Origin of the sequence: Nonomuraea turcica (assembly GCF_030718205.1) — a bacterium.
GTDB lineage: Bacteria > Actinomycetota > Actinomycetes > Streptosporangiales > Streptosporangiaceae > Nonomuraea.
Genome location: NZ_JAUZQF010000002.1, coordinates 631050 through 746392, shown reverse-complemented (window position 1 = coordinate 746392; position 115343 = coordinate 631050). Strand labels below are relative to the sequence as shown.

Here is a 115343-nt window from a genome sequence, read left to right as displayed (position 1 = left end):
GCCTGTGACCGCGGCCGTCCTGGCTGCCGTGACGGCGCTGAGCCCGATGCACTCGGGGGAGGCGAAGGACCTGGGGTGGCAGGTCCTGGCGCCCGACGACGGATGGGCCGCAGCCGAGGGCGGCACCAGCGGCGGCGCCGCGGCCCGCCACGCGGTGACCGTCCGCACCCGCGACGAGCTGGCGGCGGCCGTCGCAGGCGACGCCCCGAAGGTCGTCTACGTCGAGGGCGCCATCGACGCGGGCCCGCTGAGCTGTGCGGACTACGCGGTTCCCGAGTACGACCTGCAGTCCTACCTCGCCGCCTACCATCCTGCGCACTGGACGGGCCCCGCCTCGGGCCCCCTGGAGGAGGCCCGCAAGGCGTCGGCGGCCAACCAGCGGCGGCACGTGGTCATTCCCATCGGCTCCAACACCACGCTCGTCGGCCGTCCCGGTGCCTCGCTCGCCGGCCTGGCGCTGACCATCGAGCGGGCCGACAACGTGATCGTCAGGAACCTCGCGGTCCACGACGCCTTCGACTGCTTCCCCGGATGGAGCGGCGGCGACTGGAAGACCGAGTACGACAACATCTCGATCTCCGAGTCCCGGCACGTCTGGGTGGACCATGTGACACTCACCGACGGCGACCACCCGGACCAGGCGGAGCCGTACTACTTCGGCGCCCGCTTCCTGCACCACGACGGGCTGCTCGACGTCGTCAGGGGTAGCGACCTGGTCACGATCTCCTGGAGCCGGTTCTCCGGGCACGACAAGTCGCTCCTGTGGGGCAACACCGACAACCCGCGGTACGACGCGGGCAAGTTGCGGATCACGCTGCACCACAACGAGCTGAGCGCGCTCAACCAGCGGGCGCCGCGTGTGCGCCACGGGCAGGTGCACGTATATAACAACGCCTACGTGGTCCCGCCCGGCTCCGAGTACACCTACTCGTGGGGAGTCGGCGTTAACTCCGCCATCTACGCCCAGAACAACACCTTCCGCCTGCCCAGCGGAACGACCCCCGACAAGATCATCTACCGCTGGGGCGGAACCGCCATCCACGAGGAGGGCACGCTGGTGAACGGCAGACCGGTGAACGTATTGGCGGCGTACAACGCGGCGCACGACCCCGATCTCGGCGGTGACGTGGGCTGGAGCCCGCACCTGCACGGGCGCGTCGATCCCGGGCATGCCGTGCCCGGTCTGGTCCAGGCCCGCGCCGGAGCGGGGAAGCTCTCATGAGGCTCGTGATCGCCGCCCTCGCCGCGTTGGCGCTCCTGGTGCCCGCGTCCGCCCATGCCGAGACTGCGCCCCTTCATGCCGCGCGCGCCGAGCGGGCCGACGGGTTCGCCGGGCTGAACGCGCTCGGCGTGGACGGCACGACCGGCGGTGCGGCCGGCCCGACCGTGACCGTGGACAACCAGGCCGACCTGGAGCGGTACGCCACGGCGGCGGAGCCGTACGTCATCAAGGTCAGGGGCTCGATCACGATAGAGCCCTACGGCAAGGAGATCTCGGTCGCCTCCGACAAGAGCATCCTCGGCGAGGGCGCCGGGGCCGAGATCGTGCACGGCGGGTTCATCCTCGACCACGTGCATAACGTCATCATCCGCAACCTCACCATCCGCGACTCCTATGTGGCCGGCGACTGGGACGGCAAGAGCAAGGACTTCGACGGCATCCAGGTGGAGGGCGCCCACCACGTGTGGATCGATCACAACCACTTCACCAGGACCGGCGACGGTCTGCTCGACATCCGCAAGGACAGCGACTACGTCACCGTCTCCTGGAATGTCTTCAGTGACCACAACAAGGCCGTCGGCATCGGCTGGACCCCTAACGTGGTGACCAAGGTGACCCTGCACCACAACTGGTTCCGCGGCATCTACCAGCGCAACCCCAGCATCGACAACACCGAGGCCGCGCACCTGTACAACAACTACCTCCAGGACGCCGGCCTCTACGGGACGATGATCCGCGGCCGCGGCCGGATAGTTGTGGAGAACAGCTACTTCCAGTCGGTGCCCGACCCCATCGTCTCCAAGGACGCGACCTCGCAAGTGATGCAGCGGGGCAACGTGTTCAGCGGGACGCGGGGCCGTATCGACAACGCCGGCCCGGCGTTCGAGCCGTCCGCGTACTACACCTACACCCCCGACCCCGCCGAGCAGGTGCCCGCGCTCGTCACGCGCGGCGCCGGGCCGCTCGGCGGGCAGCGGCCGTACCCACGCGAGATCACCGTGGCGCTCGACGGCAGCGGCGACTTCGGCAGCGTCCAGACGGCGATCGGCGCGGCCCCGCGCGGCGCCGTGATCACCGTCAAGCCGGGCGTCTACCGGGAGATCGTCCGCGTCTGGCCGGGCCGCCGCGACCTCACCATCAAGGGCGCGACGGGCCGGGCCGAGGACGTGGTCATCACCTACAACCTGCCCGCCGGCGGCCAGAAGTTCTACGGCGGCACGTACGGCTCCGCCGACAGCCCCACCTTCAGCGTGCTCGGCAGCGACATCACGGTCGAGGACGTCACCCTGGAGAACGCCTACGACGAGTCGGTGGCTCCGAGCCAGGCGCTCGCCGTGCGGACTGTCGGCGACCGGATCGCCTTCGAGGGCACCAGGTTCCTCGGCAACCAGGACACCTACAAGGCCGACACCCCGCACAGGGATGTCGTCAGCCGCGCCTACCTGCGTGACTGCTACATCGAGGGGGACGTTGACTTCATCTACGGCAGGGGCACGGCCGTCTTCGACAACTGCGTGATCAAGTCGGTCGGTGCCGGCTACGTGACTGCGGCCAGCACCAGCGACTCCAACCAGCACGGCTTCCTCATCGTCGGCAGCCGGCTGGAGGGTCAGGTGGCGGACAAGTCGGTCTACCTGGGGCGGCCGTGGCACCCGGGCAACGACCCGAAGGCCATCGCCCAGGTCGTGGTCCGCGACTCCTGGTTGGGCGCCCACATCCACGACGCTCCCTGGACCGACATGGGCGGCTTCTCCTGGAAGGACGCCCGCTTCGCCGAATACCGCAACACCGGCCCGGGCGCGGCCGGCACGGCGGATCGGCCGCAGCTCACCGACGCGCAGGCGGCCGAGTACACCGTGGAGGGTTACCTGGGCAAGTGGCGGCCCTACGCGGAGCGGCAGCCGTAAGGTGACGCTGAGGCAAAGGGTGCCGGCTCGCGGGCCGAGCCGGCCCACTTTCGCTCACCAGCCCGCCAACTGCGCCACGAACCACTCCACCGGGGTCTTGGACACCGCGCCGTGCGGTGGAGCCCACTTGTCGCCCCGTGACCGCGCCATCGCTCTGATCCCCTCACGCCGGCGCCCGCATCAATGGGCGAGTTCCATCCTGAAGTCGCAGTTCACGGGGCTGGTGTGATCGTGTCTGGGCATGCTCGGCCTGGTGGAAGCTGCTGATCGTCGCGGGAGATCATCTGTCGCGGGCCGGGCCGGGGGTTCTTGCCGGTTTGGGCGCCGCTGACAGCATGACACCTCTACGATGCGTATCTGAACGATTATTTTCGGTAATCGGCGGAAGGGGTGAGATGTCACTGCTGGAACGGATCACCACACGCCGTGCGGAACTGGCCGACCAGGCACAACATCTGGCCAAGCAACTGGCCGAGATCGAGGGCGAACTGGAGCGGATGAGCGTGGCCGAGCAGGTCGTCACCCAGATGCTCGCCGCGGACGACCTGGCCGATCCCGAGCACGCCGCGGCCACTCAGGGCTTCATGATGATCCCGTACCGGCATCAGGCCGGCGGTCCCGACGACTACCAGCTGCTGCTGAAGGCGGTGGCCGACGCGGACCGGGCACGGATCTGCAAGGACATCTGCCGCGCAGCGGGCCTGAGCACCGAGCCGGGCCCGGTGGAGGGCATCCGGGCCAAGCTGAACCGGCTGGCCGAGCGGGGCTGGCTGCGCAAGACGGCGACCGGAAGCTTCACCCACATGTCCTGACCGCCAGATCCCCGCCGCGAGCACGGCGACAGGGCGACGACACGAATACCGCAGCTTTCGGCCCCTGACCGGCGGCGACATGTGGATCCCGAGCAAAGGCCCCCGGCAGGGATATCGCGGTGTGTGAACAAGACCAATGAGCCCGCCGAGGGCGACACTCATGCTGTCTACACCTACTGTCTGCCGCTGTCCACCAAAACTCTCACCTTCGTCACCGGCGTGCTGCGCGAGCATCTGAAGGCGATCGGCTCGCGCTGGCGCAAGCTCCCCGCAGGGAAGATCGCCATCATCGTGCTCGCCGTACTCCGCCATGACCAGCGCATCGCCGACATGGCCCGCAGCAACCACGTCTCACCCGGCACCGTCATGCGCTGGGTCCGCGAGGTCATCGCCCTGCTCGCGGCCCGCGCGCCGCGACTGGACCGCGCCCTGAAGAAGATCACGAAGGCGGGCGGAGAGGTCGTCCTGATCGACGGCACCCTGATCCGCACCGAACGCCGCACCAGAGCCGATGACCGCAAGAACTACCCAGGCAAACACAAGACCCACGGACTGCTGTTCCTCGCCCTGACCGATGTCGCGGGGAACCTGCTGCGGATCTCCGCCGCGTGCCCTGATCGCCAGTGAACGCACCCCGTCGAGCACGGCTTCGCCGACCTACAGTTATCCGCGGTTGTGCGGGGTCTGCTGGAGCGCGGCCCTCTCGTCGGGCCGCACGGTGTTGGAGTACTTTTAACGGTCGTCCGACATGTGCAGGACGGTCCCGGCTTTGTCCAGCGCCGCGACGACATCCTCCGGCGGAGCCATGTCGGTCACGAGGGCGTTCACACTGTCGAAGGAGCACAGCAGGACAGGGGCGGAAGTCGAGAACTTGGTCCCGTCGACCAGGAGCACCACCTCGTCGGCGATGTCCATGAGCGCCCGTTTCGTGGGGCGTTCGATGTCCGTGGCTACATACACGCCACGGGCGTCGACGGCGGCAGCGCCCATGAAGAACGTCCGCACCCGCAGGTTCCTGACGCCCTCGACGGTCATCGGGCCGACGAACGCCTGGCTGGCGGGGTAGAGGTCACCGCCGAGACCGACCGTGCGAACGCCGGGCCGGTGCAGCATGAGCTGGGTGACCGGGATGCTGTGCGTGACAATGCAGCCGCCGAAGCCGCGCGGTAACGCGGCCGCCAGTTCGTAGGCGGTCGTGCCCGCATCGACGGCGATGGCGTCGCCCGGCTTCACCAGGTCGGCGGCGCGCTGTCCGATGTTGCGCTTCGCGGCCGGGTTGGTGGCCACACGGCGGGTGAAGCCGGTCGTCCGTTCGACGGCCGCGAGCCGCACACCTCCGTGGACGATCTCCACCTCTCCGTCCGCCGCCAGCTTGCGCAGGTCCCTGCGGACGGTCATGTCGGAAACGCGAAGCTCCCTGGCGAGATCGCTGACCGAGACGAATCCCGCGGTGCGGACCTGCGCCTGCCGAAAATTCCATCCATGCAGGTCAAGCGGCATGTGAGTACTCGTGAAGGACGCCGCCGAGCCGGTCTCGTCGGCGTATGTTCAGGTCGGTGATTCGCTCTGGATCCTTGATCGGGTTCGGGACGGTACGCAGCGGGGCGGCTTGGGCCAGGGCTTGATGGGCTCGGTGCCAGTTGTAGAACAGTTCGTACTCGCGTAGGGCGTGCCGCAGGTGGTGTTCGTTCCAGATCAGGCAGCGGGTCCAGGAGTTCGTGGCGGCAGGACTGCACCCATCGCTCCATGATGGAATTCATGCGAGGCATCCGGATACCGGTGAGTACGGTCTGGATGCCTGCGTCGGCGAGGATGTTGTCCATGGGGGCGGGGAACTTCCCATCCCTGTCACGGATCGGAAAGCGTGCCCGGCAGCCCGCATCTTCCAGGTCCATAACGAGGTTCCTGATCGCCTGGATCACCCAGTCGGTGGTCGGGTGAGCGGTGGTGCCCAGTACGCGGATGCGCCTGGTGGCGTGCTCGATGACGGCCAGGATGTACTGGCGGTGCCCGTTCAAGGTGACGGTCTCGATGAAATCGCAGGCCAGCAGAGCGTGGGCTTGCGAGCGCAGGAAGTCGGCCCACGGGTGGATGCCCGCTGGGGTGCCGGATCAAGGCCTTCTGCTTGATGATCTCCCAGACGGTGGACGGCACGATCTTGATGCCGAGTGTGGCGAGCTCACCCTGCACCCGCCGATATCCCCAGCCAGGGTTCTCCCGAACCAGGCGCACATGTGGTCACCTACAGGCCATCCCCGCGCGGGGATGGCCCGGGAGCGCGTGATCGTCCCCGACGTTTACCTGCGGTCGGCCCCGCACGTGCGGTGATGGCCCGAAGGCTACAAGGTGACGACTATGTTCAAACCCATAAGCCATCTCCGTGGACGCTAGATGCTTATGCACCAGGCCGCTGCCCGGGCTCGGTCCGGCGACCACGAGCAGGCCATCGGCGACTACACCGCGGTCGTCACCGTCGACCCGAACGAGTCACGCGCCTATTTCGAGCGCGCTGCCCTCCACCGGCACCTCGGGCGCTTGACCGAGGCGCTGAACGACTACGACCAGGCCGCCCGGCTGGCCGCCGCCCTCCTCCGAGGTGGTCTGCAACCGCGGCAACGTCCGCGTGGACGTCAAAGAACTGGACGGGGGCGTCCAGGTCTCCGTCCTGGTCGGCCGGCGCATCGCGGGACGCTCCCGCCTCGGCCGGCCTGGAATCGGCTGCGACCGCGGCTGACAGGGCCGCCTTGGCGGCCGGAATGTCGTTGTCCTCGGCCAGGAGTCGGCCGCGCAGGCACAGCAGGTGGGGATCAGACGGCGCGAGCGTCAGGCCGGCCTCGACGTCGCGCCGGACGTAGACCCTGTCGCCCATGCCGCACAGGAGCCCGGCCCGGTTCACGTAGGCGTCGACGGCTCCATCCCCCGTGTGGATCTCCAAGGATCCCAGTACGTGAAATCTCATTATTTGCCCCCTCTTGTCGTGCTGGAGATCTAAGGTCTAAGGCGGCCCAGGGATGTCCGAAATAGCCCTCCGTGGGTCCAGGACAACGCGGCGAAGACTCCGGACAACAAGAGGTGAGTGCACATTGGGGCGGCCCGAGCAGCCGGTGGATCCGTTGGCCGGTCCCGTCGAAAGGCTCGCCTGGGAATTGCGCCGGCTCAGGGACGAGGCCGGGCGACCGAGCTACCGCGTACTCGCGGAGCGCGCGCATTTCTCGCGGAGCACCCTCGCCGAGGCGGCCACCGGGACGCGGCTGCCCACTCTTGAGGCGACACTGGCGTACGCCGTCGCCTGCGGTGGCGATCCCGCCGAATGGGAGCGGAAGTGGCAGCTGGTCGCGGCCGAACTCGAACGGTCGCAGCGCCGTTGCCCTTACCCCGGCCTGCTTCCGCTGGACGTCGACGCCGCCGACCTGTTCTTCGGCCGGGACGACCTTCTCGAGGTCCTGCTGAAGGCCGTGAAGCAGGGACCGCTGACGGTGGTCCGCGGGGCCACCGGCAGCGGCAAGTCCTCGTTGCTGCGGGCCGGGCTGGCCGCGCGGCTGACCGCCGACGGAACTACCGTCACGCTGCTCACTCCGGGTGCGCACCCGCTGTCCCGGTTGCACGCCTCCGACACTGACGGCGCCGACGTGATGATCATCGACCAGTTCGAGGAGACGTTCACGCTCTGCGCCGACGAGCCGGAACGCGCCGGCTTCCTCGACGCGCTGAGCGAGCTCGTCAGCGGTCAGGACGGCCCGGTGCTGGTGATCGGGATCCGCACCGACTTCTACGAGCGCTGCATGTCGCATCCCGGTCTGACCGCAGTTCTCCTCGACAGCGTTCACCTGCCGGTCGGGCCCATGTCCGAGCAGGAGATGCGCGCCATCATCACCGAACCTGCCGCCCGGGCGGGGCTGAGCGTGGACCCGGATCTGGTGGTCACCGTGGTGGCCGAGGCCGCCGAGCAGAAGGGGGCGCTCCCGATGGTCGCGCACGCGCTGCGCGAAACGTGGAGCAGGCAGCAGGGAGACACGCTGGCGCTGGCGGACTACCGGGCCGTGGGTGGCGTGTCCGGCGCGATCGCGCGGACCGCTGAGCACCTGTACGCCGATCTGGAAGCCGACCAGCGGCAGTTGCTCCGCGCCGTGCTGCTGCGGCTCGTCGCCCTGGGCTCGGGCAGCTCCGACACCCGCCGCGGTCTCGACCGGGACGAGCTCGCCGGCATCGGACCCGCTGGCGAGCTGGACGCGGTCCTCGACCGGCTCGCTGCCGCCAGGCTCATCGTCGTGGACCAGGACCTGGTCGACATCGCGCATGAAGCGCTCCTCACCGGCTGGCCCCGGCTGCGGGAATGGCTCACCGCAGACCGTGAGGCCCTTCTGCGGCACCAGCGGCTCACGTCTGACGCGGCCGAGTGGGACCGCAACGGGCGCGGCGAGGACTACCTGTACCGCGGCACTCGCCTCGCCCTCTGGGACGGCGAGGCGAGCTTCGTACCGCTGAACGAGCTGGAGCGAACCTTCCTGGCGGCCTGCCGCTCGAGCGCGGCCGAGCGCGACCGAGCCCGCCGCCGGACCCGTCTCGCCTTCGGCGGGCTGCCGGTCGCTGCCGTCGCGGTCATCGTGCTGGCCGCGCTCGTCCTGGTCCAGGTAGGCAACAGGGACGTCGAGCGCGACCGCGCCGCCTCGGTACGGCTGGCCGCCGAAGCACGCCGCCAGCTCCAGCAAGACCCGGAACTGGCGTTGCTGCTGGCGATCGAGGCGTACCAGGCGGAGCCCACTCCGGAGGCCGACCTCGTGCTCCGCCAGGCCAGTGCGGACTCCCGGCTGCGAGGCTCCACCCCGGTTGGCCTGCGCAGGGTCACAGGAACGACGGCCACTCTGGATGGCCGGAAGATCGCGATCTGGGGCGCCGGGTCGGGCCCGGCGGGCCTGGAGATCTGGAGCCTGGACGGTACCACGCCGCGCCGGGCCGGCCATGTGCTCCAGGCCGATCGGACGGACGGTATCCAGAGCGCCGCGTTCAGCGTAGACGGCCGGCAGCTGGTCACCGGAGGCTCCGGAGGAGAACTGGTGCTGTGGGACCTGGCGTCAAGCGATCCGCCCGTGGTTCTGGGGACCGTTGACGGTGGCGTCCACGGCGTCAGCGTCAGCCGGGACGGTAGGGTGGCGAGCGCGCACAGCGACGGCGTGCGCATCTGGAAGCTGGGGCGCTCCGAGCCCGTCAAGCTCAGTGTCCCCGGCCGCGCGGTCAGGAGCGTCTCGTTCAGCCCCAGCGGCCGGCTGCTCGCCACCGGGGGCAACGGATCGCCGCTGCGACTGTGGGACATGACCCGGGACCGGCCCGTTCTGCAGCGCGCGGCCGCGAGCGGCGAGCCGGAGCAGGTGGCCGTCAGCCCGCGCGGACCATGGGTCGCGACCGTCGAAGGCGACGTTCCCCGTGTCTGGGACGCGACGGAGGCGCCGGCTGGCGACTGGATCCCGCAGATCGAGCTGGCCGGCCACGCCCCGAAGCTGAACGGCCTGGTGTTCACAGCGGCCGGGGATCGCATGGCGACCTACGGCGCCGACGGCGTGATCCGCGTCTGGACGACGGGCAGCGACGCCGACCCGCTGGTGTTGCGCAGCCCGAAGGGGAACCCCCGCGGGGCGGCGTTCACCCCGGACGGGAAGTCATTGGTCAGCGTCGAGGCGGACGGCTCCCTGCGGACGTGGGACGTCACGGCGGGCGACCCGTCATCGAGCGAGGGCAGGCCAGTGGCGCTCAGCGCTGACACGAGCACGGTGGCGGTCAGCGCGGGGCCGGATTCACTCATCAGCCCGCAGGACGTCCGCATCAAGATATGGCGCGACACGACCCCGGCCGAGGTGCGCGGCCCGCGTGATGCCGGCTACCTCGTCGCGCTGAGCCCGGACGGCCGGCGGATGGCGGGCATCGGCCGGGCCGGGACCCTGAGCCTGTGGGACCTCACCACCGCCGGCGCGCCAGTCACCACACCCGCGCCCTTCCGCGGCATCCCGGCCGGCCTAGCGTTCAGCGCCGACGGAAAGCGGATCGTGGCGGGCGCCTTCGACACCGAACCGCAGGTGTGGCAGATCTCCCCGTCCGGCGGGCTGACAGCGGTCACCGGCTGGCAGGCCCGGCCCACGGGCCGCGCCGACGGCGACGTGGCACTCAGCCCGGACGGCATGAAGCTGGCCGACGCCCGTGACGACCACACCGTCGTCGTGTGGGACCTGACCGACAAGAGCGAGCCGAAGATTCTTCGGGGCCATGTGGAGGACATCACGGGCCTCGCGTTCAGCCCAGACGGGCTGCGGCTGGCCGCCGCGGCCGCGGACGGCGCCATCCGGCTCTGGGACATCGGCGGCCAGGGCGAGCCCGCGGCCGTGTTGCACGGCGCCGAGAACACCGTCCGTAAGGTGAGGTTCAGCCCTGACGGCACCTGGCTGGTCACCAACGAACCCGCGGGCCACCTGCGGCTCTGGCGGGCGACAGGCGGCGGCGAACCGCTGGAGTTGACCGGCTGGGGCGCGACCGGCGGTCTCGCGGTGTTCAGCCCCGACGGTACGCGGATCGTCAGGGGGCTGAGCCCGCAGATCTTCCTCGGTCGCTCGCTGGCGACCGGTCTGGGCGGCAGCCTCGTCCGGACCCGCGCCTGCGAGGTGTGCGGCCCGGCCGGAACGGTGCTCGAACTGGCCAGATCGCGCCGTACCCGCGAGCTGACCGCGGAAGAACGCCGCAGCCATCTCGGCCCGAACTCCTGACCTGCACCGTTGCCCCGGGGCGTGGGAGTCCAGCGTGGCGGTCGTGGGCGAGCGCGCCGTCCGCTTCATCGACGGCCACCTGCCAGGTATACCGGGGGACGCATCCTGCGCCGAAGCTCGCAGTGGACAGCGTCCAGCATCACGGCCCGGGCGCCGTCGAGATCTTCAACGAGGTCGCTCCGAGCAGCTCCATGATCCGGCGGCCACGCGAAACCGCAGATAGAGGTGCTTGCGATCGGTGGGCGCCATGCGTCGACGGCGGCCAAGCGTGGTTCTGGCACCCATTCCGGTCGTCTACCGGGCGATCATCGATCTGATCAACGCGCTCCCGCGCTCAAGTGCTTGACGGGGTCGGGAGCTTGAGGGAGGTCCTGGGCGAGCAGGACCTCCAGCTCCTCCTCGGTGAGGAGATGGACATCACACAGAATCCGAGCCGACTGGTGCCAGCGCTGTCGCGCCTCGTCCTGCCGTCCAAGATCGTGCAGGGTGTCGCCGAGCCCCCACAGAGTACCGGCCTCCAGCGCGCGGGCACCGGCCTTGTGGTGGAGGTAGGCCGCCCTCCTGTATCCAGCCTCGGCCTCAACGAGCCTGCCGGCGCGTCGGTAGGCATCGGCCAGCGTGTCGGTCGCCGTTCCCTCGCCGTAGGGATTGTCGAACTCCGCCCAGATCTCCAGGCTTCGTCGGCTGGCGTCGATCGCGTCGTCCAGCCGGCCCATTCTGATCAGCACCGCGGCCCGGCCGTTGAGGATCATCGCTTGGTAGTCGCGCAGGCCACTGGCTGTCGCTGCCGCTGTCGCCTCGTCCTGGGTGGCAAGCGCGTCGTCGAACCGCCCCAGCTTGCCGTAGGTCGTGCCGAGATTGTGGAGGGTGCCCGCCTTACGCAGAGGCAGACCTGCTCGATCCCAGCACGCGAGGGCACGCTCGAACTGCTCGACCGCAGGCTCGAAGCGACCTTGGTTCTTGTGGATGAGGCCCAGATGGTTGTGCCCGCGGGCTTGGGCCGCCCAGTCGCCAGTCCGGGCGGCCACGTGCAAGGCGTGGTGATGGATCTCGGCCAGATCGGCGAGCCAGCCTCTGTGGCTGAAGGGTCTGTTGAGACTGGCGGCGAGGCCTTCCACTGTGCCGGGATCGTCGGTGCGGCTGGTGGCCTGCCGGGCGACGGCGATGAGGTTGTCGCGCTCCAGCTCGATCCAGTCGACTGCCTCCTGCGGTGTGTCCAGGCGAAGGCCCGGCTGGTCGGCGCGAAGGTTTCTGACGATGGGGGAGGTGGGATCGAGCAGAAGGCTGGCCGTTCTGGCTGTGGCGAGGTAGTGGTGCAACGCGCGGCGGGTGGCGGCCGCCCGATCGTTCTCCTGGATGATGTGGTCCGCTTGTTCGCGGGCGTAGAGGCGGACGAGGTCGTGCATCCGGTAGCGGCCCGGCCCCACCGATTCGAGCAGCCGGGCATCCAGGAGGCGGTCCAGCGCATCCGCCACCGTGCGCTCGGGCCGGTCAGCGAGAGCGGCGGTGGCTGCCGGGGTGTGGGTGGGCGTGTCGAGGAGGCCGAGCAGGGCGAACAGGTGGGCGGCGTCCTGGCCGGCGGGCTCCTCCTGGAGGTGATGGAGGCTGACGGCGATGCCGGCGCGGACGGCCAAGTCGGCATGCTCCAGCGTGTCCAGGCGGCGGGTGGCGTCGGCGAGCCTGTCCGCGAGGTAGGACAGCGTCCAGTCGGGGCGGGCGGCCAGACGTGCCGCCGCGATGCGAAGGGCGAGGGGCAGGCCCCCGCAGAGCCGGACGATCCGCTCGGCGGCCTCCGGCTCGGCGTGGACCCGGCCGGGGCCGGCGATCCGGGCCAGCAGCGTGGTGGAGGCGGACGGGTCGAGCCCGGGCAGGTTGAGATGGCTCGCCCCGTCGACCGAGGTGAGAACCTGTCGGCTCGTGATGACGACCGCGCACCCCGACCCGGCGGGAATGAGCGGGCGGATCTGGCGGGTGTCGAGGGCGTTGTCGAGGATGATCAGCACGTTCCGCGCCGAGGTGAGGGATCGGTAGAGGGCCGCGGCCTCGTCGACCGTGGTCGGTACGGCGGAGCCGTCCAGGCCGAGCGAGCGCAAAAGCCGGCCGAGCGCCTCGAGCCGCGACAGAGGCCGGAGGCCGTCGGTGGCGCCGTGCAGGTCGATGTAGAGAACGCCGTCGGCATAGCGGTCGGCGACGGCGTGCGCCAGGTGTACGGCCAGCGCGGATTTGCCGATCCCGCCGGGACCGCCGACGGCGACGATCGCCGGCGTGCCGGCCTCCGAGTCGCTGAGCGCCTTGTCGAGCCAGGCGAGCTCGACATCGCGGGCGGTGAAGGCGCGGGTGCCGGCGGGCAGCTCGGCCGGGGCGACGGCGCCGCCGAGCGTTACATCCTGCGCCGGAGCGGTCAGATCGAGGACGGGATCGCGAGCGAGCACCGCCCGCTGGAGCCGGCGCAGCGCGGCACCCGGCTCGATGCCGAGCTCCTGGATCATGACGCGGCGAGTGTCCTGGTAGACCGCGAGCGCTTCCGACGACCGTCCAGCGCGATACAGCGCCAGCACCAGCTGCGCATGCGGCCTCTCCCGCAGCGGGTGCGCCTCGATGTGGACGGTCAGATCCGGTATCACCGCGTGGTGATCACCCGCCGCCATCCGCAGATCGACGTGATCCTCCACAGCGGTGAGACGTTCCTCCGCCAGGCGGGTGGCCTCGATCTGGGCCCACTCCGCCGACATGCCCGCCAGGGCCTCTCCCCGCCACAAGGCCAGAGCCTGCTGGAACAACCTGTCCGCCGTAACGATCTCCCCCCTGGCCCGGCCGGCACGCGCTTCGCGCACCAGCCGCATGAACAGGTGAGCATCGACGTGATCAGGTGGCACGTCCAGGCAGTATCCACCCGGCGCGGTCACGATGACCTCGTCGAGCGCCCGGGGCGCAAGGAACTCGCGAAGCTTCGACACCACGATGTGGAGCTGCTTCGGCGCCGTCGACGCCCGGCTCTCCCCCCACACATCGGTGAGGAGCTGGTCAGTGGTGACCACCCGGCCGGCGCTCAACGCCAGCCGGGCCAGCAGACCGATCCGCCGGCTGCCGGTCAGCGGCAGCACGTCGCCGCCTGCCGTCAGCTCCCACGGGCCCAAGATCTTGATCCCCAGTCCCATCGCACAACCCTCCGTAGGCAGGACCAGCGTTTCATCGGTCATGACCGTTACCTGTTGGAGGGCCTCCTCCGCGATCTCCTGAGCGGCAGGTGACGAACCTACCGGAACACACCGCGTGTTGGCACGCTGTCGCCGTGTCGTTGCGTGCGCGGCGCCGGAACGCTCTGCGAGCGCCTCCGCGAGGAAGACCTCGCCATCGCCCAGCGCACCCCGGGGCTGCGCGCCGAGGACCGGCCGGCCGGTGATCAGGAACTCAGCGACGATGTTCAGGAAGAACAGCGACTCACCCAGCGGCGGATCTTCCGCGAGCAGCAGGAGGAAGCCCGCCCCCGGCTGCGCCCCTGCTCCGCGACGCCTACGAGCGGGGAGCGACAAGCGACTGGAGTGATCTACTGCGCCGTCCCCAGGAGCCAGAACTCGACTTGAAGGCGACGAGGGGCTCCTCGAAGCGGCGACGCCGGAGACGTACCTGGCCGTCGGCCGCTACGCCCTGCCCCCAGTTCGCGCCTAGCTGTTAGGGCTCGCATTCGATCAGGGGTGACCTCGGGTCAAGTGTCCGGAGTACGGGGCGCTCCGGGGTGAGGCGGTCGGCGCTGCCGGGATGAGTCCCGACCGGGCACACCAGGGGCCGTTGTTGTGCGGGGCGAGTGCTACGGCGGGGAGGCCCGCGGGCTGCGCGTCTGGGATGCGCATCTGATCACCCAGCCGAGGCCAGCGCTCGGCGAGCGGCTTCAACGGCGAACCGGGCCGGGTCGAACTCCTGCGCGCTCTCCAGACCGGCCCAGCGGACATATTCGTCGTGCTCGTCGTGCTCGGGATCGGTCAGCACCAGACGGAAGTATGCGTAGCCTCCGATGCCGCCGACGTCCTCTGGCGGGCAAGCGCCCACCCCGTCCACCAGCACCGGGTAACGGACCCCTTCCTCCGCGGTGAGGATCTCCTCCAGCACGATGTCATGCCGCCAGCTGTCACCCAGGTCATACTCGTACTCCATGGCTGCCCCGACCTGTGCGAGCACCTCCGCCAGCGAGGTCTTCTTCTCGTCCACAACGTCCAGATCCCACTCGGGTGACGGTTCGCCGTACAGGACACCGCCCACTGTGAACAGGTGGAGATGACGACCCTCCCAGCCCATCGCCGCGACCAGGATGTCGTGCAGCCTGTCGATCGTGATCCCGGGTGAGACGAGCAGGCGCCGCCAGATCACCGGATGCGCACTCTCCTGGAGCGTCACCCGGATCTGGTAGATCGGCTCTCCCGGTGCGGCCTCACCCAGCCTGCGCCGTACGGCGTTCGCCGCCCGCGGGGTCAGTGTCGCCGTCTCCTCCGTGAGCTCCACCGCGCCCAGCCGGACCAGGACGGCCAGCAGTCGATCGAGGTCCTGGTCGGCCATCCGCCGCTGCGCTTGCGGGTCGCGCATCTCGTAGTACGGCGACGCGATCTTCCAGGCCAGCTCCCGCAGATCCGCAATGGGCACCGGCCGGCCGTACAACGTACGCAGCAGTGCCGGCCAGATGAGCGTGAACTCCTCGCCGACCAGCGACGTGTACCAGTAGTTGTTGGGGAAGAGCGCCTCGCTCATCTTCCCCACCGCCGTGAACGCCGCCTCCCACAACCGCTCCGAGTCCTTCAGCAGTGGCGCCGCCTTCTTCACCGGGAGCAGCCGCCCCTTGACCACTCGGACCAGCCCGGCCGCCTTGGCCCATTCCACGATCAGGTTCAATCCGGGCAGTTCGGTGCTGCTCTTCGTCCGGAACACCCGGTCGCCGATCTTCGGGTCGATCTCGTCGCCGGTTTCCAGCAGCGCCACCAGCGCTCGCGCGTCCGACAGCGTCAGTTTCCCCGTCTGGGTCAGCCTCCGGCCTGCGCCCACCCATTCGGTGAACGCCCGCAACTCCTCCTGCATAGCGTTCAGAGTATGGCGCAGCGTTCGGCCTCAGCCGTCCGCATCGCGCGAACGAGTCCTTCAGGCCGGCCAGCCCTTCAGGAGTTCAGCCTTCAGGGGCCATGAGGCACCGTAGGATCGGGTGCCGTGGCGAAGAAGCGTAGAGCGAAGGCAAACCCCACGCGGGGAGTCAGCGGTCATCCTGCCCGGCGCGCGCTGCAGCTCGCTGCCCGTCAGCCCTCGTCCGACCCTCGTGCTGTGCTGTTTGAGTCGCTGATGGGGACCGCTGGGGATCAGTGGTGGCCGGACTCCCAGGATGCGATCATCGAGCGTCTCGCTGACCTGCCCGCCTACTCGCCCCTACGGCTGGAGAACGCCGTCGTCGACCTGGTCGGCGAGGAGATGTGGACGCGCACACAGACCGAGACCATGGGTTTCCACTGGGACCAGTACCTGGCCTCTCTGGCTGACCTCGTCCGCGACGAGATCCAGATCGCCGCGCGCACCGGCGGGCAGATAGATGACCTGTGGCGGATGCTGTACGGGCTCGCGGCGATGACCCCGCCGTCCAGTGGGGAGATGCTGCGCCGCGACCTCGACCTCGCCATCCGCGAAGCCATCAAGGACACCACGACGGCCTTGGCCAAAGCCGGCATCGCTCCGGGGTGGCCGAGTGAGATTCTCCGGGCCACTCCGGCCGGAGAGCCACTGCTGCTGTCCGACGCGTACGGCTCGCGGTACGCGTTCCTCGCCCCCTTCGCTTGGGGCGAGGAGGACCCGCACTGGTACTGCTGGGACATCGACCGCTGCACCGGAGACCGGGTCGTACACGCTGCCGTCTTCGCCTCACCGGAGGAAGCGCTCGCCGAGTGGCGAGCCGCCGTGGGGACGCACGCGGCATCTGCCTCCACCCAACCGGCCCCGTGCGACCAAGCCACCGCCCGCGACCTGCTGGATCCGCTGTGCCGTTCTGACCTCCTGGGCGCCCTGCTGCTCGGCAGCGAGTCGCAACAACTCATCGCCGAGCGATACCGCCTGCGCCAGCGCGCCCGCGCCCTCTGCGAGTCGTTCACCGTCGCTCCCGAGCCCAAGCCCAAGCAGGACCTCAACCCGATCATCGACGACTTCGCCGCCTGGCTACGCGATCGAGATGACCACAGACCCGAACGAGAAGACATCGCCACGCTCGCCGACACCTGGTCCCGCGTCTGCGGAGCGGGCTACTATGCCTGCTCCCCGCATCGGATCGAGCACACCGTGATCCTCGTCTCAGACGGGTACATCAAAAAGTACGCCGAGGCCATACTCGATCTGCTACCCCAGTGGGTCGAATGGTGCATCGAACGCACCGGCCTGACCGGCGAACTGGCAGAGCGATCCCGCCAAACAGCCGCGAACAACCGGTGGGACGGATCCGACAGCATGGACCTGCGCCGCACCGAATAAACCCCGGATGTCCGGGCTGCGCACCACGCTGGAAGCGTCGGTCTCAGCTTCCTCGACACGGGCAGCATCAAGCAGTGGTACACCGAACCCGCCGCCGAACGCCGCAAGCTTGTAGTGAGAAGCAGGGACTGCTCCCTTATCTGTCAGCACGCGCTCTACGGGCGTCGGGTCTTCAGCATCCACGACGACCACCTGTTCGGGGAGAAGTTTGATCTCTTCTCCGACCAGCGGACGCCGCCGACCGAGGATTGATCTTGCGTCAAGCGATCATGCCCACCGTTTCGCCTTTGGCGACTGCGGTGGGCATGATGCTCTCCGGGAGCGCTGCTCGGTAGCGGCATGTGGTTACGTGGAGACGCGGCGGCGTTAGGGCCAATCCAATTTACGTGCGGAGGGCATCCATCGCGGCGACGATGAGGCTCCGTGCTTGGAGGAAAGGCGGCCATGACCGGAACCTGTACCTTTTGCGGCATCGTTGCTGGAGAGATCCCCGCGGAGATCGTCTACCGCGACGAGCACGTGGTCGCCTTCCTCGATATCTCGCAGGCGACTCGCGGTCACACCCTAGTTGTCCCCCGCGAGCACTGTCGCGACCTGACCGACATCGGCCCGGACCGTGCGGGTCTGCTGATGCGGGGTGCTGTGCACACCGCCGACCTGCTGCGGCGCGCGCTGGAACCGGGCGGGATGAACATCTGGCACGCCACCGGCCCTACGGCCTGGCAGACCGTGTTCCACTTCCACCTGCACCTGCTGCCCCGCTACACCCCGGAGGATCTCAGGCAGGCATGGACGCATCGGGAGCTGCCGCTGTCGTCGCTGTCGCCACTCGCCGATCACATCAGGAGCGCCGCGGCGCCCTGAGAGCAGCGTCACTCCGGCGTGGGGAGCGCGGGATCCATTTCGGGGAGCCGTGATGCAATGATCGACTTCTAATCCGGCGGTCGCAGGTTCGAATCCCCTATGCGCGGGCCCTCTATGCGCGGGCCGCTCGAATATTGAGTTACGTGCCCTGAGCTGCGGTTAAGCGGCGTGGCGGTATTCGCTGATCATGCCTGCAAGGACGGGTTTTCGGCGGAAGCTCGCGGGTCGTTGAGGTCGGTCCCGTCGCGGGTGGGCTGCATCGTGGTGTCCGGGCGCCGCTGCTGCCGGGACTGGTGCGGCCAGTGCCCGTTGTAGTGGATCACGTATTCGTGGAGCACGCGGGCCAGGTGGCGTTCGCCGAGGATCTGGATTCCGTCCATGAGTTCGCGGCGCAGGGTGCCGATGATCCGCTCGCAGATGGCGTTCATCCTCGGCGTCCGTGGCAGCGTTGTGATGATCCGCAGCCCTTGGGCGAGCACCTCGGCCTCACCAACCGGTAGATCAGCGACAACAACACCTCGTAGTGGTCGCAGCCGCCGCGCTGGTCATGCGGCAAAGGCCCAGTTCACAGCACGAAATCGAGTTTTCGAGCAGGACAGGCGCATTTCGGCACCCACAAGCCGGCGTCCCCAGGGACGAGGTCAAGGCTGCCGCTCAAGCTTGATTGACTCTCGCCCCTTATGATACGAATTGCGCAAATATCGGCCTGGTCCGAAATGGAAGGCACCCCATGCCGTTCAACGCAGTCGTCGCGGCCGTCGTGGCCGCCGTCCTGACGACCGGCGCACCGGCGCCGGTCGTCGAGGACCTGGGGCCCGCGTCGTCGGTCACCTCGATCAATGGGTCGGAGTTCGTCGGCGACAAGCTCTACGTCGCCACCGGCGGTATCAAACCGACCAGGATCGGCGCCTACGACCCCGCGCAGCGCAAGGTCACCTCTATCACCGAGCTGCCCTCGGGCGATGGTGCCTGGGCCACCGCCGTCGTCGGCACCGACCTCTACGTCGGCACGTACACGCCCGGCGACATCCACAAGGTGGACACCACCACCGGGACGGCCACGAAGGTCGCCGACGTCAAGCCGGACAACTTCGTCTGGTCCATGGCCGCTTCCGGCGACGGCAAGCTCTACGCGGGCACCTACCCGGGCGGCAGGGTCGTCGAATACGACACCGCCACCGGCCAGACCCGCGATTTCGGCCAGGCGGCCTCCGGCGAGCAGTACGTTCGCAGCATCGCGGTCGACGACACCACGATCTACGCCGGGGTCGGCGCGCACGCGCATCTGATCGCCATCGACCGGGCCACCGGAGCCAAGCGCGAGATCCTCCCGCCCGAGCTGGCCGACCGCACTTTCGTCGCCACGCTCACCTCGAAGCAGGGGCTGCTCGCGGCCGGCCTGTCGGCGACCGGTGACATGCTGCTCATGGACACGGAAGACCCGTCGAAGTACACGCTGGTCGACGCGCCAGGGGACTCCTACGTGACCGCCATCGAGATCGACCCGGCCAACAATGACGTCTACTTCGGTACGCGTCCCTCGGGCACGCTCTACCGCTACGACCGCGACACCGCCGAGCTGGAGAAGCTGGTCGTGCCGTACGACGGGGCGTATTTCAACCGGATCTTCCTGCGCGGCGGCAAGGTCGTCGCGGTGCTCACCAGCCAGGTCGTCGAATACGACCCGGCCACTAAGGAGCTGACCGGCGTCGACCTCACCCAGGCCGGCATGCCGCCCGCGCCGGAACTCGCCATGGCCATCACGGCGACCGAGGATCAGGTACTCGTCAGCGGCAAGGCCGGGGTCCAGGTGCACGATCTGGCCACCGGCACGAGCACGCGCACCTTCCTGCCAGGCGAGGCCAAGGTGATGACCCCGATCGGCGACCAGGTCTACCTGTCCGTCTATACCCTCGCGTACCTGTTCAGCATGCGGCCTGACGGCTCCGGCCTGCAGCGCCTCACCCGCGTCGGCGCCGACCAGAACCGCCCGCTGGCCGCGCACTACGACGAGCGCACCCGCCGCCTGCTGGTCGGCACCCAGCCGGAGTACGGCCTGCACGGTGGCGCCCTGGCCCTCTACGACCCGCGCAAGAACGCCGTCGAGGCCTTCCGCGACGTCGTCGAGAACCAGTCGATCAGCGCGATCACCAGCTTGCTCGGCACCGCTTACGTGGGCAGTGAGATCTACGGCGGCCTCGGCACTACTCCGATCGAGCCCGAGGCCAAGCTCGCCGCCTTCGACCTGGGCACCAAGCAGGTCCGGTGGAGCCTGGTCCCCGTGCCAGGAGCCAAGCGGATCAGCGCGCTGACCGAGCAGCGCGGCAAGCTGTACGGGATCGCCTCCACCGGAGTCATCTTCGAGTTCGACCCCTGGCGCCAGAAGGTCACCAGGACCGTCCCGGTGCCGGTGACAGGTGGGGGTAGCGGCTCGCTGGTCGAGGCCGGCGGCAAGATCTACGGCACCGACGGCAACCAGGTCTACCGCCTGGACACCAGGACCATGACCGTTTCCACGGTCGTGTCCGGACTAGCCGCCCAGGCGTACGGCACGCAGCCGCTGCTGGCGGCCTCGCCTGACGGCAGCAGCCTTTACGCGCTCAAGGCACGCAACCTCGTTCGGATCAAGCTCTAGGACGCTGGTTTTAAGTAGGCCGTCCTGGCCGAGGGCTTTCGGGTGAGCTTGCGCCCGCAAGGAGCGTCGGGGCGTTGGAGCACGCGCCGAGCACGGCGGCAGCGCCGTGTGGAGCGCCAGCATGGTCTGGGGTGCGAGGCTCAGGCCGTGGAGCCATAATGTAATGATCGAATAGGGCGTCGATCGTGCTCGGTGCGTGCTCGCGTGCCCCGACACGCTCCGTCAGGGCTCGGCACTGCCGGGCATTCGATGTGCGCGAAGGCGGCTCGTATCACCATCGAACGGCACGGTACTACAGTAAAGGATCTTGCTTCTAATCCGAGGTCGCAGGTTCGAATCCTGCAGGGCGCGCTTGGATTATGGTCTGACCTGCGATTATGCGGGATCGGACGCGTTCTAGAATTTTCGTCTAGCGCTTGCGTGCTTCCTACGTGCTCTTGTGCACCGGCCCACACACATCATGATCCATTCACCGACTCCGACTGCTGCGGGAAGAGCAGCGGCCCCGCCTTGCCGGGAAAAGGCGGCGAGTGCGGGGCCGGATGCTTAATCCGACTGTCAGTTTCAGGTGACAAGCTCCTACGTACTGTCGAGATTGAGGACAAAGCTCATTCCGAAGCAAGGGTGCGGGTCAGCATGCCAGTCCTGAGGGCTGAACCCATAGATGGGAGATGATGACCGAGCGAAGACCTCAGCGGAGGCTGTCTGGATTGTCCCGGTCCCCCGGGGCGGAAAGCGGCTTGACCCAGCGGGACCACTGAGGTTGAGGGACATAGCCAGCGGCGTTCCAGGCTGGGTGGGCGAGTGTGTTGTCGTGAAGGACCATGGCGTCGGCTCGGAAGGCGCCGAACTTGGTGAAGCGCTCCTCTGCCCTCGCCAGTAGCGCGCCGGCGATGCCCTTGCGGCGATGGGAAGGGTGGACGGCGAGGCGGTACAGGTGGGCTCGCCAGCCGTCCCAGCCTGCGATGACGGTCCCTGCTATGTCGCCGGTGCACTCCGCTATCAGCAGGGCCTCGGGGTCGCGGGCCAATAGTGCGGCTACCTTGTCAGGCGAGTCGTGCCGGTCGGTGCCTTCGGCGGCCAGGACCCAGAAGTCCAGCACAGCATCCACATCATCCAGGCTGCCGGTTCGGATAGTGACCTTGGATTCGTGCATGGTCTACAAATTTAGTGCACAGCGATGGCGGGTCTGCGTAGCGTGCCGCCACCAAGCATGCGCCCGCTGGTTCCCCGTCGCGCCGTGCCTGGCTACCACATACACCCAGCTCACATCGTGAATGGGGTGGGTCGGGGACTGGCGCGGTTCCGTAAGCATGGCCTGGTCGCGATCCACAACTGAACGTTCCTGCTCGGGCCCAGCTTCGTGCTGAGGCTGGTGGGCGGGCCGCTGGTGTTCGCGTCGGCGACCGCCACGATCTCCGGCCTGGTCGAGCAGGTGTCGACGCTGGGGGCGGTCGTGGCGATCCCGGTGTTCGGCTGGGAGCTGAGCCTGGCGGGCTGGCTCATCATTAAGGGATTCAGGACTCTGTGAAGGACGGCAGCCAGCTCGGGCGGGTGAGCCGGTCGGTCCAGCCGGTCAGGGCTGTGAACTCCGGCTTTCCCGTCACGTCGACCAGCACCAGGCGGTAGCGGGATTTGTCGCCGCCGCTGTCCGCCATCCAGGCGATCAGATGCGTGTCGTCGGCCCAGGCGAGCAATCGCACGATGGCCTGACCGCCGCCCGGTTCCAGGAGCGTGGTCTGACCGGAGGCGATTTCGGCGACGAAGGGGGCCGAGCCGCTCCTGCCGCCCATGGCCAGGCGCCGGCCGTCGGGGGACAGCCCGGCGGGCTGGTCGCTCGAGGACTCCTGATCCGGGCCGGGGCGGGGCTGCCCGGTGAGGTCGTAGTACGCGCGGGGTTGCTGGCGGGCGCCGATGTCCTCCCAGATCAGCGAGCCGTCGCGGCTCCAGGACAAGTCGCTGCGCATGCCGGAGTCGTCAGGCAGGCTGTGGAAGGTGGTCTCGCTGCTCGCCACGTCCACGATGGCGAAGCCGGTTCTGGACGGTCCTGCTTCGCCGGGGTCGTCGAGCAGTCCGGGGTCGGCGTCGTACGTGGTGACCAGGAGCCGCTTCCCGTCCGGGGACCAGGCGACGCTGCCTGCGACGGCGCGGCCGAGGTCGATCCAGCGCCGCACCGAGGCGGCGGTGGTGTCGACCAGGCCGATCCGGCGCGCGGGCAGCTTCTTCTCCAGCACCGCGGCCGTCCGGCCTCCGGGCGCCACGTCGATCCATCCCCATGGAGCCGCCGTGTAGCCGCTCGCGCCGGCGTGCGTGAACAGGTACCAGTCGCAACTCGACGCGCAGTCGGCGTACGCGGTGAGCGTGACGCGTCCGGCGGCGACGCGGGTCACAGGCGGGGCGTGGCTGAGATCGGCTGCTATCCCTCCAGCGATAACGCTGGTCGCGACCGGAGGGTCCTCCCGCGCGACAAGGGAAGGTGCCGTGATCGCGCCGACGGTGACGGCGGCGGCCACGGCGGCCGCGGTGGTGGCCGCTCTCCTGATCCGCATGCGGGTCCGCTGCCGCCATGCGGCGTGCGCCACGCCGGTCGGCGTCCTGGCCTGGTCGGCCACCGCGGTGAGCGTGTCTTTCAGCAGCTCGTCAGTGGTCATGTCAGGTCCTTCCCGAGCGGGTATACAGGTCGTGGAGTTCGGGGCACAACTGCAGGAGCCGAGCCAGGGCCCGGTGGGCGGTGCTGCGTACCGTGCCGATGCTGCAGCCGAGGGTCGCGGCCACGGTGGATTCCGACTGGTCTTCGAAGTAGCGGAGCACCAGCACGGCCCGCTGCTTGGCGGTCAGCCTGCCGAGCGCCTGCTGGACCATGATCTTGAGCTCGACGCCGTGCGTGGCGTCCGCCGCGTTCGCCTGCTCGGGAATCTCCGGGACGGCGTACTCCCGCCTGCGCCGCCACCACGAGATCTGCTGGCGGTACATCACCTGCCGGAGATAGCCGTCCGGATCGTCGATCTTGCTCCATTTGAGCGCGGTCTTGGCCAGGCTGGTCTGCAGCAGGTCCTCGGCCGCGTGCTGGTCACCGGCCGTCAGCAGGTAAGCCAGGCGCATGAACGCGGCCGAGCGCGCCGCCACGAACTCGTCGAACTCCCGCCGGTTCGCGCTCACCTCGCGGCCTCGTCGCGCAGCTGGGTAACCGTGACGAAGTGGTAGCCGCGGCCGGACAACGTATGGAGGATCCGCGGGATGGCCGCCACCGTGGTCGGGTGGATGTCATGAAAAAGGATGATCGCGCCGGGCTTGGCCCCCGACACGGCCGCGCGGGTCACCCGGGCGGAGTCGCGGTACTTCCAGTCCAGGGTGTCCACGCCCCACAGGATGAGGGGATGCGGCGTCTGCTCACGCACAACGTCGTTGACGGCTCCGTATGGGGGCCGGACGATACGCGGCGACACTTCCGACGCCTTCTTGATGGCCTCATCCGTGCGGCGCAGATCATCCCGCACCTGGGCCGCCGTCAGCCTGGTCAGGTCGCGGTGCGACCAGCTGTGGTTGCCGAGCTCGTGCCCGGCCTCGGCGGTCTGGCGCACGACGTCTGGACTTATCGCGACGTTCTGTCCCACGACGAAGAACGTGGCACGCGCGTGGAACTTGGCCAGATGGGCCAGCAACGTCTGGGTGTACGGCCCGGGGCCGTCGTCGAACGTCAGCGCCACGCACTTGACCTGCCGGCAGTCGGCGGTCCCCTCCGTTGCCGGGGCAAGCGTGGGCGTCGGGGAGACGGAGCCGTTCAGGCCGAGGCGCCGCTCGGGCTCCACGACCTGCCGCTGCACCCTACGGCCGAAGTCCGACAACAGCGGGCGCGCGATCGAGGCAGGCAGCACGGCCCGCAGTTGCCCCGCGGGCGCCACCCCCACCACGCTCTCGTCGAAGGTCACCACCAGGTCGCCGCGGGCGGTGAACGCCAGATCGTCCAGGTAACGGGTCCGGGAGGCGTCGTCGGCCATGACGCTGCGCAACGCCCCGGAGTCGAAGCCCTGCTTCCTCGACAGCGCCGTGCCGAGCCCGGCGGCGAGTTTGCCGAACGCGTCGGGGTCGATGAGGGAAACCGCAGGCAGGGCTTGGCCTGTCTTCCCGTCGTACCAGCGCGTGGTCGTGGATTTGCCGTCGCCGGCGCCGCCCAGCCACCATTCGGTGTAGCGCACCCCGATGACGTCTCCCGAGGCGACCAGGAACGCGAAGTCCAGGTTCAGCTCGGCGGAATGGTCGCACGCCTGGCGGAGGAATTCGGCGCGCCGGTCCTCCGCCATGCGCCGCAGCGCCGCGGTGAACGAGTCAGCACCCGGCACCCGCGGGTACGCGATTGACCAGGCGCACGATCGGTCGTTGCTGCTGTCGCGGACCACCCGCAGGCCGTCGATCCACGTCGGCGAGACGGTCGAGATCTCGTCGGGCTGGTGCACGATGCCGGTCACGGGCGTACGCCGGCCGTTCTGGGCAGGCACCGCGCCGGACACCGCGCAGCCCGCCGTCAGCAGGCATGCGACGGCGAGCAGCGTGGTGATCTTATGTGGAGGTTGCATCGGCCGCTGGAACTCCGCTCTTCATGACAAACGTGTCAAACCACCTATTGAGTGATGAATAGGTAGATGCACGTTTCGCATCCTTTGTTGCCATAAGGACGCGGCAGAGCGGGGGCATCTTTGCGACCTGTCGCAGAAGTTTTCGGCTGACCCGCGTGCGTCAGCCGAAGGCGCGGACCTCCAGCAACCCGACCGGGGCCTGGCCACTCTGCAACACGATCCGGAGCCGGGCGGTGGTGACGGCGGTGAATGTCACTTGGTTTGTCGGCGTTCACCGCGATGGGATAGCGGCCTCCGCCAGACTCATCGGCGTGGGGCCAAGCGCAGGCCGGTCCGAGCCGCGCTAAGGGCAAGGCAGATGGTACGGGCCTGCCCTTGGACGTCCGAGTGGAGTTGGTCTCGTGACATGTTTCTCTTCTTCCTGGTACGTGGGGCAAGCGGACTGACCGGTGAGAGTTGGCTACGCGGCCAGCAGCTCGGAGGGGCCGGTCTCGAAGAAGGTGGCGTTGGCCTTGGAGCCGGACTGCCGCAGCGCCTTGAGCTCCTGGTATTCGGGCGAGTCATATCAGCCGTGCGCGGCCGCCAGGTCGGGGAACTTGATGAGGACGGGGTAGGTCAACATCGGCTCGCCCTCGGCCACGTTGACCTGGCCGCCGACGCCAAGGTATCGGCCACCGTGACTCTCCACCACGGCGCGTACTCGGGCGGGCGGATCATTCCGACTCCGCACGCAATGAGGCTCCTGAATCAGGGGCCTCCCTCTGCCCGCGAGGTCGGCGGACGGCGATGATCCGGTCAGCAACTCCTGGAGCACGCGGCCTCGGCCGCGTTGAAACGGGCGTCGAGCGCGGCCCGGCTGGCGCTACGGGACGATAAGATGAATCTCTCGGAAAGAACGAGGAGAAACGTGCATGCTGGCCGCCCAACGCCGTGACTTGCTCCTGGAACGTCTCAGCCGGGATGGCCGGATCATCGCCAAAGATCTCGCCGCGGAACTCGGTATCTCTGAGGACAGTATTCGCCGCGATCTGCGCGATCTGGCCGCGGCGGGTTTGTGTCAGCGGGTGTACGGCGGCGCGTTGCCCGTTTCTCCCGCGATCGCCGACTACGCAACCCGCCAGCACGTCGAGGTCTCCGGCAAGCAGCGCGTGGCCGCCGCCGCAGCGGCGCTGATCGAACCTGGCAGCACCGCGATCCTCGACGGTGGCACTACCACCCTCGCAGTCGTCCGCGCGCTCCCCCTCGACCTGCGCGCCACCGTGGTCACTCACAGCCCTACCGTGGCCAGCGCGCTGGCCGGCCATCAGGACGTGGAGGTGTACCTGATCGGCGGACGACTGTTCAAGCATTCGATGGTCGCCTGTGGCGCCGCCGCAGTTGAAGCCGCCCGCGGCCTGCACGCCGACCTCTTCCTGCTCGGCGTGACCGGCGTGCATCCCGAGGCGGGGCTGACTACGGACGACGCCGATGAGGCTGCGATGAAGCGCGCCTTGGCCCGCCAGGCCGCCGACACCTACGTGCTGGCCAGCTCGGAGAAGATCGGCGCGGCCTCCCGTTTCACCGTTCTGCCATTGGCGGACGTCGCTGGGGTCGTCACCGACGCCGGCAGCGAGAACGCCACCGTACGGGCGCTCAGCGCGCCCATCATCCACGCCACCTAGCGTGCGCGGTCTCCGTCGTTCGATTCGCTCCGCCTGCCGTGTCGTGTCCACGGTGAGCGTTTGGACTCAGGAGGCCCGGTAGCCCGGGATGTCCTCGACGCGAGGGTAGACGGGCAGACCGCGTTCGGTCGCGATCCGTACGTCCTCATCGGCGCCGGTGGACTCGCCCGGCAGCCGAAGAACCGCGTCACAGTGCCGGAGCAGCCGCTCCGCGGTGGGATACATGATCTGCTCGGCCACAGGATCGGCCGGCCCGGTGCCACCCGCGCCACGCAGCACGGGCAGAGCCACCCACTCCCCGATCATCGGGACGTGGCCGCTGCGGAAGATCGGCCATGCCGCCTCCTCCAGTCGGGCCAGGTTGTTTGCCATCAGTTCCGGATCATCGTTTGTGCCGGAACGGTAGGGCCCGGCGATCAGAATCATCACGGTGCCGAACTATACTAGGAATCAATCGGAAGAAACAAGAAAAAACGTGCACACTACTGCCGTCTGAGACCGCAGCCGCCTCTGAGGCGTCCCGTGCCTACCAAGCCTGTCGCCTACGTCCTGGCCGGCTCCGAGAAGATCGGCGCAGCCTCCCGATTCACCGCCTGCTATCGACGGGCATCGCCGGGATCGCGACCTGATGCTGCCGCCGTGCGCGCTAAGCATGCCCATCAACCACATCGCCCGAGGTTGCGACGTTCCTTCGCCATCCGATCCTGTGCTGAGGGTTGTGAGCGACGTGGCTACTCGCGCAACGTGTAGATTCGTGCGAAAGGAACCCGCAATATGGTCCTCGGCTCATGTCGATGACTGCTCAAGATCCCGGGGGTCGCTACGTTGCTGCTGGTCGGCATGCTGGCCCAGATCCCCGGCTACAGCCACGACGGTGTCGCCGGTCTCGGGAAGGCTTGTGGACAGGTACGGCCTGCGTCCTGTTGTCATCGTTACGGCCACCGCTGCCCATGATGCGAACCTGTACCTTTTGCGGCATCGTTGCCGGAGAGATCCCCGCGGAGATCGTCTACTCCGACGAGCACGTGGTCGCCTTCCTTGACATCTCGCAGGCGACTCGCGGTCACACCCTGGTTGTCCCCGCGAGCACTGTCGCGACCTGACCGACATCGGCCCGGACCGCGCGGGTCTGCTGATGCGGGGTGCTGTGCACACCGCCGCCCTGCTGCGGCGAGCGTTGGAACCGGGCGGGATGAACATCTGGCACGCTACCGGCCCTACGGCCTGGCAGACCGTGTTCCACTTCCACCTTCACCTGCTGCCCCGCTACACCCCGGAGGATCTCAGGCAGGCATGGACGCATCGGGAACTGCCGCTGTCGTCGCTGTCGTCGCTGGCCGATCACATCAGGACCGCCGCGGCGTCCTGAAAGCGGCGTCACTCCGGCGCCGTCGGCATGGTTTCCCCCACATGGACGGCGCAGGGAGTGACAGTTGGAACCAGGGACGCCTTCGATCCGAGTGGGCAGCTTGCGCTGCGTAGATCACTGAGTTGCGTGCGGGTTGGAGCACGTGGTGGCTCACGGTGTGCTCCTCCCTGTGTTGATCACGAACTGTACGCTCCATGTGGGAGATATCGGATCGGCTGTGCGTTCCAGCTCGTGTCCGGCACTTACCTCGCATCTGATGCCCTCGATGGGACAGCTCGAGTGGATCAAGCTCCTGGAGGCGCAACCCGACAGCGTCGGGTTAAGTGCGATCTGTGCCATACCTTGTGTTCCTAGGCTGAAAGTGCTTCTCCGATGTCTCAGGGGCAACAGCCACAATCAGAGAGCGAGACGCAACATGAGTGGTGCTCGCAAAACCGAAGATCATGCCATAGGTGGCCCCTCCCAGCCGAACGGGGCCGACGAGCGGATCAATCACGCGGCCAACGCGCAGTGGCTCAAGGACAACCCGGCCGCCATGCCGCAAGTGGGCGCCGGCCGGTGGGCCGTGTACGACCGTGCCGGCCATTTGCGCGGCCACCTCGTCGGCGACGGGCCGACCCGCGACACCCGCTTCAAGGCGATCAGCGCGACAAACGAGTGGTCGCCTTCTGGCCAGGCGCCAGGCTATGGCATCACTCTGCACGACGCCGGGGCCTACCTCCTCGACACCAGTGTGGATGGTAGGCAGCCCGATGAGGGAGCGGGTGACTGAGCGCCACAAGGGCAGCGGTTTCCCGGCGATGGGATGGACGCGGCTTCGGTGGCGGGTCCTGGCTGTGGCTCATTGGTAGCAGTGAGGTCCGACGTGCCCCTCGAACAACAGGCACTGCGCCGGCTCGTCGCCGTAGGGGGAGTGCGGGTCGAGGCCGGGGTCGGCGCGTTCGGCCGGACACGGCCCCGGTCGAGCCGATGACCTGTCCTGGGTGGCTGGAGAGTCCACTGGCCGTGAGCTCGACTTGATCAGCTTGTTGCGGGCCTTGCTCGCCGTCCCCTTACAGGATTACAGGAGACGCAGAGCTATCTCCCCGCCGAACATGCCAGGCCGGCGAAGTGCCTCGTTGAGCTGGGCTTTGAGGTAGGCGCGGATCTCGGCGGAAGATCGTGGCCCAAAGGAGATCGTCATGAGGCTCATTCTCATGTCACTGCGGTGAGGCGCGGTCGGGCTCCTCGACAGGGGCGTAGCGGCTCGAAGGACTCCCGGCCTCGGAAACGACGCGGCTGGTCTGCTCGTCGCTGTTGCTGACCACTCAGGCCACGCCTCCGTCGCCGGCCTGGCCCGCTGCACCCACGTGTCGCCCGATGCCCTCACCCGCTGGCGAGAACGCCGCTATCCTCACCGCCGAAGCTGATCGATCTCGACTCGGGGTACGGCGGTCCGTTTCTGCCAGTGTGTGTGGCACCCGTGGAACGGACGACCGGCAGCGCGCGGCGCAGCTCGCGAGCATCGCCGGGTCGGGCTCGACCGCCCAGCGCACTGCAGCGTGCGCGTAGTCCGGACGGTGCTCGGCGTACACAGCGGTCCGCGAGTGAGACCTCCGGCGGGGGTAGGAGTTGCTGGTGTTTGAGTGTGCATGAGGGTGAATGAAGTGCCTTTAGTTGCGTTGCGGCCGAAGTGCGGACGTGACGGCATGGACGCGGGTATGGGTATGGGTTGGGTTGTCCTCATCGGTAAGGCGCTGGTGTATCAGAGCGGCTCTGACGGTTCCGGCCCCACCCATTTGGTCTGTGGATGAGTCTGCCGACGATATCGCGCGTACGTTCTACCCGACAGTGTCAGCTCTTGGTATCCTTGCGGTCACACAATGTGAAAGCTCCTGAGAGAGGCGCGTGCAGGTCATGCGAGCATGCCGGTTCGGTGGTGATCCGCAGGCGCTGACCGTGTGGTGCGCCCGTTGGTCGGCCTCGGGCCGTGCCGGCCTCGAGTGGGAGCGTGCGGCGCATGAGTGAATTGCGCGCGATCGAGGCGCCGTTCGTCGCTGGCGGTCCGTCCGGGGTGGCCGTCCGGGACCGGCTCAAGAACCTCGCGGCCGCTGATGAGCAGGTGCTGCGCCTGGTGGGCGCGCATCTTGGCGCGCTGGCCTGCGGTGATTTGAAGACGCGATGCGCTGATGGGCTGGAGCACGACAACCAGACGTGGGCGGTGCGCAAGCGCGAGCTGACGGTGTTGTCGTCGTCGCGGTGGGCCGGGGCGATCACGAAGGCCAGCCACGATCAGTGGGCGCTGGCCCGGCGTTGCCAGGCCGCGCACATCGCCGATCTGGAAGCCGCGATCGCCACCATCGAGCATCGGCTGTCGCTTCCGGTGGGTGAGAAGGGAAGCCGGAAGGGCCCGGGTGGTTACCGCTCGGCGCAGGAGTGGCACGCCAAGAGTCGCCGCCTGCGCGTGCTGACCGACCGGCTGCAGCGGGAGAAGGCCGACCAGCAGGCCGGGATCGTACACATCGTGCGGGGCGGCAAACGCCTGGCCCGCACCCGGCACCACCTGGACGCCGCCGGCCTGACCGAGACCGAATGGCTGCAGAAATGGCAGGCCGCACGCTGGTTCCTGGCCGCGGACGGCGAGTCCGGCAAGCGGTACGGCAACGAGACCATCCGCATCACCTTCGATGGGGAGGTGTCGATCCGGCTGCCCGCCCCGCTGGTGCATCTGGCCAACGCGCCACACGGCCGCTACATCCTCGCCGCCAGGGTGGCCTTCGCGCACCGGGGCACCGAATGGGCCGATCGGATCGAAGCCAACCGGGCCGTGGCCTACCGCATCCACCTGGATGTGCAGCGCGGGCGCTGGTACGTCACCGCCTCCTGGCAGATCCCACCGGCCCCGGCCCTCCCATGGCGGCTGCGCTCGCCCACGGGGTGATCGCCGTGGATACCAATGCCGACCACCTGGCCGCCTGGCGCCTGGACAGCCACGGTAACCCGATCGGCAATCCCCGGCACTTTCCCTACGACCTGAGTGGCTCGGCCGAGCACCGTGACGCCCAGGTCCGCCACGCGCTGACCCGGCTGCTGCACTGGGCGCGGACCTGCGGCGTGAAAGCGATCGCCATCGAAGACCTGGACTTCTCCGCCGAGAAAACCCGGGAGAAGCACGGCCACCGCAAACGCTTCCGCCAGCTCATCTCGGGCATGCCCACCGGCAAGCTTCGCGCCCGGCTGACCGCGATGGCCGAGGCCACCGGTATCGCCATCATCGCCGCCGACCCGGCCTACACCTCCAAGTGGGGTGCCCAGCACTGGCAGGCCCCACTGACCAGCAAAAAACGTGCGACCACCCGCCACGACGCGGCCGCCGTGGCGATCGGCAGACGCGCCCTCGGGCACCCGATCCGGCGACGGACGGCACCGCCCCCTGCTCACCAGAGTAATGGGCAGGGGCATCGGACCGTCCAGGCCCGAACGGGCGCCTGCGGGCGTGAGGGACCCCGCCCCCGCATCCCCGGACCACGGACACGATCCGCGCCGCCCGGATACGGCGAGAACGCGGGCGACCAGAACGCTCAACACCGTTCGGAGCGTTCGGCTGAGCACCTGCAACTCATGCTCAGTCCTTAGGAACGGTCTGTCATTCCTGTCCACCGTGGGAGAATAGGAGCGAGTCATGGCCCGAGTGCTTGTTCTGACCGGCGATGCGGCGGAAGAGCTGGACTCCATGTACCCCGTCTTCCGGCTCCGGGAAGGCGGCCATGAGGCGATCGTGGCCGCCCCCACTACGCGTGCGGTAAAGCTGGTGGTCCACGACTTCGAGCCCGGCTGGGACGCCTACACCGAGAAGCCCGGCCATCAGCTGCCGGTGGATCTTGCGTTCGCCGACGTGCACCCCGAGGAGTACCAGGCGCTGGTGATCCCGGGCGGCCGCGCGCCGGAGTACATCCGCACCGATCCCGACGTCGCCCGGATCGTGTACTACTTCTTCGAGCGCGGCCTGCCGGTGGGCACGATTTGCCACGGCCCGCAGGTGCCGGCCGCGCTTGGCCTGCTGCGCGGCCGTACCACGGCGGCGTTCCCGCCGTTGAGGACCGACATGGAGATGGCCGGTGCGACCTTCGTGGACGCCCCCGACGTGGTGGACGGCGCGATGGTCTCTTGTCGTGGCTGGCCGGACCTGCCTGAATGGTCGCGTGCCTTCATGCGCGTGCTGGAGGGCGCGAACGTGTCGTTGTGAGGTGCGTGCCTTTGCCGTTGTGGCTCGTCATATTCGTCAGGTGCCTGGTCGCCGTGGCCGGGTGGCCACCCGCCTGATCGCTCCTTCCTCGGCCCCTCACAGCTGGCAGGGTAAAGGGGCACGCATGGATGGAAGGCGGCCCGATGGCCGACCACAGTCCTCCCGCCGGAGGTGCCCGCCTCCACCGTCCCTGGGCGCTTCCCGGCCCCTGCCGGCACCGTCGTACGGGCGTCGTTGAGGTCCTTCAGCGCCGGACGCCCACGCGGTTGTGCCGCCAGGCGAGGCCGATCCAGGCCACGAGGGCGGCCAGCGCCGCGAGTACGATGATGCCGATCTTGAGGGGAGTCCCCATCGCGCCTTCGTCGTCCACCACGGTCGTCGCCGCGGCGGCCTTGTTCTGCGCGGGCGCCGTCGCCTGGTCCGGTGTGGGAGGGGTCGCGGTCACGGGCGCGGCGGCGACCACGCCAGCCTTCACCTTCACCGTCGCTTTCGCCTTGGAGGGTTCGGTCGCGGTCACGGTGACCCGCCACTCCCCGCTCGGCAGCGGCTCGGCGGAGCGGTAGACGTTCTGGCCCTCGCTCGCCGACCTGAGCGGCACCGGGCCGAAGGACCGGCCGTCGGCCGAGGTCGCGGTCAGCGTCGCCTCGACGATCTCCGTGACGGGATGGCCGTCCTTCTTGTACGTCACCAGCACGTTGACGTTGTCGGCGCCGTCTCCCGTCACCTCCAGCTTGATGGGTCCGCCGTGGGCGGAGGCCGCCGGTGCACCGAGCACCAGCGCGAGCCCGGCCAGCAGGACGGTGAGGACGTATGCCGGTGCCTTTTTCACGAGTGGTGACTCCCCTCGGGTTCGGTGTCGGGGGTGAGCGCCCCTTCGCCGGGTGATGTCGGTAGGAACACGTGCTGGTGGCCGTAGCCCGCGTCGATGTTCACGGCGTCGAGAGCGGTGGCTCCGATCGACCAGGTGAAGAGCGCGTCGGCGCGTTGCCGTACGGCCAGGTCGATGGCGGCGGTGCGGGCCGGTCCGGTGAGGTCCCGCGCGGCCGCGTAGGTGTCCACGGTCGTGGCGATCTGCCGTACGGCGGAGGCGAGACTCGACCGCGCCACGTTGGTGGCGGTCTCACCGGACGGCGGGTCGGCGAAGCCTTGGACGGCCGCGGCGGCCGCCTGCTGCCAGGTCCGGACGTCGGCGGCGGTCACCGCGACGGGCCCCGCGGTGCCGTCGGGGGGCATGGCCCGGCCCAGCCCGTCGAGCACGGGGACGAGCCGGGCCCGCGTGCTGCGGGCCAGCTCCGTCAGGGTCTTGATCTGCGTCTTGTCGCGGAGGGCGGCCTCGGCACGGAGGCGATCGGCCGTCTGCTCGATCGAGCTCGGCCGGGTCATGCCGAACACCACACCGCCGGCGACGATCGCGCCGAGCGTGAACGCGACCATGAGGGCGAGCACGCGGCCCCGCATCGCACGCTGTACCGGGGGCGGTTGCCTGAGTCGGTTAATGGTGGCCACCTCCTAAGGGCGGATGTCGATGGTGCTCACGCCTCCTGAGGCGCACCTCGGCTGGCAAGCATGATCAGCTTTTCGATACGCCTGCGGCGCCGGGCGGCGATCAGCCGGATGGCGAGGAAGGCGAGGACAAGGAGGGCGAGGAGGCCGAGCTGCGGCCACGGCGGGGCCCAGACCGTGGTGTCGATCGCCACCCGCTCGGCGGTGACGCCCGGAAGCGGCTTGCCCGTGGGTGAGGGGATCGCCGTGACCGTCGTGCCGATGGGCCCCAGCGGCCAGGCGCCGGGCACTCGTGCGACGAACGTGCGGCTGCCGCCCGGCATGAGTTCCCTGGCCTTGGCCGCGGACGGGTCACTCCAGCTGCTCTCACCCACGAACGTGGACGTCAGAACCCGGTTGTCCGTGACCAGCCGGACGTTGCCGACGTTGGCCACGGTGTAGGTCACCTCGACGGATCCCGCGGCGAAGGGGTTCCACGACCCTGTGTACTCGGCCCGCACGTCGGTCACGGCGACCTTGGCCACATAGTCGCCAGTGACGCGGATGTTCAGGCGGACGCCCACCCGGTTCTGGACCCGTACCTGACCGGAGACGGTCTCCAGGGACGCGGTCACACCCGCGGGGTGATCCCCGGGCGTCGCGTTCTGGGGGATCGACACCGTCACCGGCACGACGGAGGTGGCCCCGGCGGCGATGGTCACCTTCTCGGGAACCGCTATCCAGGCGCCGCCGTCGGTCGGTGTGGCGTCCGAGGGACGCATGTCGAAGTAACCCTTGGAGGTCAGGTAGCCGTCGTTGGCGTCGATCGCGAAGTCGACCGGCTGGGTGGAGCGGTTGATGACCGCCACATGCTCGACCACCTGCTGTCCGCCGGCGAGTTCGAGGTCGATGACGCTGCGGCCGTCGGGACCGTCGGCGTTGGCCGGCACCACCGACCAGGTGGTATCGGCGTGGGACGGCGTCGCGAACGCCACCATGGCGACCAGCAGGGTCACGCCGACAGCGTGCAGGACGGCGAGGCGGGCGAGGGTGCCTCGCGAACGGCTTGTGGTCAACAGAGGTGTCTCCAGTCTCATCGTGGGTGTCCGGGACGTGCGCCGGCCAGGCACACGTCCCGGGACGCCCACAGCGGGCGATGGCGTCCTGCCTCCGGATCAGGACTGGTTGAACAGCGAAAGCGTCACGGTCGAGTGGTACTCGCCTGCGGCGACGTCGACGGGCGTCCGCAGGGCGAGGTCGGCGTTGACCTGCCAGGTGCCGATCTCGTCGGCGGAGTTCGCCGTCGACACCAGCAGTTCCTGGCCCTGCAGACCGACGGTGGGCGCTCCGGAGCCGTCGGAGATGACACTGGAGACGGGCTCACCGGCCGCCACCGCCCCGGTGGAGGAGTCGCTCAGCAGGCGCGGCCGCCAGCCCAGGTACTGCGGGCCGATGGGCGGCGCGGAACCGCTCGTCGCGGTGAACTGACTGGCCTGGCCGACGACCGCCCAGAAGTCACCGGCGGGGATCTCCTCGGGACGGCGGCTGTCGGTCACCGTGACCGTCGGCAGGGTGCCGACGAACTGGCGGGCGGCGGCGTTGGATCCGTCCTCCTGTAGGGACACTCCGCCGTTGTCGGCGACGGTCATGGACACCTGACCGGGAGTGGTGTTGGGCTCGATCGTCACCGACACGTCGATGCCGTTGTCGGGGTCGTCGTCCGCCACCGCGGGACCGACCACGCCGACGCCGGCGAGTGCGACACCGAGCACCGCTGCGGCGATTAGCTGCGTAGTCCTGTTGAATTTCATGTCTTTGCTCCATGTATGGGGGGCAGGGCCGGTCGGCTGATCGGCCGGCCGGCCCCGGTTCTGCTAGGGCGGTGTCCCGATCGCCTGGACCGTGGTCACCGCCGGTGCGGTCAGCGGCAGCTGACCGCCGGATAGGTGGCGTCGTACGACGAGGTGACCTGCTCGCCGCCGATCGTCGCGGTCCCCTTCACGGTCACCGTGCCCGCGTCGATCTGCCCGGCCCGGCTGTTGAAGGACTGGTACGCCTGCTTGCCCGGGGCCACGTCGGCCACGGTCTTCGAACCGAACGGGGTGGTCAGCGTCACCGTCGCCGGCACGTCGGAGCCGTTGACGGCCGTGACCGCCACGTACGCCGAGGTGCCGATGCAGCGGGACGAGGCGGAGACCGTCAGCTTGACCTGCGACGAGGACGCCGAGATGGTCAGCGTCAGCGTCTTGGCCACCTCGACGTTGCCCGCCTTGTCGGCCGAGCGGTACCGCAGCTGGTGCTGCCCGTCGCCGGTCACGGTGACCGGTCCGGTGTAGGCGGTCCAGTCGCCGCCGTCGAGCTGGTACTCGGTCTTGTCGACCCCGCTGCCGCCGTCCTCGTCGGCGGCCTTCAGCGTGACCGAGACCGGACCGGTGAACGCGCCGCCCGCCGGCGGCTGCTCCGGATCGGTCGTCGCCGTCGTCACCGGCGCGGTCTTGTCCTCGCCCGACGCTCCCTTGGTCAGGTGGAAGTAGTCGAACGTGACCGTCTTCGACGCCGACTGGTTGGTGCCGATGGTGTACACGCCGGCCTTGGCGCCGGTGGCCACCGCGCTGTTCTCCACCGTCGCGGAGAGATTCGTCCAGGTCTGGCCGTCGGAGGAGTAGGAGCCGGTGAAGGTGTTGCTTTCCTTCTTCAGCCGCAGCCACCACACGCCGGTGGTGAGGTTGTTCACCTGCGGCTGCGGGTTCTGCACGGTGCCGCCGACCTCGCTGCGCAGTTCGATGCTCCGCGTCACCGTCGACCCCGCGGAGTTGGTGGTGAGGAAGTCGAGCTTGACGTAGTCGTCGTCGCCGGCGTACACCATCAGGCCGCCCTGCTGGTACTGCTCGTTGAGTGCCGAGGCGTCCACCTTGGTCTCCAGCGTCCAGTCGCCGCTCGGGGCCGGCTGCAGGATGAGGTTCTTCGGGCCGCTGTTGTCGGTCCCGTAGATGTCACCCTTCGTGGTGTCCAGCTCCAGCTTGCCGTTGCTCACGCGCGCCGCGGTGGCGTCGGGGCGCACGATCGCGTTCCAGCGGCAGGCGTCGAGCGCGGTGCCGTCGAACTCGTCGTTCGGTTCGGGCCCGGTCGCCTTGTCGTCCGGCGTGATGTGGAACCAGTCGAAGGACGCGTCCACCACCGGGTGGTTGGCCCCGGCCAGCGAGAGCAGGCCGATCTTCGGGTTGGTGATCCCGGTGAGCGACTTGGTCTGCGGCATCGCGGTGAACGTGGTGCCGTCCGAGGAGTAGTGGGCGGTGATGTTGGTGCCGTCGCTGACGAACCGCACGTACACCGTGTCGGGGTAGGAGTCCCCAAGGTTGGCGGTGTTGCTCTGCGACACCTCGTTCGGGGCGGCGTTCTCCTCCCGGATGAACTGGAAGATGCGGCTCGCGTGGTTGGAGCCCGAGGTCGAGCGCGCCTGGAGCACCATCTTGGCGTAGTTGTCGTCGTCGCCGTAGATGATCAGGCCCGCCTGCTGGTACGCGTCACGCGCGTCCAGCGTGAGCTTGGCGGTGGCGGTCCAGGCACCCGACGGAGCCGGCTGCACCACGATGTTCGGCGTGTTGCCGCCCGTGCTGTAGATGTCGGTGGTCGAGGTCGGGATCACGAGCTTGCCGTCCGCGACCTTGAGGTCCTGGTTCTCCCGGATGACCGACCAGCGGTCACGGTCGAGCTGGTTCCCCAGGAAGTCGTCGGAACGGCCGGTGAAGCACACCGTGGCCGGCGCGTCCACCTTGATCGGGACTTGGGCGGTGGCCGACGCGCCCTTGTCGTCGGACACGGTCACCACGGCCGTGTAGGTGCCCGGCGCGGTGTAGGTGTGGCTCGCGTCGGCGGTGGTGGGCTCCGGCGCACCGTTCACCCCGAAGTTCCACTTGTAGGTGATCGGGTCGCCTTCGGGGTCGGTGGCCGTCGCCTTGAAGTCGACCTTCAGCGGGGCTACGCCCGTCGCCGGGGTCGCCGTCGCGGTCACGACCGGATGCTGGTTGTCCGTGGCGCCCTTGCCGATGAAGTCGACCCAGTTGAAGTTGGCCAGGTAGGCGTTGTCGGCCGCGCTCGCCGGCTTGCGCACCACGAAGTACAGCGGTCCGCTTTCGGTCGGTGGGCTGGTCAGGTTGAGTGTGACGTCGGTGAACGTCTGCCAGCCGCCGGTGGGTGTCACGTCGACCGAGCCGACCAGCGTGCCGGTCTCCGGGTTGCCCGCCCGGACCTGTACGGTCCCGCCGGCGCCGCCCGAGGAGGCCCGGAGCCGGATCGCGGTGACGTTCGACAGGCTCACCGGGTCGAACGACCACCAGTCGCCGTCCTGGACGAACGCGATGTGCTGGTTGCCGCCCTGGGTGTCGGTCGTGGTCTCCGCCTGGACGCCCGCGGTGTCGGTGCCCTTGCCGTCGGCCACCCGGCCGGTCTGCGAGTAGTGCTCGGCCTGCTTGCGCTTGGGCTGCAGGATGATCTGGCCCCGCCCGGTCAGCGGTCCGGCGCCATTGGCGCCCCCATCGGTGTAGCTGGCCTCGATGGCGTAGAAGAGGTTGTCGTACTCGCCGTGGCCCGCCTGCTTAGTCTGCAGGGTGCCCTCACAGCCCATGAGCTGGTCGAGCGGGTGGGGGTGGCTGTCGTGGCCGAGGATCGCCTGGATCTTGACCTTCTCGCAGTCGATCGTGCCGTCCTCGGCGTCGGTAACGGTGACCTTGAACTTCACCTGGTCGCCGAACTCGAAGAAGGCGCCGTTCGGCGGAACGTCCACCTTGACGGTGGGACGCGTGTTGCCCGCGCTGATCGACACGCTGGCGGTGGCGGTCTTGCCGTCGGGGGTCTTGACGGTCAGGACCACGCTGTAATCGCCCCCCTCCTCGTAGGTGAAGGCGGGGTTGGGGTCGGTGGAGTCGGTGTCACCGTCACCGTCGAGGTCCCAGGCGTAGGTGAGCGTCTTGCCGTCCGGGTCCCGGCTGCCCTCGCTGGAGAACTTGACCGCCAGCGGCAGGGGCCCGTCGGTCTTGTCCGCCGTGGCACGGGCGATCGGCGGGCGGGTGCCCTTGGCGTACTCAATGCGGTAGATGCCGGAGTCGGCGTTGTCGCCGCCGAAGCCGGAGCCCCACTCGATCATGTACAGCGCGCCGTCGGGGCCGAACTTCATGTCCATCGGCTTCTTGAACGTCAGCGAGCCGAGGATCGGGTTCATCTCGACGAGCTTGGTGCCGGTCTCGTCGAGCTGGAACGACCACACCTTGTCGTTGTTCCACTCACCGAAGACGGCCTTGCCGTCCCAGTACGCCGGCCACTTCACGTCCGACTGCAGGTTCGGGTCGGAGCGGTAGACCGGGCCGCCCATCGGCGCGCCACCGCTCAGCTCCGGGAAGTTCTGCGGGTCGGCCGCGTAGTGGTACCAGATCGTCGCCGGGATCACCGGCGGCAGGCTGGTCAGGCCGTCGTTGTTCGGCGAGTCGTTGACCGGCGCGGCACAGTTGAACGGCGACCCCGACTGCCTGGTGGCGAAGTCGTAGTCGACGTACGGGGTGTTGTTGCCGACGCAGTACGGCCAGCCTAAGTTGCCCGGCTTCGAGACGAGGTTCCACTCGACCGTGTTCTGGGGGCCACGGGTGGCGCTCGCCGAGTTGGCGTCGGGACCGTACTCGCCGAGCATGATGTTGCCCGTCTTGGGGTCGAGACCGATGCGGAACGGGTTGCGCAGGCCCATGCCGTAGATCTCCGGCTTGGTCTTCGCCGTGCCCGGCGCGAACAGGTTGCCGGACGGGATGGTGTAGGTGCCGTCGGCCTCGGGGTGGATCCGCAGCAGCTTGCCGCTGAGGCTGTTGGTGTTGCCCGCGGTTCGCTGGGCGTCCCAGCTGGAGCGGCCCGACTGCTCGTCGATCGGCGTGTAGCCGTCGGAGGCGAACGGGTTGGTGTTGTCGCCCGTGCCCAGCCACAGATTGCCGGTCTTGGGGTCCATCACCAGGCCGCCGCCGTGGTGGCAGCACTCGGCCCGCTGCACCGGGACGTCGAGGATCTTCTTCTCGCTCGTCACGTCCAGGGTGTCACCGGTGACGGTGAACCTGCTCAGCCGGTCGACGTTCGTGCCGGTGGGCGAGTAGTAGAGGTACACCCAGTGGTTGGAGTCGAAGCCGGGGTCGAGCGCCAGCCCGAGCAGGCCGCTTTCGTTGGCGGTGAAGACGTTCAGCTTCGCCGCCGTCACCGTGCCGCCGGCCGGCTTGATGATCTTGACTTCGCCGAGCCGGTCGATGTAGAAGACCCGGCCGTCCTTGGCGACGTCCACCATCATCGGGTTCGACGTGTTGTCGTCGAGCGTGACCTTCTCGAAGCTGCTGCTCTGCGAGGCCGAGCAGTCGGCCTTGACCGCGCCGGCGGCGGTCTGGATGCCGCCGAGCAGCAGCTTCAGGAAGTTGGGCTCGCTGTAGTTCTCCTTGAGGTGGCCGAGCCCGGTGTACCACGAACGGCCGCCGTCGTAGTCCTGACACCACGTGTTCGGGTGGTCGGCGCCCATCGTGGCGCCCGTGTAGGACTTCTCGTCCATCGACGTCAGCACGTGGACCGTGCCACGCGGGTTCGCCTGGTAGTCGTACCACTCGTCGGTACGGGTCCACGTCGTCGGCAGGTCCTTGGTCGACGGGTGCGCCGGGTCCTCGACCTTGACCGTGGCCTGCTGGATCGCCGGGTGCTGCTTGAAGTACGCCCCGACCAGCTTGCCGTACCAGGCCCAGTTGTACCCGCTGTCGGCGGCGGCGTGGACGCCGACGAAGCCGCCGCCACTCTGGATGTAACGCTGGAAGGCGTCCTTCTGGTCCTGCGTGCCCAGCGGGTCGCCGGTCGTGGACATGAAGACCACGGCCTTGTACTGCGCCAGGTTCTGGTCCGTGAACAGCGTGCTGTCCTCGGTGGTGTCGACCGCGAAGTTGTTCTCCTGGCCGAGTTTCTGCACGGCCGCGATGCCCTCGGGGATCGAGTCGTGCCGGAAGCCGGTCGTCTTCGAGAAGACGAGTACCTTGAACGCGGGCTCCGCCGCCGTGGCGGCCTCGGCGCTCACGGGCGCCGCGAGGAGCGTGACGAAGGGGGCGACGAGGGCTAAGGCCATCGTCGTCGCGGTTCGACGCCTCGGGCGTCGTCCGCGTGCTGGCAGGGCCGCGTTGAGCAGCCTGGCCCACGTTCGATGACGTGGTGACATGGAAACCCTTTCCTGACCGGGGGGACGTCAGGCAAGGCGCGCGCCGCCGCGCTGTTGCCACTTGGTGGTAGCGGGTATTGCGGGTGCTGGAGGGTGCCGTCTCCAGGTCTGTGGGGGCCGTCAGTAAGGTGCCGGCCTGGGTGGTGAATCCATGATCGTCGTCGGGTCGTCGATGATGTCGCTGACCACCATGCTCGCGGCGCCGCGGGAGGCGGCGCCGAAGCCGAGCGTGGAGGCGACGAATCGGCACTGGGCGGCGGGAGCGGCCACCATGAGCCGTTGCAGCTGATCCTGCGCGTGTGGCAGCAGCCACTGGGCCAGCGAGGCGAAGTAGCCGCCGATGACGATCACTCGCGGGTTGAACAGGTTGGCCAGGATCGAGCCGCCGAGCCCGAGCCACTCGCCGACCTGTGCCACCGCCGTCATCATCCGCTGGTCGCCCGAGGCCAGGCCCCTGGCGATGTCGGCCACCCGTTCGCCGGGGTCGGGCACCGGCATGCCGGGCAGCCCGTACGCCTGCTCCGGCATGGCCGCGCGGACGAGCGCGGCCAGGCCGACCTTGGTCTCCCAGCAGCCGATGCGGCCACAGCCGCACTGGGTGCCGTTCGGGTCCACCTGCAGATGCCCGACCTCACCGGAGAATCCGTCCGCTCCGCGCAGGAGTTCGCCGCCCAGGATGATGCCCCCGCCGACGCCGACCTCGCCCGTGAGGTACACCAGGTAGGGCGTGCCGGCGGCGACGCCGGAGGTGTATTCGGCCAGCGCGGCGAGGTTCGCGTCGTTGTCCACCCGGACCGGCACGCGCAGCGGGCCGAGTACGGAGCTCAGCTGGTCGGCCAGGGGCAGCTCGTGCCAGTAGAGGTTCGGCGCGAGCGTCACGACGCCGCGGGTCACGTCCACGAGCCCGGGGACGGCCACCGCGATGCCGGCGGGGACCGCGCCGGCTCGCCGCATCGCCTCCACGGCCTCCTTGGCCACGAGCCCGAGCCGGCGTACGGAGCTGTCCGGGCCGCTACCCATGGCGTCGTAGACGACCCGGCGCTCGACCAGGACCCGGCCGCTGAGGTCGGTGCCGTGGACCGCGATGTAGTCGACGTTGATCTCCATGCCCAGGGCGCCGACGTGCGCTCCGTGCAGCGCCACCGCCCGTCTGGGGCGTCCGACCGCCCCCACGTGCTCGACGCCGACCTCGCGTACCAGGCGCCGTTCCAGGAGCTCGGCCATGAGGTTGGAGACGGTGGCCCGATGCAGCCCGGTCGCCTCGGCGATGTCGGCGCGGGACAGGGACGTGTGGTCGCGCAGTTCGCGCAGCACCAGCGACAGGTTCGCCCGGCGCAGCGCGGCGGGACCCGCCGGCGGAGCGCTGCCCGGAGCGCGGTTGGGCGGCTTGTACGTCATGCGCACCACCTGCCCCTTTGTTTGTCTCCGAGATCAATTAATCGGAGTTGTAACACGCGGATGTCCGGCCGTGCACCCCTCACGTTCGTAACGAGTTGGCATCGCTGATCTCCGTGCACTTCAGCGGCTATGCCGGTGCCAGTTATCGGAACGTTACGCAACTTGCAACCGATTTCAGCCTTGTGTCCTCAGAAGTCGCACCCTTTAATTCGGCTAGCCATCCGCACTAATCGAGGAGGAGCGTGGACCACAACCGGGCCGACAGCCACGCGACCGACTCGACGAGTCGCGGCGGATCCGCGGGAGCCCCCGCGGACCAGGCCACCGTGCGCCGCTCCAACCTCGCCCTCGTGCTGCGTCACGTGAGCGCGTGCGGTCCGTGCTCCCGGTCGGCCGTCGCTGTCGCGACCGGCTTGAACAAGGCCACCGTCACCAGCCTGGTGAACGAGTTACAGGCGCGCGGGCTGGTCAAGGAGATGGGGCCGCAGTACGAGGGCTCCGTCGGCCGCCCGGGTGTCGCGTTCGCCCTGGATGGCTCCCGGGTCGGCGCCCTGGGCGTGGAGGTCAACGTCGACTACATCGCCGCGATCGCCACCGACCTGGCCGGAAGAGTGCTCATCGACCGGCGCATCGGTTTCGACGCCATGGGCTCCGGCCCCGAACGCTCACTGGACGAGCTGGCCCGCATGGTGGAGAGGACCGTCGCCGACCTCGACCGGCTCGGGGTCACGCCGGCCGGGATCACTGTGGCCGTCCCCGGCCTGATCGACACCACCACCGGCACCGTCGTCGTCGCCCCGAACCTCGGCTGGCGCGGGGAGGCGGTGGCCGAGCGGCTGTCCCAAGCGGACATCGCGGGGGACATCCCCATCGCGGTGGACAACGACGCCAACCTCGCCGCCCTGGCCGAGTACACCTCGGGCGTCGCGGCGGGCACCTCCGACCTGGTCTGCCTCACCGGCGAGGTGGGTGTCGGCGGCGGCGTCATCTCCGGCGGCCGGCTGCTGGGCGGGGCGGACGGTTTCGCGGGAGAGGTCGGCCATGTCATGATCGATCCGTCTGGCGAGCGGTGCCGCTGCGGCCGCGTCGGCTGCTGGGAGACCAAAGTCGGGCTGGCCGCGCTCGTCCGCATGGCCACGCCCGACCGCGCGTACGGCACGGGCCCGCAGGTCGTCCGCGACCCGGAGGAGCGGCTGGCCGAGATCGAGCAGCGCCGAGCCGAAGGAGATCCCCGCGTCGACGCCGCCGTCGCGGAGGTGGGCCGGTGGCTCGGGATCGGAGCGGCCATGCTGATCAACCTCTTCAACCCACGGGTGATCGTGCTGGGCGGCTACTTCGCCCGGCTCGCCGACCCGCTCATCCCCGCGGCACAGCAGGAGCTGGCACGCATGGGCATGAGCGACGCCGTCGAGCGCTGCCGGTTCGCCGCCTCCGACCTCGGCTTCGGCGCCGCCTCACGCGGAGCGGCCGGAGTCGTCGTCGAACGAGCACTGTCCGACCCCACCAGCATCTCCATCCGAATGTCTCCGGCCATCGGGGTTATCGAGGGAACCCCGATGGCCTGGTCGCCCCACTCACCCTGACCCGCGCGCCCGCCACGCGGTCCCGACCCGCCCCACCCCTGAACACCCCCCGTCCGCCTGACCGCCCCGTTCCGCACCGTCTCGGCACATTCCGCGTGCCGCGGCCATGACGTATGACGTATGCCGTCTCGCGGACGGGCACCGTCGTGCCCTTACCCTGCCGTGCCTTTTCTGCCCAGTGCCCTTTTCCACCCAGAACGTCCCGCCCGCCTGATCGGCCGTCCGAGCCGCACCGGCACCGTTGACGCCGACCTCGGTGCTGCCGCGGTGGTGCCAACCGGCGCCGTCAGGCGGGCGGGGCACGCCACACCGAACCGAGAGAGGCCCCTGTGCCGCGGTCACCATCCGACTCCTCATCCCTGCTCGTGATGCGGGGAATCGTCAAGCAGTTCCCCGGCGTGCGCGCTCTGGACGGCGTGGACCTGGAGGTCAAAGCCGGAGAAGTGCACTGCCTGCTCGGCCAGAACGGTGCCGGGAAGTCCACGCTCATCAAGATCCTGTCCGGAGCCCACGAACCCGACGAGGGCGAGGTGCTGCTCGACGGCTCGCCCGTACGGCTGGCGCCGCCGACAGCGGCGATGCGCCACGGAATCGCCACCATCTACCAGGAACTCGATCTGGTGGACGGGCTGAGCGTGACGGAGAACATCTTCCTCGGCCACGAGCTGGCGACCTTCGGATTCTCCCACCGGGCGGAGGCCGACCGGGCGACGGCCGAGCTGCTCCAGCGGCTGGGGCACGGCGAGATCCGCCCCCGCACCGAGGTGGGCTGGCTGTCGCCGGCGCATAAGCAGATCGTCAGCATGGCCAGGGCGCTGTCGCACTCGGCCCGGCTGATCATCATGGACGAGCCGTCGGCTGCGCTCGACCACGACGAGGTCGGCAACCTGTTCCGGGTGATCCGCGACCTCACCTCCCAGGGCGTGGCGGTGATCTACATCTCCCATCGGCTGGAGGAGATCCGCGAGATCGGCGACCGGGTCACCGTGCTGAAGGACGGGCGCACGGTCGCGGTGGGGCTGGCGGCCAAGGACACCCCGACCTCGCAGATCGTGGCGCTGATGACCGGCCGCAACGTCGAGTACGTCTTCCCGCCCCGATCGGGCAGGGACGCCCATGAGGGGCGGCCCGAGGTGCTGCGGGTGGAGAACCTGACACTGCCCGGCCGGTTCGCGGACGTGTCGTTCAGCATCAGGGCCGGGGAGATCGTCGGACTGGCCGGCCTGGTCGGCTCCGGCCGCAGCGAGATCATCGAGGCGATCTACGGCGCGCGGCGAGCCGGCGGCCGGGTCGTGCTCGACGGGAAGACCCTGCGGCCGGGCAGCACGACCCGCGCGGTGCGGATGGGCATGGGCCTGGCCCCCGAGGAGCGCAAGGCGCAGGCGTTGCTGCTGGACCACTCCGTCGCGCAGAACATCACGCTGGCGAGCCTGAGCCGCTACACCAAGCCGAGGTGGCTGGGCTGGCTCGACCGCCGGACCGAGTTCGCCGAGGCCCAACGGCTGTCGGAGGCACTGGACATCCGTCCGCCCGATCCGCGCCGGCCGATCAGGACCCTGTCGGGCGGCAACCAGCAGAAGGCGGTGCTGGGACGCTGGCTGGCTGCCGAGGACCGCAAGTTGCTGTTGCTGGACGAGCCCACCCGCGGTGTGGACGTCGGCGCCCGCGCCGAGCTGTACGCGCTGGTGCGCAAGCTGGCCGACGACGGCATCGGGGTGCTGCTGGTGTCCAGCGAGGTGCCCGAGGTCCTCGGCTTGGCCGACCGGGTGCTGGTCATCCGCGAGGGCCGGGTCGTCCATGAGGCGCCGGCCGAGGACCTGGACGAACACCGGGTGCTCGACTTGGTGATGGTCTCCGCAGGACAGCCGCCCGGGTCCGAGGTTGCACATCCCCTCTCCGAAGGAGCATTCCATGACTGAGGTCGATCAGGCCGCGCCGGCCGGTCCGCGTATGAAGGCGGCGGGACCTGGCGGGCGGTTCGGCCCGCTGGGCGAGGTCCGGCACCTGGGGCTGGTCGCGGCGCTGGTCCTGCTGGCGATCGTGGGACTGGTGACGAGACCGGAGAACTTCGCCACCTCCTCCAACTTGGTGAGCATCCTGGCGCTGGCCTCGACCATCGGGGTCATCACCGTCGGCATGACGTTCGTGATCATCGGGGGCGGCATCGATCTGTCGGTGGGCGCGCTGATGGCGTTGGCGTCGGTGTGGGCGACCACGCTGGCGACCCAGTCCTACGGGCCGGTCGTGATGATCGTGTGCGCGGTGCTGGTGGGCACCGGCGCGGGCCTGCTGAACGGGTTCTTGATCGCCTATGGCCGGATGGTGCCGTTCATCGCGACGCTGGCGATGATGGTGGCGGGGCGCGGCCTGGCGCAGCGGATGTCCGACCAGCGCACGCAGCTGGTGCAGCCGGACAACTCGATGATCGTGAGCCTGTCGACCACGCGGGTGCTCGGGCTGCCGCTGCTGGTGTACGTGTTCGCGCTGGTGGTGCTGGTCGGCTGGCTGCTGCTCAACCGCACGACGTTCGGCCGGCGCACCTACGCGGTGGGCGGCAACCCCGAGGCGGCCCGCCTGGCCGGCATCGACGTGCGCAGGCACACGCTGATGCTGTACGCCCTGTCGGGGTTGTGCTGCGGCATCGCCGCAGTGCTGATCATGGCCAGGACCACGACCGGGTCGTCCACGCACGGCGACCTGTACGAGCTGGACGCGATCGCCGCGGTGATCATCGGCGGGACTCTGCTGAGCGGCGGCCGGGGCACGATCATCGGGTCGATCCTCGGCCTGCTGATCTTCACTGTGATCACCAACCTGTTCATCCTGAACGGCCTGAACACCGCCGACCAACTCGTCGCCAAGGGCGCGATCATCGTCGCCGCCGTGCTGCTGCAGCGGCGAAGCCTCAGAACACACACCTGACACCAGAGCCGGATGGTCACCTTTCCGGCTTCAGCAAGGAGAGAACAGATGGACAAGAACGTCGCCCGGCGCGGCTTCCTCTTCAGCGGCGCCGCCCTCGGCGCGGGCGCCCTCGTCAGCGCCTGCACCAGCAACGAGCCGGCCGCCACCCCGCAGGCGAGCGGGCCGGCCGCCGCTCCCACGGCGAACAGCGGCAACGACGCCCCCGGCGAGAAGGTCGTCATCGGCTTCTCGGCCCCGGCCGCCGACCACGGCTGGATTGCCGCCATCAGCAAGAACGCGGCGGAGGCGGCCAAGCAGTACTCCGACGTCGAGTTCAAGCCGGTCGAGCCGACCAACGACATCAACCAGCAGATCTCGGCGGTGGAGTCGCTGATCCAGGCGAAGGTCAACGTGCTGGTGATCCTTCCGAACGACGGTCAGCAGCTCAACCAGGTCGCCCGGCAGGCCATGGACGCGGGCGTCCCGGTGGTCAACGTGGACCGCGTCTTCCCGGACAAGCTGTCGTACCGGGCCTGGATCGGGGGCGACAACTACGGCATGGGCGTGGCCGCCGGCCACCACATCGGGAAGAAGCTGAAGGACAAGGGCGTCTCCAACCCGGTCATCCTGGAGATTCAGGGCATCGCCACGCTGCCGCTGACCCAGGACCGCAGCAAGGGCTTCGCCGACGCCTTGAAGACGTACGGTTTCGCCGTGACCGCGCAACAGGACGCCAAGTTCACGGTGGAGTCCGGCACGCAGGTGGCCAGCAACCTGCTGCAGGCGCACAAGAAGATCGACGCGATCTGGAACCACGACGACGACCAGGGCATCGGCGTGCTGGCCGCGATCAAGGAGGCCGGCCGGGACGAGTTCTTCATGGTCGGCGGCGCGGGCTCGGCCAACGCGATGCGTGACATCCAGGCCGACAGCGGCGTGCTGAAGGCCACCGTCACTTATCCTCCGACCATGGCCGCCTCGGCGATCAAGATCGCCCGGCTGATCGCTCAGGGCAAGGGCATGAGCGACCTGCTGGAGCAGCAGGTCCCGCAGTCGATCACCCTGGCCTCGGAGACCATCACCAAGGACAACGCCGCCCAGTACCTGCCCCTCGGGTTCGAGTCATGAGCCCCGTCATCGGGATCGGCATGGTCGGCTACGCGTTCATGGGCCGTGCCCACTCCCAGGCGTGGCGCAGCGTGGACGCGTTCTTCGACCGCGACGACGTGCAGATCATCGACATCTGCACGCCCGGCGACTCACACGCCGAGATCGCCGTCGCGCCGGCCCGGCGGTTCGTCGAAGAGGGCAGGCTCGGCGAGATCCGGCACGTACGGGCGCACTATCTGCAGAACTGGATCGTCGACCCGAAGTCCCCCCTGGTATGGCGGCTGCAGAAGGACGAGGCCGGATCCGGAGGCGACCCGCTTCGCGCCCGGGCACAAGAACGCGCTGCGCATCGAGATCAACGGAGCCCTGGGCAGCGCGCCCTTCGACTTCGAGGCGATGAACGACCTGTGGTTCCACGACCTCGAGGACGGTCTGCGGGTGCAGCCGATGCCGGAGGCCGTCGAGCAGAGCGCGGCTGAGGGCAGCCGCTTCACGACTGTGGAGGATTTATGACGAGACCGGTCACGTTGTTCACCGGGCAGTGGGCGGACCTTCCGTTCGAAGAGGTCTGCCGGCTGGCTTCTGAATGGGGCTACGACGGCCTGGAGATCGCCTGCTGGGGCGACCACTTCGAGGTCGACAAGGCCCTCGCAGACGACTCCTACATCGAACGCAAGAAGGAGACCCTGGCCAAGTACAACCTCGGGGTGTGGACGATCTCCAACCACCTGGTCGGCCAGGCGGTCTGCGACCATCCCATCGACGAGCGCCACAAGGGCATCCTGCCCGCCCGCATCTGGGGCGACGGCGAACCCGAAGGCGTACGGCAGCGCGCCGCCGAAGAGATCAAGAACACCGCCCGAGCGGCGGCCGCGCTCGGCGTCACGACCGTCGTCGGCTTCACCGGCTCGTCGATCTGGCACACGCTGGCGATGTTCCCGCCGGTGCCCCCGTCGATGATCGAGGCGGGGTACGCCGACTTCTCCGACCGCTGGAACCCGATCCTCGACGTCTTCGACGAGGTGGGTGTGCGCTTCGCCCACGAGGTGCACCCCAGCGAGATCGCCTACGACTACCACACCACGGTGCGCACGCTGGAGGCCATCGGGCACCGGCCGGCCTTCGGCCTGAACTGGGACCCCTCGCACATGGTGTGGCAGGACCTGGACCCGGCGAACTTCATCCTCGACTTCGCCGACCGGATCTACCACGTGGACTGCAAGGACGCCCGGGTGGCCACCCGCGACGGACGGCGCGGCCGCCTGTCTTCCCACCTGGCCTGGGCCGACCCCCGGCGCGGCTGGGACTTCGTGTCCACCGGCCGGGGCGACGTGCCGTGGGAGGCGTGCTTCCGGGCGCTCAACCACATCGGCTACGACGGCCCGATCTCCATCGAGTGGGAGGACGCGGGCATGGACCGGCTGCACGGCGCACCGGAATCCCTCGCCTACATCCGCTCGCTCAACGCCATCACCCCGCCAGCCGCCGCCTTCGACGCCGCCTTCTCCTCCGAATAACGCAAAACGCGCCGGGCGGCGGCCGCGTCGTGGCCGCCGCCCGCCAGAAACCGACCCGCCGTGGACATCTCGCCGTGGGCATCCCCCGTCCCGGCGAACCATCGCGAGAGGAGACAGATGAGAACCGGAGTATGGCTGATCGGAGCACGAGGATCGGTCGCGGTCACCAGCATGCTCGGGGCGCTGGCGGTCCGGGCGGGCCTGGCCGAACCGACCGGGTGCGTCCTGGAGTCGCCCGAACTGCACAGCGACGCCCTCCCGGGCATCGGGGACCTGGTCTTCGGCGGCCACGGAACCAAGGCTTCCTCGGAGCCCGCATGCGCATGGAGTTCACCTGGCACGGCTGCGACTCGGCTCTGGCCGCGCCGCTGGTCCTGGACCTGGCGCGGCTGACCGCGGCCGCTCACCGGGCCGGGCGCACGGGCCCGCTCCCCGAACTGGCCTTCTTCTTCAAGGATCCCCTCGGAGAGGTACCGCACGGGCTGGCCGAGCCGGCCGCGCCACTGTCTGCCGAGTGCTGGACCGGGCGGCCAACGCGATGCCCAGCTCGACCGATACCGCGAGCGGAGGTGAGTGACGTGTCAAAGCCGGGAATCCGCAATGATGTGGACCGAGATCGGCTGAGCATGAATCCGGCTTTCCGCGTGGCGGTGTGATGAGATCCGACGTGTTCCTGGCCGACTGCCCAGCCCGTACCACCTTGAATCTGGTGGCCGACACCTGGTCTGTCGTCGTCGTGTTCGGGCTGGGGCGCGGACCGCTGCGCTATACCGAACTGCGCGACCGGATCGGCGGAATCAGTAACAAGATGCTGACCCAGACTCTGCGCAAACTGGAGCGCGGCAACCTCGTGGAGCGGCGAACCCTTCGCACCGCGCCAGCCGGCGTGGAGTACCGTCTGAGTCCCCTCGGCGAGAGCCTGCTCGGGCCGGTCTCCGTGCTCGCCCGGTGGGCCGAGGAGCACGCCGCCGAACTCGGAGACGCCGACAGCGGCTGACCTCCGTGGAGAACCATACGGTTCCCCACGGCTCCCTAACGTTGCCACCATGAAGATCGGAAGCAGTGACCTGGAAGTGTCCCCGCTGTGTCTGGGGGGCAACGCCTTCGGCTGGACCGCCGACGAGGACGCCTCATTCGCCGTACTGGACGCCTACACCGAGGCGGGCTGCAACTTCATCGACACCGCCGACATGTATAGCCACTGGATACCTGGCGGAAGCGGCGGCGAATCGGAGAGGATCATCGGCCGCTGGATGAAGGCCCGCGGCAACCGAGACCAGATGGTGATCGCAACCAAGGTGGGCGCCTTGCCGGGCCTGGACAACCTGGCGCCGCAGACGATCCGGCGCGGCGCCGAGGATTCGCTGCGACGGCTGGGGACCGACCACATCGACCTCTACTACGCGCACGTGGACGACCCCGGCACTCCGCTTGCCGAAACACTTGGTGCGTTCGACGCACTGGTGCGGGCCGGTCTGGTCCGGCACATCGCGGCGTCCAACATCACCGCGAACCGGCTGTCAGCGGCATGGGAAATCTCGGCACGCGACGGGCTGGCGCCGTACGTCGCCCTGCAAGCGGAGTACAACCTGGTGCAGCGCGAAGGCTATGAACGGGATCTGGCGCCCACCGTCACCCGGACTGGGCTGGCCTGCCTGCCTTATGTCGCGCTGGCACGCGGGTTCCTCACCGGGAAGTATCGCCCCGGCGGTCCGCACGTGAACAGCCCCCGTGCCGACCGGGCACGCGCTCACCTCGAGGGCAACGGTCCCGCTGTGCTGGTGGCCCTGGACGAGGTGGCCGCCGCGCACCAGACCCCGATCGCCGCAGTCGCGCTCGCCTGGCTGGCCGCCCAGCCCACCGTGGCTACCCCTCTGGCTGGCGCCCGCAACCCGGGCCAGCTCGCTGACCTGCTCCCGTTCCTGACGCTACGGCTGACCACCGACGAAATCACCCTGCTGGACAAGGCCAGCGCCTGGACCTAGCAGCATCATCGTTGCGCCTCGATCGCCCCACGACCAGCCACTTGCGAGGTGGTCGCCATCCTGGCTGACGGCGAAGTCGGCCACCGAGCCCTGGACCACCGGGTCCTTGCCGTAGTCCCGGAGCTTCGTCAGGCTCGCCAGGTCCAGGGACTCGAACCCGCGCGAGAATGCCAGGACGGCTGTGGAGCCGTCCGGGGTGACGGCGACGGCCGGCCGGGAGCTGGTGGCCGGGTCGTCCCCGTCGATCGGTGGACAGCAGGGTGTTTCCTGCGGCGGCGACCAAGTCCTATCCCACCCAGCCGGGGGCCTGCGCCCGCAGGAGCCGGCGTAGCCACATCGCGGTGCCGCCGCCCACCATTTTCTCCACCGGAGGCGGCAGGTGGGCGGCGAGAGAGGCGTAGCTGATCGCTTGGTTCAGCGCGCACAGTGGCGCGGCCAACTTCCAGGCGGCCCGCAGCCTTTCAGGCGAGTCGAAGTCCGCCCAGCGCGCCAAATACCCGTCGAGCGCACTGCCGCCGGGCTGGAAGAATTGGCTGCTCAGGTCGAGGAACGGGTGCGCGATTGCGGCATCCGTCCAGTCAAAGAACAGGTAGCCGAGCGGCCCCCGCGCCACGTTGCCCAGATGCAGGTCCCCGTGGACCAAGGAGTACGGCACAGCGAAGCCGGTCAGCTTCGCGCACGCGGCCATCAGCCCGGGCATGGACTCGCGCAACTGGGCGGCCTCCTCAGGCGTCACCCAGGTGGCCGGATCGCACCAGGCCGGCGGTGCGGCATGATCCACCTCGCCGAGCCACGTGATCTGCCCGGACAGCCACGGCAGGCGGCGATCGAGGCACCCGGCGCTCCGCAGCTCCGGCACCCGCTCGACTGACTCCACCTGGAGAGCTGCGTAGGAGCTCAGCATCTCAGCGTTGACCTCGTCGGACGCGTGTCGGATCGCCGGGCCGAAGTCGGCGAGTGCGAGCAGCCGCCTGTCGCCGTGGTGCCCGAGGACGGCGGGCACCTGAGCGGGGAAGAGCTTGTCCAGGACGGCGGTGACTGCTCCCTCGTCGGCGAAGAGCGGGGTGGCGACGGAAGACTTGACGTAGACGTCGCCGTGCGGCGTGGCCGCCCGCAGCACCGCGGACAGATCCCAGAGACGCACCTGCTCAAGCCGGTCGTCGAGGTCGAGCCCGAGGTCCGCGCTCAGCCACTCGGCCACGCCGTCGATCCATCGCGGATCCGTCCATGGCGGGCCACCGTCGAGGCCGGCCTCGACGGCACTGACCCAGGTGGCTGGTTCGGCGTGCCGGTCGCCGCGTCCTGCGCCGCTCAGCGGCCTTTGCGGAGGGACGTTTCCGCCCGTGCGCGGCGTGGCGACGAGGGTGCACCGGATGATGCGTGCCGTCTCGTCCGTCTCCGCCCCGCTCAGCCGGAGCACGGCGGCGTCGATCCCGGTCTGCTTGCGCAGGGCCGCCAGCGCCTGCCCGGGCTTGTCGGGCTCGACCCTTCCGACCAGCTCGGTCTTCAGTACCAAGACCCGGGTGTCATCGTCCCAGACGATCAGCCAGTCGATCCGCGTGTGCCACTCGGTCTCGGTCATCGGCTGCGACGGAGTCCGACGCGCTGCGGTGCGCCATGGTCGTGCAGGATGTCGAAGCTGATGATGACGGTGCGGGGCTCTTGCCTCGCGGCCAGCGGCCGTGGGTGCTTGTCAGCCACAGGTCTCCTGTCGGGTCGCGAAGGGCAAAACCGGCGTGGCGGCGGCTCACGATGGTTTGATGATGTGGAGGTCTTCGGGTTTCGCGTGGCCGCCGATGACCGTGTTGTAGATCTTTTGCAGGGCGTCTGGCCCGGTGTGTTCGCAAATGCGCAGCCACGTCGACGCGGCGACGAAGTCGCGCATCGCGGTGTCCATGCGTTGGAGCAGCTCGGTGCCGCCGATGCCGGCGGACAGGCTGCGGACCCGCTCGGGTGCGAAGAACAGTGTGGGCGTGGGACCGGGCAGGTCACCGCCGTGTGCGGGCGCGTCCCAGTGGGTGGCTCCGACGATGATGCTGTGAGTGAGATGGTGCGCGAATCGCTGATGCACCGCGGCGACCACATCGGGATTGCCGGCGAAGTCGACGAAGGCCACGGGGCCATGGAGGTTCTGATCGGCGATCGCGTCGTAGGAGACGAGGTGGTGATAGAGCCCATGCCGGGTCAGTGCAGCGACCTTGTCGGCCGCGGTCAGGCCGACCACGGGGATCTGGCGGCGGTGCAGCAGCCAGGCCAGTCCCATCGCGGTCTTGCTGGAGGCGCTGGAGAGCACGACCGTGGTGGGTGCCGCCTGAGCCGGTTCCGCCTGGGATAGGTCGTGGTCGAGCAGGTAGGCGGTGGAAAACAACGGCCGCCACACGGCTCGATGGTTGTCGAAGGGATCAGCCGGCATCGCGGTGTAGGTGTTGTAGGTCGCCGACCCTTCGGCGCGGTGTGCCGCGGTGTCGACGTACGCCCGATCAGGTACGTCGGCGCGAGCGGTGCCGGGCGTCAGCCGCATCGTGACGTGAGTGGACATCGGCAGGTAGCCGTACACCCGGAGGCCTTCTGCGACGCCCGGCGCGCGCGAGCGCACCACCCGGGCGAATCCCCAGCAGGGCAGCCGGCCCCAGCCGTGCGGAGCTGGAAAGAACCGCCAGTAACCGAAGCTGTCGCCAACCCTTCCATAGGTGATGTTGTTGCTGGTGAGGGCGAATCGTTCGACCTCCAGCAGAACCTCACCGTCTACCAGCTCTGGTGCCGGCATCGGTCGTACCTCGGTCTTACTCAGATCATCTCGGGCGGTGAGCAGATCCCACATGGTGACTTCTCCTTGACTCGATGGGTGCCGCAATGGCGTAAGGAATGCATGGGCGGCTGCGGTTTTCTCTCTCGATGCAGGCGGAGTACGTCGCCGCCGCGGAAGCGGTGCCCGAAGCGGGCCCGGGTGCGACGGAACAGGAAGGTGTGCACCCTGGCGGCGTTGCGGCCGGTCCAGGTGAGCACGCTCGCCCGGGTGATTACGGCCGATCCGCCGGGGACACGTGATGGAAGGTACGCCGCTCGGCGCGGGCGAAGCGCCGGGCGAGCACTCTGCCGACGGCGCGCAGGACGGGACCTCCCGGCATCAGGCGCACGGCGTGCGCGGGGAGCCCGTGCAGGATCCAGCCGAGCACCGCGGGGATGTCACGCGGACTGTATTGGGCGCCGAAGTGCTCCTTGTCGAGGCGCTCCCAGTCGTGCTGGGTCAGGTGGGCCTGGACGAGTGCCATCGCGTCGCGCTCTTCGTGGGCGAGGTGCGCCAGCAGCAGGTCGCGCAGCTCGGCGGTGTGCCCGGCGAGATCTCGGCGCACCTGGGCGTCGCCGACGCGGGCGAGCGTGGCGAATCCGGTGTCGCAGGCGTGGAGCAGGGGGTCGATGTGCTTGTGCTCGGCGGACATGGCGGCCAGCACGGCGCCCGCCTCGGCGCCGCGGGCGCGTTCTAACAGCAGCGGCCACAGCCCGGTGTCTTCACCCAGGTGGTGCTTGTGCAGGGTGCTGGAGAACAGCTGCCACCGGCGGCTGAGGCGGGTCCAGCACTGCCGGTCCTCGATCGGGGTGGCGGTGGTGGCGGCGGCGAACAGGTCGAGGTCCCGCCGGAAGGCGCGGTGCATGAGGTACATGCCCGCGACGTCGACGGGACCGGGCGGCGCGGCGGCCTGACCGGTGAGGAGCAACTGCCCGGTGTGGGGGGCGGTGGCGGGAGGGGAAGAGGCTGTCATGATCGCTCCTTTTGGGTTTAGTTGCTATAATATGAATTAAGTTGCGATAAAGTCAATCCATGACTGAGCGAAGGCGGGCGTACCACTCGGCCTTGCGTGCCGAGCAGGCGGAGCGCACGAGGGCGGCCGTGATCGCCGCCGCCACCGAATGCTTCGTCGGCCAGGGCTACGCGGAGACGACGATGAAGGACATCGCCGAGCGGGCGGGGGTCTCCGCGCCGACCGTGTACGCGCAGGGGAGCAAGGCGGCGCTGCTCCTTGCCGTGGTCGACGTGAGCATCGCCGGCGACGCCACTGCTGGGCCGCTGATACAGCACGACCGGTTCCGGCAGTTGCTCGATGAACGGGACAAGGAGAGAAAGCTACGCCTGATGGCGCGAATCGCGCAGGACTGGATTCCCCGGGTCGGGCCGGTGCTGCGGGTGTTCCGGGAGGCCGCGGCGGGCGATCTGGAGATCGCCGAGGCATGGGAGGACTACGAACGGCGCCGCTACACCGACTCCCGGGCCATCATCGAATCCTTCTCCAGCCTGCTGCGCCCGGGGCTGACCGTCGAACGTGCCACCGACATCTACTGGGCGACTTTCACCACTCACACGGCGGAGGCGTTCATGGCCGGCAGGAAATGGGAACTGCGCGAGTACGCCGACTGGCTGGCAGACGCGATGGACCGCCTCCTGCTCCGCTGACGCGGCGGACTGCCACTGCTCCGGTGACGCAGGAGCGATTCTTCGATGACGCGCGGCCCGCTATTTCGATGCCGCAACAACCCGGTTCTCGAGATCACCTACAACACCACGCCGAACGTGCCGGACCAGCGCTCGGCCGAGGTGGGCGCCAGTGCCGGCGTACCGTGCGCCACGGGCTCGGCCGCGCCCTACATCACGACGCTGACCCCGACGCTGCGGGCCAGGGTCAGCGACGCCGACGGCGGCAGGGGCCAGACCGTGCGAGGCTACTTCGAGTGGCACGTCACGGGCGGGGCCAAGATCGGCGAGCGGATCACCGCCTACGTCGGCTCGGGCACACCGGTGACCGCCCCCATCCCGGCAGACGGCCGGCGGTATTCCTGGCGGGTGATGGCCCAGGACGGGGGAGTGGGCCGCATGGGCGTGTTCACCTTCCGGCCGGGGGACACCGACATCGGCGGCTACCTGTACGCGCTCAACGACGACACCCCGGGCGCGGCACCTCACAAGCAACGATCAACTGCCCCCCTACGTCCTCAGCCTGCACTGGCTCCACACCTGGATCTGGGCCAGCCAGATGCTTGACACGGCCCCTGGCTCCGCTGTGTCCAGGTCCAGGAGCTGCGGCCCATCGCCATGACTTTCAGGCCAGTCTGATCACGTTCCAGGAGACCGGGGGCAGTACGACCGTCATCGTGTCGTGCTGGATGCCGGGGTTGGGGCGGGGCGCGATCCGGTCGGGGTCATCGGCGGTGTTGCGGGCGTAGACGTCGGAGTCGGTGAGTGTGGTGGCCTCGACGATGCGAGCCGCGCCGAGTGCCCGGGCGTCAATCCGCAGGGACAGCGGCTGATCCGTCGAGCGGTTGATCGCGAACAGGGTGGTCGCCTCGCCGTCGTGGGTGGCCACGGCGTGTAGTAGCGGCACCTCGCCGTACTCGGCCGTCTCGTACATGGGCGAGACCGGCTCGACGCGCAGCACGTCCCCGGCCGCCAGGCTGGAGGCCTGGGCGAACGGGTGGAACGTGGTCTGCCGCCACGCACGTCCCCCGGGCTCGGTCATGATCGGGGCGATCACGTTGACGAGCTGGGCAAGCGAGGCGGCGGTCACCCGGTCACTGTTGCGCAGCAGTGTGATGAGCAGGCCGCCGAAGGCCACCGCGTCGGCCAGGTGGTAGTGGTCCTCCAGCAGCGGCGGCGCGATCGGCCAGTCCACCGGCGGTGCGGCGTTCTGGAAGCGCGACAGGTACCAGATGTTCCACTCATCGAACGAAATGTTGATCTTCTTACGGGACTTGAGCCTCGCGCCGACGTGGTCGGCGGTGGCCACGACCGAGGAGATGAAATACTCCATGTCGGTCGCGCAGGCCAGGAAGCTGCCGAGGTCGCCGTCCTTTTCCTCGTAGTAGGCGTGGCAGGAGATGTAGTCCACCACGTCGTAGGTCTCCTCCAGCACCTCGGCCTCCCAGGCGCCGAAGGTCGGCATGGATGAGCTGGAGCTGCCGCAGGCCACCAGTTCCAGGCCGGGGTCCACCATACGCATGGCGCGAGCGGTCTCGGCGGCCAGGCGGCCGTACTCACGCGGGGTCTTGTGGCCGGTCTGCCAGGGGCCGTCCATCTCGTTGCCCAGGCACCACATCTTGATCCCGTGCGGCTCCTTGGCGCCGTTGGCGGCCCGCAGGTCGGACAGGGCGGTGCCGGACGGGTGGTTGCAGTATTCCAGGAGGTCCAGCGCCGCCTCGATGCCGCGGGTGCCGAGGTTGACCGCCATCATCGGCTCCACACCTGCCTTGACGCACCAGCGCACGAACTCGTCGATGCCGACCTCGTTGGTCTCGGTGCTGTGCCAGGCCAGGTCGAGCCGGCGCGGACGCCGCTCCCGCGGTCCGACGCCGTCCTCCCAACGATAGCCGGAGACGAAGTTCCCGCCCGGGTAACGGACCGTGGACACCCCGAGCTCCCTGGTCAGGTCCAGGACGTCACGCCGGAAACCGTCCTCGTCGGCCTTCGGGTGGCCAGGCTCATAGATGCCGGTGTAGACGCATCGGCCGAGATGTTCGACGAACGTGCCGAAAGTTCGCCGCCGGACCGGGGCCACGCGGAAGGCGGGATCGATCGTGAGGTGTGCGGTGTGCACTGCTTGAACTCCAGGTCAGGTTGGGAATCAGACAATTGTTAACGTTATCAACTCGTGCGTCAACGCTTGGACCGTGAATTTTGCTGGATACGTGGTGGATGTTGTGTCGTGATCGATCAGGCTGCATACCAACCACAGGCGATCAGCTGGTGCGCATGGTCAGTAGAACGCTGCTCCCCGCCCTGGCAGCGCCGGTGGGAGCGTCGCTGATATCGTTCTCAGAAGAGGTCGCAACGGGGAAGAGGGTCTGGTGGCAGGTATCCGGCGGGAGGGGCGTCCCGCGGTGATCGGTGATGTCGCGCGGCTGGCCGGGGTGTCCCCCCAGACGGTGTCGCGCGTACTGAACGAACGCCCCAACGTGCGCGAGGAGACGCGGAAGCGGGTGCTGGAGGCGATCCGGCAGCTCGACTACCGCCCCAACCTGATGGCGCGCGGCCTGGTCCGCCAGCAGGCGCACACGATCGGCGTGATCAGCTTCGACTCGGTGCTGTTCGGGCCCGCCTCCACGTTGCTGGGCATCGGCCGGGCGGCCCGGGCCGCCGGCTACGGTGTCACGATCGCCACTCCGGAGAGCTTCGACCGCGGCAGCATCGTCGACGCGATGGCCGACCTGGCGAGCCACACGGTGGCCGGAGTGATCACCGTGTTTCCCTCTCAGGTGGCGGCCACCAGCGCGCTGCTCAGCCTGCCCGCGGGACTGCCCGCCGTCGCGGTCGAGGCGGCCCCCGACGACTCGGTGCCGACCGTCCGCATCGACCAGGTGGAAGGCGTCCGGATGGCGGTCGAGCACCTGCTGCGCCTGGGGCATCCGACGGTGTGGCATATCTCGGGCCCGCGCGAGCGCATGGACGCCCAGGCCCGTATCGAGGCGTGGCGGGCGACGCTGGAGCAGGCGGGCCGTTCCGCCCCGCAGGTCGTGCCGGGCGATTGGAGCGCGGAGTCCGGATATCAGGCCGGGCTCGAGCTTGCCGAGCGCCAGGGCGTGACGGCGGTCTTCGCCGCCAACGACCACATGGCGCTCGGGCTGCTGCGTGCCTTCCACGAGCGCGGCATCAGGGTGCCGGAGGACGTGAGTGTCGTCGGGTTCGACGACATTCCCGAGGCCGGATATCTGATCCCGCCGCTGACCACGGTCAGGCCGGACCACGAGGAGGTGGGCCGCCGCTCTGTGGAGATGCTGCTGCGTTTGATCGACGGGCGGGACGGTGAGGCCGTACCCTGCGTGGTCCCGACGCTGGTGCGGCGGGCAAGCACCGCGCCGGTGCAGCGTTGATCACTGAATGCCCTCCTTCACGAGCGTCCACTGCTGACAGCCGCAGCCCGTGTCGCTCCACTGGTCGGCGATGGCGCCGTCGGCGGCGGAGTTCTGGTAGATCTCCAGGAGTTTGCCGCTGTTGGCGTTCGGGATCTTGTAGTAGCCCGTGTCGGTCGGTGTGAGCTGCCACGTCTGAGTGGCGTGGCCGGTGGCCCCCCACTGGACGGCCTGGGTGCCGTCGGCGGTCGAAGCCGAGGGGATCTCCAGCAGCTTGCCGCTGTTCTTGTTGGTGAAGGTGTAGGGGCCGGTCCCGGTGACGCGCCATATCTGGGCGGGGTGGTCGGTGTCGCCCCACTGGCCGGCGCCGGCGCCGTCGGTGGTCAGCGCCGAAAGGATCTCCAGGTACTTGCCACTGCTCCGGTTCACAAGCTTGAACTCGCCGCCCACTGCGGTGCCCGGGTGGTACACGTCGATGAAGTCCAGTTCGGCGTATGTGCCGTTGTAGGTGAACCTGATCGTGTTGGCGCCGGCGTTCAGCGACCTGGTGAGCTGGGCCCAGCGGTACCGTCCCCAATCCACGGTCGGCGGGTAGGAGAGGGTGGATGCGGAGCCGCCGTTGACACTGACCGCGTGGCCGCTGGTCGCGCCGGTGCCGTTGGCGTAGCGGACGTTGATCGTGTAGGTGCCGGCGGCGGGGACGTTGACATCGACCTGTACGTAGCTGTCGGAGAAGTTGATGTTGCCGACCTTCGATCCGTTGGAGGCATCGGCGTGGGAGACGAGCTGCGTGTTGTTACGGGTGGCGCGCTCGGCCTCGTAGTGGTCGGCGTTGAGCGGGATCGTGCCGACGCGGATGTCGTTGTAGCCGGTCGTGGTGTTCTCGACGTTGGTCGCCTGGTAGAGGGTCAGCCCGTCGGGGCTGGTGTCGAAGCCCTGGGCGAAGCCGGAGAAGTAGCCGCCCTGCGTGTCGGAGGCGTCGTAGGTCACGGCGTACGGCAGCCGTTCCCAAGGACCTTGGCCGAGGTTGTAGTTCACGAAGAAGTCCTGGCCGCCGTTGATGTTGCCGGAGCTGTCCAGGCCCCATTTGGCGGAGACGACCACCATGCCGTTCGGTCCTCCGGCGGACACCCAGCGCACGAACGGCGAGGAGCCCATGCCGCGCCCGTCGGCGAGCCTGATCGGGGTGCCCAGGCCACCGGGCCAGGTCAGGCCGTCGTCGGAGATCTTGTAGTAGTTGACGGCGGTGTTGAGGCTCTGGCTGGGCCGGTTGACGACCTCGTAGGCGGCGAGGTACTTGCCGTTCGGCAGCCGGGTCACGGTGATCATGCCGGGGCGGTCGCTGGAGTTGCCCACTGCGGCCACGTTGGTGACCGGGCCCCAGGTCAGGCCGCCGTCGGTGGATCGGCGGTAGACCACCGCCTGCAGGATGCCGGACGACTTCTGACGTTCGTCGGAGTAGTAGCAGACTAGGTTGCCCGAGGGGTCGAGGTTCAGCGAGGGTTCCCAGACCGTGGTGGTGGTGGAGGTGGGGCTCGGGTCGTAGACGGCCGGGCCGCCGGTGTCCACGGTGCTGTGGTAGGCCCAGGTGGCGCCCCTGTCGGTGCTCGTGTACAGCACGATCCTGCTGCTGGAGCGGTCGGCGGGCATGATCATCCCGGCCAGGATGATCGTTCCGGCAGCCAGCGCGCCCACCTGCTGCGGCAGCTCGTACAGGAAGGGCTGGGAGGTCAGGGTGAGGGAGGAGAAGGTCTGGCTGGGCACCACATTGGACAGGTGCGACCAGGTGGTGCCGCCGTCGGTGCTGCGGTAGATGGGGTAGACCTGCACGCCGTTGACGTAGACGAGCTGGTCATAGGTGACCAGCAGGGTGCCGTTGGCGCTGCCGTTGTTCTTCAGCGCGATGACCTTGGCGTAGGTGGTGCCCGCGGGGTCGAAGGAACTGCCGGCGGGCGGTGAGTAGACCAGGGCGCCGTTGCCGGTCGTCACCGCCTGGGCGGGGGCGGAGGGGATCAGCAGGGCGAGTAACAGCAGGAGGAGCAGGGACAAGCGCTTCAATGATCAGTCCTTTCGCTGGGCCGTCAGTGCTGTCCAGGACTCGGCGGGCAGGTGCAGGATGGTGGTGCCGTCGTCGGCGGGCGCGTACTGGGTGAAGGGCAGAGGGAGGCCGGAGCCGGTCGCGGTCAGCATCCAGGCGTCCTGGACCTTCAGAGTTCCTGGGCCCTCATGGCTCAGCCTCACCCGCACCGGCTCCGCGCTCCGGTTGGTGACGAACAGGGCCACCTCCCCGGCGTCCTCGTCATGGGTCGCGGCGGCGGCGACGGCGGGGACGTCACCGTGCCGCACAGTGGCGACCTCCGGCCCGGCGACCACCGTGTGGAGGCTCTGGCCGCGGGCCATGTGCGCGGCGAGCGCGAACGGGTAGAAGATCGTCTGCTTGCGAGCCGGACCGCCCGGCTGGGTGAGGATCGGTGCGCTCACGTTGACCAGCAGCGACTGGCAGCCGACGCGGACCCGGTCGGCGTGGTTGAGCAGCGCGACCAGCAGGTCGCCCGTCACCACCGCGTCCAGCGGGGTGTACTCGTGCTCGGTGAGCGGCATGGCCACGTCCGGCTCGCGAGCGGTGAGGTCCACGGAGGGGTCGCGGGTCCAGACGTTCCACTCGTCGCAGGACAGGCTGATGCGCTTCTTGTGGCCCAGCCGCGCCCCGACCGCGTCGGCGGTGGCGATCACGTCGCCGATGAACGCCTCCAGAGCCGCGCCCGAGCCAAGGTACCCCGCCCGCTCCCCGTCGTTGAGGTAGTAGGCGTGCAGGGACACATAGTCGGCCACGTCGTAGGCCTGCTCCAGGACCTCCGCCTCCCAGTAGCCGAAAGTCGGCATCTCCCGGTTGCTGCTGCCGCAGACCACCAGCTCGATGCCGGGATCGACGAGCTTCATCGCCTTGCCTGCCTCGCGGGCCAGCGCGCCGTACTCGCGGGCGCTGGTGTGCCCGATCTGCCAGGGCCCGTCCATCTCATTGCCGAGGCACCACAGGGGGACCTTGTACGGATCGGCGGTGCCGTTGGACCGGCGCAGGTCGGCCCAGCGGGTCCCCTCGCGGACGTTGCAGTACTCGACCAGGTCGGCGGCCGCCTGGATGCCGCGAGTGCCCAGGTTCACCGCCATCATCGGGGTCAGCCCGCCGCGTGCCGCCCAGCCGAGGAACTCGTCGGTGCCGACCTCGTTCGGCTCGATCCCCCGCCAGGCCAGGTCGAGAGTCCGGGGCCGCGCCTCGCGCGGGCCGATGCCGTCCTCCCAGCGGTAGCCGGAGACGAAGTTGCCGCCCGGGTAGCGCACCAGCGTGACGCCCAGCTCGCGGACCATGTCGGCCACGTCGCCGCGGAAACCGTACTCGTCCGCTGTGGGATGGCCGGGCTCGTAGATGCCGGTGTACACGCATCTGCCCATGTGCTCGACGAACGTCCCGAACAGCCGGCGGTCCACGGGGCCGCGGTGGAAGGAGGTGCTGAGCGTGATGTCAGCGGTGAGCAATGACGACTCCTGACTATTTGCTGCTGCCTGCCAGCAGGCCCTTGATGAAGTGGCGCTGCACCAGCAGGAAGACGATGACGGTGGGAACGGTGGCGATCGTGCAGGCGGCCATGAGCTGGCCCCACAGGTCGAAACCGCTGGCGGTCTGGGCGCCGGTGACGTTGGTGGCGAGGTTGGCCAGCAGCACCGAGACGGTCTGCCGGTTCTCGTCGTTGACCGCCACGATCGGCCAGACCAGGTCGTTGTAGACGTTGAAGAAGGTGAGCACGGCCAGCGCCGCGAGCCCCGGCCGGATCACGGGCACCACGACCGACCAGAACGTGCGCAGCACCGACGCCCCGTCGATGGCCGCGGCGTCCAGCATCTCGTCGGGCACCTGGCTGATGACCTGGCGCATGTAGAACACGCTGAAGGCGTCCACCGCGCCGGGCAGGATCAGTGCCTGGTACGTGTTGACCCAGCCGAGCTGCTTCATCTCCAGCAGCAGCGGGATGACCAGGGCCAGGGTGGGCAGCATCAGCGTGAGCAGCACCAGCCCGAACAACAACTCCTTGAACCGGAAGCGGTACTTGGCGAAGCCGTACCCGGCCAGCGGGCAGAACACCAGGGTCAGAGCGCTCTTGGCGATCACGACCAGGGCCGTGTTGCCCAGCGCCTGGCCGATCGGCACCACCTCGAACATCGCCTTGAAGTTGTTCAGCGTGAACGGCCCCGCCCCCAGCGGGTCGTTCAGGATGCTCGCCCCCGGCTTGAACGCCGAGACGACCATCCACCAGATCGGATAGAGGAAGACCACGACGGCCGCGGCCAGCAGCACGTATCCACCGCCGCGGCGTACCAGGCTCACTTCGACTCCCGGAACACGCGCACCGCCGCGACCGACAGTGCCAGCACCATGACGACCAGCAGGAACGTATTGGCCGCCCCGGTGCCGAGGTCGGAGGCGCCGATGTGCTGGAACAGGTACAGGCCGCTGGTGGTGCTGCTGTTGTACGGGCCTCCGTCCGTCAGCACGTACGGCTCCAGGAACATCTGCGAGATTCCCAGCGTGGAGATGACCATGAAGAACGCGATGGCGTGACGCATCAGCGGCACGGTGATCCTCCAGAAGGTGGTGAACGGCCCCGCCCCGTCCAGCGCGGCCGCCTCGTAGACCTCGCCGGGGATGCTCTGGATGGCGGCCAGCATGACGATGAGCGCGAACCCGCTGGATTTCCACAGCACCAGCAGGGCGATCGTCACCTTGGACCACTCGGTCGAGGTCAGCCACTCCACGGACGGCAGTCCGGCCAGCCCGAGCAGGTAGTTGGCCACTCCGTAGTCCCGGTCGAAGATCAGGATGAAGGCCTGGGCCATGGCCGCGAGCGGCGTCACGTACGGGATGATCACCGCCGTCCGCAGCAGCCCCTTGAACCGGAGCCCGGCCCGGGAAAGCGCGCCCGCCGCGGCGATGGCGCCGACTGTCTGCAACGGCACGATCAGCAGCCAGATGACGACCGTGTTGCCCAGCGCCGCCCAGAAGTCGGGATTGGTCAGCAGGTAGGAGTAGTTGCCCAGGCCGGCCCACCGATACGTCGCGCCGCCGTGCCAGTCGAGGAAGCTGAGCTGGAAGGCGTAGTAGAGCGGGTAGGCGGTGAAGGCCGCGAAGAACACGAGGAACGGGGAGACCAGCAGCAGCCCTCGCCACCCCGTACGTGGCCCGCGCCGGCCCTGGGGCGTGCGGGCGGCGGACGCGTGCCGGGCCACCACCCGGTTCGCCAGTATCGACACGGCCGGTCAGTTCCTGTCGATCAGGTTCTTCTTGATGTCGGCCGTGGACTTGGCGATCACCTCGTCGACCGACATCTTGCCGTCCATCAGGCGCTGGATGTTGGCGCCCAGGTACTTGGCCGCCTGGCCGTACCAGGTGGGAGCCGTGTAGCCGGGCGGGATCTCCAGCGCCGCCTTGGTACTGATCGCCCAGTTGTCCACGCCGCCGAGCTGCGGCAGCTTGTCCACCAGGGGTTTGGCCGGGTCGAGCGCCGACCTGACCGAGGGAACCACCGTGTTGAGCCCGGTCGGGTAGACCGAGTTCTTGGAGAACACCGTCCGGTACCCCTCGGGCCGGTAGACGGCGAACTCGTAGAACAGCCAGGCCAGCTCGGGGCTCTTCGCCTTGGCCGGGATGACAAAGGAACTGCCGCCCATCAGCCCGCTGCGGGAGCCGCCGGTGGACCAGGCGGGCAGGTTGGTCATGCGCCACTGGCCGGTCGTCTTCTTCAGGCCCGACTGCGGGATGAAGATGAACCACTGCGCCCACGGGACCAGCGAGATGATCCCCTCGTCGAGCATGGTGATCTGGGCGGTGCTGGCGAACTTCTGGCGAGCGCCCAGCCCTTCGTCCACGACGGTCTTGATCCAGGTCAGCGCCCGGCGGGAGGGCTCGCCCTCCAGCGTCAGGTTGCCGGAGGGGTCCACCAGGCCGTGTCCCTGCTGCTGGTTCAGGAACATCGTGTACCACATCATGCCCAGGGTGTTGTCCTGCTCCAGCGGGATCGGCTTCGCCTTGGGGTTCTTGGCCTTGATCGCGCGGGCGGCGCCCAGTAGCGCGTCGTAGTCGGTCAGAGAGGCAGGGTCGACGCCGGCGCTTTTGACGATCTCGTCGTTGTAGTAGAGCAGTCCCGGGTCGGTGTCCCAGGGGACGCCGACGAGCCGGCCGTTATGGGTGAGGACGTCGAGCTTGAACTGGACGGTGTCGGCGCGGTACTTGCTCATCAGCGCGGTCAGGTCGTACAGACGGTCGGCGTGCTGGCCGATCTGGTCGTCCTCCCAGAACGACCCGTCCGGCAGGCCGACGCCGCTGACCAGGGCCGGAGGGAGCTTGGTGGCGATGTCCACGCCCTTGAGATTCACCTTGACGTTGGGGTATTCGGCGTTGAAGGCCGGGACCACGGTTCGGAAGACCTTCAGCAGGTCGTCGTCGCGCATCCACAGGGTGACCTCGCCGCTGGCCTGCGCGGCCGACGGGGCGGCCGAGGATCCGAGCACGGCGGGCTTTTCTGACTCCACGGGCACGCCGCAGGCGGCCAGCGTGCCGGCCGCGGCCAGCCCTCCCATGCCTCGGAGGACGTCGCGGCGAGTAGGCGATGTTAGCGCTACCAAATGGTGCGAGCGGACCATGGTCTCTCCTTGGGTCCGGATGATGCCGAAGATGTGGGGACGGCCGAGTGCCTCCGATTGTTAACGATGCCATTCTGATGCGTCAAGGATTGATTTCCCCTTGTACACGGGATAGAACTGCGAATGTTATCGTTGCCATTGATCCGCTGGCTGGCCGCTGTCTACCGGCGCAGGGTTGCTCAGACCAGAGCCCACCTAGCCGTGGCGAGGGCGGCGTGACGGGCGAGCGACGGGCGCAGCGCTATGCCCACCGGATCGGGCTGGCCGCTGCTGGAGCTGCTGGTCGAGGGCTCCCGCGCCGACGTGCTCGCGTGCCAGAGTCGAACTTACGTTCGCACCCCCGCCAAGGCAGGGTGCGCTGACCGGAGAGACGATGCATGGGCGTCACATAGGCCCCATCCGATCGCCCCGATCGAGTGCGTCGCCTTGCCGGGCGGGATCTTGCCGCTGGGATGCTATGAGCGCTTGTGGGGTTGGTGGGTTGATCCACAGGGGTCGGTCAGCGCGGACGCGCGGATCGTCAGGATGGCCGCCTGCTCATGGTCGCCGGGCCGGTCGCGGCGCCTGAGGGTGGTGGCCAGCTCGCGGGCGCTCGCCGCGGCGAAGGGACGCAGTCCGGCCTCCTCATTGCGCCGCAGCGCCGCTCCGAGATGGTCGGCCGCGCCGTCCAGGTCGCCGTATGCCCTGGCCAGCAGGCCGATGTGGTGTCCGGCGAATCCGGCGAACGTGATCCCCGTGCCGCCGATCACGATCCGGTCCGCGTAGGGCACCAGGTGCGTGAGCAGGTCGTACGCGGCGTCCGCCGGACCCAGCTCGGACCAGAGCTCCGCGCGGATCGCCTGGTGGGTCAGCCATAGGTAGTCCATCGGCACCTCCGGCTGCTGCCGCCACGCGCCGAGCGCGGACCGCGCCTGATCGGCCCGGCCCGAACGCAGGAGTGCCAGCGCGTGCCACTCGTGCAGCAGGGCGAGACCGGTGGCGGCGGCGGACTCGGCCAGCAGCGGCTCGATCGCCGGCAATGTGCCTCGGGCCAGGTTCAGCGTCGCCGTCAGGGCGATCGGGACCTCGGCGGCGCCGGCGACGGTGGTGCCCGCGTGGAACTCGTGAGCCTTCGCGATCGCCCGTTCAGCCTCGGCGAACCGGCCGCGGGCGATGTCGGCCACCGCTCCGGCCCAGTCGAGCGCGACCAGCGCCGGGGCGAGCGCGTACGTCTGTGCCAGCTCCCGAGCACGCCGGTAGTCGTGCAGTCCCGCGGCGATGTCACCCTGCTCGATCTGGTCTCGCCCGCGGAACACCAGCGCGCGGGCGAGGGCGGCCGGATCGTCTGCGGAGTCGGGCAGGCCGGCCAGGTCGGCGAGCTCGCGCGCAGCGGACAGCCGTTCGGCCAGCAGCTGGGGCCGCTCGTAGGCGACATGGCGGAGTTCGAGCACGCGAGCCAGGTCGGCCCGGCTGCCGTGGGCCCGAGCCAGGGATTCGGCCTCGGTGGACAGGGCCACGACGCGGCCGGTGGTGTCCGTACCGTAGTAGAGCTCCGCCGCGAGAGCGGCGAGTAGCCGTGCCCGTAGCGCCTGGTGTCCCGGGGGAAGCTCCCGGACCAGCCGCTCGAACAGCGTAACGCCCGAGACGTCCACCACCCGGTACTCGCGCCAGCTCCAGACGGCGTCGGCGGTGGTCGCGACCGCGGCCCGCGCTGCCGCGACGACGTCCCCGCCCGCGAGGGCCACCTCGGCCGCCTCGCGCGTGGCCTCCCACGCCTGCCGATCGTAGCCCGCGCGCCTGCGGGCCAGCGCGAGGCCGATGAGCATGTCGTACCGGTCGGTGGCAGTGGCGGTGGGGTCTCGGGTCAGCGCGGTCAACGCGGCCTCCTGCAGGCGGGCGGCCTCCGCGGGAGCGGGCTGCCGCGCCGCGAGCGCCGACGCCCGCAACGCGTGAGTCCAGGCGGCGCGGGCGTGCCCGGCCCCGGCCAGGCCGTGGTGGTGGGCGAGCTCGGCGGAGCGCGTCTCGCCCGCCGCGCCGGACCGCTCCTCGATCACCTTGGCGATCGCCGCGTGCAGCCGGCGGCGCTCACCCGGCGGCAGCCGCACGTAGACGGCCTCCCGGACCAGGCCATGCGTGAACCGGTGGCGCGTACCGTCCGCCACGATCAAGCCCGCCAGCAGGGCGGCTTCGGTGGCGTTCATCGCGGCGTCCGCGGTCAGCCCCGAGGCCGCCTCGACGAGATCGACATCGAACGTCGGTCCCCACGCCGCGGCCGTCGCCAGCAGGGTGTCCGCGTCGTCGGGCAGCCGGGAGATCCGCCGCCGCACGACGTCCTGCACCCCGTCAGGCACCTTCAGCGCACGCACGGCGCCCGGTGTGGTGAGGAGGCGTTCGTCCGCAAGCAGCCGCACAAGCTCCCCGAGAAAGAAGGGATTGCCGTTCGTGCGTTCCCCCAACGCCGCGGAGACTTCGTCCGCGATTTCCACGCCGTGCCGGAGCCGGACATAGGCCCGTACCCCCGCCTGGTCCAGCCCGCGCAGACCGGCCCGGACGAGGCCGGCGCGGGTGAGCTCGGCCAGTGTCTCGGCCAGCTCCCGCGTGTGGTCGGCCTGGGCGTCGCGGCTGGTCAGGAGCAGCACGACCGGCAGGTCGGCGAGCATCGCGCCGAGCCGGCGGGCCAGGTTCAGCGTGTCCCCGTCCGCCCAGTGCAAGTCGTCGAGCACCAGCAGGGTCGGTCCCGCGTCACGCAGCAGCGCGGCCGCGGCCTCGGCCAGCCGGAAGGCCGCCATCTCGACGCCCGTCGCCGTCATGGTGGCAGCCGGATCGTCGTCGGAGCCGGGCAGCAGGGCCGCCAGGGCCGGTAGCCGGGCCGCCGGCCCGGCGGCGCGCAGGAGCGGGCCCAGGGCTTGCGACCACGGCCACAGGGCGGGAGCCCCCACGGCTTCCTCGCATCGTCCCCATCCGGTATGTAAGCCCATCGCGGTGGCGGTCGCGGTGAGGGCGCGGGCCAGACCGGTCTTGCCGATGCCTGGTTCCCCAGTCAGCAGCACCACGGTGCCGCGACCGGCGCTCGCGTCGACGAGATAGCCGGTGAGGCGTGCCTGCCACTCCTCCCGGCCGACCAGCCTGGCCGCGTCGGCGCGTGGCCTGGCGTCGGCCGATGTGCCGTATGCCGGTGGCGTGACGGGAGCGGGTCTGGCCTCCAGCGACGGTTCGTGGCGTAGCACCGCCTCCTCGAGCCGTCTCAGCTCCGGACCTGGGTCCACGCCGAGCTCCTCGGCGAGGAGCCGTCTCGCCCGCCGTAGCGCGTCGAGCGCCTCCCCTTGGCGCTGGGACCGGTACAGGGCAACCGCGAGCAGCCCCCAGGCCGCTTCACGGAGCGGCTGTGCGGCCACCAGTTGCTCGATCTCTCCCACCAGCCGGGCGTGGACGCCGAGCGCGAGCTCGGCGCGGAACCGATCCTCCGTGGCCAGCAGCCTGAGCTCGCTGAGCCTGGCGGCCTCGGCGGCCAGGCCGGGCGACGCCACGGCCACGTCGGCGTACGGCTCACCGCGCCAGAGCCCGGCGGCGGTGCGCAGGAGCTCCCGGGCATGCGCGGCGTCGGTCGCGAGGGATTCGTGCGCCGCGCCCGCCAGCGTCTCGAACTCGATGGAGTCGAGCGAGCCGGTCGCGAGGGCGTAGCCGGGCGGACGCGTGATGAGGACCTGGGCGGGGGCGCGGGCTGGACGGTCGGGTTCCAGTGCCCGCCTGAGGTTCGCGACATAGGACTGTACCGAGGTCAGCGCCTTCGGCGGGGCCTCGTCGGCCCACAGCTCGTCGATCAGGCGGCCGACCGAGACGACCCGGCCGCGGGCGGCCAGCAGCAGACCGAGCAGCGCCCGCTGCTTCTGGCCGCCGAGCTGGACCGGGTCCCCGTCGGCATCGAGCACCTCGACCGGACCCAACACCTGATAGCGCACGTCGGTCACGCTACGGCACGCCCCCGCTCGCCGGGAGGTGGCGTCCAAGCCAAAACGGGATGCCTTCCAAGCGGGTGGCCGCAGGCTGTCCTCATCAGAGAGGAAACAGCATGGAACACCAGACCACCGAAGGGCCGCGGCTCCACGGGCCGGGGCTGACCGACGTGCGCATGATGCAGGTCGCGCACTCCAGTTTCCGCCGTGAACTGGGCCTGTCCCCGGCGGCGGTACGCGCCGTCGCCGGGGGAGACCACCGCCGGACCTCGATCGTGGCAGCCCACGTGACCCTGTTTCTGTCGCTGCTGCACCACCACCACAGCGTTGAGGACGATCTGCTGTGGGATGTGTTGCTCGCCCGGGTCCCCGGTGAGCTCGCCCCGCTGGTGCACGTGATGCAGAGCCAGCACGAGCAGGTGGCGGCGCTCTTGGAGCAGGCGCACGAGGCGCTCGGCACCTGGCGCCGGACCGCGTCGGCTTCGGACGGCGAAGCGCTGGCCGGGATCCTGTCCAGCATGTGCGCGGCGCTGTTCGAGCATCTGCACGCCGAGGAGACCCATCTGCTGCCCATCATGGCCCGGCACATCACGGCCGAGGAGTGGGAGGAGTTCACCGCCCGGGGCATGTCCTCGATTCCCCAGCGGCTCATGTTCCTGGGCTTCGGGATGATGCTCTACGAGGGGGATCCCGAGGTGATCGGGATCGAAATGGGCAAGCTTCCCGCGCCGCTGCGCCGGCTGCTGCCGTTGCTCGGCCGCCGCTCGTTCCGGCGCTACGCCCGCCGCGTCCACGGCACCCCCACACCCCCGCGCGGCATCGGCGCCGTCGCCTGAACCAGCACCATTCACTACCAAAAGGAGTACATCATGACGTCGAACACCATCTCCATCACTGCCGCCGACCTCGCCGCCGCCCGAGCGCGGAACGAGGACGTGTGGAACCGCTCCAGCAAGCTGCTGTACGCCGGCCGGATCGACGAGTTCGTCACCTTCTGGTGCGACGACGCCACCTACGAGGCTGCCCTGCCGGTCGCGGGCCTGCCCGCGGTGATCTCCGGGCGTGAGGCGCTGCACGCCGCGTTCACCGGCCTGGTCGCCGGGGCGCGCAGCATCGCCGTGCACGACGTCCTGTTCCACCAGACGGACGACCCCGACGTGGTCATCGTGGAGGAGCGTATGGTCGCCGAACTTGCCGACGGCTACACCTACGAGAACCGGCTCATCATGAGGGTGACCTTCCGGGAGGGCCGGATCGCAGAAATGCTCGAATACTACGGACAGCTCGCACACCAGGACCTGCTGCGCAAGCTCGGGTTCGCGTCCTGATCGCATAGGCGAATTCATGACCGGCGAGGGCGTCCAGCGCAAGCCGGGCACCCGGACCGGGTGGCCGACCGGAGACGTCGCGGCGTAGCAGAAGTGCGGGCATAGACAGCACGCGCCCACAGGGTGCCGGGACGTCCGCGTGACCCGCAGGATCCCATCTCGGTCTTGACGGTCGTCCTGTTTGCGCTAACACTTGCCACCATTCTGGTCCGAGTTAGGCGCTACTCCCAACCTGGCGACGGAACGTCAACGATAACGTTGAGTGGGGTTCTATGAACCAGCTGCGTACGGCACCGCCCGGCACGGTGAGGTTCCTGGCGACGCCGCCGTTGCCTACGACGCCGAGAGCGGCGCACGCGACCCGGCCGCAGGCTGCGGGAAACCGGCGATGAGCCGCCGCCCCCGCGTCCTGGGCCCTGTGGCCGCGCTGCTGCTCGGGGTGCTGCTCGGCGCGGCCCCGACGGTGCCGACGGTGCCGGCGGTCCCGGCTGCCACGGTGGCAGAGGCTGGGCCGCCGGCGCAGCCCTCTCCGGACCCGATCGCCCACGACCCGACCCTCATCAGACAGGGCCGGTACTACTACGAGATCATCACCGGCGACATCGAGACCCGCACCTATCTGCCTATCCGCCGCTCCACCGACCTGGTGCACTGGACGTTCCTCGGAACGGTCTTCACCACACCGCCGGAGTGGGTGGTGGACGAGCTCGGCGTCACGCCGGGCGACTTCTGGGCACCGGACATCACCTACTTCGACGGCGAGTACCACCTCTATTACGCCGCCTCCTCGTTCGGAACGAACAACTCCGTCATCGGTCTGGCCACCAACGCCACCCTCGACCCCGACAGTCCGGACTACCGCTGGGTGGATCGCGGCATGGTGCTGCGCTCGCGCACGTCCGACAACTTCAACGCGATCGACGCCGACGTCACCTTCAACGAGGACGGGGTGCCGTGGTTGTCGTTCGGCTCGTTCTGGGACGGCATCAAGATGCGCCGCCTCGACGCGTCGACGGGCCTGCTGTCGACGGAGGACACGACGCTGTACTCGCTCGCCTCCCGGGGTGGCGCGGCGGTCGAGGGCCCGTCGATCGTCCGCAAGGGAAGGTACTGGTACCTCTTCGCCAGCTTCGACTTCTGCTGCCGTGGCGTCAACTCCGACTACCGCGTCGTCGTCGGCCGATCGACCAGCCTCCACGGACCGTACGTCGACCGCGACGGCGTGCCGCTCCTGCAAGGCGGTGGTACCGAACTGCTGCGCGGCTACAACGGCTTCCAGGGCACCGGGGGCGGGGACGTCCTGCTGCGCCCTGACAAAGGACCAGACCTGTACGTCCACCACTACTACGACGCTGACGACGGCGCGCTGCCCAAGGGCTCGGTCCGGCCGATCTCCTGGGAGGGCGGCTGGCCGCGCCTCGGCGACCCGCTCAGCGGCAACCGCGGCCACGGGCGCGGCCCCGCGTACGTGACGCTGGTGAGCCGCGACGGTGCAGATTCGGTCGACAACCCCACGTGCGGCTACGAGGGTGCGGATATCCGGCTGACAGCCCCAGAGACGGGAGACGCGTGCCGGCAGTGGCGCCTGGAATATCGGGGCGGCGGCTGGTCGAGCATCCTCAACCGGCACAGCAACAAGGTCGCCGAGGTCGCTGCCTGCGCCAACGCGGACGGTGCCCGCGTGGCGCAGTGGGGCTGGCTCGACAACGACTGCCAGAAGTTCCGGTTCCTGCCCACCGACCACGGTTGGTCCCGCATCGAGAACAAGCTGGCCGGGCGCGTGCTCGACGCCTGCGACCGACCGGACGGAGCCGTCCAGACCTTCACCTGGCGCGGGGAAGCCTGCCAGCAGTTCCGCCTCCAGCCGGTCGGCGACCTCCTGATCACCGACCCGGCCAACCGAAAGAGGCTGGGGGACACCTGGCGCTTCGTGCACATCGACGAGGGCTACTACCTGATCGTCGACTCGCGCACGGGCCATCCCCTCGGCGGGCGCGGCTCCGCCTGGTGCATCGAGGTCACGGACGTCGGCACGTATCGCCTGGTCGCTCGCGACGGTGGCACCACCCAAGAGGTGCTCCTGATGACACCCCACTGACCGTGCCACGGCGCGCGGCGCTGCTTGAGCCCCGGCACATGTCCTGGCCCGTAGTACAGCTGTGGGGAGGGTCTGAGTCGTCGGAAAGGGTTCGGACTACTTGTTCCGGGCCTGAACGGGGCATAAACGCTCCTCCAAGCATTCAGTGGAACGATGATGCAATGATCAATTAGGTGTCGGCTGTGCTCCGTGCGTGCTCCAGCGCCCCGACACGCCCCGTCATGGCTCGGCACTGCCGGACACGCAAAGCGTGCGCAGACGGCACGAATTGCCACCAAGTGGCACGCATGCACCAGCCTGTGCACAACATGATCAAGACTCCGGTCGCCGGGGACCTCGCTCCAGGAGACACGCCTGGCCTCTGGTCGCATGCGGCATGTGCTGAGCCGATCTAACCGCCCGCGGAGAGACGTAAGTCGTGCACGCGTTCCCACTGCTGCGCTGTGACGATCTTGGCGGTCGCGTCATCCAGGTCGTAGACGATCGACCACCGGGTGTGGTGCTGAGCGACCCTCCTGAGCAGCTCCATCGCGTCCGTGTCGCCGCCTTCGGCGAGGAGCCGGTAGCGGCGGTCAGCCAGCTTGGCGGCCCGGTCGGCGCCACTCATCGTGATGTTGGTGAGGTAGCGGTCGTCGATGACGTTCATGCGCCCGTTGCCGAACTCGACGACCGAGGACCTGCCCGCCCGGTCCGCGATCAGGTAGTGGAGTTGCGGGCCGCCGGTGAAGTCCAGATTGTAGCGACCCATCAGCTCGATCGCCTCGGGCACGGTCGCGGCCCGGTCGAGCATGAGCCGGATGATCCGCACCCCGCTCACGGTGATGCGTCCCGGGGTGGGCGCGGGCAGTTGCGCGTCGGGCGCCTGGGCCAGGCCGACGACGAGCCCCTTCTCGTTCATGCCGTCGAACGGGGCCATCACCGCGTGCGCCAGCCGCCGCCGGTCCTGGGCGGCGTTCAGGTCCGGCTGGGCCCCCGGCGGGAACAGGTAGGAGACGTCGGCCAGGGAGAGCGAGGCGTAGCCGTCCGGCGGGCGGGTGTGGACGACCATGGCCGGGTTGGGCTGCCAGTCGAAGTTCCTGCCGAATTCGCCGGGGCGGTGGAACAGCGAGCATGCCCAGCCGTCCCCTTTCCTGGCCAGCTCCTCCTCGGTGAGCTGTGCCTCGGCGTCATAGCCGCCGTGGAAGGTCATTTCGTAGAGCGGCAGATCGTCCAGCCGGCGCATGCTGGCCGCCGTACGGGCGATCTGGTCCTCCGTCTGCCTGAGTACCCCTCGGGGGGCTGCTGAGGAGGGCGTCGGCGGCGCCGCTGCGGGCGCGCACGCGACCGTCGCCGCCAGGAGCAGGGCCGATAAAATCGCCACGGCAGGGGTCCGCATTTTTGTATTGTCCCTTCCGGCATCCGCCGTGTCACCCGTCGATCAAGGCCTCACCCGTGCTTGGGCGAGGTCGGAAAGTTCTGGAGTTCGCGGTGGCGCGGCACGCTGATCCGCCTCCACCGCATTCAGGCGGTGCACCGACTCTCTCGTGGCGGTCTTGCGGGCCGCCGGGTCGGACCGTGTCCGCGTTCTCACGAGTCGCGAGTGCCACGGCGCTTGCGGCGGAGTGCCGCTCGGTCGGCGGGAGTGTGTGGCCGGCGCGTGGCCGTGTCTGCCCGCTCTACGCCCTCCACCCCCACTGCTGCTGCTTCGTCGGCGAGCCATTGGGCCAGGGAACGGATCGTGGGGTGGGCGTAGAGCGTGGTGAGCGGGATACGCCTGCCCAGGGACTGTTCGAGGTGGTGCTGGATCTTGGCCATGAGGAGTGAGTGGCCGCCGGCGTCGAAGAAGCTCTGGTCCCAGTCGAGCGCCGGCACTCCGAGGGCGGCTTGCCAGGCTGCGGTGACGTGCTCGGCCAGCGGGGCGATCGGGCCCGTGAGCCGCGGGCCCTCGGCCGGGGTCTGGTGGCCGGGCGGGGCGGGGAGCGCGTCGGTGTCCACCTTGCCGGTGGGTGTCAGGGGGAGCGAGTCCACCTCCACGAAGGCCGACGGCAGCATGAAATCAGGAAGCACCAGCTCGAGGCCGCGGCGCAGCGCGGTCGTGTCGATCGCGTCGCCGAGAACGTAGGCCATGATCCGCCGCTCGCCGTGGATCTCGCGGGTCGTCACGGCGGACCTGGAGACCCCGGGCAGTTCGGCGAGAGCCGCCTCTACCTCGCCCAGCTCGACGCGGTGGCCACGGATTTTCAGCTGCCTGTCGAGCCGGCCGAGGTAGGCGATACGACCGTCGGGGAGTCTGCGGCCCAGGTCGCCTGTGCGGTAGTAGCGGGTGCCGTCCGGGTCGCGGCCGAACCTGGCCTGGTCTCGTTCCGAAGCGCCCAGGTAGCTCGCGAGGAAGGCGCTTCGGATGACGATCTCACCCTCCTCGGGGCCCTCCAAGCCCCTCGAAAGACCTCGCGAAGAATCCTTCGAGTCTCCCGGGACCTGCGAGGGTTCCGCGTAACTGCCGTCCAGGACGATCTCTGTCCCGTCAAGGGGGAGGCCGATGGGCACCACCGCGGCTCCGGTGCCCCTGCCTGCCGCCAGGTCCGCCGACGTCAGGTGGTTCTGCACCGCGAAGGAGATCTCGGTGGCGCCGTACCCGTTGACGAACACGCAGTCCTCGGCGAAGTGCCTGCGGAAGCGGTCGAGGTCGTCGTGGACGACCTCCTCACCGCCGAGCAGGACGACCCGCACGTCGGCCAGGACGTCCTGCGGCGACAGCGAGTCGAGCAGGTATCGGTAGACGGTCGGGGTGGAGTGGTAGATGGTGACACCCCGCTCCGAGAGCACCTCGGCCAGGTGGGCCAGCCCGTGCTCGCGGAGGTCGACTGGCACGACCGCGGCCCCGTTGAGCAGGGCGGAGAAGCTGTCGGTCACCGCCATGTCGTAGCTGAAGGAGGAGACCACGCTGAGCCGGTCGGACGGCTGGATGCGCAGGTTGGCGGTGTGCGTCCTGATCTGGAACATCACCCCCCGATGCGTCTGCACCACGCCCTTCGGCCGGCCCGTCGACCCCGAGGTGAACAGGATGTACGCCGGCGAATCCGGGTCCACGGTGACCGGCTGGAATTCGGGGGCCGGAGGCAGGGACGTGACGTCCACGATGTCGCCGGCTCCTGGGAGCAGATCCTTGTGCTCGGGCAGGGCGAGTAGCAGGTCGGGTTCGGCCAGCTCGGCCATGCGTGCCAGCCGTACATGCGGGTAGCCGGGGTCGAGCGGGACGTAGGTCGCGCCGGCGGTGAGCGTGCCGAGGATGCCGGCCAGCATGCGGGGACCGTGGCCGAGTAGCAGCCCGACGCGCGTGACCCCCTGCACGGCCGCCGCGACGGCGCGCACCTCCTCCGCCAGTTCGGCGTAGGTGAGCGCGCCGTCGTCGCCGAGCACAGCCGTGCGCCCTGGATGCTCCGCCACCACGGCCCAGAAGCGGGCTGCGATCGACTCGCCGAGCACCTGCTACCTCCCCCTCGACAGCCGCGGAATGGTCGTGGCCGGGGCCTCCGCCTGCCGCTCCGCCCTGAGCTGCTCGACCCTGGCCGCCATCTGCCGCACCGTGGGCGCCTCGAACAGGGTGCGCATCGGGAGCCGTACCCCGGCCACCGACCGCGCCTGCGCGATGAGCTGGACGGCGACCAGGGAGTTGCCGCCGAGGTCGAAGAAGTCGTCGTCGGCACCGACCTCGGACACGCCGAGGATCTCGCCCCACACCTTCGCCAGCGCGGCCTCGAGCTCCCCTTCGGGCGCGACGAAGTCCTCCTGGCGTTCCGGGACGTGTGACTCCAGGTTCTCCCTGGTCAGGCGCTCCCGCCTGGTGATCTCGTCGAGCGAGGTCGCGCTGACGGCGATCTGCGGGCCCAGGTCCGCGGCCAGGACGCGGACGAACGCCTCGGCGCCCTGGGCAGGCGCGATTCCGGTCGCGGTGGAGCCGGGGCCGCCCACCGCCAGCGAACCGGTGACCGCCTCGGCGTCGATGCGGCGCAGGACGAACTCCTCGATTTCGACGAGCACGGCCCCCGACTCGTCGAGCAGGGTGAGATCCGCCGTGACGACTTCACCGCCGCCGCCGTCGCCCCTCCGGCGGAGATGGCTGTAGAAGCGGGCGGGCAGGGCCGACCTGACGAGCAGGCGCCCGTAGCTGAGCGGGAGGTAGGCGCCGGTCCCTCTGCCGCTGCCGAAGGAGGTGGCGACGTCGAGTAGTGCCGGGTGCAGCCCCCAGCGGTCCACCTCCGCCGCGACCTGCTCGGTCCCCTCGACGAGCGCGAGCTCCTCGTCATCGCCGAGCCAGATCAGCTCCGGTGATCGCCAGCGCGGGCCGAAGGTCAGCACGCCGCCGTGTTCCTCGCCCTGGGCGGTGATCGCGCGCAGCCTGCTCTTCACCGCGGTGAGGTCCGTGGACGCGGCAGGCTCGGGCCGGATCCAGGCTGCCGCACCCTGGGTGTGCCTGCGACCGCCTGCCCGCACCTCGAAGGAGGAGTCGTCGGAGAACGCCACGGTGAGCTGGGCGGTCGTCCCGTCGGGCACCGCGAGAGGCTCGAGGAAGACCACGTCGCGAAGCTCGACCGCGTGTCCGTCGCCGGGGGAGGGTACGGCCGCCGCGAATGCGGCCCGCGCGCACTCCAGCTGCCCGGTGGCCGGCAGCACGGGCACGTCGCCGATGCGGTGCTCGTCCAGCACCCAGTGCGTGGCCGCGGCGAGCGGTCCGGAGCACTCGGCTCCGGTACGGCCGCGCACGACGGGATGGTCGACGGCGATGGTCGCCGCGCTCGCGGACAGGCCGGCAGCGGGTGCGGCGGCCGCGGCCATGCCGACCTCGAGCCAGGCGCCCCAGTTGATGCTGATCACGCGGGTCCGGTGCGCGGTCCTGGCGTAGGCGTCCAGGAAGGCGTTGGCCGCGCAGTAGTCGACCTGGCCGAATCCGCCGCTGATCGCGGTCACCGACGAGCACAGGGCGACGAAGTCCAGGTCGAGGTCGCCGAAGGCCTGCCACAGTGCGACCGTTCCTGCGAGCTTGGGATCGAGTACGGCCTGCGCCGCGGCGCGCTCCTTGATCTCGGCCATGCCACCGCCCGGCAGGCCTGCCGCGTGGACGATGCCGTGCAGCGCGCCGTGCGCGGCGAGCGTCTTATCCCTGATCTGGCGCAGCCGTACCGGGTCGGTGACGTCGGCGGCCACCACCGTCACCTGGCCGCCTGCCTGCTCGATTCGTGCGATGGTGGCCGCGGCCCTGGGCGTGACGTTGCCGCTCCTGCCGAGCAGCACCAGCCGGGCCCTGAGCCGGGTGCCGAGGTGCTCGGCAAGGGTGAGGCCGATGCCGCCCAGGCCACCGGTGATCAGGTAGACGCCCTCCTGCCTGAGCCCGGAACCCTCACCGCCGTCCGGCAGGCGGACCTGCTGGAACTCCTTGACCCAGCGCCGCCCGCCGCGCAGGGCGAGCACGTCGCCAGGGGCGTCCCTGCGCAGCTCGGCCAGGACGGTCCTCGCTGGGGTGCCGGTGGGCTCGAGGTCGAGGTGGCGCACGCGCAGGCCCTGGACCTCCAGCGGCACCACCCGGGCGATTCCGGCGACCGTGGCGTGCTCTGGTCTGGTCAGATCGCCCCCGAGGACGTCCTCGGTGCCGGCGGTGATGATGTCCAGCTCGACGCCGTCGGCGGCCTGCGCGGCGGTCAGCGCCTGGACGAGGCAGAGCAGGCTGAACAGGCCGTGCTCCTGCGCCTGTGCCAGGGAGCCGAGGTCCGTGCCCGCGGGCTCGCCGTCCAGCGCCCACGCGTGCAGCACGCGACTCGGCATCCCGCCGTTCTCGGCCAGCGCGGCCACAAGGGCGTCGTAGTCGGAACGCTCGCTCGGCCGCACGGTTATCGGCTCGGGAACTGCGCCCCCTTCGTCGTGGCCGGCGGAGAACTCTCCGCCCGGGCGGACCTCGATCACCTCGCCGCCGGCCGCTCTGATGGCGGAGACCAGCTCCGTGCCCCGCTCACCGGCCACGAAGGCCAGGCACCTGGTGATCGGCTCGCCGGGGTCCGGGGGTGTCACCTGCCGCCAGGTGGGGATCTCGAACCAGTCCTCGAGGGCCCGTGGCCCGGCGGCCCGCTTCGGCTCGGGCGCCCTGCCCTCACCTGGCGGGATGAACCGGTACTTGCGCTCGTACGGATAGCCGGGCAGCGGCACCCTCCGGCCGGTCATCTGCGGTTCGACCGGCACGCCCGCGGTCCACAGTCGGCCGGCCGTGCCGTACAGGAGCGAGAGGTTGCCGGTGCTCTCACCGGGAGCGGGCAGGCTGGGGAGCGGCGGCAGCGCGCCCTTGGAGACCGCCTCACGCATCTGCATGCGCGCAAGACCGGCCAGTTGCTTGCCCGGGCCGCATTCCACCAGCGCCCACGCGCCGTCGGCCAGCAGGCGGGCCACGCAGTCGGCGAAGCGCACCGGCCGCCGTATGTGCGCGGCCCAGTAGCCGGGATCGGTCGCCTGCTCCGCGGTGATCCAGTCACCGGTCACGTTCGACAGGAACGGCAGGCTCGGCGCCCGGCGCGGAACGCCCGCCACGAGGCTTTCGAACTCGGCCAGGATCGGGTCCATCATCGGCGAGTGGAAGGCGTGCGAGGTGCGCAGCAGGGTGGACTTGACGCCCTGACCCGCGAGGCGTTCAGCGAACGCCGAGATCGCCTCGGACGTCCCCGCCACCACGCACGTCCCCGGTCCGTTCACCGTGGCGATGCTCACCCCGTCGGTGAGCATCGCGGCGACATCCTTCTCGTCCTTCGCCACGGCCAGCATCGAGCCAGTGGGGAGCGACTGCATGAGGCGTCCGCGGGCGGCCACCAGGCGCAGCGCGTCGGGCAGGGCGAAGACTCGGGCGAGCGTGGCGGCGACGTACTCGCCGACGGAGTGGCCGATCATCGCGGCCGGCCTGGCGCCCCACTCCTGCCAGAGCCTGGCCAGCGCGTACTCGACGGTGAACAGCGCGGGCTGGGTGAGGCGGGTCTCGCGCAGCCTGTCGTCGCCGCCCTCGGTGAACAGCAGGGGCCTGATGTCCTCGCCCAGCTCGGCCTGGAGGATCTTGGCGCACTCGTCGACGGCGGCGGCGAACGCCGGCTCGGCGGCATAGAGCTCGGCGCCCATGCCGGCGTACTGCGAGCCCTGGCCGGAGAACAGGAACGCCACCTTGGGCGCGGTGCCGCTCGCCGTACCGGTGTGGCAGCGCTTGCGGTCGCCCAGCGCGGCCACGGCATCCGCCAGGTCACCGGCGACCACCGCCGCACGGTGGGTGTGGTCGGCCCGGCCCGCCCGCAGCGTATACGCCACGTCGGAGAGGCTGAGGTCGGGCTGCCCGGCGAGGAACTCGGCGAGCTGGGCACGCATGGTCTGCAGCGCGCTCTCGGTGCGGGCGGACAGCCAGAGCGGCAGCGGCCCGCCGGTGGCGGGCAGGCCGGCGGGCACGGCCTCCGTCGGCGGCGCTTCCTGGAGGATCACGTGGGCGTTGGTGCCGCCGATGCCGAACGAGCTCACCGCAGCCCGCCTGGGACGCGCTCCCGCGTCCCATTTCGACGGGGTGGACACGACATAGAAAGGGCTGGTGTCGAAGTCGATCTCCGGGTTGGGCCGTTCGAAGTTGATGGTCGGCGGGATCACGCCGCGCTCCATCGCCAGCACGGTCTTGATCACGCCGACGACGCCGGAGGCCTGGCTGAGGTGACCGAGGTTGGACTTCACCGAGCCGATGCCGCACCAGCCCCTGTCGCCCGTGTCGCGCTGGTAGACCTCGCTGAGCGCGGCCACCTCGATCGGGTCGCCGAGGGCGGTGCCGGTGCCGTGCGCCTCCACGTACCCGATCGTGCGCGGGTCCACTCCCGCCACACCGAGCGCCTCGGCCACCACCTCGGTTTGCCCCGCGTGGCTCGGCGCGGAGAAGCCGATCTTGTTGCTGCCGTCGTTGTTGATCGCGTTGCCGAGCACGACCGCGCGGATGTGGTCACCGTCGGCCAGCGCGTCCTCCAGCCGCTTGACCACGAGCACACCGACACCGCTGCCCCAGATGGTGCCGTCGGCGCGGGCGTCGAACGGTCTGACGTGCCCGTCGGACGAGGTGAAGCCGTCCATGGCCGGGTACCCGATCCCGTGCGGCAGCTCGACGCACACGCCACCGGCCAACGCCATGTCGCATTCGCCGCCGCGCAGCGCCTCGCAGGCGAGGTGAAGCGCCACCAGCGAGGAGGAGCATGCGGTGGTGACGGTCATCGCGGGGCCGCGCAGGTTCAGCCGGTAGGAGACCGTGGTGGCGACGTAGTCGATGTTGTTGCCGATGGACATGCCGAGCTTGAGCGCCTCGCTGTCCAGGTCGGGGTTGGTCTGCAGGTTCAGCCATTGGTACTGGCTGGGGCCGGAGCCGGCGTAGACCCCGATGGCGCCGTCGTAGCGGCCGGGATCGTAACCGGCGTCCTGGAGCGCCGCATGCGACTGCTCGAGGAAGACCCGCTGCTGCGGATCGGCCAGTTCCGCCTCGCGCGCGCTCATGCCGAAGAACTCGTTGTCGACATGCTCCATGTCGATCATGACGGGCGCGGCCCTCACGAACATCGGGTTGTCGAGCTGAGCCTGCGTGGCCCCCCGAGCGCGCTGCTCGTCGTCGGTGAAGAACGTCACCGACTCCACGCCGTCGATCAGGTTGCGCCAGAACTGGTCGAGATCGTTGGCACCGGGCACGCGGGCGCTCATGCCGATGATGGCGATGGGTTCCGAAGGGAGCGGAGCTCCCGAGGTAATAAGAGCCGCGCCCGCGTCCTCGTACATGGCGTCCTGCGACAACTCTGTCACTGTCTCCTCCTGCGCTTGTCCCGCAGCTGGCGGCGTGCACCCGCACGCCGATCGGCTCGGCTCAGTTCTGGGTGCCCGGACGCGCCGTCGAGGTGAGCGGCCAGGGCACGCACGGTCGGGTAGCGGAACAGCTCGACGACCGTGGTCTGGCGCCCGGTCAGCGCGGCCAGCCGGTCTCGGATCACGACGACGGCCATTGACGTGCCGCCCACGTCGAAGAAGTTGTCGGTCGCGCTCACCTCGCTACGGCCGAGCACGTCGCACCAGATCCCGGTGAGCAGCCGCTCGGTGTCGGTCGCCGGCTCGCTGTGCCCGCTCTCCGTCGCCGGCGCGCTCTCGACCGGCTCGTCGGCAATGCCTTCCGCCAGCGCCTCCGCGCCGGGGAGCGCGAAGGACTCCACGGGACTGGCGGGATCGGCGACGGCCGCGCCGAGCAGGGTCGTGTACGCGGCGAGCAGCGCGTCGATCCGCTCCGCCGTGTACAGGTCGGTGTTGTAGACGATGTCCACCGCGTAGCGGCCCTCGCGCTCCACCACGTAGACGGTCAGGTCGAAGGGGGAACCCGCAGGCGCCGTGCCGATGCCCGTCGAGCTCAGCCCGGGCAGGCGGAGCCGCGACTCGGGGAAGTTGTAGACGTTGAACAGCACCTGCACCAGCGGGGCCCGGCCGGGTTCCCGCGGCAGCGCAAGGGTGTCGACGATGTACTCAATCGTGGCGGAGGGCCTGGCCAGGGCGTTGATGACCGCGTCGGCGCAATCGCGAACGCGTTCGGCCAAGCCGGCCCCCTCCGCCGCCCGCAGCCTGATCGGCACGATGTCGACGAAGAAGCCGACGAGGTCGTGGAATGCCTCGTGCCTGCGGTCCGCCGCCGGAGTGCCGACGACGATGTCGGCGCGCCCGGTGATGCGGCGCACGAGCTCGGCGAAGGCGGCGAGCAGCACGCTCGGGGAAGTGGTCCCCACCCGGGTGGCGAGGTCGCGGATCGCGGCAGTGGTCGCCTGCGAGAGCGCGGCGGTGGCCAGCGCGCCCGCATAGGTCTGTACGGCCGGCCTTGGACGGTCCCGCGGCAGGTCCAGAACCGTCGGCGCATCCTCCAGGTGGTCGGCCCACCAGGCCAGGTCGGCCTTGCCGCGCCTCCCGTCACGCCTGGCCCGCCACGCCGCGTAGTCCGCGAACCGGGCGGGCCGTTCAGGCAGGGGCTCGTCCGCATAGGCGCGGGCGAGGTCCTCCAGGAAGGGCCGCTGCGACCAGCCGTCGAACACCGCATGGTGAAAGGTCACCGACAGCACGTGGTCCCGTGGCCCGAGCCGGAACAGCTGAGCCCGCCAGAGCGGGCCTCTGGCCAGCTGGAACCGATGGGCCGCCGCCGCGGCGAGCCGCTCGTGGAGCTCGCTCTCGCTCGCGACGTCCTCGACGTCCAGCGACACCGGTCCGATCGGGTCGACCTCCACGCGAGGGACACCGCCGGCGTCCGGCACTCGCCAGCGCAGCACGTCGTGGTGTTCGACCACGGCCGTCAGCGCGCGCTCGAGCGCGGCCACGTCCAGGGGCCCTAGCAGCCGCTCGGCGATCCCGATGTTGTAGGCGACGCTGCCGGGCGCGAGCCGGTCCAGGAACCACAGCCGTCGCTGCGCGGCCGTCAGGGCGGGCGGGCTGCCCGCAGGCAGGTCATCGGTCACCGGCGGGGCCTCGGTGAGCAGGCCGGCGAGAGCCCCCAGCGTGCGGGCGGCGTAGACGTCCTCCACCGTGACTTCTCGGCCGATCGCCGACCGCAGGCCGCTGACCAGGCGCATGGCGCTGATGGAGTGGCCGCCGCAGGCGAAGAAGTCGTCCTCGAGACCGGGTTCCAGGCCCAGCACCCGCGACCAGACCTCGGCCACGTCGCGCTCCAGCGGCGTGCCCGGACGCGCGCCGCGGCCGGTGGCGGGGCTGGTGAGCAGCGCACGCAGCGCGGCGCCGTCCACCTTCCCCGACGCCGATGTGGGCAGGCTCGGGAGGAATAGCACCTGGGCCGGTACCATCACGTCGGGCAGCCGCTCGGCGCAGTACTCCCGTACCTGCTCCGGTCGAGGCTCCTCGCCGAGCGGGGTGCAGAAGGCCACGAGGCTGGTCCCCGCCGGGGCTTGGACCGCCTCGACCACGGCGTGCCCGATCCGCGGATGTCCCCGCAGGACGGTCTCCACCTCGCCGATCTCCACCCGCTGCCCGCGGATCTTGAGCTGCCCGTCGCTCCTGCCCAGGAAGAGCAGCTCGCCGTCGGGCTGCAGGACGGCAAGGTCGCCGGTCCGGTAGAGCCTGGCGCCCGGCTCGCCGCCGAACGGGTCGGGGACGAATCGTTCGGCGGTCATCCCAGGCTGCCGGAGGTAGCCGCGGGCCAGGCCGGGGCCGCCGATCAGCAGCTCGCCCGGCACGCCGGCCGGCACCTCCCGCAGCTCCTCGTCCACGAGATGGACGCGATGGGCGGGCATTGCCCTGCCGATCGGCAGGGGACGGTCCCATCGCCCCGTTGCCTCGAACGCCGTGACCGCCACCGTGGTCTCGGTGGGACCGTAGTAGTGGAGGAACCTGCGTCCGCCGGTGGTCCACCGCTCCACCTGCTCGGGCCCGGGCGCCTCGGCTCCGGTGATGAGGGTCCGCCATGCGGGCAGGCCTTCGGGGTCCAGCAAAGGCAGCAGCGAGACGGGAAGGCAACCCCACGAGATCTCGTGCTCGGCGCAGAACCGCTGCAGCCGCACCGGGTCGTGCCTGTCGGACTCGTCGGCGAGCATGACGACGCCGCCCGCGGCCAGCGGGACGAAGATGTCCTGCACCGACACGTCGAAGACGAGCGAGGCGAAGGCCAAGGCGCGGGTGTGCTCGTCCACGCCGGTGGACTCGATGACGTAGCGCACGTACTCGCACGCGCTGAGATGGCTGACCACGACGCCCTTCGGCACCCCCGTGGAGCCCGAGGTGTGCAGCACGTAGGCGGTGTTTCCGGAGAGCGCGGGTCCGGGGCCTTCCGGTGCGGCCGCCGGGCCGTCGACCAGGACGAGTCGCACGTCCATTCCCTCGAACAGGTCCGCCGTGTACTCGTCGACCACCACGATGCCGAGGCCTGCCCCCTCGACGATCTGCTCCCTGCGCGCGGCGGGGGCATCGGGGTCGAGCGGTACGTACGCGCCGCCTGCCACCATGACACCGACGATCCCGGCCACCATGGTCGGCTTCCGCCGTAGGCATACCCCTACCAGCCGCTCAGGGCCTACCTCCGGCAACCGCGCTGCCAGCCCGCCCGCCATGGTGGCGAGCTCGCCGTAGGTCAGCACGTCCTGCCGCTGCCGTACGGCGGGCGCCTGCGGGCGCCGCGCGGCTTGAGCGAGCACCAAGTCCGCCAGAGTCATCCCGTGCCTCCGTGAAGGGGGTCGACCATCTGCATCCGCAACTCCGTGAAGTAACGGCGACCCGCCGCGTCGGGCAGCCAGGCCTGGTCGGGGGTGGGCAGCATCTCCGAAACCACCAGCTGCACGTCCCGCCCGGCGGCCAGGCGGGCGGCATGGACCATGGAGCACAGCAGGTCGCAGTAGACCGGGCTGGTGAGATCGACGTACGTCGGCTTGATCTCGGTGCTCAGCTTGACGAAGACCCGATCGGGCAGTCCGAGCCGCTGCCGCCACCCGCGCACCGCCAGATACCTGGCCCGCTCTCCCTCGACGTCGGCCAAGCCTGTGGCGTCGACCGTGGTCCGCCACGTCCTGCGGGCCACGACCAGCCGATCGATGGTGATCCTCGGGCTGTGCCCGTGCCGGTCCGCGCCGCCCAGCTTGAAGCCGTCGACGGCGTGCATCGACACCAGCTGGGAGAAGACCTCGATCAGCGGCCAGGACCGCCCGTCGGAGGCAGTGGCGACCAGGCCCGCGCCCTCCTCGGTCACCAGCATCCCCGCCGCCGGCAGCAGCCGATCCGGATCGGTGCCCGGCGCGGCGGTCCACCCGAGATCCCAGTCCGTGGGGTGGATGAGCGAGTGGGACATCCGGCCCGTGTAGCGCGGCCAGTCGACGGGGTACAGGGGCCTGATCCGCCGCGGGCCGATATCGGCGGTCAGCGCGTCGCGCAGCGCGCCCGGGTCGGGATGGGCGAGGGTGAGGACCGAACAGTCGAACGTCGCCCAGGCCGCGTGCATCTCGCCCATGACGACCAGGTAGTCGCCGCGGTTCACCGCCTCGACACTCTCGGCGCAGATCTGCAGATCAGGGCTGTGCAGCCGGCCGGCGGACCAGCCGGGGCGGGCAGCGGCGAAGGTCTTTGAGGCGGACAGCTCCCGCGCGGTGAAGGTCAGCTCCGCCGTGCCCGGTGCCACGTCGGCCAGGCCGAAGAGCTCCGACCAGCGGCGCGCGAACTCCTCGGCGATAGCGTCGACGGGCCTGGGGCCCGCGCCGAACATCATGCCCTGCGCCAGGAACCACAGGTCCGACAGGCGCACCGGCCCGTCGGCGCGCAACTCCTCGAACAGCTCACGCAGCGCCTGGCCGTATGCGTGAGCCAGCTCGGCGGTCAGCCAGCGGGCGGCGCCGAGCATCAGCTCCAGCGGACCGGCGATGCCCTCGAGCAGCGACTCGCCGAAGGTCACCCGGACGTCCCTGGTGGTGTCCTCGTAGACCAGGCCGCGTGCGGCGTAGGTCTGGCCCGCCCTGCGCTCGCCGGCGGTACCCGTGATCTCGGTGAACTCGGCGCTCAGCGCGTCCAGCGCGGCGTCGAGCGCCTCCGGGTCGCCCGCCGAGCGCGCCACCCGGTCCCTGGCGGCGCCGAGCCTGCCGAAACTCGCCATCGCCCGCTCGCGCGCGCCAGGATCCTCGATCCCCGCCAGCAGTTCGCCCAGCCGCTCCTCGGCGTGCTCTGACTGCGGCACGTCGCCTCGCCAGGACAGCACGCCGCGTTCGGCCAGCCGTTCCAGCAGCAGATAGGCATCCTCCTCGGTGCGGATGCCCGCCTGGCCGAGCACGTCGGCGACCACGTCTGACGCCCTGCGTTTGCCGTCGCACCGGGACAGCAACGCCGCCTCGGCCGCCGACACGGGCAACGGCGGCTGGGCGGGACGCCGTATCAGCCGGCCCTCCAGCGTGAGATGTGGCTGGAGGGCGGGAGGCAGCGAGCGGCGGATCAGGGGATCGTCCGCCAGCACCTCCATGTAGGAGCGCAGCGCCCAGTCCTCGAAGCGCACCCGACGGTCGCTCAACAGTCCCCGGCCGGGTGCGGCGGTCACTGTCGGCCCGTCCTGCGTGCACTTCACCCAGGTCACCGGGCCGAAGAAGCCAACGGTCTCGTTCTTGGCGCAGTACCGCTGCCAGTACTTGGCCACGATCCGCTCGCGCTTGCGCCTGCGGGAGTCGCGCTTCTGCGTCGGGCCGCCGCGCACCAGGGCGTCGAGCGAGACGAGGACACCCCGGTTCTGCCAGGTGATCGCCTCGCGGAACATCGGGTCGGCGGCGATGCCGCCCAGCTCCCTGGCGCTCTCGTGCACGGCCTGCTCCAGCGCCTTGTCGAAAACCTCCGCACCGATCTCGCCCGCCAGCAACGCGTCGGCGGCCGCCGCGCACGCGGGGGCGGAGAGCCTGTCGAGGCCGTCGGCGGGGAAGCCGGTACTGCGTAACACCGCCTCGCGCCACACCGACCAGCCGGTGGCGCCGAGCGGCATGCGGTGACCACTGTGTTCGCTCATGCGCCCTCCTTCGTCGGTCGCATGAGCGAACAGGATCGGCTGTGTTTGTTTGGTCGCTCGCTGCGCTCGCTCATGCCAGCGCCTCCTTGAGGATGTGATCTCGCCGCTCGTGGAGGAAGAAGTGGCCGCCGGGCTCGACGCGCAGGTCGAAGCCGGCCGTGGTGTGCCTGGCCCAGCCGCGCATGTCGTCGGGGGTGACGGAGTGGTCCTCGGCGCCGGCGAAGGCCACGATAGGCACCTCGATCGGCGGCTCGGGCTCGTACTCGTAGGTGTCGAGCCAGGTGAAGTCGGCCCGGAGCACGGGCAAGATCAGCTCGCACAGCTCGGGCTCGGTGAGGATCTCCGCCGGCAGCCCGCCGAGCTCAGCGAGCCGGCCGAGCAACTCCTCGTCGCTGACCGACGACAGCTCGGCCAGCGGCTCCAGGATGTCGGGCGGCCTGCACCCGCCGAGGCACAGCCGCAGCGGCTGCCTCTCGCCGCGCTTGCGCAGCTCGCGGATCACTTCGAAGCCCAGCCTGCCTCCCATGGAGTGGCCGTAGATCGTGTACGGCCGGTCGGCGCGCGCGGCGATCGCCGAGGCCAGCTCGGCGATGTCGACGTCGAAGGGCTCGGTGTACCTGCTCTCCCTGCCGGGCAGCACCACGGGCAGCACCTCGAGCTGGGGCCCCGCGGCGGCCGCCCAGCCCCGGAAGGCGCTTGCCCCCGCACCCGCGTACGGCAGGCAGAACAGCTGCCGCCGCGCCCCCGGGCGGGGAGAAGGGTCGGAGAACCAGCGGGCCGGCGAGGCGGTGTCGTGGTACGTCATGGTCGGTCCTCCTGCCAGTAGCGCGCCCGCTGGAACGGGTAGGCGGGCAGCGACGTCGTGCGCCCGTCCGGCAGCGGCCAGCCGATGCCCGCGCCCTCCACCCAGGCGGCCGCCGTGCGCCGCAGCTCCTCCGGCGCATCGACGGCCACGGGCATGTCACCGTCGTGCCGGCGTAGCCCCGCGATGGCCTCGGCGATGTCGTGGCACAGCACCGCAGCCCGGCAGCCGAACGCTCGCCGCCCGGTCGCCAACGTGTAGGCGACGTCGTCCAGGCGGATCGCCTGGGCGGTCGCGAGGTGCTCGGCTAGGAGCGTCCGCGCCGCGCGCAAGGCCTCGGGGGTGCGAGCGGACAGTGGCAACACGTGCCACCCGCCCGCCTCCGGCCTCGGGGCTTCGGCCGGGGCCTGCTCGACGATCACGTGCGCGTTGGTGCCGCCCAGGCCGAAGGAGCTCACTCCGGCCCGCCGTACCTCCGCCTGCCAGCCGACGTTCTTGACCGGGACGTAGAACGGCGAGGAGTCGACGTCGATGTCCGGGTTGGGGCGGTCGTAGTGGAGATTGGCCGGGATGACGCCGTGCCGTACGGCGAGAATGGTCTTGATCAGCCCGGCGGCGCCGGCGGCGGCGTCCAGGTTGCCGATGTTGGTCTTGACCGAGCCGAGGGCGACAGAGCGTGGAGACAGCGGTTCTTCCGCGAAGACCTGGGCGAGGGCGGCCACCTCGATCGCGTCGCCGACCGCGGTGCCGCTGCCGTGGGCTTCGACGTACCCGATCGAGGCCGGTGTCAGGTCCGCCGCCGCCAGCGCCTCCGCCACCACGCTCGCCTGCCCGTCCACCCCCGGCGCCGCGAATCCCGCCCGCAGGCCGCCGTCGTTGTTGACCGCCCATCCGCGCAGGACGGCGATGATCTGGTCGCGATCGGCGAGCGCGTCCTCCAGGCGCTTCAGCGCGAGCACCGCCACGCCGCTGCTGTACCCGCTGCCCTGCCCGGCGGCGTCGAAGGCGCGGCAGCGGCCGTCGGGAGAGACCAGGCCACCGGGCCGGTGCACGAACCTCGGCTCCATCACGCTCACCCCGCCCGCGAGCGCCAGGTCACAGCGGTACTCGAGCAGTTGCTGCCCGGCCATGCAGATCGCGACGAGGGAGCTGGAACAGGCGGTCTGCACCGTGACCGCGGGCCCGGTCAGCCCGAGCCTGTAAGCCGCCTGCGCGGTCAGGTAGTCGGCGGCGAACCCGGGGTCCAGCGGCTCGTCGGGGTCCCCGCCGAACTGGTGGAACAGGAAGTACCTGTTGACCGCGCCTCCGGCGAACACCCCGATCAGACCGTCGTAGGAGGCAGGGTCGCACCCGGCGTCCTCGAGCGCCGCCCAGGACTGCTCGACGAAAAGCCGGTGCTGCGGGTCCATGCGGACGGCCTCGGCCGCCGGCACGCCGAAGAACTCGGCGTCGAACCCGGCCACGTCCGGCAGGCGCCCGCCCGCGCGCACGTGCGCCGGGTCTGCGAGCAGGCGCTCGCCGACGCCCAGCGCGCGCAACTCGGCGTCGGTGTAGTCGTGCACGGCGTCGATGCCGTCCAGCAGGTTGCGCCAGAACGTGGCCACGTCGGGAGCGCCGGGGAACCGTCCCGCCATCCCGACGACGGCTATCCCGTCCGCTGCGTGCTGCCGGTCCTCCATCACCCGCAGACCACCGCGGCGACGTCCTCGACGCCGGCGACCTCGATCATCGCCTCCGGTTCGAGCGGCAGGTAGTCCGCCGCGGTGTAGCAGCCCGAGCCGTGCACCACGACGTCGTCCCAGGGGTCGGCCAGGCCGCGGTCGATGGCGTTCAGCACGCCGGTCATGGCCATCACCAGCGACCACTCGCGCAGCTGCCGGAAGTCGGCGGGGAGTTCGCAGCCCGAGCCGGCGAGCAACTCGCGCAGCTCCGGGTAGCGCGCCACGCATTCGGCCAGCGAGACGACGATGCCGTCACCGCCGAACCGCTCGATCAATCCGTTCATCTCCGGGGAGGTCGCCGGCCTGTGGGTGTAGAACGTCGGGTCGAGCACCTCGTCGGGGTCGTAGGTCACCTGCGGGAACCGCGGGTCGGCCGACTGGCGGTAGAGCCCGCCGTCGCGCTCGTAGGCGGGCGCGTTGGCCCGGTCGAAGTCGCCGTTCCGCAGGTTGAGCACCATGTCGGGGGTGCCCAGGTGCTGCACGAGCAGGCTGGCGGGCCTGGAGTCCTGGCTCACCGCGCCGGAGCCTTCCAGTACGGCCCTGCCCCGGTGGTAGCCGAGCAGCCCGAAGGCACTGGAGACGGCGTGGGCGTGCAGCCGGGGCGCGGTGCCCGCCGGGGCCACCTGCTGCTCGAAGAACGCCCTGGCGGTGTCGGCCACCAGGTAGTTGCCCAGCTCCAGCGAGAACCACAGGTTCTGGCCACTGGCTCTGAGGTCGCCCGCGTATTTGTCGGTGAAGGCCCGGCCGATCGCCTTCACCCGCTCCGGCTCCGGCCCGCTGTAGACCAGCATGGGGTTCAGCGCGCGCAGCGCCGGGTCGGTGGACAGCCTGCTGGAGCGTAACTTGGCCAGGCACGAGCGTGGCGCCAGGATCACCGTGCGCAACTGCTCAGGCTCGGCCAGCCCGGCGTCAATGGCGCGCAGCACGGCGTCGCGGAGCGCCACGCCCTTGTTCGCCGACGTGGGTGAGAAGATCGTGACGGCCTCGCCGTACCGCCTGATGTATTCAACCGCCCGCGCGACGATGAGCAGCGAGGGGAAGGTCTTGGTCGTGCCCGTGGCCGGGTTGCACGTCAGGTCGAGCAGATTCAGCCGATGGCCGGAATAGGACCCCAGGGGTTGCCAGCGGGCGGTGGCCACGGAGAAGAACCTCTCGACTCCCGCATCCGGCTCGGGCAGCAGGAAACCGGGGGAGAACCCGGTGTCGTCCCTGACGGGCTCGGTGCTGTCGACGCAGGCCGCGATCGAGGTGGGCAGACGATCGTAGAAGTCGAGCAACAGGTTCGCTGCGTGGTGCGGCATCGTTGACGCCCTTCTTATTATCTCGGGAGCTCCGCTCCCTTCGAAGAAGTTGTTATGAGCGGGTGACGGGATGGAGGCTTCGGAGGTCCTGCTCGGGCGCCAGGTCGCGGAGCCGGTCGCGGAGCCGGCCCAGGACATCGCCCGCGTGTGCCAGGTCGGCGACGGGGAAGCCGTCGGCGATCTCCGGTGCCAGCCGGGCCAGCTCCTCCCGAGCGGCGGGGCCGAAGGTGAGGCGCTCGCCGTCGACGACGACGCCGTCGCGCAGCGCGGCGCGCTGGTTGAACGCCACGGCCTCGGATCGGTCCATGCCAGGTGGCAGCCGCAGGTCCAGGCGGCCGCGGGCGAGTCGTACCGGATAGCCGCCCGGCAGCCCGAGCGGTCCTGGCAGGTTGGTGTCGATCTCGGCCCCGGCGAGCAGGCCGCTCAGCAGACGTGCCGCCGTGAGGCCGGTGACGTGGTTGAGCTCGGCTCGGCCGGCGGCGCGCTGGGCCGCGAGTAGCGCGCTCACCTGGGTGAGCGGCTGGTCGCCCTGCCAGGCCAGCGCTTCGTCCGCGGGTGACGGCGGGGTGTACAGGTGGACGTGGTGTGCCAGCACGCACAGTTCCCGCTGGTCGGGGAGGCCGAGCGCGGCTTGCAGGCTGGCGGCGAGCAGTCCCGCGTTGCCGATGCCGCACAGCACGGGCACCCCTGCGGCGCTCAACACCGGGTTGACGGCATCGGGGAAGCAGGCGTTGACGAACCACGAGTCCCTGCCGGTGGCCGCGAGGGCCCGGCCGACGCGCAGGGCGGAGTCGGCCTGGAACGGCAGCGTCAGGCCGAACCCCGCGCGCTGGACGAGGGCCGTCCACTCCGAGGGAGAGGTGCGCGACTCCCAGGGAGACTGGCTGGAGGCCGCGAGCACCACACCCGCGGGCGCGGCGGCCGCCAGCGCGTCCGTCAGGGCGTCAGCGCATGTCAGATCCACGGTCACAGGGCGGAACTCCGCGGCCGTCCCGGACGTCGCGGCCCGAGCGGAGGAGACGTAGCAGATCTCGGCAGCCCTGGCGGGATCGCGGCCCACCACGGACACTCGGATCGGCGCCTGGGGGATCACGGCCAAGGCGTAGGTGATGGCTCGGGCGAGACCGCCTGTGCCGATGACGACCAGCGAGGCCGGGTCGGTCATGGGGCGTGGGCCGCCTGCGGACTGGGCAGGGCGCTATGCACCGTCATCCGGATAGACCCCTCTCACTGCCTGTTTGGCGCGAAGTAAGGATTAACTCCATGAAACGGACGAGCCGTCTGTTTTGTCCAATTCCGCTGTTACGGGATTTGGGCGGGGCCAATATTCCACAGCCTGCGCCGACGGGGCAATAGGGAAGTTGCCCTGTCAATCGCACAGTCGACCGGGCAACGTCGTGATTCCACGACATCTCTTGACTTGCCGGTCTTGATCTACTTCAATCAGCGAGGCTTCTGGCGTTTCGAGCAAACACCGCAGTCAGTGTCGAGAATGTACGCTGCCAACGCAGTGTGGCCGTAACTTGTCCAGTTCACGGTCTGCAGTCCCACATCATTCTTTGGCGTGCCCGGAAATCCCGGGCACCGCGAAAGGGAGAAGGCGTGCCAATGCCCGGGGGCGACTACAAGGTCGTAATCAACGACGAGGATCAGTACTCCATCTGGGCCGCGAACCGCCCCGCCCCTGCTGGGTGGCGGGAGGAGGGCTTTTCGGGCGACCGAAATGCCTGCCTCGACTACATCGACAAGGTGTGGACGGACATGCGGCCTCGCAGCCTCCGCGAGGCCATGCGGGAGCTCGAGCGGGCCGACTAGACGGTGAGCACGCCCATGGATCCGGCCGGCGGTTACGAACTTCCCGCGTCCTTCGCGCAGGAGCGGCTCTGGTTTTTGGATCAGCTCGAATCCGGGCTCGCGGTGTACAACATCGGCTTCGGCACCCCGCTCCCGCCCGGTTGCGACACCGCCGAGGTCACCGCCGCGCTCGCGCGGGTGGTCGGCCGCCACGAGATCCTGCGCACCAGGCTCACCGCGCGTGACGGCGGGCTCGTGCAGGTCGTCGAGTCAGAGGTGCCGATCGAGATCCCCGTCACCGATCTGCGAGACGGAGCTCGTGCACCGGAGGGCGAGCTGGCCCGGGTACGCGCCGCCGAGGCCGCCCGATCCATCGCCCTCGACAGCGCCCCGCTGTGGCGAGCCCGGCTGATCCGCACCGGCGGCGAGGTGGACCACCTCTTCTTCACCGTGCACCACGTGGCCTTCGACGCCGCCTCCGTGGCTCGCTTCCAGGGGGAGTTCCTGGCGGCCTTCGAAGGGCGCGACTCCGGCCTGCCTGGGCTGCCGATCCAGTACGGCGACTTCGCCGGCTGGCAGCGCGACCGGTGGGAGCGTGGCGAGCTGGCCGACCAGCTGGGCTACTGGCGCAAGCAACTCGGCGAGCTGCCGGGACCGCTCCGCTTGTCGCCGCGCGCCCCGGACCCGGACATCTCCCGCCACTCCGGCGGCGACGTCGGCTTCGTGCTGCCGGAGGAGACCGTACGCGCCTGCCACGAGCTGGCCAGGAAGTTCCGCACGACCCCCTTCGTGGTGCTGCTGGCCGGGCTCAAGGCGCTGCTCTCGCGGCTGGCCGGCCAGGCCGACGTGGTGGTGGGGTCACCCGTGGGCGGGCGGCCGCTGCCCGAGCTCGAGCCGCTGATCGGCAACTTCGTCAACACGTTGCTGCTGCGTACCGACTGCGGGCCCGAGGTGTCCTTCGGCGAGCTGGTCGAGCGGGTGCGGACCACAGTGCTCGACGCGCTCGACCACGATGAGGTGCCCTACGAGCGGCTCGTCGATGAGGTGCGGCCTGATCACGCCGAGGGCGCCGGCGCTCCCCTGCACCAGATCGTGTTCAACCTGCTGCCCTCGCTGGTCACCAACGGGCAGCTGCGCAACGGCACGGCGAAGGTGGACCTGCTGATCGACCTGGCCGAGGTGGACGGCCGTATCGACGGGCGGATCGAGTACGCCAGGGCGCTGTTCGACGAGACGTGGACGCTGGGGTTCGCCGAGCGCTACCGGCGCGTCCTCGACGCTGCGCTGACCGATCCGGCGACCCCGCTCGGCCGGCTGCCGATCCTGCTGCCCGGCGAGGACGACCGCCTCGTGCGGGCCGCCCTGCCGGCGAAGTCCCGCGAAGGGCACGGAGCTCCCGAGCTAATAACAGGCGCCTCCGCGGAGTTCGCGTCGGTGACCGAGGCGTTCGCCGCTCAGGTGGCGGCGCGGCCCGACCAGGTCGCGGTCGCCGACGCCGGAGGGCGCACGCTGACCTACGCGGAGCTCGACTGCAGGTCCAGCAGGCTCGCCTGGCACCTGGCGGGCACGGCTCGCCCCGACACCCCGATCGCGATCCTTCTGGACACTGACGTCGACCTCGCCGTGGCCGTGCTCGCCGTGCTCAAGAGCGGCGCCGCCTACCTCCCGCTGGACCTGGAGCACCCCCAGGAGAGGCTCCGCCACCTGATCGCCGACTCCGGCGCGACGGCCGTACTGACCAGGTCGGGGCTGGACGTCCCCCAGACGGATGTTCCCGTCGTCGACCTCGACGCGGACGCCGAGATCATCGCCGCTCTCCCGGACACGCCGCCCGCCGTGATCCGGCACCCCGACACGCTCGCCTACGTGATCTACACCTCCGGTTCGACCGGCCTGCCCAAGGGGGTGGGCGTGGCCGACAGGCACCTGACCGCCTACGTCGCGGGCGTCACCGGCCTTCTCGGGCTGGCACCGGGGCTGCGGTCGTCGATGCTGCAGCCGCTGACGTTCGACTTCAGCGTCACCGTCTTCCACGGCGCGCTGCTCACCGGCGGCACCCTGCACCTGGTGCCCCGTGCCCACGCCACGGACGCCGCCTGGGTCGCCGAGCACCTGCGCGACGACCGGATCGACCTGCTGAAGATCACCCCATCGCACCTGGCCGCGCTTCACACCGGCGTCGCCGACCTGCTGCCGGGCCGTACGCTCGTGCTCGGCGGCGAGGCGTCTCGGTGGGAGTGGGTACGCCGCCTGCGCGCGCTGCCCGACGCCCCCGCCGTCGTCAACCACTACGGCCCCACCGAGACCACCGTTGGCGTGCTCGCCCTCGCGGCCGATCAGGAACCTCCGGGGGCCGGGGTCATCACCCCCATCGGCCACCCGTTGCCGCACGCCGAGGCGTACATCCTCGACGAGGAGCTGCGCCTCGTCCCCGACGGCGTGGTCGGCGAGCTGTGCATCGGCGGCGTCACCGTCACCCGCGGCTACCTCGGGCGCCCCGGGCAGACCGCCGCCGCGTTCGTGCCCGACCCGTTCTCCGGGCGTGCGGGTGCCAGGCTCTACCGCACCGGCGACCGGGCGCGGAGGTTGCCCGACGGCGCGATCGAGTTCCTCGGCCGCGCCGATGGCCAGGTCAAGATCCGCGGACACCGCGTCGAGCCGGGCGAGGTGCAGGCGGTCCTGGCGGCGCATCCGTCGGTCGACGACTGCGTGGTGGTGGTGCGAGGCGAGGACGAGCCGGCGCTGGTGGCCTACGTCGTCGGTGACGCCCGGCCGGTGGAGCTGAGCGGCTTCCTGGCCGAACGGCTGCCCGACCACATGATCCCGGCGCACCTCGTCGAACTGCCCGCGCTGCCGCTGGCCGCGCACGGCAAGGTCGACAGGTCGGCCCTGCCCGAGCCGGCCGGTGTGGTCGAGCCGGTGCGGGTGGCGCCGCGTGGTCCGGTGGAGGAGTTGGTGGCGGCGCTGTTCGAGGCGGTGCTCCAGACCGGTCCGGTGGGGCGTGACGATGGTTTCTTCGCGCTCGGGGGCCACTCGCTGCTGGCGATCAAGCTCATGGGGCGGCTGCGCAAGGCGTTCGGCGCTGGGCTGCCGCCGCGGGCGCTGTTCGAGTCGCCCACGGTCGCCGGCCTCGCCGCGCGGCTGGCGGCCGTCCAGGGCCGCGGGATCGACCAGATCCCGCCGGTCACCCCTGTGCCGCGCGACGGGCTGCTGCCCGCCTCCTATGCCCAGCGCCGGCTGTGGTTCCTCGACCAGCTGGAGAGCGACCTCGCGCTCTACAACACGCACATCTGCCTCAGGATCAGGGGCCCGCTGGATGCGGGGTTGCTGGAGCGGGCGTTGGTGGCGTTGGCGGAGCGGCATGAGGTGCTGCGGTCGCGGTTCGTGCAGGTTGATGATGAGGTGCTGGTGTCGGTGGGGGCCGAGCCGGTGGTGCCTTTTGAGGTGGTGGAGCTGGCCGAGGCGGAGGCTCGTGAGTTTTTGCTGGGGGTGGCGGGGTGGCGTTTCGATCTGACGGCTGAGCCTCCGTTGCGGGCGCATCTGGTCCGGCATGGGGTGCACGATCATCAGTTGCTGGTGACGGTGCATCATGTGGTGAACGATGCGTGGTCGGCGGTGTTGTTCGCCCGTGAGCTGGGTGAGCTCTATGCGGCGTTGGCGGAGGGCCGGGGTGCGTCGTTGACGGAGCTGCCGGTGCAGTACGCCGACTATGCGGCTTGGCAGCGTGCGCGGGTGGAGGGTGAGCTCCGCGACACCCAGGTGGCCTACTGGCGCAAGCGGCTGGCGGGCATGCCCGAACGCCTGGAACTCCCCGCCGACCGGCCGCGCCCCGCCAGGCGCGACTACCAGGGCGCCAACGTCCCGGTCACCATTCCGGCGCAGGTCGTGGAGCGGCTGCGCACCCTCGGCGCCGACGAGAACGCCTCGCTGTTCATGACCATGGTCGCCTGCCTCGCCGTCGCGCTCTCCCGCGCCACCGGCCAGCACGACATCGTGGTCGGCACACCCGTGGCCGAACGGCCCAGGCCGGAGCTGGAGCCGTTGATCGGCTGCTTCCTCAACACGTTGGTGCTCCGTACCGACTGCTCGGGAGACCCCATCTTCCGGGAGTTGATCAGGCAGGTCAGAACCACCACGCTGGAGGCCTTCGCCAACGCCGAGGTCCCCTTTGAAGCGCTGATCGAAGAGCTGCGGCCGGAGCGCGATCTGGGTGCGACACCGCTGGTGCAGGTCCTGTTCAGCCTGGAGGACGCCGACCGTCCGCCCATCGACGCCGGCGGCCTGGGCATGGAATGGAGGTCGGTCGGCACCTCGACGGCCAAGTTCGACCTCACCATGTACCTCCGCAGGGAGCCGGGCGGCATCGGCGGCATCCTGGAATACCGCACAGACCTGTTCGACGAGGCCACCGCCGAGCGCATCGCGACCCTCTACACCGAAGTACTCGCCGCCGCGGCCGCCGGGCCGGAGCAGCGGCTGTCCGCATTGCCCGCGCTCACCGCCGCCGACACCGAGACGATCGAGCGGTGGAACGCCACGGGCGGCCCGGAGGACTTCGCGGCGCTGCCCGACCTGCTGGCGCGGCGGGTGGCCGCGACGCCGGACGCGCCCGCGGTGTGCGACGCCGACGGTACGTGGCTGACCTACGCCGAGTTCGGCGGGCGGGTCAACACGCTCGCCAGAGCCTTGCGTGAGCGTGGTGTGCGGGTGGGCGACGTGGTGGGCGTGTGCCTGCCGCGCAGCGCCGACCTGGTGGTGGCCGTGCACGCCGCGGTGGCGGCGGGAGCGGCGTACCTGCCGCTCGACCCCGGCTACCCCGACCAGCGGCTGGCGTTCATGGCCACGGACGGCAGGGCGAGGGTCGTGATCACCGAGGAGCCGGACCGCTTCCCTGGCCTCATCACGACAAGTCCTGAAATGGCGGAGGATGGCGGGCCGCTGGGGCTGAAGATCCCGCCCAGGGCGCCCGCCTACCTGATCTACACCTCCGGCTCCACCGGCACCCCCAAGGGCGTCCTCGTCTCCCACGAGGCGATCGTCAACCGGCTGACCTGGACCGACCACGCTTTCACGCTCACGGCCGGCGACCGGGTCATGCTCAAGACCACCTTCACGTTCGACGTGTCGGTCTGGGAGCTGTTCTGGCCGCTCATCGCCGGCGCCGGCCTCGTGGTGGCCCCGCCGGACGCACACCGCGATCCGGCCGCACTGGCCCGGCTCGTCGCCCAGCACGACGTCACCACCATTCACTTCGTCCCGTCCATGCTGGACGCTCTGCTGGACGAGCCGGAGCTGGACCTGCCCTCCGTGCGCAGGGTGATCTGCTCAGGGGAGGCGCTGCCTGCCGTGCTGGCCGAACGCCTGCACACCCGGCTGCCCGGCGCCGAGCTGCACAACCTGTACGGTCCCACCGAGGCCGCCATCGAGGTGACCTGGCACAAGTGCGAGCCGGGTGAGACGCAAACCCCGATCGGCGCCCCGATCAGGGGGATCAGGATCGAGATCCTCGACGCGGACCTGCGCAGGGTGCCCATCGGCACCCCCGGTGAGCTGTGCATCGCGGGCATCGGCCTGGCCGAGGGGTACGCCGGCCGGCCAGGGCTGACGGCGCGGCAGTTCGTGCCCGACCCCTACGGCCCGCCCGGCGCTCGCCTCTACCGCACCGGCGATCTGGCCACGTGGCTCCCGGGCGGCGAGGTCGATTACCTCGGCCGCATGGACAACCAGGTGAAGATCCGCGGCATGCGGGTCGAGCCCGGCGAGATCGAGTCGCTCCTCGCCGAGCATCCAGCCGTCCGCACCGCAGTGGTGCAGCCCGTTCGCGGCGTCCTCGCCGCCTATGTCGTGCCGTCGGGTGATGTCACGCCGGAACCCGCAGAACTCCGCGCCCTCCTGCAGGAGCGGCTGCCCGACCACATGATCCCCGCCACCCTCACCTTCTTGGACGAGCTCCCAACCAATGCCAACGGCAAGCTCGACAGGTCGGCCCTGCCCGAGCCGGCCGGTGTGGTCGAGCCGGTGCGGGTGGCGCCGCGTGGTCCGGTGGAGGAGTTGGTGGCGGCGCTGTTCGAGGCGGTGCTCCAGACCGGTCCGGTGGGGCGTGACGACGGTTTCTTCGCGCTCGGCGGCCACTCGCTGCTGGCGATCAAGATCGTCACCCGCTTGCGTGCGGCCTTCGAGATCGAGTTGCCGGTACGGGCGCTGTTCGAGGCGCCCACCGTGGCCGCGCTGGCCGAGCGCATCGCCGCCGCCCAGCGCACGGCCGCGGACTCGGCGGCGATGCGCACGGCCGCGGACTCGGCGGCGATGCGCACGGCCGCCGACCCGGTGCCCGAGGTGGTGCCGCTGCCGCGCGACGGGCTGCTGCCCGTGTCGTACGGCCAGCGCCGGCTGTGGTTCCTCGATCAGCTGGAGAGCGATCTCGCTGTCTACAACACCCAGATCTGGCTGCGCCTGCGCGGCCCGCTGGATGCGGGGTTGCTGGAGCGGGCGTTGGTGGCGTTGGCGGAGCGGCATGAGGTGCTGCGGTCGCGGTTCGTGCAGGTTGACGATGAGGTGCTGGTGTCGGTGGGGGCCGAGCCGGTGGTGCCTTTTGAGGTGGTGGAGCTGGCCGAGGCGGAGGCTCGTGAGTTTTTGCTGGGGGTGGCGGGGCGGCGTTTCGATCTGACGGCTGAGCCTCCGCTGCGGGCGCATCTGGTCCGGCATGGGGTGCACGATCATCAGTTGCTGGTGACGGTGCATCATGTGGTGAACGATGCGTGGTCGGCGGTGTTGTTCGCCCGTGAGCTGGGTGAGCTCTATGCGGCGTTGGCGGAGGGCCGGGGTGCGTCGCTGACGGAGCTGCCGGTGCAGTACGCCGACTATGCGGCCTGGCAGCGTGCGCGGGTGGAGGGTGAGCTCCGCGACACCCAGGTGGCCTACTGGCGCAAGCGGCTGGCGGGCATGCCGGAACGCCTGGAACTCCCCGCGAGCAAGCCGCGTCCGGCTCGACGCGGTCATGAGGGTGCCAATGTTCCGTTCATGATCCCGACCTCGGTCTTCGAGCGGCTGCGAGCGCTGGGAGCCGAGGAGAACGCCTCGCTGTTCATGGCGCTGCTCGCCGCCTTCGCCGTCCTGCTCTCCCGGCACACGGGTCAGCAGGACATCTCCGTCGGCACGCCGACCGCGGAACGGCCCAGGCCGGAGCTGGAACCGTTGATCGGTTTCTTCCTCAACACGTTGGTGCTCCGTACCGACTGCTCGGGAGACCCCACGTTCCGGGAGTTGATCAGGCAGGTCAGGACCACCACGCTGGACGCCTTCGCCAACGCGGAGGTTCCCTTCGAGGCGCTCGTCGAGGATCTGCGGCCGCGCCGCGATCTGGGCAGTACGCCGTTGGTCCAGGCCATGCTCAGCCTGGAAGATACGGAACGGTCTGCGATGCGGGCCGGAGATCTGCACATCGAGTGGGTGTCGTCGAACACCACGACCGCCAAGTTCGACCTCTCGCTCCACCTCCAGCGCTTCCCAGGCCGGCTGGGTGGCATCTTCGAGTACCGCACCGACCTCTTCGACGCCCACGTGATCGAGCGCATGGCTGAGCACTTCGTCGCCCTGCTCACCGCGGCGGTGGAGGACCCCGACGCGCCTGTCTCCTGGCTTCCCCTGCCCGCCCGGGATGCGGCGGTGGTGGAGGGGTGGAATGCGACGGGGGTGGCGCGGGAGTTCGTGTCGTTGCCCGACGCGGTGGCCGCACGGGTGGCCGCGACGCCGGACGCACCCGCGGTGTGCGACGCCGACGGTACGTGGCTGACGTATGCCGAGTTCGGCGGGCGGGTCAATGCGTTGGCCCGGGCCTTGCGTGAGCGTGGTGTGCGGGTGGGCGACGTGGTGGGCGTGTGCCTGCCGCGCAGCGTCGACCTGGTGGTGGCCGTGCACGCCGCGGTGGCGGCGGGAGCGGCGTACCTGCCGCTCGATCCCGATGACCCCGACCAGCGGCTGGCGTTCATGGTCACGGATGGCGGAGTGCGGGCCGTGATCACCGAGGAGCCGCAGCGTTTCGCGGGGTGTGTCACGGTGAGTCCGGCGGTTGAGCCCGAGGACGGGGAGCCAGGGCGTGTGCCGGTTCCTGCGAGTGCACCGGCGTATGTGATCTACACGTCGGGGTCGACGGGCCGGCCGAAGGGTGTGGTGGTCTCGCATCGGGCGATCGCGAATCGTCTGGTGTGGATGGGGGAGGCCTTCCCGTTGGGGGCCGGCGATCGGGTGCTGCACAAGACGCCGTTCACGTTCGACGTGTCCGTGTGGGAGTTGTTCTGGCCGTTGATGTCCGGCGCGGGGTTGGTGGTGGCGGCGCCGGGTGCGCATCGTGACACCACTGCTTTGATCGGGCTGATTCATCAGCATGAGGTGTCGATGGTGCATTTTGTGCCGTCGATGCTGGAGGCGTTGCTGGAGGAGCCGATTCTGGAGGTGCCGTCGCTGCGGCGCGTGGTGTGTTCGGGGGAGGCGTTGCCGTCGTCGTTGGCAGGGCGGTTCTTCGAGCGGATCCCGCATGCGCGGTTGCACAACCTGTATGGGCCGACCGAAGCGGCGGTCGATGTGAGCTGGCATGCGTGTGTGCCGGGGGAGACGCGCACGCCGATCGGCGCGCCGATCCGGGGGATCCGGTTGGAGGTCCTGGACCAGAACCTGCGGCGGGTGCCGGTGGGGACGGCGGGGGAGCTGTGCATCGCCGGGGTGGGTCTGGCCGACGGATACGCCGGCAGCCCGGGGTTGACGGCGCAGCAGTTCGTGCCCGATCCCTACGGCCCGCCGGGTTCGCGGGTGTATCGGACGGGTGATCTGGCGCGGTGGTTACCGGAGGGTGAGGTCGACTACCTGGGCCGGATCGATCATCAGGTGAAGATCCGCGGGATGCGGGTGGAGCTTGGTGAGGTCGAGGCGGTGCTGGCCGGACATGCGTCGGTGACGGCGGCGGTGGTGCAGCCGTTCGGCGGAGGGTTGGCGGCGTATGTGGTGGGCGAGCCGGACATCGAGGAGCTGACGGGGTATCTGCGTGCGCAGTTGCCCGATCACATGGTTCCGTCCTGGTTCACGGTGCTGGACCGGTTGCCGGTCACCGCCAACGGCAAACTCGACCGCAAAGCACTTCCCACGCCTCAGGCCCCGGCGGACGTGCCGTACGAGGAGCCGAGCGGGGCGGCCGAACGGGCGGTCGCCGAGGTCTGGGCCGAGGTGCTGGACATCGCGTCGCCGGGCGCCCACGACGGTTTCTTCGCCCTCGGCGGCGACTCCATCAGATCGCTCAAGGTCGTCGCACGCCTCCGGGCCCGCGGCTACACCCTCAAGCTCGAGGACGTCTTCGTCCACCAGACGGTACGGGAGCTGGCTCAGACGATCACCCTCGGCGAGACCGACGAGAGCACGGGCAGCCGGGCGTTCGGCCTGCTCGGCTCGGCGGATCTGGATCGGCTCAAGCGGCGATTCCCAGGAGGCAGGCGTTGACGGCAACAGACTCCGTGACCGGGCTGGAAGACGCCTACCCGCTGACCGCACTGCAGGCGGGAATGCTCTTCCACAGCGCCTACCAGGAAGACTCCGCGACCTACCACGACGTCTTCACACTGATCCTGCGCGGCACCTACCAGGGTGAGGTGTTCAGGTCCGCGCTGCGCGACGTCATGGCCAGGCACGCCGTCCTGCGGACCTCGTTCGATCTGACTGGATTCGACGAGCCGATCCAGCTCGTCTGGGACGACGTCGAGCCGCCCGTACAGGAGATCGACCTTTCCGGGTTCGAGGATCCCCGGCAGCGCCTGAGCATCTGGCGGGAGGAGGAGAAGCGGCGGCCGTTCGACTGGGAGGCCCCGCCGCTCTTCCGCGCCGTCATCCACCACCTCGCACCGGGATGGTTCGCGCTCACCCTGAGCTTCCACCACGCCATCCTCGACGGCTGGAGCGTGGCCTCGCTCGTGACCGAACTGCTCGGCCGCTACGCCGCCAGGTTCGCTGTCGACAGCGACCCGGCGGTCGAGCCTCCGCCAGCGAACGGCAGTGGCCGAGCAGAGGCGCCGGGGCTGACCTTCCGTGATTTCGTCGCCAGGGAGAAGGCTGCGGTGGCGTCCGCGGCGACCGAGCAGTTCTGGCGGGACGTGCTGGCGGAGGCGCCGGCCACCACGCTGCCTCGTCTGCCCGGATACCGTACGGGGGACGCGGAGGAGACGACGGCTCACGCCGTACCGCTCGGCAAGCCGCTCGTGGCGGCGCTCCAACAGGTGGCGCGCCAGGCCAGGGTGCCGCTGCGGACCGTGCTGCTCACAGGCCACCTCCGCGTGCTCGCGCTGCTCACCGGCGACGCCGACGTCATCACCGGCCTGGTCACGCACGGCAGGCCCGAGCACGAGGCGGCGGAGCAGGTCCTCGGCCTGTTCCTCAACAGCGTGCCCGTCAGGGTGCGTACGGACGTCCGCACCTGGCAGGAGCTGATCAGGAAGGTCTTCGAAGCCGAGGTGGCCCTCCTGCCGCACCGGCTCTACCCGCTGTTCGAGATGCAACGGCTCACCAACCGGTCGCCGGTGATCGACGTCCTCTTCGACTACCGCGACTTCCACGTCTACCGCGACCTCGGTCCCGGCGGCCCGATCGAGGTCGTGGAGAGCGAGTTCTTCGAGCAGACCAACCTGCCGGTTTCGGCCAACTTCACGTGGTCCCCGCAGAGCGGCGGGTTGGAGCTGAAGCTGAAGTACGACGTCACCCAGTTCTCCGCGGATCAGATCCTCCGCATGGGCGAGTATTACCACCAGGTCTTCACCGAGATCGCTGCGGATCCCGCGGCCGATCCGCGCGGTGCCGCCGAGCTCCTCGCCCAGGACGTGGCGGCGGTGGAGGGGTGGAACGCGACGGGGCCGGCGCGGGAGTTCGTGTCGTTGCCGGAGGCGGTGGCACGGCGGGTGGCTGCGACGCCGGATGCGGCGGCCGCCTGCGGCGGCGATGGGGTGTGGCTGTCATATGCGGAGTTCGGCGCACGGGTGAGTGCGCTGGCTTCGGCCCTTCGTGAGCGGGGTGTGCGGCTGGGCGATGTGGTGGGGGTGTGCCTGCCGCGGAGCGTGGACCTGGTGGTGGCCGTTCATGCGGTGATGGCGGCGGGGGGCGCCTATCTGCCGCTGGAGCCGGAGTACCCGGATGAGCGGTTGACGTTCATGGTGGCCGATGCCGGGGCACGGGTCGTGATCACCGAGGCGCCGGAGCGGTTCGGGGAGGTGGAGACCGTCTCCACCGCCGTGCCGGAGGTCGTGCGCGGGGCAGAGCCTGTGGCCGTTCCTCCGGAGGCGCCGGCATATGTGATCTACACGTCGGGGTCGACGGGGCGGCCGAAGGGCGTGGTGGTGTCGCATCGCGCGATCGCGAATCGGCTGGTGTGGATGGGGGAGGCATTCCCGCTCGGAGCGGGGGATCGGGTGGTGCAGAAGACACCGTTCACGTTCGACGTGTCGGTGTGGGAGTTGTTCTGGCCGCTGGTGGAGGGCGCTGGGCTGGTGGTGGCGCCGCCCGGCGTGCACCTGGACGCGCCGGCGTTGGTGGAGTTGATGCGGCGGGAGCACGTGTCAATGGTCCATTTCGTGCCATCGATGCTGGATGCGGTGATGGAGGTGCCGGATCTGGCGGTGCCGTCCTTGCGGCGGGTGGTGTGTTCGGGGGAGGCGTTGCCGAGCGCGCTCGTGGCGCGGGTTCATCGGATGTGGCCCGGTGTGGAGGTCCACAACCTGTACGGACCGACCGAGGCGGCGGTGGATGTGACCTGGCACGCGTGCCAGGTGGGGGAGGAGCGGACGCCGATCGGGGCGCCGATCCGGGCGACGCGCATCGAGATCCTGGATGCCGATTCGCGGCGGGTGCCGGTAGGGACACCAGGAGAGCTGTGCATTGGCGGAGTGCAGGTGGCCGAGGGGTATGTGCGGCGGCCCGGGCTGACCGCCGAGCGGTTCGTCCCGGATCCGTATGGCCCGCCGGGGTCGCGGCTGTATCGCACCGGTGACCTGGCGCGGTGGTTGCCGCACGGCGAGGTGGACTACCTGGGCCGGATGGACGATCAGGTGAAAGTCCGGGGGATGCGGGTGGAACTGGGCGAGATCGAGGCGGTGCTGGCCCGGCACCCCGCGGTGCAGGCGGCGGCGGTGCAGCCGGTGGGTGGTGTGCTGGCGGCCTACGTGGTGGGCCGGGCGGATGCGCAGGAACTGGTGGGGTTCCTGCGTGAGCGGTTGCCGGAGCACATGATCCCCGCGTCCTTCACTGAGTTGGAGCGCTTACCGGTCACCGCCAATGGCAAACTCGACCGCAAAGCACTCCCTGACCCGGCACCGGCGGCCCGTGCCCCGTACGAAGCTCCCCGGGACGACCTGGAGCGGACCCTCACCGAGATCTGGGCCGACATCCTCGGGGTCGAGCAGGTCGGCATCCGCGACGACTTCTTCGACCTGGGCGGCCACTCGCTGCTGGCGCTCCGCCTGGCCCTGCGCATGCGCCAGGAGCTCGACCGCGAGATCCCGGTGGGGACGGTCCTCGCCGCGCCCACGGTGGCGCTGCTCGCCGAGGCGCTCGCCGACGAGGGCGATAACCCGGTGTCACGCGGAAGGGTCGTCCCGCTGCGCACCACGGGCAAGCGTCCCCCGCTCTTCCTCATCCACGCCCTCGGCGGGCAGGTGTTCCGGTATCGGCCGCTCGCCCAGCACCTGGGCGAGGACCAGCCGGTCTACGCCATCCCGGCACACGGCCTCACCGCGGGCGACGCGGTACACGCCTCGATCGACGAGATGGCGGAAGCCTACGCCGGCTACATCCGCGAGATCGCCCCGGCAGGGCCGTACTTCCTGGGTGGTTTCTGCATCGGCGGGAACATCGCCCTCGAGGTCGCCCGCAGGCTGCGCGCGTCCGGCGAGACTGTGCCGTACGTCTTCCTCGCCTGGTCCTCCGCGGACGAGCCGGTGGTCGGCTCCACCCTGGAGGACGACACCGCGCTGATGGTGCACGCGCTCGCCGGCGGCGCCACCTCGCTCGACCCGCGCGAGCTCAGCATGCTCGAACCGGCCGAGCGCCTGCTGAAGATCGTCAACGCGGCCACCAAGGAAGGGCAGCTGCGGACCGAGACCGACGACCTTGATCAGATCCAGCGCTATGTGGAGGTCTTCCGCGCCAACGCGCATGCGGTGGGCCGCTACAAGCACGACATCTACGACGGGCCCGCCGTCCTGCTGATCCCGGAAGAGGACAAGGCGCCCGCCGATGAGGATTTCGGCTGGCGGCCGATCGTCCCCGGGCTGGACACCGGGCTCATCCCCGGCGCCCGCTTCAGCGCGTTGTACGACCCCTACGTCACCAGAACCGCCCACGAATGGAGGAGGTGGATGGACCGTGGCCTCGGACACGCCGACCACTGAGACACCGGCACCCGCCCCGGCCGTAAACGAGCCCGCCAGCCTCTGGAAGCACCGAGAGTTTCTCAAGCTCTGGCTCGGCTACACCACCTCGCAGTTCGGCGCCCAGGTCACCGTGGTGGCCATGCCGCTGGTGGCCATCGTCATCCTGGGTGCGAACGAGGCCGAGGTGGGCACGCTCGGCGCGGTCAGCCGCCTGCCGTTCCTGTTGTTCCTGTTCGCCGGCTTCTGGGCCGACCGGTTCCGCAAGCGGCCCACCATGATCGCCGCGGACGTCGGCCGCGCCCTGCTGCTGCTCCTGATCGTCGTCATGTACCTCACCGGGACGCTCACGCTCTTCTGGCTCGGCACGATCTCCTTCCTCTCGGTCGCGCTGTTCGTGTTCTTCGAGGTCGCCAACATGTCGCACCTGCCGTTCCTGGTGGGGCGGGAGCATCTCGGTGACGGCAACGCCAAGCTGCAGCTCAGCACGTCCGTCTCCAGGATCGCCGGAAACAGCACGGGATCCGCCCTGGTCAGCGCGTTCGCCGCGGCCCAGGTCTTGCTCGTCAACGTGGTGACGCTCATCATCTCCGCGATCAGCTGCGCGCTGATCCGCAAGCCGGAGCCGGTGCCCACACCGGGCGAGGAACGGCCGAGCGTGTTCTCCTCGATCGCCGAGGGGCTGCGCTGGGTGTGGCGTGACCCGCTGATCCGGCCGGGCGTCATCGCGGCCGGCTTCTACATGTTCTTCTACACCGGCATCGAGGTCCTGCTGCCGCTCTGGGTCGTCGAAGGGCTCGGCCTCAACCCTTACTGGCTCGGCATCTTGCTGGCCGTCGGCGCTCCCGGCGCCATTCTCGGGTCGCTGCTGGCCACGCGGACGATGAAGCGGATCGGCATCGGCCCGGCGTTCTTCTGGCCCACCGTGGTCGGCAACCTCTCGCTGTTCCTCATCGGGCTGGCCACCGGGCCGACGTGGCTGCTCATCGTCATGATCGGAGCCGCCCAGTTCCTGCTGGGCATCACCGGGCCCATCGCGATGGTGGCGAGCGGGACGTTGCGCATGGGCGCCACCCCGCAGCACCTGCAGGGCCGGGTGATGGCCTCACAGCGCGCCGTCGCCCTCAGCCTCGCCCCGCTCGGCGCCCTGCTCACGGGGCTGCTCGCGGCAGGGATCGGGATGCGGACCACGATGCTGATCTGCGCGGCGGGTGCGGTGATCCCGATCGTCGTGCTCGCGCTGTCACCCATTCCCAAGACCAAGGGCATGCCGGAACCGCAGGAGCACTGACCATGGACAAGATCACCTCAGGTGCGACCACGATCGCCGTGCTCGACGACGCCGCGCGCGGGCCCGCCGACGAGTTGCTCGTCCAGCACGGTGCCGTGCTGTTCCGCGGTCTCGGCATCGCCTCGCCCGCTGACTTCCACCGGTTCGTCAGCACGTTCGGGGAACCGTTCACCGACTACCGGCACGGCAACTCTCCCCGCATGGCCGTGCAGACCGGCGTGTGGACCTCCACCGAGTACCCGGCGGAGTACGAGATCTCCCTGCACAACGAGCTGTCCTACGCCCACCGCTGGCCCTCACGCCTGTTCTTCTACTGCGACCAGGCTCCCGAGACCGGAGGCGCGACGCCCGTCTCGGACTCCAGGGCCGTGCTGGCCGGCATCGCACCCGAGGTTCGCGAGCGCTTCGCCACCCGCGGCGTCGCCTACCTGCAGAATCTGCACGGGGGATTCGGCTTCGGCAAGTCCTGGCAGGACACTTACGAGACGGCCGACCGGGCCGAGGTGGAGAAGACGCTGGCGGAAACCGGCGCGGAGTTCCACTGGACCGATGATGAGGAGCTCAGAGTACGACAGGTCCGCCCGGCCATCCGGCGTCAGCCCGTCACCGGCGAGGAGGTCTGGTTCAACCAGGCCGAGCAGTGGCACGTCTCCAACCTCCCGGACGACGAGGCCGATGCCCTGCTGGAGATGGCAGAGACCGACGAAGACCTGCCCCTCCAGGCCACCTACGGCGACGGCAGCCCGCTGGACGTGGTCGACCTCCAGCACATCCGCGACGTCGCCAAACGGAACGAATGCTCCTTCCCCTGGCAGGAAGGCGACGTCATGATGATCGACAACCTGCTCGTCATGCACGGCAGGCACGCTTACACCGGCCCGAGAAGGATCCTGGTGGCGATGATCTGAGCGGCGTCAGCGCAGCGTCCCGACGGCCTCCATGTCCGGACGTGTGGACTTTCGTCCCCTTCCACTCAAGGTGCCTCTTTGAACCGCAGCGTTGCCAGCGCCTGGCGGCCGGCCGTACGCCGGGAGGGCCAAGCGGTCCCGGTGCGGCATCCGCCGATCGTCGCCGCGGCCCGATACCACGGCTGCACCGCGGAGACCTCCGCGGGACCTGGCAGTTGCCGCGATGTCGGCGGGCGTTGATCTTCCCGCGCCAGGCCTGCGTAGGCGATCTGCTCATCGACGGGAGCCCGTGCGGTGCTCAAAGCTCGGTGACACAACAGCTGCGCATATGTGCTGGCGGGGGAGCTCTGCATCAAGGAACCGTGAGCAGGGTGAGGAAACCGTCGAGCTGTGCGGTGAGGGTCTGGGTGGTTTCCAGGGTGGGCATGAGCGTTGCGGTGATCTGCGCGCCGAGCAGCGCGGTGAGCAGGTGCCCGATGATCTGTTCGTCGGGGATCGGCGTGCGGACCTCACCGGCTTCGCGGGCTTCGGTGAGGTAGCGCTGGAGTTGTCCGCGCCACTCGCGCATGGCGTGCTCGTGCCGCGCCGCCAGGCGGGGACTGGTGAGAGCTTTGTGCCAGAAGGGGATGACGATGCGGGCTTCGTCCCGGGTTGTGTCGTCCAGCGGCAAGATCTCCTGGCAGTAGGCGCGCAGGGCCGTCAGGCCCTGCTTGCCGGCGGTGGCGGCGGCCATGCGGCGGCCGGTCTGGACGTAGATGTGCTCGAAGGCGGCGGCCAACAGGTTGTCCTTGGTCGCGAAGTACGGTTTGAGCGCTCCGTTGGAGAAGCCGGCTTCGGCGGCGATGGCGGCCATGGTGGCCGAGTCCCATCCGGTGCGGGCGATGGTGCGCCAGGTGGCCTCGATGAGCTCCACTCTGCGTTGATCATGGTCGACGACCTTAGGCACGGCGGCTCCCTTCCGTTGGCCGATTGGAGGTCTGTACGGGCTGCTGGGTGACCGGCGGCTTACGTGCCGCTGTTGGCGAGCAGGTCGAGGACGTGCCGGTGCAGGGACGGGACGTGCTGCTCGGTCTCGGGCTTCATCAGCACACTGCGCAGAATGCGGCCGTGCGGCACGTCGGCGGCCACCCGGTGCGCGCGTGCGACCAGGGCGGCGGCATCGACGGTGTAGGTGGCCACGAACAGTGACTGCGCTGCGGGCAGCCGCATGCCCCGGGTCAGGACGTGTGTGCTGGCCCGGTCTATCTCCGACAAGCGGTCACGGGTGGGGTAGTAGGTGAGGATGTCGAGCTGCGGGGGCTGGTACAGGGTCAGCTGCTCGCCGGTCCTGATGCGCTCCGCCCAGGCCAGCGCGGCGCGCCGGCCTGGGCGCAGCGCCGCGCCCAGGCCCTCGGGCGTCAACGGCAGCAGCCGCAGTGTCAGCCACAGGGCGGCGGCCGCCGCGCCGGCGCGCGAACACTCCAGAGAGATCTCACCCAGGTGCAGTTCCTCGGAGGTGAAGTAGGTGTAAGGCGACTCGTGCAGGTAATGCCGCGCCGCGCCGGGGTCCTTGAACAGGACCGCGCCGCAGCCATAGGGCTGCAGGCCGTGCTTGTGCGGGTCGATGACGACCGAGTCGCACTCGGCGATGGCGGCGAAGGGGGCGGCAGCCACACCGTCGGGGCTGTCGTCGGCGATGAGACGGAAGAACCCGCCGTAGGCGGCGTCGACGTGCACCCGCGCCCCGTAGCGCCGGCACAGCGCGACGATGTCGTGGACCGGGTCGATCGCTCCCAGTCCGGTCGTGCCGGTGGTGGCCACCACGGTGCCGATGGCCCCGGTGCGCAGCAGCTCCTCCAAAGCCTGCAGGTCCATCGTGCCGTCGGCCGTCGTCGGGACCGCCGTGCCGTCCACTCCCAGCAGGTGGCACATGCGGGAGTGGGTGTAGTGCGCGTCAGCGCTGTAGGCCACCGCCTTGCCCGGGTGTGTCTGGCGGGCGACGAACAGGGCCTCGAGGTTGGCGATGGTGCCACTGCTGGTCAGGTGGCCCAAGTGCTGCTCGAAGCCGAACATGGCCGCCAGCTGCGCCACGACCTCCTTTTCCATCCGCGCGGTGGCCGGCCCGCCGTCCAGAGCGTGATTGTTCGGGTTGATCATCATCGCGGTCACGTAGCCGATCACCGCTGCCGGGTGCGGTGGCTTGAGCATCTGACCGACGTAGCGGGGGTGGAAGAACGGATAGTTCTCCCGCAACCGGACGCGCAGCTCCTCGGTGGCCCGCTTCAGCGCGTCCATCTCAACGTCCAAAGACGGGTGCGGGCTGAAGCTCCCGTACTCGTCCATCCAACGAGCCATCTCCGCGACGGCGGTCTGCAACTGCTCGGCCAGTGCCGCTGCGCCCGCCGGTCCGCTGTGCAGAAACCGGCTTGCGGTGTGAGGTGTCGTCACCACGACGTTCCCCCTTCCTCACCGTCACCGCACCGAGACCGGGGAGGACGGAAACCGAGAACCTTTTTTCTATGTTCATAGAAAAACTATGGTCGACAGTAGCACCGGGTCTGCGATAACGCGGGATCGGATGCGTTCTAGAATTTTCGTCTAGTGGTCGCGTGCTTCGTGTGTGCTCGGTTGCACCAATCCTGCACACCATGATCCATTGGGCATCTCCGGCTGCTGGCTGCGGTTCGTGTTCCCGGTGGGGATGACACGGCCCGGTCTTTTGCGAGTGCCCAGCTCAGCTGTCTGCCCCTCTGCGGGGTCGGCGGGCGGCCAGCTCGACTCGGGCGAACAGGACGGCCAGCACGGCCATCACGGCCAATGGGGCCAGGAGCCACAGCCAGCGCTGGGCCCACCAGCCGACGGTTGGCTCCGCCGGCAGGTTGCCGCCTAGCCCTTCATAGGCCCACAGCACCACCAGGTACGCGGTCATGTGCCAGAGAAAGATGGTCAACGCGACCACGTTGAGGGCCACCACCGGCTTCCAGACAGCCGGTCGGCGCAGCAGGCGCTCGGCGGCCGGCGTGACCAGGACCAGCAGCCCGAGTTGAAAGACGGCCAGGGCGGCGATGGTGGCGTTGGTCGGGAAGATGTTGGATTCGGCGCCGGCGGTGGCCACCATCGAGAGGGGGTAGCCCGCTCCCACTGTCAGCCCGACCAGCGCGGCCAGTCCGGCCCCGGCAACCGCCAGCCGCTGCGCCAGCGGCCGCCGCCCTAGCTCCCAGCTGCGCCAGGCGTAGCCGAGCTGGTGGCAGAACAGCCACACCAGGGCGGCGGTCACCCAGGCCGCCCAGGCCAGGTCGGCGCCGCGGTGCGCCAAGCTGCCGAGGGTGATCAGCAGCACGAGCGCTACCAGGACCCTGGCTCCGTAGCGGGCGTTCAAGCTCGCGGTGATCGGCACTGCGGCGATCAGCAGGCCGTACACGCCCAGGAACCACAGCGGCGTCAGGTAGCCGGGGAACCACTCCCACATCCATCGGTGGAGGCCGGGCAGGGCGGCCGCGATCAGCTCGCCGGCGAGCCAGACCAGGGCCCAGACGGCAGTCGGCAAGAGCAGCCGGCGCAGCCGGTCTCGGACGAACTGGCCGGCGGTCGTCCCGCGCGCCTGAGCCCGCTGCCAGCCGACCAGGTTGGCGTACCCACCGACCAGGAAGAACACCGGCATGATCTGCAGCACCCAGGTGGCCAGCCAGCCACCGGGCACGGCATGGATCGGGTTGGGCATAGCCAGGCTGCCGTCGGCGGTGCGGTGGGTGACCGACAATGTCCAGTGCCAGAGGGTGACGACCACGATGCACAGCGCGCGGGCGGCGTCGACCACCCGGTCGCGGGACGCCGGCGTGGCCGCCACCAGCCGGTCCAGCGTCGATTGACGGCCCGCGACGCGGCGGATCTGCCGGTTTTGGCGTCTGGCGCTCAGCGGTACAGCTCCTCGATGTCGGCCGCGAAGTCCTTGTGGACCAAGGCACGCTTGACCTTCAGGGTCGGGGTCAGATATCCGTTCTGCTCGGTCAGGTCGACCGCAAGGATCCGGAACCTGCGGATCGACTCGGCCCGGCTCACCGCCGTGTTGGCCTCGTCCACGGCCGTCTGCAGCCTGGCCAGCAGATCCGGATCGTCGCGAAGCTCGGCCGGGCCGGCCTGCTCGGGCCTGCCGACGGCCCGCTTCCATGACGCCAGCGCCTCGGCGTCCAGGGCGATCAGCGCGGCGGTGTACGGCCGCCGGTCGCCGACGACCACCGCCTGGCTGATGAGCGGGTGGGTGCGCAGGCGGTCCTCGAGCGGCTCCGGGGCGAGGTTCTTGCCGCCGGCGGTGACGATGATCTCCTTCTTGCGGCCCGAGATCGTCAGGAACCCGTTCTCGTCCAGGGCGCCGACGTCGCCGGTGCGCAGCCAGCCATCGGCGGTCTTGCTCTCCCTGGTCGCCTGCTCGTTGCGCCAGTAGCCCTGGAACAGGATCGGGCCCTTGATCAGGATCTCGCCGTCGTCGGCGATCCGGATCTCGACCCCGGGGAGGGGCGGCCCCACCGTGCCGATCTTCAGCGCGTGGGGCCGGTTCACGGTCGCGGCGGCAGTGGTCTCGGTCAACCCGTAGCCTTCCAGCACGGTGATGCCGATTCCGCGGAGGAAGTGGCCCAGCCGTACGCCCAGCGGTGCTCCGCCGGAGATGGCGTAGCCGACCCGGCCGCCGAGCGCGGCCCGCAGCCGCCGGTACACCAGCCGGTCGGACAGGCGGTGTGCCAGGCGCAAGAGCCAGCCTGGCCGCCCATCGTCCAGCGCCTGGCTGTAGGCCACGGCGGTCCGGTCGGCCCAGTCGAAGATTCTCCCCTTGCCCTCAGCATGGGCCCGCTGCTGAGCACTGTTGTAGACCCGCTCGAATACCCTGGGCACCGCCAGCAGGAACGACGGTTGCAGGGCGGCCAGGTCCTCGGTCAGCCTGGCCGTGTCGGCGCTGTGCGCCAGGCGCATACCCCGCTCCACGCAGGCCACCTGGATCACCCGCGCGAATACGTGCGCCAGCGGGAGGAACAGCAGGGTCGAGGCGTCCTGGCCGAAGATCCGCTCCAGGCTGTCGATCGCGACGCGAGCCTCGTACAGCAGGTTGCCGTGACTCAGCATGCAGCCCTTCGGGCGGCCGGTGGTGCCCGAGGTGTAGATGATCGTCGCCAGGTCGTCGGCCGACACCGCCCGGCGGCGCTCACGCAGCTGAGCGTCGTCCACGTCCAGCCCGCCCTCGCGGAGACGGTCCAGCCCGCCGCCGCCGATCTGCCACACCTGCAGCGGCCCGGACAGGCCCTCGGCCACGTCCTCGACCAAGCGGCGATGCGTCTCGCTCTCGACCACCACTGCGACCGGGCCGGCGTCCTCCAGCACCCAGCGGACCTGCTCGGCCGAGGAGGTCTCATAGATCGGGACCGGCAGCGCCGCCACCGTCCACAGGGCATAGTCCACCAGCGTCCACTCGTAGCTGGTGGCGGCCAGCAGCGCGACCCGATCGCCGGGCTGGATCCCGGCGGCGAGGAAGCCGGCCGCCAGGCTGCGAACGTCGGCCGCGAACTGCCTGGCCGTCACCGGACGCCAGCTGCCGGCCGACCGGCGCTGGAACAGGACCATGTCGCTGTTCACCCGGTCGTCGGCGAACACCACGTCGGCGAGCTGGGCGTCAGGGGCAACGGTTATCGGGGCCGGGACCGCATAGGCACGCATCGTTCATCTCTCTATGAGGAAAAGGCCGGCCAGGTGGCGTCGGTGAACTGCGGCACCGGGCGGCGCAGGTACGGCGGCTAGAAGCAGCCAATGAGCCTGATTCCCCAGGTCAGCAGGCGCACACATGACAAGCGAAGGCTGGATGGGCCCCGGCACGGTGGTTCACCGAGGGGGGAACATCTCCTGCCCGGGGCTCAGGAGGTGTCGCGGATCGAAGCGGTCCTTCGCATCCAAGACTGCCGGCCACGCCGGGCCGAAGTGGTCTTTCCAGTCGGCCTGCGTGAGCGCGACGGCGCTGACGGGGTAGCTGCGACCGCCGGCGGCCCGGACGCGGTCGTACACC

At 69.8% G+C, this 115343-nt stretch carries 76 protein-coding genes and 1 pseudogene (2 of these 77 cut by a window edge); 36 read left to right on the top strand and 41 right to left on the bottom strand.

The features are described 5' to 3' along the window. The 4 genes from Q9G87_RS08815 to Q9G87_RS08800 form a co-directional block, all read left to right on the top strand. Positions 1–1222: the 3' portion of a pectate lyase family protein gene (locus Q9G87_RS08815; protein WP_305915714.1), read on the top strand. It extends 5 nt beyond the left edge of the window; only the last 1222 of its 1227 coding nucleotides appear in the window; its start codon lies beyond the left edge, outside the window; the stop codon is at positions 1220–1222. Then, positions 1219–3129 (top strand): pectinesterase family protein, encoded by a 1911-nt coding sequence (locus Q9G87_RS08810; RefSeq protein WP_305915713.1) that lies wholly within the window; start codon positions 1219–1221, stop codon positions 3127–3129. The genes Q9G87_RS08815 and Q9G87_RS08810 overlap by 4 nt, the downstream gene beginning before the upstream one ends. A gap of 395 nt (positions 3130–3524) precedes the next feature. Continuing rightward, positions 3525–3941, top strand: a complete 417-nt coding sequence (locus Q9G87_RS08805; protein WP_305915712.1) for a hypothetical protein — start codon at positions 3525–3527, stop codon at positions 3939–3941. A gap of 123 nt (positions 3942–4064) precedes the next feature. Further along, on the top strand, positions 4065–4568 hold the full coding sequence (locus Q9G87_RS08800) for a hypothetical protein (protein ID WP_305915711.1): 504 nt from the start codon (positions 4065–4067) through the stop codon (positions 4566–4568). Between the two features lie 105 nt (positions 4569–4673). On the opposite strand, the gene Q9G87_RS08795 is transcribed toward Q9G87_RS08800, so the two are convergent. Then, positions 4674–5441, bottom strand: coding sequence for a DeoR/GlpR family DNA-binding transcription regulator (locus Q9G87_RS08795; RefSeq protein WP_305915710.1), 768 nt, complete (start codon positions 5439–5441; stop codon positions 4674–4676). 1583 nt (positions 5442–7024) lie between these two features. Between Q9G87_RS08795 and Q9G87_RS08790 the strand changes: the two genes are divergently transcribed. Continuing rightward, positions 7025–10690: an nSTAND1 domain-containing NTPase gene (locus tag Q9G87_RS08790; protein ID WP_305915709.1), complete on the top strand. Its 3666-nt coding sequence runs from the start codon at positions 7025–7027 to the stop codon at positions 10688–10690. 317 nt (positions 10691–11007) lie between these two features. On the opposite strand, the gene Q9G87_RS08785 is transcribed toward Q9G87_RS08790, so the two are convergent. Next, positions 11008–13890, bottom strand: a complete 2883-nt coding sequence (locus Q9G87_RS08785) for an AfsR/SARP family transcriptional regulator (protein WP_305915708.1) — start codon at positions 13888–13890, stop codon at positions 11008–11010. A gap of 102 nt (positions 13891–13992) precedes the next feature. Between Q9G87_RS08785 and Q9G87_RS08780 the strand changes: the two genes are divergently transcribed. After that, the gene (locus Q9G87_RS08780) at positions 13993–14274 is read left to right on the top strand and encodes a hypothetical protein (RefSeq protein WP_305915707.1); all 282 of its coding nucleotides are present in this window, start codon (positions 13993–13995) and stop codon (positions 14272–14274) included. Positions 14275–14545: 271 nt separating this feature from the next. Here the strand turns inward: Q9G87_RS08780 and Q9G87_RS08775 are convergent, their stop codons facing one another. After that, the gene (locus tag Q9G87_RS08775; RefSeq protein ID WP_305915706.1) at positions 14546–15754 is read right to left on the bottom strand and encodes a plasmid pRiA4b ORF-3 family protein; all 1209 of its coding nucleotides are present in this window, start codon (positions 15752–15754) and stop codon (positions 14546–14548) included. A gap of 237 nt (positions 15755–15991) precedes the next feature. Between Q9G87_RS08775 and Q9G87_RS08770 the strand changes: the two genes are divergently transcribed. Both Q9G87_RS08770 and Q9G87_RS08765 read left to right on the top strand, forming a co-directional pair. Further along, positions 15992–17179, top strand: coding sequence for a hypothetical protein (locus Q9G87_RS08770; RefSeq protein WP_305915705.1), 1188 nt, complete (start codon positions 15992–15994; stop codon positions 17177–17179). A gap of 444 nt (positions 17180–17623) precedes the next feature. Next, positions 17624–18043: an HIT family protein gene (locus Q9G87_RS08765; protein WP_305915704.1), complete on the top strand. Its 420-nt coding sequence runs from the start codon at positions 17624–17626 to the stop codon at positions 18041–18043. 185 nt (positions 18044–18228) lie between these two features. On the opposite strand, the gene Q9G87_RS08760 is transcribed toward Q9G87_RS08765, so the two are convergent. Beyond that, positions 18229–18522, bottom strand: coding sequence for an integrase core domain-containing protein (locus Q9G87_RS08760; protein ID WP_305915703.1), 294 nt, complete (start codon positions 18520–18522; stop codon positions 18229–18231). Between the two features lie 251 nt (positions 18523–18773). Between Q9G87_RS08760 and Q9G87_RS08755 the strand changes: the two genes are divergently transcribed. After that, complete coding sequence (locus Q9G87_RS08755) at positions 18774–20678, top strand: ligand-binding sensor domain-containing protein (protein ID WP_305915702.1); 1905 nt, start codon at positions 18774–18776, stop codon at positions 20676–20678. A gap of 691 nt (positions 20679–21369) precedes the next feature. Here Q9G87_RS08755 and Q9G87_RS08750 read toward each other — a convergent pair. After that, positions 21370–21789: a GNAT family N-acetyltransferase gene (locus tag Q9G87_RS08750; protein ID WP_305915701.1), complete on the bottom strand. Its 420-nt coding sequence runs from the start codon at positions 21787–21789 to the stop codon at positions 21370–21372. Between the two features lie 252 nt (positions 21790–22041). Here Q9G87_RS08750 and Q9G87_RS08745 point away from each other — a divergent pair, with 252 nt between their 5' ends. After that, positions 22042–22209, top strand: coding sequence for a DUF4386 family protein (locus tag Q9G87_RS08745; RefSeq protein WP_305915700.1), 168 nt, complete (start codon positions 22042–22044; stop codon positions 22207–22209). Here Q9G87_RS08745 and Q9G87_RS08740 read toward each other — a convergent pair. From Q9G87_RS08740 to Q9G87_RS08725, 4 genes are all read right to left on the bottom strand, one after another. Further along, complete coding sequence (locus Q9G87_RS08740) at positions 22196–23329, bottom strand: hypothetical protein (protein WP_305915699.1); 1134 nt, start codon at positions 23327–23329, stop codon at positions 22196–22198. The two genes, Q9G87_RS08745 and Q9G87_RS08740, sit on opposite strands and share 14 nt — an antisense overlap. Before the next feature lies 1 nt (position 23330). Beyond that, positions 23331–23837, bottom strand: a complete 507-nt coding sequence (locus Q9G87_RS08735) for a SigE family RNA polymerase sigma factor (protein ID WP_305915698.1) — start codon at positions 23835–23837, stop codon at positions 23331–23333. Beyond that, positions 23834–25252, bottom strand: a complete 1419-nt coding sequence (locus Q9G87_RS08730; protein ID WP_305915697.1) for a polysaccharide deacetylase family protein — start codon at positions 25250–25252, stop codon at positions 23834–23836. The genes Q9G87_RS08735 and Q9G87_RS08730 overlap by 4 nt, the downstream gene beginning before the upstream one ends. A 565-nt stretch (positions 25253–25817) precedes the next feature. Continuing rightward, the gene (locus Q9G87_RS08725; protein ID WP_305915696.1) at positions 25818–25982 is read right to left on the bottom strand and encodes a DUF1330 domain-containing protein; all 165 of its coding nucleotides are present in this window, start codon (positions 25980–25982) and stop codon (positions 25818–25820) included. 181 nt (positions 25983–26163) lie between these two features. On the opposite strand from Q9G87_RS08725, the gene Q9G87_RS08720 reads away from it, so the two are divergent. Further along, entirely contained in the window at positions 26164–26913 is a 750-nt protein-coding gene (locus tag Q9G87_RS08720; RefSeq protein WP_305915695.1) for a DeoR/GlpR family DNA-binding transcription regulator, read from the top strand. A 66-nt stretch (positions 26914–26979) separates the two neighbouring features. Here the strand turns inward: Q9G87_RS08720 and Q9G87_RS08715 are convergent, their stop codons facing one another. Continuing rightward, complete coding sequence (locus tag Q9G87_RS08715) at positions 26980–27285, bottom strand: hypothetical protein (protein ID WP_305915694.1); 306 nt, start codon at positions 27283–27285, stop codon at positions 26980–26982. A gap of 416 nt (positions 27286–27701) precedes the next feature. On the opposite strand from Q9G87_RS08715, the pseudogene Q9G87_RS60615 reads away from it, so the two are divergent. Next, positions 27702–28282 (top strand): annotated as a pseudogene (locus Q9G87_RS60615) (HIT family protein). 415 nt (positions 28283–28697) lie between these two features. Next, a complete protein-coding gene (locus Q9G87_RS08700) occupies positions 28698–29054 on the top strand; it encodes a hypothetical protein (protein WP_305915693.1) in 357 nt (118 codons plus the stop codon). A gap of 288 nt (positions 29055–29342) precedes the next feature. On the opposite strand, the gene Q9G87_RS08695 is transcribed toward Q9G87_RS08700, so the two are convergent. Beyond that, positions 29343–29465, bottom strand: coding sequence for a hypothetical protein (locus Q9G87_RS08695; protein WP_305915692.1), 123 nt, complete (start codon positions 29463–29465; stop codon positions 29343–29345). 816 nt (positions 29466–30281) lie between these two features. Between Q9G87_RS08695 and Q9G87_RS08690 the strand changes: the two genes are divergently transcribed. From Q9G87_RS08690 to Q9G87_RS08680, 3 genes are read left to right on the top strand one after another with little or no spacing between them, the layout of a single operon-like run. Then, a complete protein-coding gene (locus tag Q9G87_RS08690) occupies positions 30282–31202 on the top strand; it encodes a hypothetical protein (RefSeq protein WP_305915691.1) in 921 nt (306 codons plus the stop codon). Between the two features lie 5 nt (positions 31203–31207). Further along, positions 31208–31897: a hypothetical protein gene (locus Q9G87_RS08685; RefSeq protein ID WP_305915690.1), complete on the top strand. Its 690-nt coding sequence runs from the start codon at positions 31208–31210 to the stop codon at positions 31895–31897. A gap of 46 nt (positions 31898–31943) precedes the next feature. Continuing rightward, the gene (locus Q9G87_RS08680) at positions 31944–32507 is read left to right on the top strand and encodes a DJ-1/PfpI family protein (RefSeq protein WP_305915689.1); all 564 of its coding nucleotides are present in this window, start codon (positions 31944–31946) and stop codon (positions 32505–32507) included. Between the two features lie 244 nt (positions 32508–32751). Here Q9G87_RS08680 and Q9G87_RS08675 read toward each other — a convergent pair whose 3' ends face one another. The 6 genes from Q9G87_RS08675 to Q9G87_RS08650 form a co-directional block, all read right to left on the bottom strand. Next, positions 32752–33336, bottom strand: a complete 585-nt coding sequence (locus tag Q9G87_RS08675) for a hypothetical protein (RefSeq protein WP_305915688.1) — start codon at positions 33334–33336, stop codon at positions 32752–32754. Further along, entirely contained in the window at positions 33333–33965 is a 633-nt protein-coding gene (locus tag Q9G87_RS08670; RefSeq protein WP_305915687.1) for a hypothetical protein, read from the bottom strand. Before Q9G87_RS08670 ends, Q9G87_RS08675 begins: the two co-directional genes overlap by 4 nt. 74 nt (positions 33966–34039) lie before the next feature. Beyond that, entirely contained in the window at positions 34040–35065 is a 1026-nt protein-coding gene (locus tag Q9G87_RS08665; RefSeq protein ID WP_305915686.1) for a COG1470 family protein, read from the bottom strand. A gap of 99 nt (positions 35066–35164) precedes the next feature. Continuing rightward, complete coding sequence (locus Q9G87_RS08660) at positions 35165–35800, bottom strand: hypothetical protein (protein ID WP_305915685.1); 636 nt, start codon at positions 35798–35800, stop codon at positions 35165–35167. Between the two features lie 110 nt (positions 35801–35910). Then, a complete protein-coding gene (locus tag Q9G87_RS08655) occupies positions 35911–41115 on the bottom strand; it encodes a ThuA domain-containing protein (RefSeq protein ID WP_305915684.1) in 5205 nt (1734 codons plus the stop codon). 210 nt (positions 41116–41325) lie between these two features. Continuing rightward, a complete protein-coding gene (locus Q9G87_RS08650) occupies positions 41326–42603 on the bottom strand; it encodes an ROK family transcriptional regulator (protein WP_305915683.1) in 1278 nt (425 codons plus the stop codon). Between the two features lie 242 nt (positions 42604–42845). Here Q9G87_RS08650 and Q9G87_RS08645 point away from each other — a divergent pair, with 242 nt between their 5' ends. From Q9G87_RS08645 to Q9G87_RS08600, 9 genes are all read left to right on the top strand, one after another. After that, complete coding sequence (locus Q9G87_RS08645; RefSeq protein ID WP_305915682.1) at positions 42846–44186, top strand: ROK family transcriptional regulator; 1341 nt, start codon at positions 42846–42848, stop codon at positions 44184–44186. 368 nt (positions 44187–44554) lie between these two features. Next, positions 44555–46105 (top strand): sugar ABC transporter ATP-binding protein, encoded by a 1551-nt coding sequence (locus Q9G87_RS08640; protein ID WP_305915681.1) that lies wholly within the window; start codon positions 44555–44557, stop codon positions 46103–46105. Further along, positions 46098–47108 (top strand): ABC transporter permease, encoded by a 1011-nt coding sequence (locus Q9G87_RS08635; protein WP_305915680.1) that lies wholly within the window; start codon positions 46098–46100, stop codon positions 47106–47108. Before Q9G87_RS08640 ends, Q9G87_RS08635 begins: the two co-directional genes overlap by 8 nt. A gap of 48 nt (positions 47109–47156) precedes the next feature. Further along, positions 47157–48218: an ABC transporter substrate-binding protein gene (locus Q9G87_RS08630; protein ID WP_305915679.1), complete on the top strand. Its 1062-nt coding sequence runs from the start codon at positions 47157–47159 to the stop codon at positions 48216–48218. Continuing rightward, positions 48215–48679 carry a Gfo/Idh/MocA family protein gene (locus Q9G87_RS08625; protein ID WP_305915678.1) on the top strand — a complete coding sequence of 155 codons (465 nt, stop codon included), beginning with the start codon at positions 48215–48217 and terminating at the stop codon, positions 48677–48679. Before Q9G87_RS08630 ends, Q9G87_RS08625 begins: the two co-directional genes overlap by 4 nt. A 30-nt stretch (positions 48680–48709) precedes the next feature. Then, positions 48710–49717, top strand: a complete 1008-nt coding sequence (locus tag Q9G87_RS08620) for a sugar phosphate isomerase/epimerase family protein (protein WP_305915677.1) — start codon at positions 48710–48712, stop codon at positions 49715–49717. 117 nt (positions 49718–49834) lie between these two features. After that, complete coding sequence (locus Q9G87_RS08615; protein WP_305915741.1) at positions 49835–50110, top strand: hypothetical protein; 276 nt, start codon at positions 49835–49837, stop codon at positions 50108–50110. Positions 50111–50372: 262 nt separating this feature from the next. Beyond that, entirely contained in the window at positions 50373–50714 is a 342-nt protein-coding gene (locus Q9G87_RS08605; RefSeq protein WP_305915676.1) for a winged helix-turn-helix transcriptional regulator, read from the top strand. Positions 50715–50763: 49 nt separating this feature from the next. Continuing rightward, the gene (locus Q9G87_RS08600; protein WP_305915675.1) at positions 50764–51702 is read left to right on the top strand and encodes an aldo/keto reductase; all 939 of its coding nucleotides are present in this window, start codon (positions 50764–50766) and stop codon (positions 51700–51702) included. Positions 51703–51988: 286 nt separating this feature from the next. Here the strand turns inward: Q9G87_RS08600 and Q9G87_RS08595 are convergent, their stop codons facing one another. From Q9G87_RS08595 to Q9G87_RS08585, 3 genes are all read right to left on the bottom strand, one after another. After that, on the bottom strand, positions 51989–53284 hold the full coding sequence (locus Q9G87_RS08595; RefSeq protein WP_305915674.1) for a phosphotransferase: 1296 nt from the start codon (positions 53282–53284) through the stop codon (positions 51989–51991). 165 nt (positions 53285–53449) lie between these two features. Further along, positions 53450–54523: a DUF2855 family protein gene (locus Q9G87_RS08590; RefSeq protein ID WP_305915673.1), complete on the bottom strand. Its 1074-nt coding sequence runs from the start codon at positions 54521–54523 to the stop codon at positions 53450–53452. Positions 54524–54722: 199 nt separating this feature from the next. Further along, positions 54723–55463 carry a hemerythrin domain-containing protein gene (locus Q9G87_RS08585; protein WP_305915672.1) on the bottom strand — a complete coding sequence of 247 codons (741 nt, stop codon included), beginning with the start codon at positions 55461–55463 and terminating at the stop codon, positions 54723–54725. A gap of 59 nt (positions 55464–55522) precedes the next feature. Between Q9G87_RS08585 and Q9G87_RS08580 the strand changes: the two genes are divergently transcribed. Both Q9G87_RS08580 and Q9G87_RS08575 read left to right on the top strand, forming a co-directional pair. After that, on the top strand, positions 55523–56152 hold the full coding sequence (locus Q9G87_RS08580) for a TetR/AcrR family transcriptional regulator (RefSeq protein ID WP_305915671.1): 630 nt from the start codon (positions 55523–55525) through the stop codon (positions 56150–56152). A gap of 45 nt (positions 56153–56197) precedes the next feature. Continuing rightward, entirely contained in the window at positions 56198–56737 is a 540-nt protein-coding gene (locus Q9G87_RS08575; protein WP_305915670.1) for a hypothetical protein, read from the top strand. A 58-nt stretch (positions 56738–56795) separates the two neighbouring features. Here the strand turns inward: Q9G87_RS08575 and arfA are convergent, their stop codons facing one another. Continuing rightward, complete coding sequence (gene arfA / locus Q9G87_RS08570; RefSeq protein ID WP_305915669.1) at positions 56796–58286, bottom strand: arabinosylfuranosidase ArfA; 1491 nt, start codon at positions 58284–58286, stop codon at positions 56796–56798. Positions 58287–58536: 250 nt separating this feature from the next. Between arfA and Q9G87_RS08565 the strand changes: the two genes are divergently transcribed. After that, positions 58537–59559, top strand: a complete 1023-nt coding sequence (locus Q9G87_RS08565) for a LacI family DNA-binding transcriptional regulator (RefSeq protein WP_305915668.1) — start codon at positions 58537–58539, stop codon at positions 59557–59559. Here the strand turns inward: Q9G87_RS08565 and Q9G87_RS08560 are convergent, their stop codons facing one another. From Q9G87_RS08560 to Q9G87_RS08535, 6 genes are all read right to left on the bottom strand, one after another. Then, positions 59560–61596: an RICIN domain-containing protein gene (locus Q9G87_RS08560; protein ID WP_305915667.1), complete on the bottom strand. Its 2037-nt coding sequence runs from the start codon at positions 61594–61596 to the stop codon at positions 59560–59562. 3 nt (positions 61597–61599) lie between these two features. Then, positions 61600–63072 (bottom strand): alpha-N-arabinofuranosidase, encoded by a 1473-nt coding sequence (locus Q9G87_RS08555; protein WP_305915666.1) that lies wholly within the window; start codon positions 63070–63072, stop codon positions 61600–61602. 13 nt (positions 63073–63085) lie between these two features. Further along, on the bottom strand, positions 63086–63919 hold the full coding sequence (locus Q9G87_RS08550) for a carbohydrate ABC transporter permease (RefSeq protein ID WP_305915665.1): 834 nt from the start codon (positions 63917–63919) through the stop codon (positions 63086–63088). Next, a complete protein-coding gene (locus Q9G87_RS08545) occupies positions 63916–64842 on the bottom strand; it encodes a carbohydrate ABC transporter permease (protein ID WP_305915664.1) in 927 nt (308 codons plus the stop codon). Before Q9G87_RS08545 ends, Q9G87_RS08550 begins: the two co-directional genes overlap by 4 nt. A gap of 6 nt (positions 64843–64848) precedes the next feature. Next, the gene (locus Q9G87_RS08540; protein ID WP_305915663.1) at positions 64849–66168 is read right to left on the bottom strand and encodes an ABC transporter substrate-binding protein; all 1320 of its coding nucleotides are present in this window, start codon (positions 66166–66168) and stop codon (positions 64849–64851) included. A gap of 518 nt (positions 66169–66686) precedes the next feature. Continuing rightward, positions 66687–70169, bottom strand: a complete 3483-nt coding sequence (locus tag Q9G87_RS08535; protein ID WP_305915662.1) for an ATP-binding protein — start codon at positions 70167–70169, stop codon at positions 66687–66689. Between the two features lie 110 nt (positions 70170–70279). Here Q9G87_RS08535 and Q9G87_RS08530 point away from each other — a divergent pair, with 110 nt between their 5' ends. The 3 genes from Q9G87_RS08530 (at position 70280) to Q9G87_RS08520 (ending at position 73589) form a co-directional block, all read left to right on the top strand. Further along, on the top strand, positions 70280–70999 hold the full coding sequence (locus Q9G87_RS08530) for a hemerythrin domain-containing protein (protein ID WP_305915661.1): 720 nt from the start codon (positions 70280–70282) through the stop codon (positions 70997–70999). Between the two features lie 33 nt (positions 71000–71032). Then, positions 71033–71491 carry a nuclear transport factor 2 family protein gene (locus Q9G87_RS08525; RefSeq protein WP_305915660.1) on the top strand — a complete coding sequence of 153 codons (459 nt, stop codon included), beginning with the start codon at positions 71033–71035 and terminating at the stop codon, positions 71489–71491. Between the two features lie 262 nt (positions 71492–71753). Then, on the top strand, positions 71754–73589 hold the full coding sequence (locus Q9G87_RS08520) for a family 43 glycosylhydrolase (protein ID WP_305915659.1): 1836 nt from the start codon (positions 71754–71756) through the stop codon (positions 73587–73589). A gap of 391 nt (positions 73590–73980) precedes the next feature. On the opposite strand, the gene Q9G87_RS08515 is transcribed toward Q9G87_RS08520, so the two are convergent. The 9 genes from Q9G87_RS08515 to Q9G87_RS08475 form a co-directional block, all read right to left on the bottom strand. Beyond that, a complete protein-coding gene (locus Q9G87_RS08515; protein ID WP_305915658.1) occupies positions 73981–74964 on the bottom strand; it encodes a linear amide C-N hydrolase in 984 nt (327 codons plus the stop codon). Positions 74965–75155: 191 nt separating this feature from the next. After that, entirely contained in the window at positions 75156–77054 is a 1899-nt protein-coding gene (locus Q9G87_RS08510) for a non-ribosomal peptide synthetase (protein ID WP_305915657.1), read from the bottom strand. Positions 77055–77057: 3 nt separating this feature from the next. Then, on the bottom strand, positions 77058–82409 hold the full coding sequence (locus Q9G87_RS08505) for a type I polyketide synthase (RefSeq protein ID WP_305915656.1): 5352 nt from the start codon (positions 82407–82409) through the stop codon (positions 77058–77060). After that, complete coding sequence (locus tag Q9G87_RS08500) at positions 82406–85792, bottom strand: amino acid adenylation domain-containing protein (RefSeq protein WP_305915655.1); 3387 nt, start codon at positions 85790–85792, stop codon at positions 82406–82408. The genes Q9G87_RS08505 and Q9G87_RS08500 overlap by 4 nt, the downstream gene beginning before the upstream one ends. Beyond that, complete coding sequence (locus Q9G87_RS08495; protein WP_305915654.1) at positions 85789–88107, bottom strand: lantibiotic dehydratase; 2319 nt, start codon at positions 88105–88107, stop codon at positions 85789–85791. The genes Q9G87_RS08500 and Q9G87_RS08495 overlap by 4 nt, the downstream gene beginning before the upstream one ends. A gap of 70 nt (positions 88108–88177) precedes the next feature. Then, the gene (locus tag Q9G87_RS08490; protein WP_305915653.1) at positions 88178–88912 is read right to left on the bottom strand and encodes a thioesterase II family protein; all 735 of its coding nucleotides are present in this window, start codon (positions 88910–88912) and stop codon (positions 88178–88180) included. Then, a complete protein-coding gene (locus Q9G87_RS08485) occupies positions 88909–90588 on the bottom strand; it encodes a polyketide synthase (protein WP_305915652.1) in 1680 nt (559 codons plus the stop codon). Before Q9G87_RS08485 ends, Q9G87_RS08490 begins: the two co-directional genes overlap by 4 nt. Continuing rightward, positions 90588–91931: a DUF6002 family protein gene (locus Q9G87_RS08480; RefSeq protein WP_305915651.1), complete on the bottom strand. Its 1344-nt coding sequence runs from the start codon at positions 91929–91931 to the stop codon at positions 90588–90590. The genes Q9G87_RS08485 and Q9G87_RS08480 overlap by 1 nt, the downstream gene beginning before the upstream one ends. 52 nt (positions 91932–91983) lie before the next feature. Beyond that, the gene (locus Q9G87_RS08475; protein ID WP_305915650.1) at positions 91984–93096 is read right to left on the bottom strand and encodes a Rossmann-fold NAD(P)-binding domain-containing protein; all 1113 of its coding nucleotides are present in this window, start codon (positions 93094–93096) and stop codon (positions 91984–91986) included. A 443-nt stretch (positions 93097–93539) separates the two neighbouring features. Between Q9G87_RS08475 and Q9G87_RS08470 the strand changes: the two genes are divergently transcribed. The 5 genes from Q9G87_RS08470 to Q9G87_RS08450 are packed head-to-tail and all read left to right on the top strand — an operon-like array spanning position 93540 to position 109318. Further along, on the top strand, positions 93540–93746 hold the full coding sequence (locus Q9G87_RS08470; RefSeq protein WP_305915739.1) for an MbtH family protein: 207 nt from the start codon (positions 93540–93542) through the stop codon (positions 93744–93746). A 15-nt stretch (positions 93747–93761) separates the two neighbouring features. Beyond that, positions 93762–103211: a non-ribosomal peptide synthetase gene (locus tag Q9G87_RS08465; protein ID WP_305915649.1), complete on the top strand. Its 9450-nt coding sequence runs from the start codon at positions 93762–93764 to the stop codon at positions 103209–103211. Next, complete coding sequence (locus tag Q9G87_RS08460; RefSeq protein ID WP_305915648.1) at positions 103208–107140, top strand: non-ribosomal peptide synthetase; 3933 nt, start codon at positions 103208–103210, stop codon at positions 107138–107140. The genes Q9G87_RS08465 and Q9G87_RS08460 overlap by 4 nt, the downstream gene beginning before the upstream one ends. Next, positions 107115–108410 carry an MFS transporter gene (locus tag Q9G87_RS08455; RefSeq protein WP_305915647.1) on the top strand — a complete coding sequence of 432 codons (1296 nt, stop codon included), beginning with the start codon at positions 107115–107117 and terminating at the stop codon, positions 108408–108410. Before Q9G87_RS08460 ends, Q9G87_RS08455 begins: the two co-directional genes overlap by 26 nt. 2 nt (positions 108411–108412) lie before the next feature. Beyond that, positions 108413–109318: a TauD/TfdA family dioxygenase gene (locus Q9G87_RS08450; RefSeq protein ID WP_305915646.1), complete on the top strand. Its 906-nt coding sequence runs from the start codon at positions 108413–108415 to the stop codon at positions 109316–109318. Positions 109319–109670: 352 nt separating this feature from the next. On the opposite strand, the gene Q9G87_RS08445 is transcribed toward Q9G87_RS08450, so the two are convergent. From Q9G87_RS08445 to Q9G87_RS08425, 5 genes are all read right to left on the bottom strand, one after another. Continuing rightward, complete coding sequence (locus Q9G87_RS08445) at positions 109671–110264, bottom strand: TetR/AcrR family transcriptional regulator (protein WP_305915645.1); 594 nt, start codon at positions 110262–110264, stop codon at positions 109671–109673. A 59-nt stretch (positions 110265–110323) separates the two neighbouring features. Beyond that, positions 110324–111748, bottom strand: coding sequence for a pyridoxal phosphate-dependent decarboxylase family protein (locus Q9G87_RS08440; protein WP_305915644.1), 1425 nt, complete (start codon positions 111746–111748; stop codon positions 110324–110326). 283 nt (positions 111749–112031) lie between these two features. Further along, positions 112032–113144 (bottom strand): acyltransferase family protein, encoded by a 1113-nt coding sequence (locus Q9G87_RS08435; protein WP_305915643.1) that lies wholly within the window; start codon positions 113142–113144, stop codon positions 112032–112034. A 65-nt stretch (positions 113145–113209) separates the two neighbouring features. Next, the gene (locus Q9G87_RS08430) at positions 113210–115000 is read right to left on the bottom strand and encodes an AMP-dependent synthetase/ligase (protein WP_305915642.1); all 1791 of its coding nucleotides are present in this window, start codon (positions 114998–115000) and stop codon (positions 113210–113212) included. Between the two features lie 162 nt (positions 115001–115162). Continuing rightward, positions 115163–115343 carry the final stretch of an FAD-binding protein gene (locus tag Q9G87_RS08425; protein ID WP_305915641.1) on the bottom strand. The gene runs 1178 nt beyond the window's last position, so only the last 181 of its 1359 coding nucleotides appear in the window; the start codon falls outside the window, past its right edge; its stop codon occupies positions 115163–115165.

Excerpts from the sequence above, each read along its gene's own strand:
- Q9G87_RS08810 (WP_305915713.1), top strand. The coding sequence starts at position 1,219 with ATGAGGCTCGTGATCGCCGCCCTCGCCGCGTTGGCGCTCCTGGTGCCC.
- Q9G87_RS08805 (WP_305915712.1), top strand. The coding sequence starts at position 3,525 with ATGTCACTGCTGGAACGGATCACCACACGCCGTGCGGAACTGGCCGAC.
- Q9G87_RS08795 (WP_305915710.1), bottom strand. The coding sequence starts at position 5,441 with ATGCCGCTTGACCTGCATGGATGGAATTTTCGGCAGGCGCAGGTCCGC.
- Q9G87_RS08785 (WP_305915708.1), bottom strand. The coding sequence starts at position 13,890 with ATGACCGATGAAACGCTGGTCCTGCCTACGGAGGGTTGTGCGATGGGA.
- Q9G87_RS08775 (WP_305915706.1), bottom strand. The coding sequence starts at position 15,754 with ATGCAGGAGGAGTTGCGGGCGTTCACCGAATGGGTGGGCGCAGGCCGG.
- Q9G87_RS08765 (WP_305915704.1), top strand. The coding sequence starts at position 17,624 with ATGACCGGAACCTGTACCTTTTGCGGCATCGTTGCTGGAGAGATCCCC.
- Q9G87_RS08755 (WP_305915702.1), top strand. The coding sequence starts at position 18,774 with ATGCCGTTCAACGCAGTCGTCGCGGCCGTCGTGGCCGCCGTCCTGACG.
- Q9G87_RS08740 (WP_305915699.1), bottom strand. The coding sequence starts at position 23,329 with ATGACCACTGACGAGCTGCTGAAAGACACGCTCACCGCGGTGGCCGAC.
- Q9G87_RS08730 (WP_305915697.1), bottom strand. The coding sequence starts at position 25,252 with ATGCAACCTCCACATAAGATCACCACGCTGCTCGCCGTCGCATGCCTG.
- Q9G87_RS08720 (WP_305915695.1), top strand. The coding sequence starts at position 26,164 with ATGCTGGCCGCCCAACGCCGTGACTTGCTCCTGGAACGTCTCAGCCGG.
- Q9G87_RS08715 (WP_305915694.1), bottom strand. The coding sequence starts at position 27,285 with ATGGCAAACAACCTGGCCCGACTGGAGGAGGCGGCATGGCCGATCTTC.
- Q9G87_RS08700 (WP_305915693.1), top strand. The coding sequence starts at position 28,698 with ATGAGTGGTGCTCGCAAAACCGAAGATCATGCCATAGGTGGCCCCTCC.
- Q9G87_RS08695 (WP_305915692.1), bottom strand. The coding sequence starts at position 29,465 with ATGACGATCTCCTTTGGGCCACGATCTTCCGCCGAGATCCGCGCCTAC.
- Q9G87_RS08690 (WP_305915691.1), top strand. The coding sequence starts at position 30,282 with ATGAGTGAATTGCGCGCGATCGAGGCGCCGTTCGTCGCTGGCGGTCCG.
- Q9G87_RS08680 (WP_305915689.1), top strand. The coding sequence starts at position 31,944 with ATGGCCCGAGTGCTTGTTCTGACCGGCGATGCGGCGGAAGAGCTGGAC.
- Q9G87_RS08670 (WP_305915687.1), bottom strand. The coding sequence starts at position 33,965 with ATGCGGGGCCGCGTGCTCGCCCTCATGGTCGCGTTCACGCTCGGCGCG.
- Q9G87_RS08660 (WP_305915685.1), bottom strand. The coding sequence starts at position 35,800 with ATGAAATTCAACAGGACTACGCAGCTAATCGCCGCAGCGGTGCTCGGT.
- Q9G87_RS08655 (WP_305915684.1), bottom strand. The coding sequence starts at position 41,115 with ATGGCCTTAGCCCTCGTCGCCCCCTTCGTCACGCTCCTCGCGGCGCCC.
- Q9G87_RS08650 (WP_305915683.1), bottom strand. The coding sequence starts at position 42,603 with ATGACGTACAAGCCGCCCAACCGCGCTCCGGGCAGCGCTCCGCCGGCG.
- Q9G87_RS08640 (WP_305915681.1), top strand. The coding sequence starts at position 44,555 with ATGCGGGGAATCGTCAAGCAGTTCCCCGGCGTGCGCGCTCTGGACGGC.
- Q9G87_RS08635 (WP_305915680.1), top strand. The coding sequence starts at position 46,098 with ATGACTGAGGTCGATCAGGCCGCGCCGGCCGGTCCGCGTATGAAGGCG.
- Q9G87_RS08630 (WP_305915679.1), top strand. The coding sequence starts at position 47,157 with ATGGACAAGAACGTCGCCCGGCGCGGCTTCCTCTTCAGCGGCGCCGCC.
- Q9G87_RS08625 (WP_305915678.1), top strand. The coding sequence starts at position 48,215 with ATGAGCCCCGTCATCGGGATCGGCATGGTCGGCTACGCGTTCATGGGC.
- Q9G87_RS08620 (WP_305915677.1), top strand. The coding sequence starts at position 48,710 with ATGACGAGACCGGTCACGTTGTTCACCGGGCAGTGGGCGGACCTTCCG.
- Q9G87_RS08615 (WP_305915741.1), top strand. The coding sequence starts at position 49,835 with ATGAGAACCGGAGTATGGCTGATCGGAGCACGAGGATCGGTCGCGGTC.
- Q9G87_RS08605 (WP_305915676.1), top strand. The coding sequence starts at position 50,373 with ATGAGATCCGACGTGTTCCTGGCCGACTGCCCAGCCCGTACCACCTTG.
- Q9G87_RS08600 (WP_305915675.1), top strand. The coding sequence starts at position 50,764 with ATGAAGATCGGAAGCAGTGACCTGGAAGTGTCCCCGCTGTGTCTGGGG.
- Q9G87_RS08595 (WP_305915674.1), bottom strand. The coding sequence starts at position 53,284 with ATGACCGAGACCGAGTGGCACACGCGGATCGACTGGCTGATCGTCTGG.
- Q9G87_RS08590 (WP_305915673.1), bottom strand. The coding sequence starts at position 54,523 with ATGTGGGATCTGCTCACCGCCCGAGATGATCTGAGTAAGACCGAGGTA.
- Q9G87_RS08585 (WP_305915672.1), bottom strand. The coding sequence starts at position 55,463 with ATGACAGCCTCTTCCCCTCCCGCCACCGCCCCCCACACCGGGCAGTTG.
- Q9G87_RS08580 (WP_305915671.1), top strand. The coding sequence starts at position 55,523 with ATGACTGAGCGAAGGCGGGCGTACCACTCGGCCTTGCGTGCCGAGCAG.
- Q9G87_RS08575 (WP_305915670.1), top strand. The coding sequence starts at position 56,198 with ATGACGCGCGGCCCGCTATTTCGATGCCGCAACAACCCGGTTCTCGAG.
- Q9G87_RS08540 (WP_305915663.1), bottom strand. The coding sequence starts at position 66,168 with ATGGGAGGGCTGGCCGCGGCCGGCACGCTGGCCGCCTGCGGCGTGCCC.
- Q9G87_RS08530 (WP_305915661.1), top strand. The coding sequence starts at position 70,280 with ATGGAACACCAGACCACCGAAGGGCCGCGGCTCCACGGGCCGGGGCTG.
- Q9G87_RS08525 (WP_305915660.1), top strand. The coding sequence starts at position 71,033 with ATGACGTCGAACACCATCTCCATCACTGCCGCCGACCTCGCCGCCGCC.
- Q9G87_RS08515 (WP_305915658.1), bottom strand. The coding sequence starts at position 74,964 with ATGCGGACCCCTGCCGTGGCGATTTTATCGGCCCTGCTCCTGGCGGCG.
- Q9G87_RS08500 (WP_305915655.1), bottom strand. The coding sequence starts at position 85,792 with ATGACTCTGGCGGACTTGGTGCTCGCTCAAGCCGCGCGGCGCCCGCAG.
- Q9G87_RS08495 (WP_305915654.1), bottom strand. The coding sequence starts at position 88,107 with ATGAGCGAACACAGTGGTCACCGCATGCCGCTCGGCGCCACCGGCTGG.
- Q9G87_RS08490 (WP_305915653.1), bottom strand. The coding sequence starts at position 88,912 with ATGACGTACCACGACACCGCCTCGCCGGCCCGCTGGTTCTCCGACCCT.
- Q9G87_RS08485 (WP_305915652.1), bottom strand. The coding sequence starts at position 90,588 with ATGGAGGACCGGCAGCACGCAGCGGACGGGATAGCCGTCGTCGGGATG.
- Q9G87_RS08480 (WP_305915651.1), bottom strand. The coding sequence starts at position 91,931 with ATGCCGCACCACGCAGCGAACCTGTTGCTCGACTTCTACGATCGTCTG.
- Q9G87_RS08475 (WP_305915650.1), bottom strand. The coding sequence starts at position 93,096 with ATGACCGACCCGGCCTCGCTGGTCGTCATCGGCACAGGCGGTCTCGCC.
- Q9G87_RS08470 (WP_305915739.1), top strand. The coding sequence starts at position 93,540 with ATGCCCGGGGGCGACTACAAGGTCGTAATCAACGACGAGGATCAGTAC.
- Q9G87_RS08465 (WP_305915649.1), top strand. The coding sequence starts at position 93,762 with ATGGATCCGGCCGGCGGTTACGAACTTCCCGCGTCCTTCGCGCAGGAG.
- Q9G87_RS08450 (WP_305915646.1), top strand. The coding sequence starts at position 108,413 with ATGGACAAGATCACCTCAGGTGCGACCACGATCGCCGTGCTCGACGAC.
- Q9G87_RS08430 (WP_305915642.1), bottom strand. The coding sequence starts at position 115,000 with ATGCGTGCCTATGCGGTCCCGGCCCCGATAACCGTTGCCCCTGACGCC.